The sequence below is a fragment of the Streptomyces sp. NPDC026538 genome, from assembly GCF_055567535.1.
The window spans coordinates 1-115,343 of record NZ_JBVHQG010000012.1; the positions used below are offsets into that span (position 1 = coordinate 1).

Annotated in this window: 97 protein-coding genes and 4 pseudogenes (1 of these 101 running past the window's edge); 47 read left to right on the forward strand and 54 right to left on the reverse strand. The window is 70.7% G+C overall.

The genetic code is table 11. The features are described from left to right. The 11 genes and pseudogenes from ACZ4N4_RS36765 to ACZ4N4_RS36815 form a co-directional block, all read right to left on the reverse strand. A pseudogene (locus ACZ4N4_RS36765) lies at positions 1-114 on the reverse strand (IS5/IS1182 family transposase); the annotation flags it as partial. A 64-nt stretch (positions 115-178) separates the two neighbouring features. Next, positions 179-481 (reverse strand): hypothetical protein, encoded by a 303-nt coding sequence (locus ACZ4N4_RS36770; protein ID WP_467597077.1) that lies wholly within the window; start codon positions 479-481, stop codon positions 179-181. Between the two features lie 1,560 nt (positions 482-2,041). After that, the gene (locus ACZ4N4_RS36775) at positions 2,042-2,254 is read right to left on the reverse strand and encodes a hypothetical protein (RefSeq protein WP_467597080.1); all 213 of its coding nucleotides are present in this window, start codon (positions 2,252-2,254) and stop codon (positions 2,042-2,044) included. Between the two features lie 172 nt (positions 2,255-2,426). Further along, positions 2,427-3,284, reverse strand: coding sequence for an AfsR/SARP family transcriptional regulator (locus ACZ4N4_RS36780; protein ID WP_467597083.1), 858 nt, complete (start codon positions 3,282-3,284; stop codon positions 2,427-2,429). Positions 3,285-3,398: 114 nt separating this feature from the next. Further along, positions 3,399-4,004 carry a helix-turn-helix transcriptional regulator gene (locus tag ACZ4N4_RS36785; RefSeq protein WP_467597086.1) on the reverse strand — a complete coding sequence of 202 codons (606 nt, stop codon included), beginning with the start codon at positions 4,002-4,004 and terminating at the stop codon, positions 3,399-3,401. 353 nt (positions 4,005-4,357) lie between these two features. After that, complete coding sequence (locus tag ACZ4N4_RS36790; protein WP_217547997.1) at positions 4,358-5,293, reverse strand: cupin domain-containing protein; 936 nt, start codon at positions 5,291-5,293, stop codon at positions 4,358-4,360. Next, the gene (locus ACZ4N4_RS36795) at positions 5,290-7,035 is read right to left on the reverse strand and encodes an AMP-binding protein (RefSeq protein WP_467597089.1); all 1,746 of its coding nucleotides are present in this window, start codon (positions 7,033-7,035) and stop codon (positions 5,290-5,292) included. Before ACZ4N4_RS36795 ends, ACZ4N4_RS36790 begins: the two co-directional genes overlap by 4 nt. Beyond that, positions 7,022-8,434 (reverse strand): class I adenylate-forming enzyme family protein, encoded by a 1,413-nt coding sequence (locus ACZ4N4_RS36800; RefSeq protein ID WP_388546888.1) that lies wholly within the window; start codon positions 8,432-8,434, stop codon positions 7,022-7,024. The genes ACZ4N4_RS36795 and ACZ4N4_RS36800 overlap by 14 nt, the downstream gene beginning before the upstream one ends. A gap of 6 nt (positions 8,435-8,440) precedes the next feature. Beyond that, entirely contained in the window at positions 8,441-8,689 is a 249-nt protein-coding gene (locus ACZ4N4_RS36805) for an acyl carrier protein (protein ID WP_075029626.1), read from the reverse strand. Between the two features lie 78 nt (positions 8,690-8,767). Next, positions 8,768-10,096, reverse strand: a complete 1,329-nt coding sequence (locus tag ACZ4N4_RS36810; RefSeq protein ID WP_467597093.1) for a condensation domain-containing protein — start codon at positions 10,094-10,096, stop codon at positions 8,768-8,770. Then, positions 10,084-12,279, reverse strand: coding sequence for a peptidase domain-containing ABC transporter (locus ACZ4N4_RS36815; protein WP_467597095.1), 2,196 nt, complete (start codon positions 12,277-12,279; stop codon positions 10,084-10,086). The genes ACZ4N4_RS36810 and ACZ4N4_RS36815 overlap by 13 nt, the downstream gene beginning before the upstream one ends. Before the next feature lie 984 nt (positions 12,280-13,263). Between ACZ4N4_RS36815 and ACZ4N4_RS36820 the strand changes: the two genes are divergently transcribed. The 11 genes from ACZ4N4_RS36820 (at position 13,264) to ACZ4N4_RS36870 (ending at position 28,473) form a co-directional block, all read left to right on the forward strand. Next, positions 13,264-16,296, forward strand: coding sequence for a glycine--tRNA ligase (locus ACZ4N4_RS36820; RefSeq protein WP_467597624.1), 3,033 nt, complete (start codon positions 13,264-13,266; stop codon positions 16,294-16,296). A 293-nt stretch (positions 16,297-16,589) separates the two neighbouring features. Continuing rightward, a complete protein-coding gene (locus tag ACZ4N4_RS36825; protein ID WP_467597098.1) occupies positions 16,590-19,577 on the forward strand; it encodes an AfsR/SARP family transcriptional regulator in 2,988 nt (995 codons plus the stop codon). Positions 19,578-19,824: 247 nt separating this feature from the next. Beyond that, positions 19,825-20,175, forward strand: a complete 351-nt coding sequence (locus tag ACZ4N4_RS36830; RefSeq protein ID WP_075029623.1) for a hypothetical protein — start codon at positions 19,825-19,827, stop codon at positions 20,173-20,175. 226 nt (positions 20,176-20,401) lie between these two features. Beyond that, positions 20,402-21,583 carry a radical SAM protein gene (locus ACZ4N4_RS36835; RefSeq protein ID WP_467597100.1) on the forward strand — a complete coding sequence of 394 codons (1,182 nt, stop codon included), beginning with the start codon at positions 20,402-20,404 and terminating at the stop codon, positions 21,581-21,583. Next, the gene (locus ACZ4N4_RS36840; RefSeq protein WP_168497240.1) at positions 21,580-22,440 is read left to right on the forward strand and encodes a radical SAM protein; all 861 of its coding nucleotides are present in this window, start codon (positions 21,580-21,582) and stop codon (positions 22,438-22,440) included. Before ACZ4N4_RS36835 ends, ACZ4N4_RS36840 begins: the two co-directional genes overlap by 4 nt. A 7-nt stretch (positions 22,441-22,447) precedes the next feature. Further along, entirely contained in the window at positions 22,448-23,257 is an 810-nt protein-coding gene (locus ACZ4N4_RS36845) for an aldo/keto reductase family protein (protein ID WP_467597103.1), read from the forward strand. Further along, positions 23,244-23,927 (forward strand): phytanoyl-CoA dioxygenase family protein, encoded by a 684-nt coding sequence (locus tag ACZ4N4_RS36850; protein ID WP_075029620.1) that lies wholly within the window; start codon positions 23,244-23,246, stop codon positions 23,925-23,927. The genes ACZ4N4_RS36845 and ACZ4N4_RS36850 overlap by 14 nt, the downstream gene beginning before the upstream one ends. Continuing rightward, complete coding sequence (locus tag ACZ4N4_RS36855; protein WP_467597105.1) at positions 23,924-24,610, forward strand: phytanoyl-CoA dioxygenase family protein; 687 nt, start codon at positions 23,924-23,926, stop codon at positions 24,608-24,610. Before ACZ4N4_RS36850 ends, ACZ4N4_RS36855 begins: the two co-directional genes overlap by 4 nt. A 60-nt stretch (positions 24,611-24,670) precedes the next feature. Beyond that, the gene (locus ACZ4N4_RS36860) at positions 24,671-25,864 is read left to right on the forward strand and encodes a cytochrome P450 (protein WP_467597107.1); all 1,194 of its coding nucleotides are present in this window, start codon (positions 24,671-24,673) and stop codon (positions 25,862-25,864) included. A gap of 179 nt (positions 25,865-26,043) precedes the next feature. Then, positions 26,044-27,294 carry a YcaO-like family protein gene (locus ACZ4N4_RS36865; RefSeq protein ID WP_467597110.1) on the forward strand — a complete coding sequence of 417 codons (1,251 nt, stop codon included), beginning with the start codon at positions 26,044-26,046 and terminating at the stop codon, positions 27,292-27,294. 3 nt (positions 27,295-27,297) lie between these two features. Then, on the forward strand, positions 27,298-28,473 hold the full coding sequence (locus tag ACZ4N4_RS36870) for a TfuA-like protein (protein WP_467597112.1): 1,176 nt from the start codon (positions 27,298-27,300) through the stop codon (positions 28,471-28,473). A gap of 136 nt (positions 28,474-28,609) precedes the next feature. Here ACZ4N4_RS36870 and ACZ4N4_RS36875 read toward each other — a convergent pair. Continuing rightward, positions 28,610-28,841 (reverse strand): annotated as a pseudogene (locus tag ACZ4N4_RS36875) (transposase); the annotation flags it as partial. A 913-nt stretch (positions 28,842-29,754) separates the two neighbouring features. On the opposite strand from ACZ4N4_RS36875, the gene ACZ4N4_RS36880 reads away from it, so the two are divergent. Next, complete coding sequence (locus ACZ4N4_RS36880) at positions 29,755-30,462, forward strand: phosphatase PAP2 family protein (protein WP_467597627.1); 708 nt, start codon at positions 29,755-29,757, stop codon at positions 30,460-30,462. Between the two features lie 7 nt (positions 30,463-30,469). Here the strand turns inward: ACZ4N4_RS36880 and ACZ4N4_RS36885 are convergent, their stop codons facing one another. From ACZ4N4_RS36885 to ACZ4N4_RS36995, 23 genes are all read right to left on the reverse strand, one after another. After that, entirely contained in the window at positions 30,470-31,795 is a 1,326-nt protein-coding gene (locus ACZ4N4_RS36885; protein WP_467597115.1) for a glutamate-1-semialdehyde 2,1-aminomutase, read from the reverse strand. Between the two features lie 6 nt (positions 31,796-31,801). Beyond that, on the reverse strand, positions 31,802-32,353 hold the full coding sequence (gene rfbC, locus ACZ4N4_RS36890) for a dTDP-4-dehydrorhamnose 3,5-epimerase (RefSeq protein ID WP_467597117.1): 552 nt from the start codon (positions 32,351-32,353) through the stop codon (positions 31,802-31,804). Beyond that, positions 32,350-33,600 carry a polysaccharide pyruvyl transferase family protein gene (locus ACZ4N4_RS36895; protein ID WP_467597120.1) on the reverse strand — a complete coding sequence of 417 codons (1,251 nt, stop codon included), beginning with the start codon at positions 33,598-33,600 and terminating at the stop codon, positions 32,350-32,352. Before ACZ4N4_RS36895 ends, rfbC begins: the two co-directional genes overlap by 4 nt. Beyond that, the gene (locus tag ACZ4N4_RS36900) at positions 33,597-34,544 is read right to left on the reverse strand and encodes a glycosyltransferase family 2 protein (protein ID WP_467597122.1); all 948 of its coding nucleotides are present in this window, start codon (positions 34,542-34,544) and stop codon (positions 33,597-33,599) included. Before ACZ4N4_RS36900 ends, ACZ4N4_RS36895 begins: the two co-directional genes overlap by 4 nt. Then, entirely contained in the window at positions 34,541-35,848 is a 1,308-nt protein-coding gene (locus ACZ4N4_RS36905) for an MATE family efflux transporter (protein ID WP_453563891.1), read from the reverse strand. Before ACZ4N4_RS36905 ends, ACZ4N4_RS36900 begins: the two co-directional genes overlap by 4 nt. Beyond that, complete coding sequence (locus ACZ4N4_RS36910) at positions 35,845-37,128, reverse strand: DUF4910 domain-containing protein (RefSeq protein ID WP_467597125.1); 1,284 nt, start codon at positions 37,126-37,128, stop codon at positions 35,845-35,847. Before ACZ4N4_RS36910 ends, ACZ4N4_RS36905 begins: the two co-directional genes overlap by 4 nt. Then, the gene (locus ACZ4N4_RS36915; RefSeq protein WP_467597128.1) at positions 37,116-38,141 is read right to left on the reverse strand and encodes an NAD-dependent epimerase/dehydratase family protein; all 1,026 of its coding nucleotides are present in this window, start codon (positions 38,139-38,141) and stop codon (positions 37,116-37,118) included. The genes ACZ4N4_RS36910 and ACZ4N4_RS36915 overlap by 13 nt, the downstream gene beginning before the upstream one ends. A 6-nt stretch (positions 38,142-38,147) precedes the next feature. After that, positions 38,148-38,795, reverse strand: a complete 648-nt coding sequence (locus tag ACZ4N4_RS36920) for a PIG-L deacetylase family protein (RefSeq protein ID WP_467597131.1) — start codon at positions 38,793-38,795, stop codon at positions 38,148-38,150. Then, a complete protein-coding gene (locus tag ACZ4N4_RS36925; RefSeq protein WP_453563881.1) occupies positions 38,792-39,586 on the reverse strand; it encodes a sugar phosphate nucleotidyltransferase in 795 nt (264 codons plus the stop codon). Before ACZ4N4_RS36925 ends, ACZ4N4_RS36920 begins: the two co-directional genes overlap by 4 nt. Next, positions 39,583-40,833, reverse strand: coding sequence for a methyltransferase domain-containing protein (locus ACZ4N4_RS36930; protein WP_467597133.1), 1,251 nt, complete (start codon positions 40,831-40,833; stop codon positions 39,583-39,585). The genes ACZ4N4_RS36925 and ACZ4N4_RS36930 overlap by 4 nt, the downstream gene beginning before the upstream one ends. Further along, positions 40,830-42,071 carry a glycosyltransferase gene (locus ACZ4N4_RS36935; protein WP_467597134.1) on the reverse strand — a complete coding sequence of 414 codons (1,242 nt, stop codon included), beginning with the start codon at positions 42,069-42,071 and terminating at the stop codon, positions 40,830-40,832. The genes ACZ4N4_RS36930 and ACZ4N4_RS36935 overlap by 4 nt, the downstream gene beginning before the upstream one ends. 2 nt (positions 42,072-42,073) lie before the next feature. Next, the gene (locus tag ACZ4N4_RS36940) at positions 42,074-43,318 is read right to left on the reverse strand and encodes an O-antigen ligase domain-containing protein (RefSeq protein WP_467597136.1); all 1,245 of its coding nucleotides are present in this window, start codon (positions 43,316-43,318) and stop codon (positions 42,074-42,076) included. A gap of 13 nt (positions 43,319-43,331) precedes the next feature. Beyond that, positions 43,332-44,873, reverse strand: coding sequence for a right-handed parallel beta-helix repeat-containing protein (locus tag ACZ4N4_RS36945; protein ID WP_467597138.1), 1,542 nt, complete (start codon positions 44,871-44,873; stop codon positions 43,332-43,334). An 8-nt stretch (positions 44,874-44,881) separates the two neighbouring features. Then, complete coding sequence (locus ACZ4N4_RS36950; RefSeq protein ID WP_467597140.1) at positions 44,882-46,846, reverse strand: heparinase II/III family protein; 1,965 nt, start codon at positions 46,844-46,846, stop codon at positions 44,882-44,884. Beyond that, positions 46,843-49,029, reverse strand: a complete 2,187-nt coding sequence (locus ACZ4N4_RS36955) for a bi-domain-containing oxidoreductase (protein WP_467597143.1) — start codon at positions 49,027-49,029, stop codon at positions 46,843-46,845. The genes ACZ4N4_RS36950 and ACZ4N4_RS36955 overlap by 4 nt, the downstream gene beginning before the upstream one ends. 15 nt (positions 49,030-49,044) lie before the next feature. Then, the gene (gene asnB, locus ACZ4N4_RS36960; RefSeq protein ID WP_453563862.1) at positions 49,045-50,979 is read right to left on the reverse strand and encodes an asparagine synthase (glutamine-hydrolyzing); all 1,935 of its coding nucleotides are present in this window, start codon (positions 50,977-50,979) and stop codon (positions 49,045-49,047) included. A 3-nt stretch (positions 50,980-50,982) separates the two neighbouring features. Next, positions 50,983-52,506: a Wzz/FepE/Etk N-terminal domain-containing protein gene (locus tag ACZ4N4_RS36965; RefSeq protein ID WP_467597147.1), complete on the reverse strand. Its 1,524-nt coding sequence runs from the start codon at positions 52,504-52,506 to the stop codon at positions 50,983-50,985. Further along, positions 52,503-53,873, reverse strand: coding sequence for a YveK family protein (locus ACZ4N4_RS36970; protein WP_467597149.1), 1,371 nt, complete (start codon positions 53,871-53,873; stop codon positions 52,503-52,505). The genes ACZ4N4_RS36965 and ACZ4N4_RS36970 overlap by 4 nt, the downstream gene beginning before the upstream one ends. Then, entirely contained in the window at positions 53,870-55,135 is a 1,266-nt protein-coding gene (locus ACZ4N4_RS36975) for a glycosyltransferase family 4 protein (protein WP_467597152.1), read from the reverse strand. The genes ACZ4N4_RS36970 and ACZ4N4_RS36975 overlap by 4 nt, the downstream gene beginning before the upstream one ends. Continuing rightward, the gene (locus ACZ4N4_RS36980; RefSeq protein ID WP_453563852.1) at positions 55,125-56,441 is read right to left on the reverse strand and encodes a nucleotide sugar dehydrogenase; all 1,317 of its coding nucleotides are present in this window, start codon (positions 56,439-56,441) and stop codon (positions 55,125-55,127) included. The genes ACZ4N4_RS36975 and ACZ4N4_RS36980 overlap by 11 nt, the downstream gene beginning before the upstream one ends. Positions 56,442-56,523: 82 nt before the next feature. After that, a complete protein-coding gene (locus ACZ4N4_RS36985) occupies positions 56,524-58,002 on the reverse strand; it encodes a sugar transferase (protein WP_467597155.1) in 1,479 nt (492 codons plus the stop codon). A 1,642-nt stretch (positions 58,003-59,644) separates the two neighbouring features. Next, positions 59,645-60,007: a signal peptidase I gene (locus ACZ4N4_RS36990; RefSeq protein ID WP_365793256.1), complete on the reverse strand. Its 363-nt coding sequence runs from the start codon at positions 60,005-60,007 to the stop codon at positions 59,645-59,647. A 439-nt stretch (positions 60,008-60,446) separates the two neighbouring features. Further along, positions 60,447-61,964 (reverse strand): hypothetical protein, encoded by a 1,518-nt coding sequence (locus ACZ4N4_RS36995; RefSeq protein WP_467597157.1) that lies wholly within the window; start codon positions 61,962-61,964, stop codon positions 60,447-60,449. A 228-nt stretch (positions 61,965-62,192) separates the two neighbouring features. On the opposite strand from ACZ4N4_RS36995, the gene ACZ4N4_RS37000 reads away from it, so the two are divergent. From ACZ4N4_RS37000 to dhaK, 4 genes are all read left to right on the forward strand, one after another. Next, positions 62,193-63,053 carry a class II fructose-bisphosphate aldolase gene (locus ACZ4N4_RS37000; RefSeq protein ID WP_467597159.1) on the forward strand — a complete coding sequence of 287 codons (861 nt, stop codon included), beginning with the start codon at positions 62,193-62,195 and terminating at the stop codon, positions 63,051-63,053. A 2-nt stretch (positions 63,054-63,055) separates the two neighbouring features. Beyond that, a complete protein-coding gene (locus ACZ4N4_RS37005; protein ID WP_467597161.1) occupies positions 63,056-63,919 on the forward strand; it encodes an HAD-IA family hydrolase in 864 nt (287 codons plus the stop codon). 22 nt (positions 63,920-63,941) lie between these two features. Further along, positions 63,942-64,598, forward strand: coding sequence for a dihydroxyacetone kinase subunit DhaL (gene dhaL, locus ACZ4N4_RS37010; RefSeq protein ID WP_453563834.1), 657 nt, complete (start codon positions 63,942-63,944; stop codon positions 64,596-64,598). 74 nt (positions 64,599-64,672) lie between these two features. Continuing rightward, positions 64,673-65,668 (forward strand): dihydroxyacetone kinase subunit DhaK, encoded by a 996-nt coding sequence (gene dhaK, locus ACZ4N4_RS37015; RefSeq protein WP_467597164.1) that lies wholly within the window; start codon positions 64,673-64,675, stop codon positions 65,666-65,668. A gap of 73 nt (positions 65,669-65,741) precedes the next feature. Here dhaK and ACZ4N4_RS37020 read toward each other — a convergent pair whose 3' ends face one another. Further along, entirely contained in the window at positions 65,742-66,710 is a 969-nt protein-coding gene (locus tag ACZ4N4_RS37020; RefSeq protein ID WP_467597630.1) for a D-2-hydroxyacid dehydrogenase family protein, read from the reverse strand. Positions 66,711-67,216: 506 nt separating this feature from the next. Between ACZ4N4_RS37020 and ACZ4N4_RS37025 the strand changes: the two genes are divergently transcribed. After that, complete coding sequence (locus tag ACZ4N4_RS37025) at positions 67,217-67,681, forward strand: hypothetical protein (RefSeq protein ID WP_467597166.1); 465 nt, start codon at positions 67,217-67,219, stop codon at positions 67,679-67,681. A gap of 63 nt (positions 67,682-67,744) precedes the next feature. Here ACZ4N4_RS37025 and ACZ4N4_RS37030 read toward each other — a convergent pair whose 3' ends face one another. Beyond that, positions 67,745-69,028, reverse strand: coding sequence for an MMPL family transporter (locus tag ACZ4N4_RS37030; protein ID WP_467597169.1), 1,284 nt, complete (start codon positions 69,026-69,028; stop codon positions 67,745-67,747). A gap of 283 nt (positions 69,029-69,311) precedes the next feature. Between ACZ4N4_RS37030 and ACZ4N4_RS37035 the strand changes: the two genes are divergently transcribed. The 7 genes from ACZ4N4_RS37035 (at position 69,312) to ACZ4N4_RS37065 (ending at position 77,057) form a co-directional block, all read left to right on the forward strand. Further along, a complete protein-coding gene (locus ACZ4N4_RS37035; RefSeq protein ID WP_467597170.1) occupies positions 69,312-69,653 on the forward strand; it encodes a hypothetical protein in 342 nt (113 codons plus the stop codon). A gap of 346 nt (positions 69,654-69,999) precedes the next feature. Then, a complete protein-coding gene (locus ACZ4N4_RS37040) occupies positions 70,000-71,484 on the forward strand; it encodes a glutamate decarboxylase (protein ID WP_467597633.1) in 1,485 nt (494 codons plus the stop codon). 153 nt (positions 71,485-71,637) lie between these two features. Beyond that, positions 71,638-72,744 (forward strand): NAD(P)/FAD-dependent oxidoreductase, encoded by a 1,107-nt coding sequence (locus ACZ4N4_RS37045; protein ID WP_467597173.1) that lies wholly within the window; start codon positions 71,638-71,640, stop codon positions 72,742-72,744. Between the two features lie 157 nt (positions 72,745-72,901). Next, positions 72,902-73,525, forward strand: a complete 624-nt coding sequence (locus ACZ4N4_RS37050; RefSeq protein WP_467597175.1) for a DedA family protein — start codon at positions 72,902-72,904, stop codon at positions 73,523-73,525. Positions 73,526-73,821: 296 nt separating this feature from the next. Continuing rightward, entirely contained in the window at positions 73,822-74,739 is a 918-nt protein-coding gene (locus ACZ4N4_RS37055; RefSeq protein WP_467597178.1) for an NADP-dependent oxidoreductase, read from the forward strand. Between the two features lie 178 nt (positions 74,740-74,917). Further along, positions 74,918-76,357 carry an MFS transporter gene (locus ACZ4N4_RS37060; RefSeq protein ID WP_467597181.1) on the forward strand — a complete coding sequence of 480 codons (1,440 nt, stop codon included), beginning with the start codon at positions 74,918-74,920 and terminating at the stop codon, positions 76,355-76,357. 103 nt (positions 76,358-76,460) lie between these two features. Next, on the forward strand, positions 76,461-77,057 hold the full coding sequence (locus ACZ4N4_RS37065; RefSeq protein WP_467597184.1) for a cysteine hydrolase family protein: 597 nt from the start codon (positions 76,461-76,463) through the stop codon (positions 77,055-77,057). A gap of 72 nt (positions 77,058-77,129) precedes the next feature. Here ACZ4N4_RS37065 and ACZ4N4_RS37070 read toward each other — a convergent pair whose 3' ends face one another. Beyond that, positions 77,130-77,579 carry a MarR family winged helix-turn-helix transcriptional regulator gene (locus tag ACZ4N4_RS37070; RefSeq protein WP_453563815.1) on the reverse strand — a complete coding sequence of 150 codons (450 nt, stop codon included), beginning with the start codon at positions 77,577-77,579 and terminating at the stop codon, positions 77,130-77,132. 83 nt (positions 77,580-77,662) lie between these two features. Here ACZ4N4_RS37070 and ACZ4N4_RS37075 point away from each other — a divergent pair, with 83 nt between their 5' ends. The 5 genes and pseudogenes from ACZ4N4_RS37075 to ACZ4N4_RS37095 all read left to right on the forward strand — a co-directional run bounded on the left by ACZ4N4_RS37075 (position 77,663) and on the right by ACZ4N4_RS37095 (position 83,795). Next, positions 77,663-80,536, forward strand: coding sequence for an AAA family ATPase (locus tag ACZ4N4_RS37075; RefSeq protein WP_467597187.1), 2,874 nt, complete (start codon positions 77,663-77,665; stop codon positions 80,534-80,536). Between the two features lie 140 nt (positions 80,537-80,676). Further along, entirely contained in the window at positions 80,677-81,216 is a 540-nt protein-coding gene (locus ACZ4N4_RS37080; RefSeq protein WP_467597190.1) for an HdeD family acid-resistance protein, read from the forward strand. A 94-nt stretch (positions 81,217-81,310) separates the two neighbouring features. Further along, entirely contained in the window at positions 81,311-82,189 is an 879-nt protein-coding gene (locus ACZ4N4_RS37085) for an LLM class F420-dependent oxidoreductase (RefSeq protein ID WP_467597193.1), read from the forward strand. Positions 82,190-82,264: 75 nt separating this feature from the next. Beyond that, positions 82,265-82,558 (forward strand): annotated as a pseudogene (locus tag ACZ4N4_RS37090) (FAD-dependent oxidoreductase); the annotation flags it as partial. A gap of 1 nt (position 82,559) precedes the next feature. Beyond that, positions 82,560-83,795, forward strand: a complete 1,236-nt coding sequence (locus ACZ4N4_RS37095; RefSeq protein WP_467597196.1) for a GMC family oxidoreductase — start codon at positions 82,560-82,562, stop codon at positions 83,793-83,795. 22 nt (positions 83,796-83,817) lie between these two features. Here ACZ4N4_RS37095 and ACZ4N4_RS37100 read toward each other — a convergent pair whose 3' ends face one another. From ACZ4N4_RS37100 to ACZ4N4_RS37120, 5 genes are all read right to left on the reverse strand, one after another. Continuing rightward, on the reverse strand, positions 83,818-85,038 hold the full coding sequence (locus tag ACZ4N4_RS37100; protein ID WP_467597199.1) for a low temperature requirement protein A: 1,221 nt from the start codon (positions 85,036-85,038) through the stop codon (positions 83,818-83,820). Positions 85,039-85,166: 128 nt separating this feature from the next. Next, positions 85,167-85,619, reverse strand: a complete 453-nt coding sequence (locus ACZ4N4_RS37105) for a MarR family winged helix-turn-helix transcriptional regulator (protein ID WP_453563799.1) — start codon at positions 85,617-85,619, stop codon at positions 85,167-85,169. A 162-nt stretch (positions 85,620-85,781) separates the two neighbouring features. Continuing rightward, positions 85,782-86,258: an MEKHLA domain-containing protein gene (locus ACZ4N4_RS37110; protein ID WP_467597202.1), complete on the reverse strand. Its 477-nt coding sequence runs from the start codon at positions 86,256-86,258 to the stop codon at positions 85,782-85,784. 131 nt (positions 86,259-86,389) lie between these two features. Beyond that, positions 86,390-86,578, reverse strand: coding sequence for a hypothetical protein (locus ACZ4N4_RS37115; RefSeq protein WP_467597205.1), 189 nt, complete (start codon positions 86,576-86,578; stop codon positions 86,390-86,392). A 31-nt stretch (positions 86,579-86,609) separates the two neighbouring features. Further along, positions 86,610-87,218 carry a MarR family winged helix-turn-helix transcriptional regulator gene (locus ACZ4N4_RS37120; protein WP_467597208.1) on the reverse strand — a complete coding sequence of 203 codons (609 nt, stop codon included), beginning with the start codon at positions 87,216-87,218 and terminating at the stop codon, positions 86,610-86,612. 157 nt (positions 87,219-87,375) lie between these two features. Here ACZ4N4_RS37120 and ACZ4N4_RS37125 point away from each other — a divergent pair. Next, positions 87,376-87,855, forward strand: a pseudogene (locus tag ACZ4N4_RS37125) (YceI family protein); the annotation flags it as partial. 180 nt (positions 87,856-88,035) lie between these two features. Then, complete coding sequence (gene wrbA / locus ACZ4N4_RS37130) at positions 88,036-88,638, forward strand: NAD(P)H:quinone oxidoreductase (RefSeq protein WP_467597634.1); 603 nt, start codon at positions 88,036-88,038, stop codon at positions 88,636-88,638. Positions 88,639-88,721: 83 nt separating this feature from the next. On the opposite strand, the gene ACZ4N4_RS37135 is transcribed toward wrbA, so the two are convergent. Beyond that, entirely contained in the window at positions 88,722-89,126 is a 405-nt protein-coding gene (locus ACZ4N4_RS37135; protein WP_467597211.1) for a tautomerase family protein, read from the reverse strand. A gap of 480 nt (positions 89,127-89,606) precedes the next feature. On the opposite strand from ACZ4N4_RS37135, the gene mdlC reads away from it, so the two are divergent. The 5 genes from mdlC to ACZ4N4_RS37160 all read left to right on the forward strand — a co-directional run bounded on the left by mdlC (position 89,607) and on the right by ACZ4N4_RS37160 (position 94,769). Next, complete coding sequence (mdlC, locus tag ACZ4N4_RS37140; protein WP_467597214.1) at positions 89,607-91,190, forward strand: benzoylformate decarboxylase; 1,584 nt, start codon at positions 89,607-89,609, stop codon at positions 91,188-91,190. 11 nt (positions 91,191-91,201) lie between these two features. Next, positions 91,202-91,951 (forward strand): SDR family NAD(P)-dependent oxidoreductase, encoded by a 750-nt coding sequence (locus tag ACZ4N4_RS37145; protein ID WP_467597216.1) that lies wholly within the window; start codon positions 91,202-91,204, stop codon positions 91,949-91,951. A gap of 115 nt (positions 91,952-92,066) precedes the next feature. Continuing rightward, positions 92,067-92,366, forward strand: coding sequence for a cytochrome P450 (locus ACZ4N4_RS37150; RefSeq protein ID WP_467597219.1), 300 nt, complete (start codon positions 92,067-92,069; stop codon positions 92,364-92,366). A 143-nt stretch (positions 92,367-92,509) separates the two neighbouring features. Then, complete coding sequence (locus tag ACZ4N4_RS37155) at positions 92,510-93,637, forward strand: SPFH domain-containing protein (RefSeq protein WP_467597222.1); 1,128 nt, start codon at positions 92,510-92,512, stop codon at positions 93,635-93,637. 49 nt (positions 93,638-93,686) lie between these two features. Further along, positions 93,687-94,769 (forward strand): TFIIB-type zinc ribbon-containing protein, encoded by a 1,083-nt coding sequence (locus ACZ4N4_RS37160; RefSeq protein ID WP_467597225.1) that lies wholly within the window; start codon positions 93,687-93,689, stop codon positions 94,767-94,769. A 309-nt stretch (positions 94,770-95,078) separates the two neighbouring features. Here ACZ4N4_RS37160 and ACZ4N4_RS37165 read toward each other — a convergent pair whose 3' ends face one another. After that, the gene (locus tag ACZ4N4_RS37165) at positions 95,079-96,410 is read right to left on the reverse strand and encodes an enolase C-terminal domain-like protein (RefSeq protein ID WP_467597228.1); all 1,332 of its coding nucleotides are present in this window, start codon (positions 96,408-96,410) and stop codon (positions 95,079-95,081) included. Positions 96,411-96,810: 400 nt separating this feature from the next. Here ACZ4N4_RS37165 and ACZ4N4_RS37170 point away from each other — a divergent pair, with 400 nt between their 5' ends. Next, a complete protein-coding gene (locus tag ACZ4N4_RS37170; protein ID WP_467597231.1) occupies positions 96,811-97,176 on the forward strand; it encodes a DUF779 domain-containing protein in 366 nt (121 codons plus the stop codon). Positions 97,177-97,319: 143 nt separating this feature from the next. Then, a complete protein-coding gene (locus ACZ4N4_RS37175; RefSeq protein ID WP_467597233.1) occupies positions 97,320-98,492 on the forward strand; it encodes a phosphodiester glycosidase family protein in 1,173 nt (390 codons plus the stop codon). A gap of 49 nt (positions 98,493-98,541) precedes the next feature. On the opposite strand, the gene ACZ4N4_RS37180 is transcribed toward ACZ4N4_RS37175, so the two are convergent. The 6 genes from ACZ4N4_RS37180 to ACZ4N4_RS37205 form a co-directional block, all read right to left on the reverse strand. Continuing rightward, entirely contained in the window at positions 98,542-98,736 is a 195-nt protein-coding gene (locus ACZ4N4_RS37180; RefSeq protein ID WP_453383611.1) for a hypothetical protein, read from the reverse strand. Between the two features lie 102 nt (positions 98,737-98,838). Continuing rightward, positions 98,839-99,702 carry a phosphatidylinositol-specific phospholipase C/glycerophosphodiester phosphodiesterase family protein gene (locus ACZ4N4_RS37185; RefSeq protein WP_467597236.1) on the reverse strand — a complete coding sequence of 288 codons (864 nt, stop codon included), beginning with the start codon at positions 99,700-99,702 and terminating at the stop codon, positions 98,839-98,841. A 182-nt stretch (positions 99,703-99,884) separates the two neighbouring features. Further along, a complete protein-coding gene (locus tag ACZ4N4_RS37190) occupies positions 99,885-100,967 on the reverse strand; it encodes an acyl-CoA dehydrogenase family protein (protein WP_467597239.1) in 1,083 nt (360 codons plus the stop codon). Further along, positions 100,964-102,145 carry an acyl-CoA dehydrogenase family protein gene (locus ACZ4N4_RS37195; protein ID WP_467597242.1) on the reverse strand — a complete coding sequence of 394 codons (1,182 nt, stop codon included), beginning with the start codon at positions 102,143-102,145 and terminating at the stop codon, positions 100,964-100,966. Before ACZ4N4_RS37195 ends, ACZ4N4_RS37190 begins: the two co-directional genes overlap by 4 nt. Further along, on the reverse strand, positions 102,142-103,110 hold the full coding sequence (locus ACZ4N4_RS37200; protein WP_467597245.1) for an NADPH:quinone oxidoreductase family protein: 969 nt from the start codon (positions 103,108-103,110) through the stop codon (positions 102,142-102,144). The genes ACZ4N4_RS37195 and ACZ4N4_RS37200 overlap by 4 nt, the downstream gene beginning before the upstream one ends. Positions 103,111-103,201: 91 nt before the next feature. Next, the gene (locus tag ACZ4N4_RS37205) at positions 103,202-103,777 is read right to left on the reverse strand and encodes a helix-turn-helix domain-containing protein (RefSeq protein WP_351698402.1); all 576 of its coding nucleotides are present in this window, start codon (positions 103,775-103,777) and stop codon (positions 103,202-103,204) included. 178 nt (positions 103,778-103,955) lie between these two features. Between ACZ4N4_RS37205 and ACZ4N4_RS37210 the strand changes: the two genes are divergently transcribed. From ACZ4N4_RS37210 to ACZ4N4_RS37225, 4 genes are all read left to right on the forward strand, one after another. After that, a complete protein-coding gene (locus ACZ4N4_RS37210) occupies positions 103,956-105,494 on the forward strand; it encodes an ATP-dependent DNA ligase (protein ID WP_467597248.1) in 1,539 nt (512 codons plus the stop codon). Further along, entirely contained in the window at positions 105,491-105,958 is a 468-nt protein-coding gene (locus tag ACZ4N4_RS37215) for an NUDIX hydrolase (RefSeq protein ID WP_453563758.1), read from the forward strand. The genes ACZ4N4_RS37210 and ACZ4N4_RS37215 overlap by 4 nt, the downstream gene beginning before the upstream one ends. A gap of 75 nt (positions 105,959-106,033) precedes the next feature. Beyond that, the gene (locus ACZ4N4_RS37220) at positions 106,034-107,419 is read left to right on the forward strand and encodes an NADP-dependent succinic semialdehyde dehydrogenase (RefSeq protein ID WP_453563756.1); all 1,386 of its coding nucleotides are present in this window, start codon (positions 106,034-106,036) and stop codon (positions 107,417-107,419) included. A gap of 24 nt (positions 107,420-107,443) precedes the next feature. Then, positions 107,444-107,680, forward strand: a complete 237-nt coding sequence (locus ACZ4N4_RS37225) for a DUF6213 family protein (RefSeq protein WP_450763592.1) — start codon at positions 107,444-107,446, stop codon at positions 107,678-107,680. 85 nt (positions 107,681-107,765) lie between these two features. Here the strand turns inward: ACZ4N4_RS37225 and ACZ4N4_RS37230 are convergent, their stop codons facing one another. Further along, a complete protein-coding gene (locus ACZ4N4_RS37230) occupies positions 107,766-108,347 on the reverse strand; it encodes a thiaminase II/PqqC family protein (protein ID WP_467597252.1) in 582 nt (193 codons plus the stop codon). A 257-nt stretch (positions 108,348-108,604) separates the two neighbouring features. Here ACZ4N4_RS37230 and ACZ4N4_RS37235 point away from each other — a divergent pair, with 257 nt between their 5' ends. The 3 genes from ACZ4N4_RS37235 to ACZ4N4_RS37245 are packed head-to-tail and all read left to right on the forward strand — an operon-like array spanning position 108,605 to position 111,454. Continuing rightward, positions 108,605-109,669 (forward strand): type III polyketide synthase, encoded by a 1,065-nt coding sequence (locus tag ACZ4N4_RS37235; protein WP_467597255.1) that lies wholly within the window; start codon positions 108,605-108,607, stop codon positions 109,667-109,669. After that, positions 109,666-110,925 carry a cytochrome P450 gene (locus ACZ4N4_RS37240; protein ID WP_467597637.1) on the forward strand — a complete coding sequence of 420 codons (1,260 nt, stop codon included), beginning with the start codon at positions 109,666-109,668 and terminating at the stop codon, positions 110,923-110,925. The genes ACZ4N4_RS37235 and ACZ4N4_RS37240 overlap by 4 nt, the downstream gene beginning before the upstream one ends. A 7-nt stretch (positions 110,926-110,932) precedes the next feature. Continuing rightward, positions 110,933-111,454 carry a cupin domain-containing protein gene (locus ACZ4N4_RS37245; protein WP_453563749.1) on the forward strand — a complete coding sequence of 174 codons (522 nt, stop codon included), beginning with the start codon at positions 110,933-110,935 and terminating at the stop codon, positions 111,452-111,454. A gap of 83 nt (positions 111,455-111,537) precedes the next feature. On the opposite strand, the gene ACZ4N4_RS37250 is transcribed toward ACZ4N4_RS37245, so the two are convergent. After that, positions 111,538-112,764 (reverse strand): acyl-CoA dehydrogenase family protein, encoded by a 1,227-nt coding sequence (locus tag ACZ4N4_RS37250; protein ID WP_450763584.1) that lies wholly within the window; start codon positions 112,762-112,764, stop codon positions 111,538-111,540. A gap of 172 nt (positions 112,765-112,936) precedes the next feature. Between ACZ4N4_RS37250 and ACZ4N4_RS37255 the strand changes: the two genes are divergently transcribed. After that, positions 112,937-113,581: a TetR/AcrR family transcriptional regulator gene (locus ACZ4N4_RS37255; protein WP_360496386.1), complete on the forward strand. Its 645-nt coding sequence runs from the start codon at positions 112,937-112,939 to the stop codon at positions 113,579-113,581. A gap of 42 nt (positions 113,582-113,623) precedes the next feature. Here ACZ4N4_RS37255 and def read toward each other — a convergent pair whose 3' ends face one another. Continuing rightward, positions 113,624-114,184, reverse strand: a complete 561-nt coding sequence (def, locus tag ACZ4N4_RS37260) for a peptide deformylase (protein ID WP_467597260.1) — start codon at positions 114,182-114,184, stop codon at positions 113,624-113,626. 151 nt (positions 114,185-114,335) lie between these two features. Here def and ACZ4N4_RS37265 point away from each other — a divergent pair, with 151 nt between their 5' ends. Then, positions 114,336-115,343, forward strand: the 5' portion of a protein-coding gene (locus ACZ4N4_RS37265) for a MurT ligase domain-containing protein (RefSeq protein WP_453563740.1). The gene runs 231 nt beyond the window's last position; the window shows 1,008 of its 1,239 coding nt (coding positions 1-1,008); the start codon lies at positions 114,336-114,338; its stop codon lies beyond the right edge, outside the window.

Sequence of the window (115,343 nt, forward strand, 5' to 3'; positions counted from 1 at the left end):
CACCCGGTCCGGCACGCGCAGGCGTCCGGGGTAGCGATGACGACGCTCGGGAACGGGCGGCAGCAACGGAGCCACCCGCTCCCAGAGAGCGTCAGAAACAAGATCAACACGCACCCGCACAGCCTGCCGACCAAGATCGATCGCTGCAAGAGCATGGACTCAACTCATATTGAAACGATCAGTTATAGCCACCTGTTCCCGTTTGCCGCTCAACCGCCACGCTGCAACCGGAACCGAGCAACATCTCGTGCAGGCACAACTCCCACAGCGCAGAGTAGACGTTCGTGTCGGAGTTTCGGTCCCGCAGCCGGCTGAGCAGGCCGGGTTGAGCCTGGTCAGGGAAGCGCGACCACCATTCGTTGATCACATCCCGAACCTGGTCCCAGAACGGACCGGCGACCCTCTCGAAGAACTCGGCCTGGTGCTCGGCCGCCCGCTTCGGCGCCGCATCCGTCCGATTCCGGCTCGCATACACACCCATGACAGACGATCGTAGGTCGCTCCGCGGGCCATTCTCATTCCATTTCCACTGCGTCCCGACGACCGCAGGGCTCAACCGAGTGAGCCGTTCTCCCCCCTTCCGGGCCCCTGTTGAAGTGGCCGACCCGAGGAAGTGCCCACAGGCGGGTTTGGCCTCCAACGGGTGCACAGGTGCGAGATGCGCGACTGCTCGGACCAAGTCCGGCGGGCGCCCTACCGCCAACCGCGTTGACCATCACCTCGCTGGCGACGCGGACGCGGTGCCCCAACCAGCAATGCTGGTTGGGCTTGCAACTCACCCTCACGCTCATCGGAGCAGGGTATCCGTCAATGGCCAGTTACCAAGACCGGTGATTCCTTGGACTATTGGCAGTCCACCGCGTCTCCCCGCTGCCCGGGAAGCAATCAAACCGGAAAGGCACTGTTGACAGGAATGCCTAGCCAGAGCAGCGAAACGCATCACGGCCCGTTCAGCCTCGAGCACATCCGCGCCACCTGGAATAGGACCGCGAGCGTCGAGGACGCCGCCCAAGCGTTCGGCTTGTCGAGATCGAAGAGCTACGACCTTGTTCGCCGCGGGGAATTCCCCTGTCGCGTGCTGCCGATAGGCCGCACCGCCCGCGTCGTCACCGCCTCACTCCTCCCCGTACTCGAGAGCGGCGAGCCGGAGTACAACGGCGCCCCCAGTACAAGCCCCAATCCCTCTCGACCAACTGCACGACGACGTCCCACTGGAGCAAGCCAGCGGGGCGTCGTCGTATCACGTCCCCATCTACGCAGCACTCCCGTCTGAGCAAGCCGACGGGGGTCCTCACGCATCACGAGCGATCACAGGCGTGTCACCAACCCCGTAGACGCTCTCACGTCACAAGGCCCTGACCTGGACTTCCGCACTCACCCTGGACCAACTGGACGCCCGTGGACGGCTTCTACGACATGTGCCAGGTGGTTCCCGGCGAGGGGCCCAGGATCAGGACAGGAGCGTGTTCTGGGCCGTCAAAGCGGTATTGCAGGGTGTTTGCTGGTGTCTCGCTCACCCGCCCGACTCTCTCATCTCTCACGAGATCACACATGACCGGTTCCGGCCCACGGCCTCTTCCCCCTCTCTCCACGGCCGGTGCGGTATCTCTGGAGCCCTCGGGAAACGGGTACACGGTCTCCGCATGGACACATGTTCGTGCCGACACTCCCGCCGCTCGGTGTGCCGCGTGCGGGGCGGTGTCCCACCCGGACCGCGGAGCCGCAGGACGGATGCGACGGGTCGCCGCAGGCCCAGGTGAGCAGGGGGTCCGCGGGTGAGTGCGGCGGATCGGCAGCGCGGAATCAGGTCACGCCCGGGGCGTCACGTGGCGTGCGGACGGGTCCGGTCCCGGCCGGCGGTCATCGGGGGTCCGGCCCGGTGGACGCGGCGGCTGTGAACGTGGTGCCACGGTTGTGAGGATGCGGTGGTCGCCGCACACCCCTCGGGTGAGTCCGCGCCCCGCCCCCGGCTGCGTCACGCCGCCCCCGGCCGACGGTCACCCCTAGCGATCGCCGGCGTCGACCTCCCGTCGCCGGCCGGTCACGAGGAGGGCCCGTGGTATCTCGACCCCGTGCCGTTCCACTGCTCCGGGTCCTCGGCCCGGTAGTGGTGGTTCACCGTGCCGGACGACGGGTGGTTCGCCACTCCGCCGACGGGGGAACCGACGATGACGGCGGCCAGGATGAACGGCAGCGCCAGGACGGCGGCACGCAGGGACTGACGCAGCGGAACGCCGGATTTGCATCGCTTCACTTTATGTATCCGTTCTGGTGAGTTCTGCGCCGCGTGCCACCGGGCCCGCAGCGATTGGCCATGCTGGCAGGCCGTGATCAACGGGTGATCAATGTGCAGGTCGGGCGGTGAATCGGTGGCTGCTGTGCCCAATGCCGCGACGGGAGCGCCTTCCCGCGGGCCGTGAACGATGTCATGGAGCGACGCTCCGGTCCGTCGTCAGGCCATCCATGATGTCCGCGTCGTCGGCCAGGATCGCCTGGTGCAGCGCATGCAACTGCCGTCCGGGGAAGATTCCCAGGTCGTCGGCGAGCAGCTGGTACGCCTCGCGATAGGTGGCCAGCGCGGCGTGGCGTTGGCCGGACCGCCACAGGGCCATCATGAGATCCGCGCGCAGTCGTTCCTGGTGCGGATGATCAGCGACCGTGGCGAGGAGTTCGGGAATTATCTCGAAGTGCTGACCGTCCGCGAGCTGCGCCTGGAAGTACTTCATCAGCAGTCCGAGCCGGAACTGTTCCAGCCTGGCCGCCTCGGCCTGCATGACCAGAGTGTGGGTGAGGCCGCTCAGAGGCTTGCCCCGCCACAGCCGGATCGCCTCGCGCAGCAGCCTGCCGGCCTCCTTGGGCGCACCGTTGTGGAGGCTTTCCTGGCCGAGCTGCCACAGCTGCTGGCACCGCTCCAGGTCGACCTGATCGGACTCGGCCGTGAGCTGGTACCCGTCACTGGTCGTGATCAGACGGACGCCGGTCGCGTAGGCGAACTGCCGGCGCAGGCGGCTCACGTACAGTTGGATGTTCTTCTTGGCGCTCGAGGGTGGTGCCTCTCCCCAGACGGCCTCGATGATGTTGTCGACCGAGACGTGCCGGTTGGCATGGAGACACAGGTAGGCGAAGAGGATCTGCGGCTTCGCTCCTCCCGGGGACACGGTGACACCGGACACGAGGATCTCGAGCGGCCCTAAGAGATTCAGCTGAGTGGGGCCGGTCTCGACCCCCGCGTCCGGGTCGGCGTCCGAACGGGACGCTCCGCCGCCATGCCACGCTCTGCGCATGAGCTCCACTCCTACCCCCTTACGAGAAACAAGGACCATCCGGGGAAACCGCGACGCGTCCTGATGACGGGCCGCGTGTCAGACGAGGGGCAGGGCATAGACTCATCCGGATTCCTATTTTATGAACTCATCGGCGACCCGGGGCGGCCACGAATTGATTTGCAGTATTCCCGTCGAGTAGGCGAGCGCGATCAGCGCCACCCGATTCGGCGTGCCGAACTGCCGGAGCATGCGCGAGATGTGGTAATCGACGGTCTTGGGGCTGATGAATAAACGTGAGGCCAGGAATTCGGATGTCAGTCCTGCCGCGGTTCCTTCGAGGATTTTCGCCGCCATCTCACCGATGACCAGACTCTCGCTGACGGTCTTCGGCCCGGCGGGGTCCGTGGGGTGGAAGAGCTGTATGACCACGGCCCTGTTCGGCGAACTACCCCACAGGGCTGTCGCCGTGAGCACGGCCCTGAGCGGTGTGGCAGACCGTCGCCGCAGTGCTATGCGGTGACTGAACTGGTCCCGGTCTCCGACGAGTAGCTGGTTCAGGTCGCGGTCGAGAGCCTCGCGGAGGTCCGATTCTATGAGGTAGCGAAACGGCTTTCCGTACAGTTCCTCGCCCGACCCGCCGAACTGTCGGAAGAATTCCGGGCTCCCGTACTGCATCTGGTGCTTGCGGTCGAGAAAAACCAAGACCTCTCTGTCCGTTGTCAGCGCAGAATGACCCATTCGTGCTCCTGTGGCTTTCGACTGCACCCTGCCGGCCCGATCGACGGCGACTCGCAGGGCAGACCTGTCGTAGGCGCCGCTGGGCATGGAGCGCTGCACGCGCCCGACCTGTTCGGTTACGGCCATACTGGCTCACGGCGATCAGCGCACGATCAGTGCGGAATCGATGAGTGGGGGCGCCGCCCGCACCCGGGTGCAGCGAGCGGAGCGGCACCGGGCGCCGGCGGACCGTCCGGTCCCCAGGCCGCTACGACGACGGGCCGGCCGGGGTCCTCGGACCGGTGCCCGGTGTCAGCACGGCTCCGGACGCCCGGTGGCGACCCGTGCGGCCTCCGGCGTCGGGACGCGCGGGATCACCGCGGATCGGCGTATCCGGCGGCCAGGTCACCGAGCGAGACCGGTGCACCGGGATCGGGCAGGGCGGCAAGCCTGGTCCGCCTCGCGTGGTCCACCAGGTCCTGAGGGGTCAGACCGGCCAGTGCCTTGCTCACGTGCTCGAGCATGGCGGTGGCGGCGGCGAGGACGGCTTCGTCGTCCAGGGGACGCGCTTCGACGTTCATCGCCCTGGCCGTGAGCTTCTGGAGGCTGCGGAACAGATCGCCCTTGTGGACCTCACGGATCGTCAGTGACAGGTGCACGGACAGGCCGCCGCTGCCGACTGCCTCGTGGGCGAAGGCGCGTGGGATGTACAGGACGTCCCCGGCGTGCACGGTGGCGCGCAGCACCTCCGCCGGCTTCTCCCCTTCCACACTCCCCTCGCGCCATTCACCGTTCGCCGGTCCCTCGTAGACACGCCAGTCCTTGCTGCCGGCCAGTTGGAGAACGAGCACATCGGCGTCGTCGCGATGCAGTGGAGCTCCCTGGGCGCCGGGCGGGGTGACGAAGCAGAACGCCTCCACCGGCCGCTGGAGTTCGGCCGAGAGGCGGGCCAGCAGATCGCGGGTGGGGCGGTGCCACTGGTCGACCCGGTGCATGAGCAGGGTCGCGCCCTGCTCGATCAGTCCCCGTATCTTCTTCTGGTCGGCGAACCCCGGGTGGGAGACGCCTCGGACCGAACGTGCCGAGAAGTAGGTGTCGGTGGGCAGGGGACCCTCGGCGCCGGTCATCTCCAGGTAGGGCTCGTGCAGGAAGCCGCTGGCGAGGGCGTCGTCCACGTCGGCCGGCGTGAAGGGACTGACGAGGGAGCCGTCGGGAGTGAAGACACCGGGACGGCGGCGCCAGTGGTCGGCGGCGAAGGCCGCCGGGTCGCCGACCCACCGGGACAGTGTCGTGGAGTGCGCAATGGTCATGTCGTGCGTTCCTCTCTGAGCTCGGACGATGTGCGCCGGGGCACGTGGGGCCGGAGAACGGGCAATTCGCCCCGCTCGAAGCGCTGTTTCGTCTCGGAGATCCGCACCTTGCCGCTGGTCGTCACGGGAAGGCCGCCGGCGGGCAGCAGGGCGACCTCGGAGACGTACAGGTCGAGGACCTGGGCGAGCCGGCGCCGTACCTGGGCGGCCACCTGCGCGGGGGACGGTGCGCCGGAGCCGCCGGTCACTTCCGACACCAGGCACAGGAGTTCGCCGGCCGCCTCGTCCTCGACGGTGAAGGCGGCGCACCGCCCCGGTCTGAGGCCCGGTACGGCGGCACAGGCCGCGGCGATGTCCGCCGGGTGGAAGTTGCGGCCGCGGTGCACGAGTACGTCGTCCGTCCGTCCGAGGACGAACAGCTGGCCGCCGTCGAGGAACCCGAGGTCCCTGGTGGGATGCCAACGGGATCGCCGGACCGGCTTGCGCCAGTAGCCGCTGAAGAGTTGCGGGCCCCGGACGTGGATCTCTCCCACGCGGTGCGGGTCCTGGCGGCCGTCGCCGATGCGTACCCGGGTTCCCGGCAGCGGGACGCCCGAGGAGAGCAGGGTGGTGGAGGGGGTTCCCCGCGCGGCGCGGACCGCGCGGCCCGCACGCAGTGCTTCGGTGCTGACGGCGAGGCGGAGCGGCGGGAGTTCGGGGGTGGTGGCGGTGACGGTGAGGGTCGCCTCCGCCATCCCGTACGAGGGACACAGGACCTCGGCCCGGAACCCCGCTGCCGCGAACCGGGCGGCGAACCGCTCGGCGGTGGCGGTGCGGACCACCTCACCCGCGCTGCGCGCGACCCGCCAGGCACGCAGGTCCAGGGTTTCCATCTCGTCGTCGGTGGTCTTGCGCGCGCACAGGTCGTACGCGAAGTCGGGAGCGCTGGACAGCGTGCCGCGGCAGACGGTGAGAGCGGAGAGCCATTCCGCCGGACGGCGGGCGAAGCGCTCGGTCGGCAGGAGCACGGACTCGTATCCGCTGAACAGCGGCCTGAGGATTCCGGTGATCAGACCCATGTCGTGGCTGAGCGGCACCCATGTCACGGCGACGTCGGCCGGGCTCTCGCGGTAGCAGACGGCCGCCTGGCGGCAACTCGACCGCAGGGCACGGTGATCGATGACGACGCCCTTGGGAGAGCCGGTCGATCCGGAGGTGTACTGGAGAAAGGCGGGTGTTCGCGGGCTCACCCGTACTTCGGGCGCGCCGCCGCGCTCCGGCACGGCGGCGGCGACCGCCGGCAGCTCCTCCCAGGTGCGGATCCTGACCCGCGTGGCGGAGTCCTCCAGCGCGGGGCGCACCGTGTCCCGCCACGCTTCCGTGGTGATCACGAGAGCCGGGCAGCAGTCCCGAACGATGGCACGCAGTCGCTGCTCGAACGCCTCCGCGCGCATCGTGCGCGGGCCCGGGGCGGGAACCGCGACGAGTCCGGTGCCGATCACGGCCAGCAGGACGGCGGCGAACGTCTCGTCGTTCGGCAGCACCAGGACCACCCGTTGCCCGGGTTCGGCGTCCAGGCCCCGCAGCGCGCGGGCGACGGTGTCCACCAGCCGGTCCAGTTCCCCGAAGGTCGTACGGCGCCGGATCTCCCCTTCGTCCCAGCTGGTCAGGGCGATGGCTTCCGGCCGCTGCCGGGCGTGGTGCCGGAGCCATCCGGTGGCTGTGACGGAGTCGTGGGCCGGTCCTCCGCTACCGGGGGCCACGCGGAGCGCTCCGGGCCAGGACGCCGAGATCGGCCCGCCTCAGCTTGCCGCTGGGCGTACGGGGCAGGGAGCCCGAAACCGCGAGCACGACGCGCGGGCAGGGCAGGTCCAGTTCTTCCGCCGTGGCCTCGATGGCGGGCACCGGGTCCTGGAAGTCGGCACCGTGACCGTGTTCCACGAAGCACACCGGTCGGTCGCCGGCGCCGTCGAGGGCGGCGGCGTCGGTGACTCCGGGCAGCAACCGGATGTCGTGCTCCAGTCGCGCCATCCGGATCTCCCGCGGGCTCTCGGCCCGGCCGAGGACGAACAGATATCCCTCGTCGTCGAGATGGCCCACGTCCCCGGTCTTCAGCACGCCGGTGTCGGTCGGATCCCGGTCGGCCGCCCGCAGCCGGATGTCTATGTCCCCGGTCTCGCCCGCGGGCACGGGCCGGCCCTCCCGCGAGATCTCGACGCGGATCCCCGGCAGGGGCCGTCCGACGGATCCGGGCCTGGCCAGCCACTCCGCCGTGGTGATCTCGGTGATGACACCGTGGGACGTGCCGTAGTACTCGTGGAGGACCGGCCCGAACAGGTCGATGGCCGCGCGCTTGACCCCGGGTGGGCAGGCGGCTCCGCCGTGGAAGACGACCTGGAAGGGGTGGCTCGGTGCCGCGCCGGCCTCGACGAGGTCGGTCAGGCGGTCGGGGCTGAGCATGGCGCTGTCCGCACGGCGACGGTCCGCCAGTTCCGTGAAGGCGTCGCAGGACCAGCTTCGCTGGACGACGACCGTGCTGCCCGCCTGCAGCGCGTACAGGGCGGGGCCGAGAGTGCCCAAGTGGTAGGTGGGGTTGGCCATCAGGTGCGGGCCCCGGCCGACTCCGGCGCCGTAGCGTTCGACGACCGCGACCCCGCGGTACGGCCTGCGTGGACGTGTCCGCGCCACGGCCTGCGGCAGTCCGGTGGTACCGGAGGTGGCGAACACGAGGCGGCCCGCGGCCGGCGGCGTCGCGGGCGTGGCGGGGCCGTCCGTCCGGGCCGTCAGCTGCGTGTCGGTCACGACCGGGCAGGGCAGGGCGGGTCCGTCGGCCCAGGGCCGCGCACTGATGTGCACGGCGGTGGACACCGAAGCGAGCAGGGACGGTCCCATGGGAATTCCGAGCAGCTCACGGTCGATGGGGAAGAGACCGAAGCCGTGTCGCAGCGCGGCCAGGGCCAGCGCGAAGAAGGCCGGTCCGGTGGGAATGTCGGTCGACACGACCGCGCCGTCCGGGATCCCGTGGGCGCGCAGCCCCCGGGCCAGGGCGTCCGCGCGGCCGGTGAGATCGCCGTAGGTGCTCTGCTCGCCGTCGGCGATCACGGCCACGCGGTCCGGGTGGGTCCGCGCGGTGGCCCAGGGGTCCCAGAGATAAGGCTTCATGATTCCTCAGTGCTTGGCTGTCGACGAGGCGGGAGAGGGCTGCGCGAGCGCGGCGGCGAGTGCCGCGAGGTCGGGGAGGCTGACGACCAGTTCGACATCAACCTCGACGCCCAGGCTCTCCTCCAGACGGAGGCTCAGTTCGACCGCGGTGATGGAGTCGCCGCCGAGGGCGAAGAAATCGTCCTCGGGCACGACCGGCCTGCCGAACACCTCGCTCACGGCGGTCAGTACCTCGTCGATCGGCGTGTCGGACATGGCGCCTTCTCTGCTGGGGGGCGTGGGTCGGAATCGGGTACGGCGGGGAGGCGGACGGCCCTCACGGCTCCTGCCCGGTCATCCGGCGGGGACGGTGGCCGCCAGGCCGGCGAGCATGTCGTCCAGGACCGACCGTGCCAGCCGGCGGTCGGCCCGGTGCCCGTCGTAGAGGAGGTCGACGCACAGGCGGTCGCGGAACTCGGTGCACCGGAGGTGAAGTGCGAAGGTGTCATGAAAGGTGATCCTGTGCAGCGGGTAGGCGTCAGCCGTGATGCGCAGACCGCCGATGTCGTCCGCGACCGCGGAGTTCCCGTCGAACCGGCGCAGGTTGACGTAGATGTCGCGGCTGACGGGTGCGCCTCCGGCCTCCTCCGCCTCCCGGGTCAGCGCGGTGAGGTCCTCGGCGTCGAGCCTCTGGTGCCGGAGCCCGTTGAGCAGTTGATCACGCACCTGTGTCCGCACGGAGAAGGCGTCGGCGCCGGCGTCGCGCAGGGTCAGCGGGCAGGAGCCGGCGAACATGCCCACCACGTCCATGTCCCGGGACGCACGCGAGTCCATCGAGGTCCACAGTCCCACTTCGGACATGCCGGTTCGAGTGGCCAGTGCGGTGACGAACAACCCGACCGCCGACTGCAGGACGGTGAAGCGGAACTCGGCGCACAGACCACGCAGCGCCGTGACCGTCGCGGCCGGCAGTTCCGCGCTCACCATGCCTCCTTCCGCGGTGTCGGCCTCGGCGGGACCGGTCCGGGGCCAGGGAACGCGGGTCATGAAGGCCAGGCGTTCCCGCCAGTTCGCCTGCGCCTGCTCGCGCAGCCGCTCGCTCGTCCGCTCCCGCTGCCGGACCGCCGCGTCGGCGAACGAGGGGGCGGTGTCCGGCGGGGACCCGCCGTCGCGCAGGGTCTGGTAGTCGCGCCAGACCTCATGCCCGAAGAGGTGATGGGCCCGGCCGTCGAAGACGAGGTTCTGGAAGGTGGCCAGCAGCGCGTGGTGGTTCTCGTCGTAGCGCAGCAGCCTGATGACGAACGGCCGTTGTGTGCCGTACGACCACGGGGTGACGCAGTCGCGGGACAGCAGGACCGAGGCGTAGTGGGAGAACTGTGCGGGCGAGGCGGCCTTCACCTTCACCCGTCGGACGACTTCCTCCTCGGCCTCGATGCTCCGGGTCCACTGCAACGGGTGCGGGCCCGGCACCGGATCCATCTGGAGGTGCAGGGCGTCGTGCCGGACCACGAAGGCGCGTACGGCCGCGGCGAGGGCGTCCGTGTCGAGGCCGCCCAGGATCTCGAACGCGAGTTGAGTGTTCTTGTGGGACCAGCCGCTGGAGAGGGTCTTGGTGTGGAACCACTCCTGCTCGTAGGTCAGCGGGAACGGGGTACGCACCCGTGAGGCCGTCAGGCGAGGCACAGGTACTCCGTTCCGCTCTCTTTGAGGACGGCGGGGGAACCCGCCTCGACGATGCGTCCGTCGCGCATGACGACGACCTGGTCCGCCTCGTCCATCACCGTCAGGCGGTGGGCTATGACGACGACGGTGATTCCCGCGTCCAGCAGCCCCCGCATGATGGATTCCTCGAGAGCCGGGTCGAGGGCGCTGGTCGCCTCGTCCAGGATGACCAGTTCGGGCTTCTTCGCCAGCGCCCGGGCCAGCACGATCCGCTGGCGTTGTCCGCCCGACAGCCCGTGGCCGCCTGGGGCGACGAGGGTGTTGTACCCCATGGGCATGGCTTCGATCTCCTCGTGGATGTGCGCCAGCCCGACCGCCGTGATCAGATCCGACTTGCTGATGTCGTCGCCGCCGAAGAGGATGTTGTCCCGGATGGTGCCGCCGAAGAGGTGCGCGTTCTGGTTGACGTAGCCGATGCGCCGCCGGTAGGTGGGCCGGTCGAGTTCGGCCAGGTCGGTGCCGTCGACGGTCAGGGTGCCGCCGGTGGGTGTGTACAGTCCGGCCAGCAGCATGCCGAGGGTGGACTTCCCGGAGCCCGAACGGCCGATGACGGCCATGAACTGCCCTGGTTCGAGTTCGAAACTGACGCCGTCGAGGGTGGGCCGCGGAGCTCCCGGATAGCGGAAGCCGACCGCTTCGGCCTTGATCCGGCCAGGTCTGGCCACGCCGGTCCCGGCGAAGGCGCCCCGCGGTTCGGGGGCCGCTCGCAGGACGTCGTCGAGTTTGGCGAGGGTGGGCCGGACCGCGGCCAGCTGGGAGCCGGCGTCGAAGAGGCCTTCCAGCGGGATGAACAGGGCGATCGTCAGCGTCATGAAGCCCATGGCCTCGCCGAGCGAGTAGCGGTGGCTCAGGACCAGCCAGATCCCGGCGACCAGCACGATCAGGGGCGCGGCGAACTGCAGCGTGCGGCTGAGGGACGCGAACAGGGCGAGGTTGCGGCGGGCGCTCAGACGCTTGTTGACCTCATGGACCAAGGTGTGCGACCAGCGCTCCACCGCCCGGCCGTCCATGCCGGCGGCCTTGAGGGTGGTGATGCTCTCCAGCATCTCCACCAGTTCCTCCTGGGCCTTGGTCTGGCGTTCGAGGACTTCTTGGCTCAGTCCGGTCTGCCGGCGCCAGGTCAGCACGAGGATGGCGGTCTGCATGACGACCAGCACGGTGACGAGAAGCGACAGGAGCGGGTTCGCGACGGCAATGGCGATCAGATAGACGACGATGAGCAGGCTGTCGAAGAGGGCCGAGACCGCGGTGAGGCTCAGGACCTGGACGAGCACGTTGCTGGTGCGGACCCGTAGCGCGAGATCACCGGAGTTGCGCACGGTGAAGAAGTCGTAGGGCAGGTCCGCCATATGCCCGACGATGCCCAGGGTGAGCCGTTTCTCGATGACGGCCTGGCGCCTGGTGACCAGAAACGATCGCGCCACTGACAGGGAGAAATAGAGGACGACCAGACCGGCCAGGATGGCGCAGGCCGTCCACGCTCCGCCGGTGGACCGGTTGCCGAGGACGCGTTCGACCAGGAATCCGGCGGTGAGCGGCAGGGCGAGTTCGAAGGCCATGAGTCCGGCGGAGGAGGCGAGGATCAGCGCCAGTTCCCGGCCGAGCGGCAGAAACTGCCGCAAGCGGTGCCAGGGGCCGGGGAGTTCACTGCCGCGTCGGCGCCGGCCGGAGCCGGCTTCGAGCGGCTGCTCGAACTCCAGGGCCACGCCCGTGAAGGACTCGGCGACCGTTGCCATGGTGAGCCTGCGGCGTCCATGGACAGGGTCGACGACATCCACATGGTCTTTGCCGGCTCCCTCCAGGACGACGAAGTGGTTGAAGTTCCAGAACAGGATCGAACCGGGGGACAGCCGCGCCAGGGCTTCCGTGCCAGCGCGTACGCCGCGGCCCTTGACGCCGTATTCGCGGGCGATCTCCAGGAGGGTGCGGGCCGATGCGCCATTGCGTCCGGAACCCGCACGCGCGCGGATCTCGTCGAGGGACACGTCCACGCCGTGGTGGCGCAACACGGTCACGAGAGCGGCGGGACCGCAGTCGCTGACCTGGGTTTGGAAGCAGACCTGCAGCCGCGCTCCGCGTGTGCGTCGTCTGAACCGCTCGCGGACCGCCGTGATCCGCTCGGCTGCTCCCTTGGGCCGGGTCACGGCAGGAGCGTGACCGAAGACCGGTCCAAGGCCATCGCTCCTGCGATGGTGTTCGAGCGCCTCGGCGTTGAAACGCGAATCGCCAGGCATGAGTCCCTTCCCGTTGTGAGTCACTGGCCTGTCTGCCCGCGACAGGACGTCCGGACGTGAGCCGTCGGCCCGTCCGCCGAAGAAGCGCAGGCCCCCTCGGCGGACGGACCGCGGACTTCAGATCGTCAGATGACGCAGGTGAGGGAAATCCCGAACTGGCCGCCGACGATGTCGTCCAGCTCCTCTTCCGACAGGTCGGAAATGTCGATGTCGTCGAAGTTTTCCATGACTTCTCTCTTTCGCAGGGGCTTCTTCGCATCCGTGGGATCGGATTCTGTAACCAGAGAACTGTGTCGAGCCACACCAAGAAATCACCGAAAAGCGATGCCCGGACGAAATCCACTACAGGCACCGAACCACCTGACGAGAGGAAGCACAGGGGATGTAATGCGTTCACTTCACGTCCGGATGACCGAACGACTGAACCGTAGAGAGCAACATTCGATCAGTCAAGCCTCGATTTCCCGTCCGCCGACACTATGAACTGAATAGGCTGGGCAGGAAGGGAAAGGTTCCGCATAAACGTCCACACTCATGGTCGCATGAAAATCGACTGGCAGAACGGCGGCCCGGAAAGACTAGTGGATTCCCTAGATCTTCGAGTTCCCCGCCCGTTCGGGCGCCGGGCACGCGCACCTCCGGCCGCGGGACGCGGCCGGAGGTGACGGGGCCGTGGCGACGGCCGTCGACAGGTCTCGGCCACTCGGGGGAACGCCGGCCGGCCCGCTCGGCCGGTCGCAATTGGCCCGGACGTGGCGCCCGTTGGCTCCCCAGCGATGCCGAGCGGAAACGCCCTGATTGGTAGACTCCCGCAGGCCATGGTCTCCTGAGCCTCAGCCGGGAGATGCTCTGAGCATGTGCCGTATTCGTGGAGGAATGATCTCGGTGTTGACGATGCAAGAAGCACTGCTGGTGCTGAACAAGTACTGGACCGAACACGGGTGTCTGGTCGTTCAGCCCATGAACACCGAGGTTGGTGCGGGCACGCTCAACCCCGCTACGTTCCTGCGGGTCCAGGGACCGGAGCCGTGGCGTGTCGCATACGTGGAACCGAGCGTCCGGCCCGACGACTCACGTTACGGCGAGAACCCGAATCGGCTGCAGACCCACACGCAGTACCAGGTCATCCTCAAGCCCGAGCCCGGAAACGCGCAGGAGCTTTTCCTGGGCAGTCTGCAGGCACTGGGCATCGACACGGCCGCACATGACATTCGCTTCGTCGAGGACAACTGGGCGTCCCCGGCGCTGGGCGCCTGGGGGCTCGGCTGGGAAGTATGGCTCGATGGTCTGGAGATCACCCAGTTTACATACTTTCAGCAGGCAGGCGGCATCACCCTCGACCCGGTGTCCGTCGAGATCACCTACGGCATGGAACGCATCCTGATGGCGCTTCAGGGTGTCAATCACTTCAAGGACCTCAAGTACGCGCCGGGTGTCACCTACGGCGAGGCGTTCGGCCAGGCCGAGTACGAGATGAGCCGCTACTACCTCGACGAGGCCGACCTGGAGACCCAGCGGAGCCTTTTCGAGGCCTACGCGGGCGAGGCGCGCCGCATGCTCGACGCGCGTCTTCCCGTTCCCGCGTACTCCTTCGTCCTCAAGTGCTCGCACGCGTTCAACGTGCTCGACGCGCGGGGCGCCATCTCCACCACGGAGCGGGCACGTTCCTTCGCCCGGATGCGCGGGTTGGCCCACGAGGTCGCCGAGTTGTGGGTCGCGCGGCGCGAGGAACTCGGTTTCCCCCTGGGCCGCGTGTCGAGCAGCGACTCCGCCCCGGCCGACACCGCGGTGAGCGAGGCTCCGGGCCGGGCGGCGGCCGCGGAACCCGTCGGGGCCGAGCAGGGCACGGTGACCCCGCCGGCCGAACCGGGGCCGGCCACCCTCGTGGTCGAGATCGGCGTGGAGGAGATGCCGCCGGCCGAGGTCACCCGGACCTCGCAGGCGGTGCGCACCGCATTGACGGAGAAACTGGGCGCAACCCGGCTGGGACACGGTGAGATCAGGGTCGACGCCAGCCCCCGACGCGTGGTGGCCACCGTCCTCGGCGTGGAACCCCGCGAGGCCGACTACGAACAGACCGTGCGCGGGCCCCGGGTCTCGGCGGCGTTCGACGCGGAGGGAAACCCCACCAAGGCGGCCATCGGCTTCGCCAGGAGCAACGGCGCCGAACCGGCGGACCTCGGTCGCGTCACCGTCGGGGCCAACGAGCATGTCGCGCTCACCCGGCAGGTCGTCGGGCGCTCGGCCGAGGACGTCCTCTCCGCTCTCCTCTCGGAGGTCGTGACCGGACTTCGCTCCGAGAAGAACATGCGGTGGAACGCTCCGCGGCTCTCCTTCACCCGTCCGATCCGCTGGATCATGGCTCTGCTGGGAGAGCGGGTCGTCCCTTTCACGGTGTCCAGCCTGACGTCGGGACGTACGACGCAGGTTCACCGTGACGCGGTGCCTCCCACGGCGGAGGTGCCGACGGCCGACGGGTACCTGCCCTTTCTGAAGGAGCACGGAATCCTCGCGGACGCCGCGGAGCGGCGGCGCCTCGTGGTGGACGGCGCGGCGCGACTCGCCGAGGCCGTGGGCGGACACATCCAGACGGAGCAGTACGGCGCGCTGATCGACGAGATCACCAACCTGGTCGAGTCCCCCACCCCGATCCTCGGGAACTTCGACCCGAAGTACCTCACGCTGCCCGCGGACATCCTCGTCACCGTCATGCGCAAGCACCAGCGCTACCTTCCCGTGGTGGACGCCGACGGCAGCATGCTGCCCCACTTCGTCGCGGTGGCCAACGGAACGTGCGACCACGACGTCGTCCGCCACGGCAACGAGGCGGTGCTGCGCGCCCGGTACGAGGACGCCTCCTTCTTCTGGAAGGCGGATCTGGAGACTCCGCTGAGCGAGATGAGAGAGAAGACGCACCTCCTCACGTTCGAGGAGCGTCTCGGCTCCATGGCGGACCGCGCCGACCGCATCTCGGCCATCGCCCACCGGCTGGCGAAGGTCATCGGCCTGTCCGGCACGGCCCACGACGTCCTGGAACGGGCCGCGGCCCTGACCAAGTTCGACCTCGGCTCCCAGATGGTCACCGAACTGTCCAGCCTCGCGGGCATCATGGCGCGCGAATACGCCGTGCGCGCGGGCGAGAGCCAGGCGGTGGCGCAGGCCCTCTACGAGAACGAACTGCCGCGTTTCGCCGGCGACGCGTTGCCCGAAACGCTGCCGGGGGCCCTGCTGGCCCTGGCGGACCGGCTCGATCTGCTGGTCGGACTCTTCGCGATCGGGGCCGAACCCACGGGCAGCTCGGACGCGTTCGGGCTGCGCCGCTCCGCGCTGGGCGTGGTCAACATCCTCCTCAGCAGGAGCGACCTGGCCGCGATCAGGCTCGGCCAGGCGCTGGCCGTCGCGGCGGAGCACCAGGCCGTCACGGTCGAGCAGAAGCATCTGGAGGACGCGGCCCAGTTCGTGCTGCGCCGCTTCGAGCAACAGCTGATCGAGCTGGGGCACTCCACCACCGACGTCCGCGCGGTGCTGGTGCGCGGCGACTCGCCGCGGCTGGCCACGCGGACCCTGGAGGAGCTGGAAGGCCTGCAGGGTGACGACCGGTTCGCCACCGTTCTCGCGGCGTTCCAGCGGGTACGGCGCATCGTGCCGGCCGGGCTGGAGGCGGTGTACGCCCCGGAGCAGCTCCATGAGCCCGCCGAGCAGGCTCTGCACGCCGCCCTGGTCAAGTGCCGGCAGGTCCTCGACGGGGAGACCTCGCTCGTCCGCTTCAACGCGGAGACGGGCGAGCTGGTCGACGCGGTGAACATCTTCTTCGACAACGTCCTGGTGATGTCCGAGGACCCCGCAGTCCGGGCCAACAGGCTGGGCCTGCTCGCCGGAGTGCGCGACCTCGCGGAGGGCATCGTCGACTGGGAGTCACTGGTCTGAGAGGTCCGGCCGACCACTGACGGTTCATGAGCGGGTGCCCGTACGGGCACCCGCTCATGTGTTCCCCGGAGCCGGTCTCCCCTGCCCCGCAATCCCGGCGGCCTCACGTCGTATACACATTTTCGAGGATGAATCGACGCGGCTGATAGGCTGGTTGCCAGCCGACGGCGCTCGGCTGGCCACTTCAGCGCACAGGTGATCGATCCAAGCGTGAGCCGATCCCCACGGTGAGTTCGTGACCATGATGTTGACGACGGCGTTCGGAGTGGTCGGGCAAGGAGGGCCTTGGCGAGGTGACGGAAGAACTGCTCTTCGCCGTTCTCGGGGCGGTTCGTGCATACCGGGGCGACGCGGAACTGCACCTCGGTCCACCCCAGCTCCGGGCCATGCTGGCAGTCCTGCTCCTGCGACCGGGGCACACCGCGTCGAAGACACAGTTGGTGGACGCGTTGTGGGGTCCCACGCCCCCCAGCAAGGCCACCACCACGATCCGCACCTACGCCTGGCAGTTGCGCAGACTCCTGGAACCGGACCGCTCCACGCCGAGCGTGCTCGTGTCGGTCGGCGACGGCTACCGCCTGGTCGTCCCCCCGTCCTCGCTCGACGTGAGGCAGGCCGAAACGCTCACTCGTGAAGCGGCGCAGGCACGTGCCTCGGGCCGGCTGGAGGAGGCGAGCGACAGGCTGGTCCGCGCACTCGACCTGTGGCAGGGAGAGACTCTGGCCGGAGTGCCCGGCCCCTTCGCCATGCGGCAGCGTGACCGGCTCGAGGAATTACGCATCGCTCTGCTGGAGGAACGTTTCGACGTCGACCTGGCCCTCGGCCGCCATCGCCAGGTCATTCCCGACCTGGCGGACCTCACGGCCACACACCCCCTGCGCGAGCGTCCGTACGGCCTGTTGATGCGCGCGCTCTACGGGGCGGGCAGACAGGCCGACTCGCTCGCGGTATTCAGCGGTGTCAGGAAGCTACTGCTGGAGGAGCAGGGCATCGATCCCGGGCCTGAGCTGACCGCCGTCTACCGGCAAATCCTGGAGAACGATCCGGCCCTCTCCATAGCGGCCGTCGAGGAACCCGCGGTGCCCGACGAACCGAAGCCGGCCGAGCCCCTCCCCGCGGCCGCCCGGGACCGGGAACCGCTGCCCGTTCCGGCACAGCTTCCGCCGCTGCTTCCCGACTTCGTCGGCCGCACCGACGCCGTCAGCGACATGCACACCCTGCTGACGACGCCCGGACGGCGAGCACCGACCGTCGTGGCGATAGCCGGGATGGGCGGCAGCGGGAAAACCTCACTGGCCCTGTTCACGGCCCACGGCGTACGGCACGCCTACCCGGACGGGCAGCTCTACGCCGATCTGCGCGGAGCGGACGACAACCCCGCCGAGCCCGCCGGCGTCCTGACGGGGTTCCTGCTGTCGCTGGGCGTCGCCGCCGAGGCCGTACCAGAGACCCTCGAAGACCGTTGCAAACTCTTCCGTTCGATGCTGGACGGCCACAGGGTGCTGATCGTCCTGGACAACGCACGTGACGCGTCGCAGGTCCTGGACTTGATGCCCGGATCGGTCGGCTGCGGAGTCATCGTCACCGGCAGGTCCCGTCTCTTCGGTCTGCCGGTCACCAAACAGCTCAGCATAGACACCTTCAGGCCCGAGGAGGCCCTCTCGCTGCTCGGCGCGGTCATCGGGCACGAACGGCTCGACGCGGAACGGGAACAGGCGCTCGAACTGCTCCGGCTGTGCGGATTCCTGCCGCTGGCCATCCGGATCGTGGCCACCAGGCTGGCGTCCCGGCCGCGGTGGGCCATCGCGACACTGACCGCCCGGCTCGCCAACGAGCAGCGACGCATCGAGGAACTACGCGTGGGTGACGTGTCGATCCACGCGGTCTTCGAACTCGGCTACCGGCAACTGCCGCCCGAGCAGGCCCGCGCCTTCCGGCTGCTCGCCGTCCCGGGGTCCCTGGACTTCGGTCTGCCGGTGGCCGCGGCCGCACTCGCGACGGACGAGGAGACGGCGGAGGAACTGCTGGAAGCCCTGGTGGACGCCGCCATGCTGGAGTCCCCCGAACCGGGCCGCTACCGCTACCACGACCTGCTCCGCGCCTTCGCCCAGTGCGCGGAGCCGGAACACCAGGACGACACCCGGCAGGCCTTCGGCAGACTGCTCGACTACCTGCTGGCCACCGCGTGCAACGCCTTCGCGCAGGCCGTGCCCGGAGACCCGGTGGCGAACTCCCTCGGCCCGCTGCGGTCCCAGGGGCTGCACTTCGGCGACGTCCACGCGGCACGTTCCTGGATCACCGGCGAGATCGGACTGGTGACGGCGGCCGCGCTGCACACCGTCGGACGGCGGACGGAGCCCTACGACGGCCAGTTGCGGACCGCCGTCGACCTGCTCATCGCGGTCAGCCCCTTCTGCGCCGACGTCCGGTTCGAGGGGCTGCGGTCCGCCGCACTGGAGCTCGCGCGGGAGGCCGAGCTAAGGGGCGACCAACGGGTTCTGGGCCGGGCACAGTTGCTGTGCTGCAGCATCGCCCTGCAGGCCGCCCGCCCGTCCGAAACCGAGGAGCACGCGCGCCTGGCCGTCACGGCGTCGAGGAACACGAAGGACACGGTCATCCTCCGGCAGGCGCTCAACAACCTCGGTGTGGCGGTCATGTTTCTGCATCGATACGACGAGGCGGTGGAGTGCTTCGACGCGGCGATCGCACTCGCCCGTGTCCTCGGCCACAGGTCCGGCGAGGCGGCGACCACCATCAACGCGGCGCTCGCCCGCGTGCGCAGCGGCCGGGCCGCCGAGGCGATCCCGGCCTGCGAGACGACGCTGGTGACCCTGCGTTCCATGGGCGACCTTCCGGGGATCGCCTACGCGTTGTACGTGCTGGCTCTGGCGCTGCACGAACACGAGCGGTTCGACGACGCCATCGCCCGCTACACCGAGTGCCTTGCGGTCTGCCGGTCCGCCGGCATCCGGGGGCGTGAGGCCCACGCCCTGTACCGGCTCGCCGAAACCCTCCGCAGGACAGGGCGGTACGACGAGGCGGTGCGGTACGCCACCGAGGCCGTGGCCCGGTGCGAACAGATCGGAGCCGTACGGGACCACGCCTACGCGTTGATGGTCCTGGGCCGGGCCGAGGCCGATCGCGGCGGCATCGACACCGCCCGTGTCCAGCTCGGCAAGGCGCACGAACTCTTCACCGGTCTCGGCCTGCCCGATGCCAACGATGTCAGCCGGATCCTCGATCATCTGCCGGGCGGCTCCGCACCGACGGACGAACCGTGACGGTACCGGTCGCCAGCCCATATCGGCACATCGCGTCACGTCACTAAAATCCCCCTCGCGATGGAGCGGGAATACCGAAAAGGCGAGGCGCACGTCGAATATACCAGGGATGGACCACGTATATTCCCCCGCGTGCGAGAGTGAGCGCCAGCGGTCGCAATATGCGCACAAAAAGCCGTGGAGCAATCAGTAATTCAGCTCCGGGGCAGCGCGGACCGGATTCGACCCTTTCTTAGGAGGCGTTTGAATGCCCAAACCTCGCGAACAGAAGGACAACCACCTCATCTACGCCGACGCCGTGGGGTCGCGCGGTAAGTCGGGCGTGTGGTTCGGCGAGCGCGAAGACTTCAAGGCCAAGCAGGTCAGCGTGATGGACGCCGTCAAGGAGCGGATCGAGTGGGTGCCGGTCGAGGACGCCGTCATGGCGATCAGCCTTGACCCGCCCGGCATCGTTCTCATGGCGCCCAACCCGTCGCTGCCCGGCATCATCGTCCTCGCCGACGGTGCGACGTCCGAGAACACCGAGCATCTCAAGAAGCACTACACCGAGATCGTTCAGGGTGTTCTGAAGGACGCGAACATCGCGCAAGAAGACTGATCGATCCATCCTGCTGCGGTGTCATCGGCAAGCGACGGTGGCACCGCAGCGGGCTTCTCGCTGTGCGGTTCGTTCCGACGCATGGCTGGTTCCGTTTCTTTAGGAGTTCACCGTGACGAACGATGCCGATCGACTCTGGAACAAGTATTTGCTTGTCGCTCAGGGGGCGGAGGGTATTGTTTTTGATCCCGTCTCCCTGGGGAGCGCGAGTCTCACCGCCGATGAGATGAAGCGGATCCGCGACGACGAGCCCCAGATCCTGGCGGAAATGAAACAGCTGGGCTTCACTTCCGAGCCACCGGCCGCACCTCAGCGTGATCTCATCTTCGACCGGCTCAACGGGCTGGCGATGACCGGAAAGCCGCCGCGGATCAGCGGATACCGCATCGTGGTGACCGACCGCTGCAACATGACCTGCACGTACTGCTTCGTGGACACCAACACGGGCGCCGACGACATCACCATCCCCGACCTCCGCGAAGGGCTCGAGTACCTCTTCGAGCAGAACGCCGGCCAGGAGGAGGTCACCATTCAGTGGTTCGGCGGTGAGCCGACCACCCGGTTCGACCTTATGCAGTACGGAGACGAGTACGCTCTCGAACTCGCCGAGAAGCACGGCGTGGGGCGTGTGCAGTTCACCGTCGTCACCAACGGTGTCCTGATCAAGGACCCCATGATCGAGCACTTCAAGAAGTTCAAGTACGGCGTGGGCGTCTCCTTCGACGGGGCTCCGGACGACAACAAGGTCGAGCGGTTCCTGCTGTCGGGCAAGCCTGCGGACCAGCGGATCCACCGGAACATCCAGCGGCTGATCGATGCCGGGGTGCACGTGGGCTGCAACCTCACCCCCACGCCGATCAATGTGAGCAACCTGCCGGACACCGTCGAGTACGTGCTGTCCCTCGGCATCAACTTCATCTACGTCAACACCCCCATTCCGATCTCCGGCCGCTGGCACGTCGACGGCGAGGCGCTGTGCCGCGCGGTGTTCCGTTCGCGGCTTCTGGCGCTGTCCCGCGGTGCCATGCTGTTCTCCTCGCTCGACCGCATCTATCAGGCCCTGGACACCCGCCTGCCGAAGATGTACGAGCACATCCAGCAGGACGGCGGCCTGAACGCGGCTCTGCTGTCCCGCGGGCGCATCTCCATCCTCGACCTGAACTGGCGCGACGACTCGTTCGTCTTCCCGATCAGTCAGCTTCGGGAGCAGCCTGAGCTGCTGGCGGGAGCCGCCAAGAACCTCCTGCCGGCGAAGCAGTGCGGAGAGTGCCCCGCCGCCGCCGTCTGCGGTGGTCCGTCCCGCAACGACGTCTCGCTCCGGAACAACCCCGAGCCCGATCCGCAGATGTGCGACTTCTTCCAGGTGGGTCTCGAACTCGCCCTGACCGACCATACGGGGTTGCAGTGACCGACAGCCTCGGAGCACTCCGCGGAGTGCTCGTCTCGACCGCCGACAACTGCGAAGTGAACTGCCGGTTCTGCTTCCGGGCCGATGTCGGACGCGACGTCCTGAGCCTCAACACCTACGCCCGGGCACTGTCGCGGCTCCACGAACTCGGCGTTGACGAGCTGTGCTTGTCCGGCGGCGAGCCGACCGACCACCCGGAGTTCCGTCAACTCGTGCGCGTCGCGCTCCAGTTCGGCTTCCGCACCTCGGTGGTCACCGCCGCCAGGACCGGCCCGCGACTCGATGCCCTCGCCGGTGTCGCCGGCATGCTCAGTCACGTCACCGTCTCCGCCGACAGCCGTAGAGCGGACGAAATCGGCCGCACCGGCCGCACGATCTCCTCGACGCCGAAGGTCTTCGAGGCGTTGGGACACCGTCGGGCGAGCCTGCATGTCACCGCATACGAGCTGGACGAAGACGACCTGAAGGCCATCGTCTCGGTGGTCGAGACGGCCGATGTCCCGGTGGAGGTCAGCCCGCTGCTGCCGTCGCCGACGTTCCGTTTCGAGAATCCCCACCTCAAGCGCGACCTGGCGTTGATCGACACCTTCTTCGGCATGTCGGAGCAGCTGAGGACAGTGGTGTCGGACTACCACGAGTGGCTGCGCGGCCCGGTCGTCCGGTCCTGCCAGTCCGCGCGGCTATACCTGTCCGCGGACGGCTTCCTGCGCCGCTGCCCCTACGACAGCTCTCAGCAGGTGTCGGTCTTCGCGACGCGGCAGGAGATCGGCGAGGCGCTCGAGCAGTCGTTCTGCGAACCACCGACCACCGGTCTGGCCTGCATGGCGATCTGCCGTTCGGAATCCCACGAAGGGTGAGTTGTCCATGAACACGATGCAGGATCAGCCGTCCGTGGTGATCGGCACCATGCGCTGCTCGGGGTCCTTCAACGGCCTGATGGTGCTGGGTCGCGACGCGGACGAGGGCCGGGAGTTCGTCGAGGGTGCGATCGCCCAGGGCTTCACCACGTTCGACACCTCGCCCGTGTATGCCCGCGGGAGAGCGGAGGAGGACCTCGGCGCGCACCTTCCCGGCGACGCGTCGGTCTGGACCAAGGTCGGGATCGACACCACCAGTCCCCTGCCCACCCTGGACTACAGCCTCGAAGGAATGGCCAAGTCGCTGCAGGGAAGCCTGAAGCGGCTCGGGCGGGACCACGTCGAGGTCGCCTTCGTGCACAATCCGGAGCCGAGGCGGGTGTCGGACATCGACTTCGCCGGGTTCGCCAGGCACTGCTCACGGACGGGGCACGCGGCTCTGGTGGGCGTCAGTGTGCTGCTGCCGGACGTGAGTCTGCCGCAGATCGCCGGCAGGCTGCCCGCCGGCAGCGTGGTCATGTGCGAGGCGGACCAGCTGGATCCGCAGGACACGAACGTGACGCGCCTCCTCGCCGACTACCGTCTCGTGGTCCGCAGTCTCTTCTCGGGCGGCTCTCGGCTGCGGGCGGTACCGCCCGAGCGCAGGGCGGAGGAGATCGCCGCCAGGATCTCCGAGATCCACGAGATCTACCGCCCCGAAGCCGTGGTCATCGGCCCTCGGACCAAGGAGCAGCTGGATGACTACGAGGCGGGGCCGGCCTGGCTCACGTCCGCTGCTCGGCACTCCGCACCGGGGCGGTCCCATGTCACTCGATGAGGCGGAGGTCGCGCAGCAGCTGCGGGTGTTCGGATTCGCCCGCCTCCGGGGGGCCGCCGCGGACACCGTGGAGGAACTGCAGCGTGCTTTCGGCCGGCTGATCGATCTGCCGGCGGACGGTACGCCGAACGAGAGAGTCACCAGGTTCGACGCCCTCAACGAGATGCCCGAGCTGGGGCTGATCTCCGGATCGGCGTGGGTGGGCGCGATCTGCGGGGCGTTCTTCGAACGCAACCACCAGGTCATCACCAGCGATGCCAACGCGCTCGTCGGCGACTCGTACTGGCACTCGGACGGTTTCTACACCACGCCGTTCCTGCGTTTCGTTCTGTACCTGGACGCCACCGCGCACGACACGGGTGCCCTGCGTTTCCTTCCCGGTTCACATCGAGCCGACAACGGCTGGCTCGGGGAACCGACCCAGCACGTCATCAGGCACGGGGAGGACCTCGGTCTCACCGGTGGCGACGTTCCGGCGGTGGTCGTCGAGTCCGAGCCCGGCGACGTCATCGTCTTCGACACGAACGTCCTGCACTCGGCATGGCACGGCGACATACGACGGCAGCTGGCGTTCAACTGTGTCGGTGACCCGGTGACCGAGACCGAGCAGCGCGACACGCGTCGCTACTTCCTCAACCGCTACGTCTCCGGATCGGTGTCAATCGGATGAGACTCACCTCTTTGTCGGTGACCGACGCCGAGGTCACCCGCTTCAGGACGTTCGGGTTCCTCCACCTGCGCGGTGTGCAGAACGACGTCGTGCCGGCCGTCGCCGACGCCTTCGAAGACGTCTTCGAGACCTTCCCGCAGGTCGGCAGGCAGGGGCGTGCGGGCGTCGCCCGGATCGCCGAGCGCAGCGAGGTGCTCCAGAGGGTGCTCCTGGCCGACGACCGGTGTCCTCAGGTGGCACGTCGGCTGCTGGGCACGGATGTCGTCTACGTCGGCGGCGACGGAGTCCGCTACGACGGTGCCACCTTCTGGCACCGGGACGGGAACCACCGCGCTCTGCGGCTCCTCAAGATCGTCCAGTATCTGGAGCCGCTCGACGGCGACACCGGAGCGCTGCGGTTCATTCCCGGCACCCACCGCAGAGGCGGGAGCTGGGACTCGTTCGCCGCGGAGATGGAGAACCCGATGCGTCGCCTCGGGATGCGGCCCGAGGAGGTGCCGGCCTTCACCGTCGACTCCTCCCCCGGTGACCTCATCGCCTTCGATCCGCACTCCTACCATGCGTCGTTCGGCGGTGCCGACAAGCGGCGGCAGATCACCACGACGTATGCGGCCGTGCCGGAGTCGGCCGAAGCGCGTCAGGAGCTGACGAGCTATCTGCTCGCCGACCGATCGCTCCTGTAGCCCCTCCCCCGGTACTCCGTCAGGCTTATGAAGCACCTGAATTGAACGGGTTGGTTTGTGATGGACAACGTAACGGCGGAGACCACGGTGCCGCAGATCCCGACGGACCGGGAAGCGGAACCGGTCAAGTGGTTCGACGAACTGCGTGAGTCGCACGGTGTGCACTGGGACGAGAGCACGAACACGTGGTACGTGACGCGATACGACGACGTGTACGACCTTCTGCCTGATCCCCGGCTCGGCGCCCAGGTGGAAACCTACTGCCCGCCCTCGCTGACGGAAGAGCAGGAGAACACCTACTGGCGGGTGACAGAGTTCATCGACCGCTGGCCCGTGTTCTCCGATCCGCCGCGGCACACCGGTATGCGGCGTCTACTCCTGCCGCTGTTCACGCCCGCCGCCGTTCGGCAGATGGTCGCCGCGATGACGGATTCCGTCGCGGCTACGAGTCCCACGGTGACGCCTGACAGGCTGTTCGCCGATGTCGTCAGGCCGGCTCTGGCAGCCGGCCTGAGCGATCTCCTGGACGAGGAGCCGGACGGCCTGGCACAGCTCGCGGACTGCGCCACCCGGATCCTGGCCGTAGGGCCGATCGAGACGTACGACCCCGGCATCGGGCGGCTCGCGGAAGAGGCTCTGGACGAGCTGACCGGGCTCGTCGCGCAGCGCTGCGAGGTTCCCCGGGGGGTCCTCGCCTCGGCGCTGAGCCGCGCTCTGTCCGACGGGACGTTGGATCTTCTGGACGCGACCGCGATATACGCCCAGCTGGTGAGTGGCGCGCTGGAACCCACCGCGGCGGCTGTCGCACGCCTGTTGGAGGCGTTGACCGGCCCGGAGAGCGCCGCCGTCGACCTGAAGGAAGACGTCGACGGGGCCGTGGACGAGGCGCTGCGGCTGGTCACGCCCTTCCACTTGGCCACCAGGCGCGCGCTGTCCGATCTGACCCTGCACGGTCACACCGTACGGGCCGAGTCGCGCGTGGTCCTCGTACTCGTGGCGGCCAACCGCGACCCGAGGCGGTTCGCCGACCCGGGCACCTTCCGTGCGGACAGGACCGGGGCTCGCCATGTCGCCTTCGGGCGGGGCCGGCACGCGTGTCTGGCCGCCGGACTCACGCGGCAGGTCATGAGGGAGATGATGCTGCAACTCGCATCGACCGGCCTGTTGGAGGAGCTGCCTCGGCTGACCGCGGTGTGGAAGGGGGACTTCGGGGCGCGTTTCGCCGACGACCTCGTGGTCACGTGGGACGCCTGAGGCAGGCCCCAGGGGCGCGGACCGGGCCGTCGCGGTCCTCTGTGCAGTGACGAGCGCCGGCAGGGCCGTGTGGACCGGCGACCGTCGCCCCTTCGTCGGCCTGCTCCGCCGGCTCCTGAACCGCAGCGACGCGGCGGTCCGCGTTCCCGTCGATCCCCGCTTCCAGATAAGGCATCACGATGATGGTCGAACCGAACAGCCTGACAGCCCTGCGCCCGGACAGCTTTCAGCCTGATGCGGAAAGTTCGGAGGCCGGACACGCCAGAAGTTTCGAGGAGACGTGGGACTTCCTGAAACCACTGCTGCCCCGCGTCCCCGTCACGCGCGTGTACGACACCACTCCCCTGGATTACATCAGCTCCCCCGTGTGGTCGGCCGTGACCCCTCTGGCCAAAGACCTGATGGTGAGCGCGGGAAAGGGGGCGACGCCGATCGCGGCGAAGCTCAGCGCCGTCATGGAGGCGATCGAGCGCGTCTCGGCCGAGGAGATTCCGGCCCGCCGGATCGTCAGGGGTTCCTACGCGGAACTCGCTCCCGCCGCTGCGGTCGACCCGGAGGACTTCAGCCTGCCGCAGGACACGACGTACCGGCCCGACGCCGTTTTCTCCTGGACGGGAGCGTACGACCTGGCGCAGGGGGGCCATCATCTGGTGCCGACCGACCTCGTCCTCAATCCCTCCACGGAAGGCATGACGGCTCGGATCGAGACCAACGGGCTCGCCTCCGGAAATACGTATTCAGAGGCGGTCCTCCACGCGGTCGGTGAGCTGGTCGAGCGCGACGCGGTGTCGGAGGAAGCGTTCTACTCCGCTCACCACGACCCGGTTTTCTCTCCTCGTCGACCTTTGAGGGTCATATCTCCGGAGTCGGTTCCAGCCGGAACCGCGAAGGAGCTCATCGACGCGCTGACCGGTCAGGGTCTGGTTGTCCGCATACAGGATCTGACCAACGTGATCGACATTCCGGTCATCCGGGTCGTCCTTTTCGACGACGGCTACTTCGGGCAGGAGGGCAAGGTGACCTACTTCCCCGGGTACGGGGCCGACCTCCAGCCCGAACGGGCGCTGCTTCGCGCTCTCACCGAGGCGTGCCAAGGTCATGCCAGCTTCGCCACGGGTGCGCGAGAGGTGTTCGAGACCGGGCGCGCGCGGCGCAGGCCGGCCGAGCTGAAGCGGCTCGACTCTCTTTACCGGAACCCCGGCTCCCTGGCGTTCCCGCAGGCCAAGGACGGCAGCGGCAGCATCCTGCAGAACATACACACGGTCGTCGGCCGGCTGCGGGACGCAGGACACGATAAGTGCCTGGTGACAGAACTTACGCGCGAGGATCTCGGCGTGCCGGTGGTTCGTGTCCTGGTTCCGGGCCTCGCATCTCCCTACGGTGAGAGTTCGCGCACCCCTACCCTCCGCCTGCTGGAATCGGTGATCTGAGCCATGAGAACCACCATATTCACCGGGCCGTCCCTGCCGCCGGGCGAGGCACGGGCCCTTCTGCCGCAGGCGCACGTCCTTCCCCCCGCGAAACGCGGCGACGTCTACCGGGCCAGAGAAAGCGGAAGCTCCCGGATCCTCATCATCGACGGATCGTTTTCGCAGGTGCTCCCGGTGTCACCGCGAGAGGTCGTCGAGGTGGCTCGCGACGGCGCTCAGATCGTCGGGGCGTCCAGTATGGGGGCCATACGGGCCGCGGAATGCTGGCCCGTCGGCGTCCACGGTGTCGGAGCCGTCTACAGGATGTACCGGTCCGGCCTCTTCCATTCGGACGACCCCGTGGTGGTCGCGACGGATCCCAACGACGACCACTCGGCGGTGAGCGTCGCCCTGGTCAATATCCGCGCGGCGATCAGAAAGCTGTACGGTCTCAAGCTGATCACCCGGTCCCAGGGTGTGGAGCTTCACCGGGTCGCCGCCGAATCGTACTATCCCGACCGGGTCTGGCGGCTTCTGTTCAAGAAGGCCGGGATCGACGACCCGAGTGGCGTGATAGGTGAAGTCGCAGCCTCCGTCGACATCAAGAGAGTGGACGCACTGAGGGCTGTTCGCTCTCTTTCGCTCCTGCCCGACGGGGCACCTGCCGATGGAACCGACCGCCGATTCAGCCAAGGGCCGCGATACTCCTCGCACGACCCGCTTCTCGGCCACAGCCGTGAAGAACTCGATCTGTCACTCCCTCCGTTCATATTCGGAACCGGCCGGTATCAGAAATACATCCGGTTCCTGCTGGCCGGACAGCTCGATTTCGCAGGACTGACCACCGGGAGCGAGTCGAAGCTGTCCCGGAATTCCTCGGTCGAGCCGGTTCTCGCGGGCCTCTTCCTGGACATTCCGTCACTGTCCGCAAACCTGATGGACAAGATTCATCATTTCAGGCAGTTCGAGACGGAAGTGATGCTGTGGCATGCGGTTCACCGGCTGAAGGATCACAAGACGAGCCGCACGGAGGTGGCACCCCCGCATGAGACCAAGGTCAGGGACTCGATAGCGAAGGCCCACGGCTATGACAACTGGGACGCGCTGACAACCGACTTGCGTGACGACGCTCTGCCCAGCGGGGTCCCCCTCGACTGGATCGAGGAAGCCTGTCACGACTTGACTCTCGCCAGGTCCTGACACCCCCAAAACCGCCGGGCGGCGACACCGACGGAGGCCGGCGACAGGAAGGCGCGGACCTCTGGAGGTCGCCCGCCGCCCCGAGTCCGGTCAGCGCGCCCACCGGATCCAGGTCGGAGGTGCCTCTGAGCCACCAGCGGACGTGAGATGGGTCGAGGACCGCACGGGACAGGTCGACCAGGTCCTCCTCGTCCAGGAGCTGGAGAACTTTCTGGTGCAGCCGGCCCCAGACCCCGGCGCGGGACCGGATGGCGAAGCGGCGGTGCACGGTCGACTTCGATGCTCCGAAGCACGGTGGCAAGGTCCGCCAGGCGCAACCGCTGACGAGCAGGCGGCCTCGCCAACTCCCACAGACCGTCCGGAACGATCCATCCCCAACGCCCCTCCCCATGCCCAGCCCGACAATCAACTGACCATGTAGGACACGGTCTTGGACACGTAGGCGAGTGCAATCGCAAAGCAGGCGCACCCCGAGAGCGTCACAGGGACACGGACCGCATGAGGCGCCGACGGCATCGTGCTCGACAGCGCAGCCGCTCTCACGACGAAGCCGCACCGGCCCCACCAGGATGGTCCTCGGCGGGGCCTCGCCGTATCACCCACCTGTCACACAGGCATCACCAACTGGGCATGCCTTCCGGGACCAGGAGGCCCTGACCTGTGGTTTCATGCCCGCACCGGACTGACGTATACACCCCTGGACGGTCTTTACAACCTGTGCCATGTGGGACCGTCAAAGCTCACGACGGATGGCCACCACCGCACGCGGCCACGGCGAGCGGATCATCGCTCTACGCCGGCAGCGTGCGGGATTCGGCGTACAGGGCGGTATCGGCCGATGGCAATGTCACACCAGAATGCGAGCGGACGCAGCACGCGGCACCCCCCTCATTCTCGTTCTCGGCTCCGACCGCTGAGTGGCACCGGGCGGCCACCAGTCAGAGGGATCGCATCGGCCAAGGTCCGGACCATTCCCGGGCCAACAATCCTGTCAAAGCCGAGACAGGCACTGTTTGCGCTGGTCAGCGACGCGCTGCCTCTGTACCACCAGCAGACGAAGAACATCCTCACTTCCTACAGCCCGAAGAAGCTCGGGTTCTTCTAGAGCCTCGGGTCGGTTGCCCGGGGGAGCTCTGCCCCTCCGGGCACCGCGGGGTTGTTTCGGCACTGCTCGTATGTGTTCGCGGATTGTTGGTTAGGGTGAAAAGCAGGGCCTGATGCGGGGCGGTTGTGGTCGCTGGAGGGCGGGTCGGACACAACGGGGGGCTCGCGTTGGATCGCCTGGCAGGAGCGGCGCGCGCGGTGCTGCCCCCGTCGCTGCGGACCTGGCTGGGGCTCATCGCGGCGCTCGCCACACCGGTGGTCGTCGCGCTCGGGGTCCTGTTCGCCGGCCACAGCGAGCCCAGCAGGGTGGACAGGTGGATCATCCGGCCGACCGCGGACAGCGTGCCGCCGCCGTGGCGGTACGGCGCTCTGGCCTTGGACTTCTTGGGGGAACCGGCGGGATCCGCGCTGCTGGTCGTGGCCGGTGTGGCGGGCTGCCTGCTGCTTCGGCGTCCCCGCGCGGCGGTGCTCGTCGTCGCCGGTACCGGCATGACCGTGGGGACGACCACGCTGCTCAAGCACCTGGTGGGACGCACCATCCACGGCGCCGGCAACCTGTCCTACCCGAGCGGGCACACTGCCTTCTTCACCGCGCTGGCCCTCATGGCGGCGCTGCTCGCGACCGGTCGGCTCGGCCTCGGCAGGACGGCCGGCACGTCACTCGTGCTCGCCGCGTCGCTGGTCGCCGGCGCCACCATGGGATGGGCGGAGGTCCGCCTGGGCGCGCACTACCCGACCGACGCCCTCGGCGGCTGGTGCACCGCGCTGGCGGTGATACCGGCGACCGCGTGGCTGGTCGACCGGGCGGCCGACGGGATGACCGACCGGACGGCCGACCAGGTGAGCGACCGGACGACCGACGTGGGCCGGTGGGAGCGCCGCTGACGTCACGTCACGCCAGGCGGCGGAACACGGGCTTCACCGCTCGCCCGGACACCCAGGGGGTGGGGTCGGCGGCGTCCAGTGCCTTCCGGTACTCCCCGCAGGCCTGGGCGACCACGTCGACGGTGCGGTCGATATCCGCGTCGTCGAGAGCGCTGCTCACCACGAACGACGGGGCGAGCACCCCGCCCGCGAGGAGCCGCCGCAGGAACAGGGTGCGGTACTGCTGTGAGGGCTGCAGGTTCTCGTCGAGGGTGGCGAAGACCAGGTTGCTGGGCCGGCCCCGGACGACGACGTGGTCGCCGACGCCCATGGCGGCCGCCGCGTCGCGGACACCGGCGGCCAACCGCTCGCCCAGGGCGTGCAGCCGCGCGGTGACGTCCTCCTCGACGTAGGTGGCCTGCACGGCCATCGCGGCCGCCAGGGAGTGCGTTTCCGCACCGTGCGTCGTGGACAGCAGGAACACCCGGTCGCCGGAGCCACGCAGTCCGCCCCGCTCCATCAGGTCGCGGCGTCCGGCCAGCGCGGAGACGGCGAATCCGTTGCCCAGCGCCTTGCCGAACGTGGAGAGGTCGGGGACGACGCCGTACAGGCCCTGGGCACCCGCCTCGGACCAGCGGAAGCCGGTGATCATCTCGTCGAAGATCAGTACGCAGCCGTGCCGGTCGGCCAGCTCGCGCAGGCCGGCGAGGTAACCGGGCGGCGGCTCGGTGTGGGTGGCGGGTTCCAGGATCAGGCAGGCGATGTCGTCCGGGTACCGGGTGAGCAACTCCTCCGTGGCGGCGAGGTCTCCGTAGGGGAAGGACACGGTGAGCTCGTTGGTCGCCGCCGGAATGCCGGCGGACATCGGCGTGGTGCCGATGAACCAGTCGTCGACGGAGAAGAACGGGTGGTCGCCGCAGACGGCCACCCGCGGGCGCCCGGTGACGGCCCGGGCGAGACGTACCGCGGCCGTGGTGGCGTCGGAGCCGTTCTTCGCGAACTTCACCATCTCGGCGGTCGGCACCGTGGCCAGGAAGCGTTCCGCGGCCTGGACCTCCACGATGGACGGCCGGACGAAGTTGCTGCCTCGGTCGAGTTCCCGCCGCACCGCCTCGAGCACGCGTGGGTGGGCGTGGCCGAGGCTGACCGACCGCAGGCCGGAGCCGTATTCGATGTAGCGGTTGCCGTCGACGTCCCACACGTGGGCACCGTTGCCGTGGCTGATGACCGGGGCCAGGTTCTCGGGGTACTGGTCGTCGCCCTTGGCGTAGGTGTGCGCGCCCCCGGGGACCATGGCGTGCAGCCGCTCGTTGGCTGTCCGCGACAGGGGCAGGTGCAGCTCTTCGGTGTCCACGGGACCTCAACTTTCTCTGTGCTTCAGGACCTCGGCGAGGCTCGGCGCCTCCCGGTCCCGTTGGGACGTCAGTGCGGCCGGCAGCGGCCACGGAATGGCGAGCTCCGGGTCGTCGAAGGCGATCGTCACGTCCTCGGCCGGATCGTGCGGGCGGTCGATCCGGTACGAGGTGTCGGCGGTCTCGGTCAGTGCCTGGAAGCCGTGCGCACAGCCCGCGGGGATGTACACGGTCACCTGTGTCTCGCCGGACAGCTCGAAGAAGGCGCGGCCCAGGTAGGTCGGCGAGTCCGGCCGCAGGTCCACGACGACGTCGAAGATCCTGCCGTACGAGCACCGCACCAGCTTGGCCTCGCCGGCGCCGGAGCGCAGGTGCAGGCCGCGCAGCACGCCCCGGACCGAGCGGGACACGCTGTCCTGGACGAAGGCGTGCGGGTCGAGGCCCACCGAGCGGACCACGTCGGCGTCGAAGGTGCGGCAGAAGAAGCCGCGTTCGTCGGTGTACGGCGTCGGCTCGAACAGGTACGCGCCGGCGATCTCCGGGACTGCGGTCGCTTTCATGGAGACTCCTGCCGAGCGTGGGCGCGGGTGTGGGCGTGGGTGTGGTCGGCCGCCGGGAACAGGGCCGCGGTCAAGGCGGTGAACTGGTGCTCCAGTTGGCGCGCGGCGTCCAGGTTCCGCTCGGCGAGGGTCCCCCGCAGTTCGGCCGAGCGCTTCTCCAGCGCCCGGAACTGCTCGAGCAGCCGGTCGGCGTCGACCTCGCGCGCCGGGTGGCAGTACGCGCCGAGGCCCATCCCGGCCATGAGCGCGTCGCTCTTCGCCGCATAGCTGAGCGCGAGTACCGGTGTGCCGGTCTTCAGCGCGCAGATCAGGTTGTGGTAGCGGACCGCCACCACGGTGTCGGCGGCCGCCATCTCTTTCATCAGGTCGGCGAGTGACGTCGGTTCGGCGGCGGTGACCAGCGGCGAGTCCACGGCGTCGAGGATCGCGTCGACCACCGCGGCGTCGCACCGGTCACCGGTGAGCAGCCGGATCGGCCTGCCCTCCCCGACCAGCACGCGGACGAACCGGATCGTGCCGTCGAGGTAGCGCCGGTAGATCTCGTCGGCCCGGGCCCGGTCGTCGTTGCCGCCGTGGAAGTCCATGACACCGAGGCAGACCGGGCCCGGCGAGCCCGAGGGCGCGTTCGCCGGCGGTGTCGGCAGGGAGAAGGCGAGGTCCGGGTAGACCTCGTCGCGCGCGGTGTCCACGCCCATCGCCCGCATGGCGTCCCTGGATTGGGCGTCCCGGTAGGACCGGTAGGCGGCCAGGCGCCCCGACCAGCGGACCAGGGCCCGGGTGGGCCGGTCGCGGATCTCGGCGGCGCCGACGCTGACCAGCGCGACCCGGGTGCGCAGCAGCCGGCCGCTCGCGCAGAGCAGGAACAGCGAATACGGGAAGCCCCACGGCCGCAACGGCAGGGTCGCCTCCAGGACGCCCATGCCCGGCACGATCACCACGTCGTGGCGGCGCACCCAGGCGGCGGTGCGGAAGACGTCGACGAGTTTGCCGAGTCCCTTCGCCGCGATCGCGCCCGTACGTGACGCGGTCCGGTATTCCGCGCGGTTCCAGTGCAGCCGCGTGGCGGGGATCCCGAACCGGGCCGTCACGGCCTCGGGCCCGCCGCACAGCGCGTCCACGACCGCCTCCGGGTGCTCGGCGCGCAGGTAGCCGAGGACGGCTTCGAGCGACCCGTCGTTGCCGAGGTTGCCGGAGCCGAGCAGGCCGAACACCCCGACCCGCACCGGGGTTTCGTCCGTCGACGTCATGACTGCCTTCCCTCACGACCGGCGACGAGGGCGTCGACGGAGACCGTGAGCAGGGCCGGGTCGATCGGGGCGCGGTCCTCGACCCGCTCACCGGCACCCGGCCGGACCCGGCTGGTCATCCACGATGCCAGGTGGCCGTAGCACGCGCGCCGGTCGGCCTGGGACAGCGGCGCCCGCCGGATCGCCGAGGCGAAGCCCCAGACGTACTCGGCGAGCAGCCGGGGCGTCGGGTGCAGCGGGCCTGCCCGGCGCGGGTCCAGGTTGACGCACCGGGCACGCTTGGACGGGTTCGCCCGCTCGGCGCGGGTGGGGTGGTCGCGGCGGAAGTACAGCAGCTCCGGCACCTGGTGGAAGCGCCCGTGCAGGGTGATCTCGGCGACATAGGTGCGGTCCGCGTGGTGGTAGCTGTCCATCGGTTTCACCCGGCGCAGCATGTCGGCCCGCATCACCCCGTAGAAGTCGTCGCCGCCCGGCTCGAACAGCAGACTGCGGAAGCGCTCCGGCGCGTGCGGCGAGTCGGTGGCGAGCGTGTACTCGTAGGGGACCTTCACCTGGCCGTCGCCGTCGATGACCGCCTGGCCGGTGTGCGCGAGGATCACGTCCGGCCGCTCGTCCAGCGCCTCCACGCAGCGCCGCAGCAGGTCGCGGCCGTACAGGTCGTCGTGCGAGGCCCACTTGAACAGCTCGCCGCGCGACTCGGCCAGCACATGGTTGTGGTTCGGCGTGGCGCCGATGTTCCGGGGCAGCCGGAGGTACCGGATGCGTGAGTCCTGTGCGGCGTACTTGCGGCAGATGTCCTCGGTCCCGTCGGTCGAGGCGTTGTCGGAGACGACCAGTTCGAAGTCCTCGTAGGTCTGGCCGAGGAGGGCGTCGAACGACTCGGCCAGGTACTCCTCGCCGTTGTACACGGGCAGGCCGATGCTCAGCCTGGGTCGGTCGGTCATGCGGTCCTCACTTCGGGGATGGGATTGCGGTGGCGCTCGCGCAGGGCGGACCGGAGTTGCAGCCACCACACGGCCGAGCCGCTGAGAGTCGCGGCGGCGACGCCCCAGGCCGAGCCGGCCGTGCCGGCGGCGGCCGCCCCGCCGAGCCCGCCGCCGACGTAGCAGGCGGAGGCGAACAGCTGGCAGCGCAGGCTGCGCCGGGCCGCGCCGAGCGCGCGCAGCCCGGCCGCCGCGCCGGTGCCGAGGCCCGCTCCCGCGACGCTGAGGGTGATCTGCACGATGAGCCGCGAGGAGGAGTGCCAGACGTCGCCGAGCACCAGCTCGCCGAGCCGGTCCGGCATGAGCAGCAGCGCCGAGCCCCAGAGCAGCGCTCCGGTGGCCTGCCCCCCGCCGAGGAGGAGGCAGAACCTGCCCAGTTGGTGCGGGGCCTGCCGCAGCACCCGTGCCGCCTCCGGGACGGTGACCAGCGAAAGTCCCATCAGTACCGCGAGGAACGGGCCCAGCAGGAGCTCGGCGCCGCGCACCGCGCCCACCGCGCTCACGCCGACGATCGCGCCGAGCCCGTACGCCCGCAGTTGGCTCGCGCCACTGAGGCTGACGTTCTCGACCAGATACCGGTAGCCGAGATCACGCTGCTCGCGAAGCCAGCCGCGTGCCTGGGCCGGCCGGGGCCGGATGCCGGACTGGAGGTAACCGTATCCCGCCGCCACCGTGGCGGACGCGCCCCAGGCGAGCACGAAGGCGGCCACGCTGCCCACATGGGCCGCCACCACCATGGCCGGGACGAGCGCGACGCCCCACACCACGTCGTTGACGAACGCCTTCCGCCCGGCGCCGGCGGCGAAGAACGAGAACCGCCAGGCGTCCTGGAGCAGCAGCCCCGGCAGCATGACGCCCAGGCAGGCGAACGCGGCCCCCAAAGCGCCGCCGAGACCGAGTCCGGCCACCAGACACACCGCGCCGATGGCGGAGCCGACGCCGATCGCGGTCCCGGTCGACCGGGCCACCGCCCCGCGCCAGGACACGTCCGGCACGCCGCTGAAGCGCACCACGAGCGGGTCGGTGGCAAGTCCGCGGGAGACGTTGAGCACTACGCCGTAGGTCACCCAGGCCAGGCTGAACACGCCGAACGCGGTCACCCCGAGCGAGCGGGCCACGTAGATGCCCACCGCGAAGTTGCTGATGCTGGAGGCCGCCTGGTCGGCCAGTCCCCAGGACAGCCGGCCGACGAGGGCGCGCTTGGCGGACACGGCCGGTGGCGCCGTCTTCCGCGGATTCTCCCCCTCGGTGGTCATCCGCGTCATTCCTTGATCAGCCCGGCGCCGAGCAGAGCGCCTGCCGCGCCGGCGACGGTGTCGAACGGGAGCCCGGACCGCTCGGCGACGTCCAGCAGACTGTGCTCTCCGTCGGAGAGGTTGAGCACCCAGAGCATGGCCATCTGGGCCTGCTTGGTGTCGCTACGGCCGCCGAGCGCGTCGTACAGCCCGCGCCGGCCCAGTTGCGGTTCGCCGTAGGGGCTGAGGTTGAGGTACCGCCGGTTGCGGTCGAGGACGGCGAACGCCTCGCGGCAGACCGCGAGGGTGTCCGCCATCGCCTCCGGGGAGACGAAGTCCAGGTTGTCCGCCGAGGTGTGGTACTCGGGGTAGCCGGCGTACGGGGTCCGGGTGAGCGAGCCCACGCCCAGGTTGAACCCGGGCGAGCAGAACTGCCGCTCGTCGTAGCCGTACGGAGTGAACTCGGTGATGCGGTGGGGGCGTTCGGACGCGCTCAGCACGTGCCGCAGCACCCGGTCGATCTCCGCGTCGCCGCGTCTGCTCTGTTTGTACGTCAGTTGGCCCGGGTCCCCGGCGCAGGCCAGCACCAGGCCGTGCTTGACCCGGTCCACCCGCTCCGCGTTGCGGGCCAGCCAGGTGATCGCCCCGATGGTGCCGGGTGCGAACAGGAACCGGTAGGTGTAGTACGCCGTCTGCTCCGCAAGGGCCCGGGCCAGATAGGTGGCCACGGCGATGCCGGCCAGGTTGTCGTTGGCCAGCGACGGGTGGCAGACGTGGCAGGAGACGATCACCTCGTCCGCGACCTGCCCGGGGACCACGTACTCGGCGTAGGTGAGGTGTCCGTCGGCGAGCGTGGAGTCGATGCGTACCTCGTACTCGCCGTCGGGCAGCGCGTCCAAGGTCTCCTGGGCCAGGCAGAACCCCCAGTCCGGCTTGTAGTAGCTGGTGCGGTACGGCACCCAGGACGGGTGCTCCGGCAGCGTGTGCAGGTGTCCGCGCAGCTCGGCGAGGGGCATGGTCGCGGACACCGGCACGCTGTAGCCGAGCACGTGCAGGCTGGACGCGGCGAAGTCGACTACCCGCCGGCCGGTGGGGTCGGCGATGTACGCGTCCCGGATGTTCCACTCCTGCGGGACCGTCCAGTCGAGCACCTGCGTCCCGGTCGGCACCTCGTACACCTGCAGCGGGATGTACTCCCCGACGATGTCCAGGGTGGCGCGCACACCGTCGCCGGTGATGCTGCGGCAGAGCGGGTACATCCGCTCCACCAGCGCGTACATCTCTTCACTCACGTCGGTCACCTGCGCCACCTGAGGGTGTCGTCGACGGTGCCGGCGTCGGATGCCGCGCGCAGTACGGCGAGCCGGGTGAAGCGCTGCTCGAAGTCCTCGCGGGTCAGCCCGAACTTCCGGTAGGCGTCCGCGAGTTCGAGCGCGCCCTGCTTCACCGTCCACTCGCAGTCGAAGCCGGGGATCGCGGCGCGGAACCGGGCGAAGTCCACCCGGTAGGACCGCGGATCGGCACCGTTCTCCCCCGTGATCACCACCTTCGCGCCGGACACCGCCTCGGCGACCTGCTCGGCGATCTCGGCGACCGTGACGTTGTTGATCTCGCTGCCGATGTTGAACGCCCGGTCGTGCACCGCCTCGCGCGGCGCGGTCAGCGCGGCCGTGAAGGCGCGCGCGATGTCGGCGGCGTGCACCAGCGGGCGCCAGGGGGTGCCGTCGGAGAGCACCAGGACCTCGCCGGAAAGGAGCGCGTGGCCCACCAGATTGTTCAGCACGATGTCGGCGCGCAGCCGGGGCGAGAAGCCGAAGGCGGTGGCGTTGCGCATGAACACCGGGGTGAAGTCGTCGTCGGCGAGCTCGTGCAGGTCGTCCTCCACCCGCACCTTGGACTCCGCGTACGGCGTCACCGGGCGCAGCGGGGCGTCCTCGGCCACCAGGTCGTCGCCGCCGGCGGCGCCGTAGACCGAGCAGGTCGACGCGTACAGGAAGCGCCGTACCCCGGCGTCGCGGGCCAGCCGGGCAAGGCGGACGGACGCGTGGTGGTTGATGTCGTAGGTGAGTTCCGGCGCCAGCGAGCCGAGCGGATCGTTGGAGAGCGCGGCCAGGTGGATCACGGCGTCCACCCCGGCCACGTGGTCGGCCGTGACGTCGCGCAGGTCCACCCGCTGCCCCGGCGGGTCCGCGGGCCGCGGGCCAAGGACGCAGTCGGCGAACAGGCCGGAGTCGAGGCCGACGACCTCGTGCCCGGCGGCCTTGAGGACCGGGGCCATCACGGTGCCCAGATAGCCCTGGTGTCCGGTCAGTAGTACGCGCAAGGTTGTTCAACCCCCCAGGTTGAGCGTGAGTTTGGTGACGGCGAACGCCTCGGCGTAGCGCGCGTGACATTCGATGCCGCGGATCCGGGCGAGGCCGAGGAAGGCCTCCCGGTCGTACCAGGGCCGGTGCCGCTGCGAGGGGTAGTGCTCCTGCAGCAGCCGCACCTTCTGTTCGGCGGTCTCCGGCGCCAGCGGCTGGTACGCCGCCGGCCGGCCGAGATCGCCGTCCCACTTGACGATCTCGTAGCCGAGCACGAGGTGGTCGCGGAACGCGGTGGTCATCAGCTTGGCCAGGCCGCGGTGGTCCTGGTGGGCGTCGTCGGTGCGCGGCGCGAGGACCAGGTCCGGATCGGTCTGCGCGCGCAGTTCCTCGACCGCGGACTTGGCCTCCTCCCAGTGGGCCGGGAACCGGCCGTCCGGCAACTTGTGCACGGTCAGCCGCAGGTCGGCGCCCGGGCAGAAGGCGGCGAGCGCGGCCTGCTCCTCCTGCTCCCGCTCGCTCCCGCCGCCGGTGAGCACCAGCGCGTCCACGCGGACACCCGGCCGCGCGAGGCACAGCGTCAGCAGCGTGCCGCCGGCGCCGATGGCGATGTCGTCGCAGTGCGCGCCCACCGCGACGATCCGGTCGAGACGACCGGCCCCGAGCCGGATCACGCACGCACCCCCGCGACGTCCCGTTCCCACACGGCCCACGGACGGTCGCCCCGCGAGTAGGCCTCGTCGAGCGCGGCCCGCTCCTTCACGGTGTCGGTCGGCTTCCAGAAACCGCGGTGCTGATGCGCCACCAGCCGCCCCCGCTTGGCCAGTTGGGCGCATCCGTCGGCGACCAGGTCCCCGTTCTCCGGTATGTGGTCGAAGACCTCCTGGCGGAGCACGAAGTAGCCGCCGTTCTCCCACAGCGGCAGTTCGCTCACCGCGGTGATGCCTCCCACCAGGCCGTCCTCGCCCAGCTCCACACAGTGGAACGACGACTGCGGCGGCACCACCATCATCGACGCCCCGGCGTCGCGCGCCGCGAACCGGTCGATCATCTCCGGGAGCGGGGCGTCGGTGAGCACGTCGGCGTAGTTGGCGAGGAACATCTCGTCGCCGTCCAGGTGGTGCCGCACCCGGCGCAGCCGCTCCCCGATGGGTGACTCGATGCCGGTCTGCGCGAACGTGATCGTCCAGTCGGCGATGTCGGTGGACAGCAGCTCGGTCCGCCCGCCCCGCAGCACGAAGTCGTTGGACGTCGTCTCCTCGTAGTTGAGGAAGAAGTCCTTGATGTGGTGGGCGCCGTATCCGAGGCACAGGATGAACTCCTTGTGCCCGAAGTACGCGTAGTAGCGCATGACATGCCAGATCAGCGGTCGCGGGCCGACCATCGCCATCGGTTTGGGCACGTCGTCGGAGGTGCCGTTGCGCATCCGCATCCCGTAACCGCCGCAGAACAGGACGACCTTCATGCTGTGACCTCTTTCGAGACGCCCTCGACAACGCTCAGTTCCGGGATGGGAAAGACGAGCCGGCCGCCCCACTCGTGCACGTAGGACAGCTGCTCGACGAGTTCGGCGCGCAGGTTCCACGGGAGGACGAGGACGTAGTCGGGTCTGTCTTCGGCTATCCGCTCGGGCGGCAGGATCGGGATGCGGGTGCCCGGGGTGAACCTGCCGTGCTTGTAGGGGTTGCGGTCGACGGTGTAGGCGAGCAGGTCGGGGCGGACGCCGCAGTGGTTGAGCAGGGTGTTGCCCTTGCCGGGGGCGCCGTAGCCGACGACGGTCTCGCCGCGCTCGGCCGCCTCGATGAGGAACCGCAGCAGGTCCCGGCGGACCTTGGCCACCCGGGCGGAGAACTCGGCGTACCCGGACAGCTCCTGGAGCCCGGCGGCCTTCTCCCGGTCCAGTACGTCGGCCACCCGCCGCGCCGGCTCGCCGGCCGCCTCGGCCGGGCGGGCCCACAGCCGGATGGAGCCGCCGTGCGTGGGCAGCAACTCGACGTCCACGAGCGCGAGTCCGCCGCTGGCCAGGGCCCGGATCGCGGAGGCGACCGTGTAGTACTGGAAGTGCTCGTGGTAGATCGTGTCGTACTGGTTCTCCTCGATCAGGGTCAGCAGGTGCTGCACCTCGATGGAGACCCAGCCGTCGTCGGCGACCAGGGCGCGCAGCCCCTGGGTGAACCCGACCACGTCGGGGATGTGCGCGTACACGTTGTTGGCCACGACCAGGTCCGCCGGACCGTGCTCCGCGCGGACCGCGGCGCCGGTGTCCGGGGAGAGGAACTCCGTGAGCGTGGGCACGCCCGCCTCCCGTGCCGTGGCGCCGACGTTCACCGACGGCTCGATGCCCAGGCAGCGGATCCCGCGGTCCACGACGTGCCTCAGCAGGTACCCGTCGTTGCTCGCCACCTCGACCACGAAGGCGTCGGGGCCGAGCGGAAGCCGCTCTGCGGCGTCGGCGACGAAGGTGCGCGCGTGCTCCACCCAGGAGGTCGAGAAGGAGGAGAAGTACGCGTACTCCTTGAACGTCTCCTCCGGCGTGATCAGCGGCGGGATCTGCGCGAGCCAGCAGTCGGTGCAGACCCGCAGGTGCAGCGGGTACGCGGGCTCCGGCTCGTCCAGTTGGTCCGCGGCGAGGAAGCTCTCGCACGGCGGCGTCGCCCCCAGGTCGACGACGCTCGCCATCGCTTCCGAGCCGCAGAGTCGGCATCGTGTCATCTGCTGTCCCCATCCCCCCTGCTCGCGCGGGTGTCCCCGCCACGAGCCTGTGCGGACCGTCCCGCGATCGCGGTGCGGTACTCCTCCAGCAGGCGCTCCAGGCCGACGGCCGGGCTGAATCCCTGCTCGTAGCGGCGGCGGGCCGCCTGGCCCATCTCCCGGTTGCGGTCCGGTTCGGCCGCGATCCGGCGTATGCGGGACGCGAGCGAGCCCGCCTCGCCGGGCTCGTGCAGCAGCCCGGTGACACCGTCCTCGACGAGTTCGACGAAGGCCCCGTGGCCGGCGGCGACGGTCGGGACCCCGGCCGCCATCGCCTCGACGACCACCAGGCCGAACGCCTCCAGCCACGTCGAGGGAGCCACCACGGCGACCGACCGCTCGATGGCCTTCCGGCACTCCGCCGCATCCAGCAGTCCGACGTAGCGCACGTCGTCCCGGTCCGCCGCCCAGGCGGCCACCTCCGGCTCCAGCGGCCCGGTGCCGGCGATCACGAGCGGCACGCCCACACCGCCGCTCGCCGTGATCTCGTCCCACGCGGCCATGAGCAGCCGTACGCCCTTGGCCTCCGCGAGCCGGCCGAGATAGAGCAGGTGCTCTCCCTGATCCTCCCGGCGACTGCCCGGGTCGGGCACGAAGTTGTGCTTCACGGCCAGCCGCTCGGCCGGCATGCCGGACCGCACCAGGACGTCGCGCTGGGCCGCGGAGATGCAGAGGAACCGCTCCACCCCGGACCACCACCGCCGCCGGTTGGCCGACAGGCTGACGGCCAGCGGCACCGTGGCGAGGCGGGAGTTGCGGTAGCAGCCGTGCCGGACGGCGGGCAGTGGTGCGGAGCCGACGCACTCGGTGCACGGCCGGCCGTCCCGCTGCAGCGTGCCGGGCGGGCAGACCTGGGTGTAGTTGTGCAGCGTGGCGACGGCGGGCACCCCGGCGTCGGCGCATGCGGCGAGGACCGCGGGCGACAGGAGCGGGAAGACGTTGTGGACGTGCACCACGTCCGGCCGCTCGGTACGCAGCCGGGCGGCGAGTTCCGTGCGGACCGCCGGGTTCCACGGGACGAGGAGCGGCACCGCGACCTTGCCGAGGAGGGACCGGGCGGCGATGTCGTCGCTGCGCCGCTCGAACACGTCGACCCGGTGGCCGGCCGCGCGCAGCAGCTCCACCTCCTGGTCGACGACCTTGTTCTCCCCGCTCGGCTGCGCCGAGGCATAGCGGTTGTGCACCACGAGGACGTGCATGGTCAGGTCACCTCCGATCGTCTGGCGAGTTCGGGCGTCGAGCGGGGTGCCGTCGCGGCGGGTACCGCCAGCAGCGAGGCGGCCACGGCCAGATGCAGCAGATACGGCGAGGCGTCGCCCAGACCGGCCTCGGTGTACGAGGCGACCGCGCAGTAGCTGATCAGGAAGATCGCGCAGGCCCTCTGCAGCGACGGTGGCCGCAGCAACGCGACGGCGCCCAGCACGACGATGATCACCGCGACGAGGGTGACGCCGATCAGCCCCTGCTCGTTGTAGACGGCCAGCCAGCTGTTGTCGATCGGCAGCCCGCCGAACGACTTGTCGCCCAGGCCGACGCCGAGGAGCTGCTCCGAGGTCGACCGGGGCGCGGCGAGGAGGGCGTCCCAGACCTTGGCCCGGCCGGTGAGGCTGGAGAAGTTCTCCTTGCTCTGTCCGCGCAGGAACCACGTCTGCAGGGCGGAGGCGAACCCCACCGCGGCCACCACGGCGCACAGCACCGCCCAGGTGAAGAACCGGCGGGCGGCCGCGCTGGTCAGGATGAGCGAGCCGATCGCCAGCGCCAGTCCGATGAACAGGCCGAGCGTGGCCGTGCGGGTATGGGTCAGCGCGAGCAGCACGAAGGACGGCACGATGATCACCACGGCGCTGGTCCGGTCGGTCCGGCGGCCCAGCACGAGCAGCGCGGTGAGCCCGATGATCACCGCCGCGTACTGCCCGATCTGCGGCGGGGTGAGCGGCCACAGCGCGCCGACCAGGCGTCCGCCGTAGAGGTCGGGAAGGGCCGCGCCCGGTGAGACGACCAGGCCGGCGGCCACCGATCCGAGCACCGCGAAGTACGCCCGTATGTGGTACCGGACGAACGTCAGGCTGCCGTCCCACCAGCGGCTGAGCAGCCACAGGGTGCCGACGAAGAGAGCCAGCCGGAAGCAGCGGAACAGCGCGCCGAACCCGGACTCCAGGTTGGCGCTGGAGATCACGCTGCTCACCAGCAGCAGGGTGAGCAGGAGCAGGTAGGCGCTGGCCCGGATGCGCAGCCGGAGGTTGACCGCGAGCGCCAGGGCGAACGCGGCGACCAGGGCGCCCATGGTGACCATCTGGATGAGGGAGCGGGGCAGCGGGACGATGGTCTTCGCCCCTGCGGAGCCGAGCGTGTTGAGGACCAGCAGCCCCCAGACGACCCCGATGATCCGCGGTGTGCCGGCGGCGCCCGGTCGGGCACCGGACTGCGTGTCCATCTGCGTGTCCATCCGTGTGTCCATCTCAACCACCGGCCCGTGGGTCCAGGGTGCTGCCCGCGTCCTGCCGGTAGTCCGTGCCCTGCCACTCCGCGAACTCGAGCACCCGGCTCGGGTCGTAGGCGACGAACTTCCACGGTCCGAGGTAGACGTTGTCGTGCCAGCGGTTGTCCTGCCTGTGGGTGATCGCCTCAGCCACCTTCTCGCCCTTGTACGGCGACCAGTCCGGGTAGGTGCCGTAGTTGGACAGCACCGCCATGCGGTCGCACATCTGCGTGCACCTGACCACGGACTCGTCGAGCACGAAGCGGTTGTCGTGGATGTCCACCCGCTGGGTCTTCCACCGGCAGTCGGCGTAGAGCGGTGCCTTGGCGATCGCCGGCTTCGCGCAGCGGTCGGCGTTCTTCACCAGCAGCGTGCAGTCACCGGACGAGGTGTTGGCCGGACTGTTGCAGAAGCGGTCGGCGTTCTCCCACAGGGTGATCCCGGACCAGTTGTTCTCCAGCACGTTCCGGTAGATCTTGATCTTGTCGGTGCGGGCCGGGATCCGTGGTTCGCCGCCGGACTCGGACAGGTAGACGGTCGCGTAGGGGAAGTTGTCGCCGCGGTCGGCGTACCTGCGGCCCTCGACCCAGTTGTTCCGCCGGATCGTGTTGTTCCGGATGACCGCGTTGTAGCTGGTCTCGTAGATCAGCGCGGCACCGTCGTTGGCCTCCAGCACGTTGTTCTCGATGAGGAAGTCGTTGTCGTCGGTGTCCGCCCACAACCCCGCTCCGCGGTTGTCGTGCACCCAGTTGCCGCGTACGTCAGCGCCGTCGACGGCCCAGAACTTGATGCCTCCGGTGCAGCCGCAGCCCTCCTGCCGCCGCTCCCAGTCGTCGGTGTTGTTGCCCACGATCTCGTTGTCCTCGACCACCAGGTCGCTGATACCGCCACCGCCCTTGTACGCGTTCATTCCGTACTGTCCGTTGTCGCGCAGGCAGCTGGCGCGGACCTTCTGGTGGGCGCCGGCCATCAGCCCCGCCCCGGAGTTGTCCTGGATCGTCGCGTGCTCGATCACCCACCCGTCGGCCGAGTCGTGGTTGACCACGCCCTCGTTCTGCGGTGCGACGAAATGCTGCACGGTCAGGTAGCGGATGGTGACGTCGCGGGCGGTGCCCGCGAACGCGTACTGGTTCTTCTTCCCGCCGTCGAGCACCGCGCCCGGCGCACCGAGGTAGCGGTCCCCCTTCTTGGGGATGACCTGGGCGTAGCGGTCCGGGTCGAGCCGGTGCTTGCCCGGTCGAAGCCAGAACGTGGTGTTCGCGGGGCTGCTCTTGGTCTTCGACGCCAGGTCACCGACCACCGCGGGGTCGACCGTCACCGCGCCCGCCGGTGCCTTCGCCGGCCCGGCCGCGGGGTTGGCGCACACCCGGGCCACGGCTCGGGCCGCGGACGTGGACGTGGACGGCGCGGCGGTCGGCCGCGCTGCCGGGGCGCCCGACGTGCTCTCGCAGCCGGTCGCCGTCAGCAGGGCCAGCGCCAGCGGTGCCGCCGCCCACGCCCAGTGCCGCCTCTTGATCCCCACGCGTCCCCCTAGCCGCGGAACCTGAGCACGGTGGTGAACCCGTCCGCGCCGTCGGCGGTGCCGGTGCCGGTGCCGACCAGCGTCGTGGTGGGTTCCTTGCGCCCGAATCCCGCGGAGTACCAGCCGAGCGGCGGGTCGGTCTCGCCGCGATGCGCCCGCCAGGACAGCTGACCGGGCAGGTCGAGCACCGCGGAACGCCCCTCGCCGTCCCGGATCCAGGTGAGCACCGCCCGGTTCCCCACCAGGTCCGCGGCGATCGCCGGGCCGAGGTGGAACGCCAACTGCACGGCCCGGTACGGACCGCGCACCTCGTCGACCACCTTCAGCTCCTGGCTCGCGGCCGTCAGCTCCACCCGACGGCGATGCACGGCGCCCTGGTACCCGTCGTGCTCGGCACACCAGCGAGCCACGTCCTCGCCGGAGGTGTCCGCGGCCAGGACGCGGGTGCGGGCGTGCCGGGTCCACAGGAACGGGCCGCCGGAGACGGACTGGTCAACGCCGTCCAACTGCAGCGTGTTGTGGCCGAGGGTCGACCGGAAGTACTGCCGCCACGCGGGCTGCCCGTGGTAGCAGAACGTTCCCGGGTCGGCGAGCACGTCGACCCCGTCGTGCCGGACCTCCACCGACAGCGCGTCCGCGTGGGCATGCGCGGCGATGGACAGGAAGCCGTGCGGACCGCCGTCGCAGCGGCACCAGATCTCTCCGGGTCCGCGCAGGATGGTGAGCCCCGCGTCGGCGAAGTGGGCCGGCCGGCGAGTGGGGCGGGACGCGGCCGGTGCGGTTCCGTCCTTCGGGTACGGCCGGATGAGCGCGGCCAGCAGCGGGGTGCGCACATCGGTGCCGGTCACCGCCGGCCACCAGGCGAGCCGGCCGAACACGGCGTCGCCGGTGGCAAGCAGCGACGCCCAGCGGTCGGTGCCCGAGCCGTCCACGACCAGACCGTGCCCGTCGTCCGCGTCCCCCTGGCGCGGCGGCCGGAGCCGGCTGTCCACGACGGCCGCGAGGGCGTCGGTCATCCGCAGCAGCACCAGCCGGACGGACGGGGGGACGGACACGCCTGCGGCATCCGCCTCGGCCACCGCGGCCAGGCCGAGTTCCAGCACGAGTCCGTGGTACTCGGTGGCCAGCTCGCGGTTGAGACCGGAGGCGAAGGTGTTGCCGCGCAGGTGCCGCTCCAGCGACCGCAGCGCGTCGGCTCGCCAGCGCCCCGAGGAGGGGAACCAGCCGAACGCGCAGGCCGCCGCGAGCTGCCCGGCGGCCTCGGCGATGACGTGGTTGTTCGCCGAGGACCCCCGGCTGGGGAAGGCGGCCAGCCAGCGCTGGTGGTGCCAGATCTGGTTCAGCGCCACCGGGTTGTCCTCGAACAGTCCGGCCGCACCCGGCCAGTCGTCGAGCAGCCGGCGGATCCACACCCAGGACAGCAGCCGGATGCCCAGCTCGATGCCGCTGATCCAGTGCACGCCCCGCAGCGGGGGGTTGGCCGTCCACCACGACCGCAGATGCTCGGCCACGCGCTCGGCGTACCGCTCGTTCCCGGTGACCGCGTAGGCGGCGGCGAGCACGGTGAGGTACTGGTGCCGGGACAGCTCCCAGATCTGCTTGATGTCCCCGACCGCGTCCTCGTTGCGGTACGGCACGTCGAAGGCGTAGCCCCACGGAGCCCGGCGCCCGGTCTTCGGGTCGCACCACCAGTCCGGGTCGGTGAGGTCGTCGCGGACCACCCCGAAATACTCGACGTGACCGTACATCAGCCGGTCCGCCTCGGCGACGAGACGTTTCGCGGCGTCCGGTGGCACCGCGGCGATCATCCCGGCGGGCAGTACCGCGGTGAACCGGGCGCCGGTCACGCTCGGGCAGTCCGGTGGGGCGGACCGCCACCGCCGTCTGCGCAGCGTGTCGCCCGCCCGGCCCGCGACCTCGCGCGGCCCCATCCGGGACAGCCGCCGCAGGTACCAGCCCGCGCTCATGGTCATCGTGCCCTCGCCAACGTCACCGGCGCACCGCCGGCCAGGCCGGTCCGCACGGCGAGGGTGGCCGCCGTGGTCGCGACCAGCGACTCGAGCGGCACCGGCATCGGGCCGCCGGTCCGCACGGCCTTGATGAACGCGGCCAGCTCGGCGTTCTGGCCCTTGTCCCGGGCCTTGGGCAGCCGTGAACTGACCCACCGTTTGGGGCCGTGGACCGAGGCACGGACGAAGTCGTCGAGCCGCAGCACCTTGCCGTCCGCGACCAGGTCCAGGGTCTCCTTGGGGAAGCCGGGCGCGCCGGTGGTGACGTAGCTGATGGTGGCCGTGGAGCCGTCGGGGTAGCGCAGCACGACCTGAAGGTCGTCGTTGCCGGACGTGGCCACCGCGTAGACCGAGACCGGGTCGGCCTCGAGCAGCCAGCTCGCCGTGTCGATGAAGTGGCCGCCCTCGCCGGCGAACCGCGAGCCCTCGGTGCCCTGTTGGAGGTACCAGCTGCCGTGCTGCAGCCGGCCGGCGTTGACCAGGTAGCGCAGACTCGCCGGCCCGGTCCGGACGCCGAACCGTTCTCTGGCCTCCTGCAGCAGCGGCGCGAACCGCCGGTTGAAGCCCACCTGGAGCCGGTCGTTGCCCGACTCCTCCACCGCCGCGAGCACCCCGGCCAGTTCGTCCTCGGTGAGGGCCAGGGGCTTCTCCACGAACACCGTCTTGCCGGCCAGCAGTGCCTTGCGGGTCAGTTCGGCGTGCGAGCTGTGCCGGGTGACCACGAACACCGCGTCAACGGACTTGTCGCCGAGCACGGCGTCGAGGTCGGTGGTCGCGTCGGCGAAGCCGAACTTCCGCTGCGCGTTGGCCGCGGAGAGCGCCGTCGTGGTGACGACGGTCGACAGCTCGACGCCGTCGCGCTGCGCCAGATGTGGCAGCAGCATCGACGTCGCGTAGTTTCCGGCGCCGAGGAATGCGAGGCGTACCGGTGACTTGGCGGCCCGGGCCGGGGCGGACGGTCCCCCGCTGCGGGTGACCGCGGGCACGGCCACCGACGGGGCCGCCGCCTCCCCTTCCGCCGCCGGTTCGGGGTACCGGAACAGCACGGCCACGGCCTTCAGTTCGCCGTCCTTCAGCCGCCGGTACGTGTCGACCGCGTCGTCGAAGTCGGCGACGTGGGAGACCAGGGGCTCCACGTCGACGCTGCCGCGGGCGACGAGGTCGAGGAAACACGCGAGGTTGCGGCGTTCGGTCCAGCGCACGTAGCCGATCGGGTAGTCGCGTCCTTCCAGCTCGTACTCCGGGTCGTAACGCCCGGGGCCGTAACTGCGGGAGAACCGGACGTCGAGTTCCTTCTCGTAGTACGCGTTCCACGGCAGGTCCAGGCGGCACTTGCCGATGTCGACGACCCGGCCGCGGTCCCGGCAGAGCCGGGCGGCCAGCTCGACGGGCTGGTTGCTGCCGCCGCCGGCGGCCAGGTACACCTGGTCCACGCCGTGCCCGTCGGTGAGTTCGGCGACGGCGGCTTCCACGGCCGCGGACGCGGGGTCGCCGCAGGCCGCGGCGCCCAGGCGCTCCGCGAGTTCGCAGCGCGTCGGGTCCGGGTCGACGCCGACGACGCGGACCCCGGAGGCGCCGAGGAGCTGGACCACCAGCTGCCCGATCAGGCCGAGGCCGATGACCAGGGCCACCTCGCCGAGCTGCGGCTCGCCCTGGCGGACGCCCTGCATCGCGATCGACCCGACGGTGCCGAAGGCGGCGTGGCGCGGCGCGAGACCGTCCGGCACCGGGGTGTAGAGGTTCTTCGGCACCCAGTTCAACTCGGCGTGCAGCGCGTGCTCGTTGCCGGCGCAGGCCACGAGGTCGCCGACCTTCACGTCGTCGATGCCGGCGCCGACCTGCTCGACGACCCCGCACAGCGAGTAGCCCAGCGGCGTGTAGGAGTCCAGCTTGCCCATCACCTTGCGGTAGGTGGCGGGCACCCCGTTGGTGGCCACGCTCTGCATGACCTTGGCCACCTGGTCCGGCCGGGAGCGGGCCTTGCCCAGCATCGACATGCCGGCCTCGGACACCTTCATGAGCTCGGTCCCGGTGGAGATCAGCGAGTAGGCGCTGCGGACCAGCACTCCGCCCGGCTTGCACCCCGGTACCGGAACGTCGAGCACCGCCAGCTCGCCGCTCTTGTAGTTCTGTACAACCTGCTTCACCGGAACTCCTGATTCCTAAGCCGTCGACCGAGTGCTCTGGGCGGAGCCAGAGGTCGCGTCGCGATACCAGTACTCGAGGGTCAGTACGTGCCACAGATGTTTGGAGAAGTCCCGCTGCCCGGCGGCGTCCTCGGCGACCATGCGCGCCAGCGCGTCCCGGCGCAGGAACCCGGAACTGACGAGCACACCGTCGTCGACCACCTCGCGCACCAGCGGTGCCAGATCCCGGCTCATCCAGGCCCGCAGCGGGGCGCTGAACAGGCCCTTGGGCCGGTACACGATCTCCCGGGGCAGGATCGAGGTGGCCGCCTCCTTGAGGACGGCCTTGCCCTGCCGTCCGACGATCTTGCGATCGCCGGGCACGGCGAACGCCGCCCTGACCACCTCGACGTCCACGTACGGCACGCGTACCTCGGTCGAGGCGGCCATGCTGGAGCGGTCCGTGTAAGTGAGGTTCAGGCCCGGCAGGAACATCCGGGCGTCGGTGAGGCACATGCGGTTGACGAAGTCGTCGAGGTCGTTGTCCTGGTAGACGTCCGCGTGCTCGGTCAGCACGTCCTGGACCGTCCCGGCCAGGTCCGGGTCGAGAAGGGCGAGCAACTCGTCCTGGTCGTACATGGTGTAACTGCGCCGGAAGGCGGTCTCCTCGGGCAGATCGGCGAAGGAGAGGAACCGCTTCGCGAACCGCACCGACCGGTACCCCCGGCGGGCCGTGGCGACCGGCAGCCGGTCCACGGCCGCGGACACCCCACGCCGCAGGGGCCGCGGGACGCGCTGGTAGCGCAGCGCGATCAGGTTGGCGAGGTGCTTGCGGTAACCGGCGAACAGTTCGTCCGCGCCCATCCCCGAGAGCATCACCTTCACCCCGGCCTCTCTCGCGGCCGAGCAGATCAGGTACGTGTTGATCGCGGCAGGGTCACCGATCGGCTCGTCCAGGTGGTACGTCATCCGCGGCAGCAGGTCGAGCACGTCCGGCGCGATCTCGATCTCGTGCAGGTCGACGCCGAACCGCTCGGCCACCTGCCGGGCGTAGCGCAGGTCGTCCGGCATCGCCTCGAACCTGGCGTCCTCGGCGCGGAACCCGATCGTGTAGGCGGAGATCCCCGGCTGGTGGCGGGCGGCCAGGGCGGTCAGGTAGCTGGAGTCGAGGCCGCCGGAGAGGAAGGTCGCCACGGGTACGTCGGAGAGCAGGTGACGCCGGGTCGACTCCTCGACGATGGCCGCCAGGTCCGGCTGCTCGCCGGCCAGGACCCGCTCCCGGCCCTCGGCGGCGACGTCCTTCAGGTTCCAGAACCGGCCGCGCTCCACCCGGCCGTCGGGCCGGCACCTCAGCCAGCTCCCCGGCGGCAGCTTCTCCGCTTCGCGGAACGCGCACCGTGAGTCCGGCACCCAGTAGTACAGCAGCGAGGCCACCAGCGCCGCGTGGTCCACCTCCAGCGACCGACCGGTCGCGACGGCGAGTGCCTTGAGCTCGGAGGCGAACACCAGGCCCCCGCCGCGCCGGAGCAGGAAGAGCGGCTTGATGCCGAGCTGGTCGCGGGCGAGCACCAGGTCACCGGTGCGCTCGTCGAAGACGCCGAACGCGAACATGCCGCGCAGCCGGGGCAGACAGTCCGTGCCCCAGCGCCGCCAGGCCTCCAGGAGTACCTCGGTGTCGGAGGTACCGCGGAAGCGCACCCCGGTGGCCGCCAGTTCGGCACGCAGCTCGGGGGCGTTGTACAGCTCGCCGTTGTACGTCAGGACGAGGCCGTCCGAGACCATCGGCTGGGCGCCGGTGTCGGACAGGTCGATGATGGCCAGCCGGCGGTGCCCGAGGTGCACTTCGCCGTCACGTACGGGGTGGCTGTACCTGCCCGCCCCGTCCGGACCGCGGTGGGCGAGGGTGTCGGTGAGCCGGTCGGTCACGACCTTTCCGTCCGGCCATCGGTAGGTGCCTGCGATGCCACACATGTCCTACCGCACCTCCTGGTCGTTGTCCGGGCCGCGGGCGGCCCACACCGGCTGCCGCTCCGTCCGCCGCTGGGCCGCCGCCCCCGCCTGCCGGGCCGGCGGCTCGCTCCGGCCGCGCAGCGCGGTCCCCAGCCCGTCCCACAGGGTGCCGTCGGTCCGGTCGCGCGGATCGGGGTCGATCAGAACCACACCGATCACCGGAATGCGCTGGTCCGCGAGCTGTCGCGCCACGGTGTGCAGCCAGGCGGCGCTGCCGTGTCCGGCACGCACCACGAGCACGGTCCGGGTGCCTAGGTACCGGAGGTCGGTCCAGGCCGTGCCGGGTGCCACCGAGCCGACGCCGATCCGGCGCTCCTGAGGTGACAGGGTCGCGGCACGCTCGCCGCCGACCACGGTCGGGTCTCCCGGCTTCTGGCGTCGGCCCGCGAGCTGCGGGCGGGGCAGGCCGTCGATGACGGTCACCGGTCCCTCCGCCGCCACGGTCCTTGCGAGGTCCAGGGCGAGCACGCTCGTGCTGCGCGCGCAGCCCAGTTCCAGCAGCGACACCGGTTCCGTGGAGCCGCGCGTGGTGCGGGCCAGGGTCGCGGTGAGCCGCTCGCGGGTCAACCGGGTGCGGCGGCGCTGCCACGGCCTTCCCTTCCGGCGGGGCAGCTCCGCGATGACCGAGGCGCCGAGGTTCGCCGCGATGTCCCGGCGCAGCACCGGGCGGTCCGCCACCACCGTGCCGACCGCGGCCAGCGCGAGCCCGAGGACGAGCCCGAGGACGAGCCCGATCGCGGCGTCGGTGGCCAGGGCCTTGGGCAGGGAGTGCCGCAGCGCGCGCGGGTTGTCCACGATCTGCGTGCCGGCGACGACCTGGGGTGTGCCGGTCCGCGCGTCCGCGGCGCGCTCGTCGAAGTCGGCGATGCGCGAGTTGAGTTCGGCGCGGCGGGCGAAGAGCGACTCGAGGCTCGCCGACGCTTTCGGGTCGCTGTCCGCCGATTGGCCTCCGATCTCCTTGTTGACCTGGGCGAGTTCGTCCCGCATACGGTCACGCTGGTCGAGCAGGGCCTGGGCTTCGGCCTGCGCGGTCTTCCGCATCCGCTGCACGTGGTCCGCGACGAACGCGTCGGCCAGCGCCTTGGCGCGGGCCACCGCCTGGGCGTCGCTGTCGCCTGTCACGGTGATCTGCAGCAGGTTGTTGGTCAGGCCGGTGCCTCGGTAGTCCCGCATGAAGTCCTCGGGTCTCTCCGGAGACTGGAGGGACTGCAGGGCCTTGCCGGCGATCTGCGTGGTCTGCAGCAGCTGGACGTCGGTGCGGATCAGGGTTCCGGTGTCGTTCGGCTGGTCCTCCGCGTGCGCGACCAGCACTTCGGTCACCGCGGTCGGCGACGGCGGCATCAGGACCGCCAGCGCGGCGCCGGCCAGCAGGCCGAGCAACGCCATGGCGTACCAGAGGCGGCGGCGCCTGCGCACCGCCACCACCAGCGCCTGCAGGTCGAGAAGCGGAGTGGCGGCCGACGACTCCGCAGTCGTGCTCGTCGTCACGCTGAACCTCCCGTTGCATGGCCGCGGACCGCGAGCGCGAGTGTGGCGTCGTCCGGAGGTGGGCCGGCAGACCGTGTCTCACGGGCGCGGACCGGGTCGGCGACGACGATGCCGAGGACCTCGTGCCTGCCGTCCGCACATGCCTCGGCGATCCCGGCGAGCTCCTCCGCGGTCCAGCTGCCCGGGCTGAGGACGACGAGGGCTCCGGACTCGGTGTCGCGGTCCGGGACGATCGGCCGGTCCGCCGAAACCTCCACCACCCGCAGCTGCGGATCGCCCTTGGCCTCGGCGACGAGCTGTCCGGCGGCCCGGCGGGCGATCTCGTCGCCGTCCGGTACGACCACCAGCAGCCGCCGGGGAGAGGGCAGTTGGTCCCGGAGGCGAGCGCACACCCGCCGGTAGCGGATCCGTCGGCCGGCCTCGTCGTCGGACCGCTGCGGGGTCGGCACGTCCCACGGGGTGCCGACGCCGAGGAGTCGGCGGATCCAGCCCGGTCGGCCACCGCCGTCCGGCCGGTGCGCGCCGCGCCGTTCACCGGGCACGTCGACGGTGCCCAGCAGTGTCGAGCCCAGCGCCGCGGCGATCTCCGTTTCGGTGCGCAGTCGGCGATTCATCCGTGCGGCGGCGAGGTGGCCGATGACCGCGAGCAGGAAGAACAGCAGCGCTCCTGCGACGATGAGCTGGATCCTGGTCGGCGGGGCCTCGCCGGTCGGCCGGGCCGCCGGCCCCATGACGACCATGCCGGCCTTGTTGGTCGCCGGGTCGGCCTCGTCCAGCTTCGTGATGGCCTCCTCCAGCGAGGTGCTCAGCTTCTCCAGCTCCGTCCGGGCCTGTACGCCCTCCACGGTCTGTCCCGGATCGGCCGCGTCGGCCAGGTCGGTGATGCGGCGGTTGGTCTCCTCGACCTGCTTGCGCAGCGCCTCGGACTCCGTGGCAGCCGCGGAGTCGGTGCCGCCGCCCACGATCCGCGCGGCGAACTTGACGAACTGCTGGGCCAGTTGGTCGGAGAGCTGCTGCGCGCGCTTCGGGGTCTCGGCGGTACCCGAGATCTTGATGATGTTCCCGTCGGCGGCCGTGGCGGTCACGCGGTCCCGCAGTTCGGCGCCGCTGACGCCGCTCCAGCCGAGCGAGGCGGCCGCACGGTCGACCACCGTCGAACTGGTCGCGACGTCGACCTGGGTCAGCAGCTCGCGCTCTTCCCACTGCCCGGGCAGCAGGACCGACGCCGACGTCGTGTACCGCGGCGGAAACACCACCGAGGCGCCGTAGCCGACGAGCGCGCCCACGACGGCGAAGACGGCCAGAAGCCGCCAGCGCCGACGGAATATCCGCCCGATGGTGACCAGACGTATCGATTCCTCGCTCAACTGCGCTGCCTCTTCCCTGTTCGAACCGGATCGGCCGCCGACACCGGGGTGTGGTCACGGCAGGCGGCGGCGTAGGCGGCGAGCAGCGACGCTTGCGAGTTCTGCCAGGAGAGCGGTCCGCTGACCCGCTCCTGGCCGATCTTGCCCATCCGGGCCCGCTTCTCCGGATCGTCCAGGAGCAGCGCGATGAGCGCGGCGAACTCGGCCTCGTCGTTGGCAGGCGCGTAGACGGCGGCCTCTCCGGCGGAGACGCGCGCCTCCTTCAGGTCGAACGAGACGATCGGCCGGCCCATCGCCATGTACTCGAGGACCTTGTTCATCGTCGACACGTCGTTCAGCGGATTGCGCGGGTCGGGGGAAAGGCAGACGTCCGCGGTGGACAGGTAGCGCACCAGTTCCTCGTCCGGGATGCGCCCGGTGAACTGGACCTGGTCACCGAGCCCGAGCCGCCGGGACAGCTCCACCATCGCGTCGAAGGCGTCGCCGGAGCCGACGAACACCGCGTGCCAGTCGGTCCGGCCGATCCCGTCGCGGAGCTCGGCAAGGGCCCGCAAGGCGTAGTCGACGCCGTCCTGAGGGCCCATGACGCCGAGATAGCACAGCAGATGAGGCTTGCCGTTCTTCAACTCCGGCTCCGGCGGCACCGGTTGGAAGCGTTCGATCGCGGGCGCGCTGCGCACCACGAAGACGTCCTCCGGCCGCCGGCCGCCACGGCGCACCGCGACGTCCCGGTAGCTCTCGTTCGTGGCGAGGACCACGTCGGCGGCCCGGTAGGTCCGCCGTTCCAGCGCGCACACGGCGCGGTAGAGCAGGTCCTTGCCGCGGTCGAACCGGGACAGGTACAGCTCGGGTACCAGGTCGTGCTGGTCGAAGACGAACCGTGCGCCGCGCCGCTTCAGCCACAGGGCCGGCAGGAACAACAGGTCGGGCGGGTTGCAGGCGTGGACCACGTCGACCGGGCCGACCTTGCGGGCCAGCCGGGCCGTGTGCCACAGCGCCGATCCGTACTCCTTCAGGTAGCCGGCCGGCCCTCCGGTGGCCGCGCGCAACGGGTAGCGGTGGATCCGCACCCCGTCGATCTCCACCTCCGGCTCCGTGTCCCGTTTGCTCCCCTGCGGACAGATGACGTGCACCGCCCAGCCCGCGTCGCGCAGCGTCGTGCACTCCTGCCACACCCGCCGGTCGAAGGGCACCGACAGGTTCTCCACCAGGATCAGCGCGCGCCGGCCGGAACCGTCGCCGCTGACTGCGTTACCAAGCAAGGCCCATGTACCCCGGTTCGGTCCGGCGCGTCTCGGCGTCGGGAAGGCGGATGAGGTCGACGATCACCGGTCCTTCGCCATGGGGCAGCGCCGACAGCACGGCCGGGTCCCTGGTCCCGACCAGGCACACCTCGGCGTGTTCGAGCACCTCGTCGACGGAGTCCGCGAGCAGCTGCGCGAGGTGCGGCAGCCGGCTCTCGATGTACTCGCGGTTCGCGCCGAGCAGCCGGGAGAGGCTCACGTTGGCGTCGTAGATCTTGATGTCGTAACCCTTGCCGAAGAGCCGCTCGGCCAGCTCGACGAGCGGGCTTTCGCGGAGGTCGTCGGTACCGGGTTTGAAGGACAGCCCGAACAGGCCCACCCGGCGCCTGCCGGTGCGCTCGACCAGGTCCACCGCGCGCTGCAGATGGTCGGAGTTGGAGGTCAGCACATGGGCGAGGATGGGGACCGAGACGTCGGCCCGCTGTGCCGCGTGGACCAGGCTGCGCAGGTCCTTGGGCAGGCAGGAGCCGCCGAAGGCGAAGCCGGGCCGCAGGTAGGCGGGGCTGATGTTCAGTTTGCGGTCGGCCAGGAACACGTCCATCACCTGGTGCGAGTCCACCCCGAGCGCCTGGCACACCGCGCCCAGCTCGTTCGCGAAGCCGATCTTGAGGCCGTGGAAGGCGTTGTCCGCGTACTTGATCGCCTCGGCCGTCGGGACCGGTACCCGGAACACCTCGCCGGGCAAGCCGTCGTACAGCGTCAGCACGGTGTCGCCGCTTGCCGGGTCGAGCTCGCCGATGACGGTCTTGGGCGGGTCGAAGAAGTCCCGCACGCTCGTGCCCTCGCGCAGGAACTCCGGGTTGACCGCGACCCCGAAGTCCACCCCGGCCGTGCCGCCGGTGTTCTTCTCCAGGATCGGTACCAGCAGGTTCAGGCAGGTGCCCGGGAGCATGGTGCTGCGGAACACGACGGTGTGCCGCCCGCCCCGCTCGGCCAGCGCCGCGCCGATCTGCTCGGCGACCCGTTCCAGGTACGTGGTGCACAGGCTGCCGTTGGGCTCCGAGGGCGTACCCACGCAGACCAGTGACACCTCGCTGTCCATGATCGCCTCGCGGACGTCGCAGGTGGCGCGCAACGTTCCGGTCCGCACGACCTCGGCGATGAGCTCGCCGATACGTTCCTCCACCACCGGGGCCTTGCCGTCGTTGACCAGGTCGACCTTCACCTGGTTCACATCCACCCCGATGACCTCGTGACCCATGCCGGCCAGGCACGCGGCTGACACGCAGCCCACGTAGCCGAGCCCGAAAACGCTGACTCTCATGACCCGTTTCTCCCCCCAGGCAGGCCCTTGTGGCCTGCGGTCCGCTCGTCGGCGGAACCCTTGAGCCGCAGCCCCCCGCGCATCAGTAGGCCCCCTGCCCATGGAGCACCGCACGCATCGTCTTCCACAAGATCACTGTGTCGAGGGCGAGCGACCAGTCCTCCACGTACCGCAGGTCGAGGCGGACCGCCTCCTCCCACGGCAGGTCGCTGCGTCCGCTGATCTGCCACAGGCCGGTGAGCCCGGGCTTGACCAGCAGCCGCCGCCGGATGTCCGGGCCGTACTCGGCGCACTCCTCCGGCAACGGAGGCCGCGGCCCGACGAGCGACATCGCTCCGGTGAGCACGTTGAAAAGCTGCGGGAGTTCGTCGACCGAGTACCGGCGCAGCACTGCTCCCACCCGGGTCACCCGCGGATCCCGGCGGAGCTTGAACAGCAGGCCCGCGCCCTCGTTGCGGTCGGCGAGCTCGGCACGTGCCCGGTGGGCCCCGACGGCCATGGTGCGGAACTTGAGAATCGTGAACTCCCGGCCGTTCTTGCCGACCCTGCGCTGGCGGTAGAAGGCCCCGCCGCGGCTGTCCAGCAGCACGAGCAGTGCGGCGACCACCATCAGCGGCGCGAACAGCATCAGCAGGACCGCCGCGCCCACCCGGTCGACGACCTCCTTGATCGCCCGGCGGCCCCCGGTGAAGGTCGGCAGGCTGACCCGCAGCAGCGGGATCCCGAGCACCGCGTCGACGTGCAGCCGCGGACCGGCCACCTCCATCAGCACCGGGGCCACGACCATCTCGGCATCGCTGCCTTCGAGGTTCCAGGCCAGCCGCTGCAAGCGTTCCGGTGTCCAGTGCGGGTCCGGTGTGACCGCGACGACACGGTAGCCGTCGTGGCGGACGTGCTTGGCGGCGTCCGACAGCCGGCCGACGACCGGCACTCCGTCCAGTTCGTCACCGTCCAGCCCGCGACCGTCCGTCGTGCACACCGCCTCCACCCGCCAGCCGATGTGCGGGTACTTGCGGGTTCGGCTGATCAGGTCGCACACGGTGGCCGGGCTTCCGGCCGCGAGCACCGGTCTCAGGCACCGCCCTTCCTTCCGCCGCTTGTGCAGACAGAGGCGGAGCAGATACCGCGCGGTCATGGTGACGAGCGCGATCGCGGGGATCGCGACGAAGATCCAGAGCTTGATGTTGCGCGAGGTGAGGGCTATCCCGCCGAGCGCCAGTACGACGGTCGCCGCGAACAGTGAGCGTCCGAGCCGGCGGAATTCCTCGGCTCCCTGGCCGAGCACGGCCGGAGCCCACGACCGGCCCACCGCAAGCGCCGACAGCACCAGCAGCTCGGTGCCGAATGCGAGGATCCCCCACTTCTCGTGCCAGTTGGCCGCGTCCCGGGCCCCGAAGAATTCGCCGATCCCCGCCACCACGAAGGCGGTGGCCACGGTATCGCTGATGATCACGGTACGGCGGTACCGCTGCTCCCACTCGATCGCCGGCCTGCTGATTGACCCGTCCGCCAGACGCCCGCGCGCCGACGGAAAAGGGCCGACTAGTCCCCCCTGTCGCACAGAAACCCCCCGGTCCCCAGTGGTTCGACATGGTGCCCTGACACGGTTCCCACCGTCGGGAGGCCCCCTCCCCCCGTATGCTTCCGCCCCCGGAAAGCCCCCCGGCTCCCCGCGCCGCGCCGTTCCTTCCACGGGTGGCCCCCGCCCCCCGCGTATGACATCCCGGCTACTTCAGCGCTACTCGAACAACCCGCCCTTGTCGCGGCGGACTTGCATGCCGTGCCAGGCTCCCGAGGTGCGCGGGAGCCGGTCGAGACCTCGGGTGCTCCCCGCACCCGAAGCCCCTTTCGGGCCCCAGGAGTTGATCACCCCCACGTCTGGCGCCGGACACGCTGCCACTGGCCGTCTGTATCGACCGACCCATAGATCATCATTTGTCGCCTCGTGTCCCAGCATGCGAAGCACGGTCAATCTAGACCATCAATGCCCGTCTGAAGAGGGGGCCGTGTGGAATTTGTGCTCACGATTTGAAGCCGGGTCAACAAACGGGCGGGCACCCGTGGAGGCCTCGGCGACCGAGGACATGCCGTGTGACCTCGGACGACACGAGTTCGCCGAGCTGCCGGCACCGGCGAAACCCCCGGGCGTGCCGGAACTGCCAACTCGGCCGCGATCAACGCCTGTTCGGCGGATTTCCGTCGGTAGGCACGGGGTGGCGGTTGCGGGGCGGGCGGGCGACGGCACATGTGAACCGATCTTCACAGCTCTGCTCGCGTGAGCAGAGACCGAGGGCGACCTCGACCGGGTCGGCGCCGTCGGCTCCGCGATCGCGCGCTCACCGGCACGCCGTCGGCCGGGCCCGTTCGGAACAGAGCGTGGTGCGGGCGGGGTGTAACCGGCCAGGGCCCGGGCGCCGTCGTGCAGGGCGGTGAGCGGGTCCAGCAGGGAGCGCACGGCCGGCGAGAGCATCTCGTACTCGCGCCGGGCCGCCAACCGGTGCAGCGCCTATATGAGCAGGTCCCGGTCCAGCGGCCCCCGGATGTCGAAGGGCATCGGCTCGTTGTAGGCGGCGCCGGCGTCTCCGTCCATGCGCGCCATGACCCACAGTTGCTCCCGCGCCGGCGACAGGGGGGCGGAAGATGTTCCTTTGTCCGGGTGACGGGTGACTGCGGTTCGTGGGGAAGACACGGATTACCCTTCACGGGAAGAGAACGCACGGAAATCGGATTCCGCACCCCCGAAGGATCAATGGTTCACGCACATCGCGTGCGGGTATGCCCGGCATGGCCGTTTTCGAGCGATTCGGCGCGGCCAATTCCCTTGCGGAGCCGATGTATGAAAAGTGCGGCGCCCCACGCCGGGCTTCGGGTCGTTATCCTCACGGGTTGCGGCGCTTCGCGCGTGCTTCTGGGCAGCGCCTTTCCTTTGCCAGAACTCCGCACAACTGCGTAGATGCGTGCGGAGGAGCGGTTGAGGAAGCGTCCGCCTTTTCCGGCCACCCCTGCGGTGACTCATTTCCGCCAATAATAAATGGATACCGATTAGGCAGTGAACGGTGACCCGCGCCACACTTTGTCGGCGGTGCGGGACCCCATGTCACTCTCCATGCCCGAACGGGCGCCGGCCACCGGTTTCACAGATGTTTGGGCAAAAGGGAGGCTTTTCGCTGTCCGTTCTGACGCACGTGAGGTTCGCGGGCCTCCTATGGTGCGGCGTATCCGGACACAGAAGGCCAGCGCAGGGTCAGCACCACGGAGTCGTCCTCGGCGGCCCAGGAGTGATCCACTCCCTGGCCCCAGACGACGTAGTCGCCCTGCTCTTCCAGCAGCACGCTACGACCGGGGAACTCCACGCGGAAGCGGCCGCTGATGAGAACCAGGAGAGCTGTCCGCACCTCGCCCTTCACCCACTGAACTCGTCGCTCACCACGTGGGTGGACACCCCATTTGACCTCGACGGCGTGGCTGTGGCGAGGATCGCCGTGCTCCTTGAAGTGCCCGAGCAGCCATCCCCGGTCCACCGTCGCGTCCTTGCCCGCATTGCCCACGTACACGCCGTCTTCCATGCGCCGGAACGCTAGCAGCCGTCCACTGTGTCGGCCGCGGCGCGATCAACGCTTCCGGAACGGGGCGATGTTCGGCACATGTCGAAGCCCCGGCCAGATCCGCCTCGCCCCGGCCGAGGCCTCTTCCCGCGGGCTTCAACGCGTTCTGGGGGATGGTGGCGGTTACCGAGGGCGAGGCGCACAGACTGCCCGACGTCGTGACGAAGGGCACGGCCAGCCCTCTGACCGGTGCGGTCGCCTCATGATGGACGGAATCGTCAACTACAACACCCCCTCGGGCTGACTCCCTGTCGGGGCGTTCGACGGCTCCCGGACACGGCTCGCGAAGACCTCCCGTGGCGATATGGACAAGGCGGCCTCCCGGAAACGCGACGCGGGAGGCCGCCTCTTCACCAGGGTGTCGGCCCGAGCGCGGTGGTGGATCGAGCCTCGGCCACCGCTACGGGGCCAGGGTGTCCCCGAAACGGGCGTCGGGCACCGGGGCGCTCAGGGCGCCGCCGTTGAAGGACCAGGATCCGCTGCCGGCGGGGCCGTTGTTCGTGCCGGGGAAGACCCAGGCGGCGCCGTCGTTGGTGTCCTCGCCGGGCGCGGAGGCGATCAGCTCGGCCTTGCCGTCCTTGTTGGCGTCGATGAGCCGGAGGGCGCCGCCGAACCAGTCGCCGTTCTCGTTGTCCCCGGGAACGGACGGCGTGCTCTGGCTGTAGCTGACGAGGCCGCGCGGGGTGAGTCCGTTGGAGGTACCGCGCACCACCCACGCCGTGCCCGGGTCGGTGAGGCTGTTGATGTCGTTGCCCGGTGCGCCGATCGCGGCGTCGGCGTAGCCGTCGCCGTTCACGTCCGCCACGGTGACGGCACCACCGAAGCGGTCACCGATCTTGTCGTCTCCGGAGGCGCCGATGGTCGTCTGGTCGAAGTGCTGGTCGGCGTCCGGACCACTCAGGCCGCCGGGCCCGCCGAGGAAGACGTCGACGGTGCCGCCGTCGACCAGGACCTCGTTGAGGTCGTCACTGTCGGTCGGGGAACCGAAGACCACGTCGGGGTAGCCGTCGTTGTTGATGTCGCCGGAGGCGCCCACCGGGCCGCCGCGCAGCCCGCGGCCGTACGTCAGCCCGTCGGGGCCGCCGCGAAGGTAGCTGGCCGCGCCGAACGTCGCCACGGGATTCACCGATTCGTAGTCGGTGAAGGTGCCGAGCAGGACCACGTCGTCGGAGCCGCTCTGGTCGTAGTCACCGGAGGTGAGGCCGGTGGGGGTGAAGTCCTCCGCCCACTTCCAGTCCATGGGAGTGGCCTGGAAGGTGTGTGTGCCGCCGGCGCCGGCCTCGAAGTCGTAGGTCTGCAGGGCCTTCCCGGTCAGGAGGGCGAGTTCGGTGCCGGAGCCGTGGAAGCGGCCGGTGGCCAGGCCCAGTCCGAAGTGTCCGCGCACCGACGGTGCGCTGTCCTGCAGCAGAAGGGCGCCGGTGGCCTGCAGCCCGTTCGCGGAGCCCCACAGCACGACCGCCGCCCCGGCGTCGGTGGTGGTCCCGATGTCCCTGCCGGGCATGCCGACGACGAGATCGGCGTAGCCGTCGCCGTCCAGGTCTCCGGAGGTGGTGGTCCGTCCGAAACCGTCGTCGGTCTGGGCGAGCCCCGGTATGCCGGGGGTGCTCAGGCTGAACGTCGCCCGGCGGGACGTGGACAGGCCGCTCGCGGACCCGTACAGCACGGCGACGTAGCCGGCACCCTTCTGGGCGCTGACGGTGCCGCCGGGGGCGGAGATCACGGCATCGGGGTAGCCGTCGCCGTTGAAGTCGTCATGGGCCGCCTCCACGGCCGCGGGAGCGGCGGGCGCCGGAGTGGCGGTCACGGTGATCGTGGCGCCGATGGTCAGTAGTACGGTCGCCGCGGCCGGCCCGGACAGCAGGCTCGCTCGGCCGCGGGGGGCTCTGGACGTTCTCGTGGTGGAACGCGTACTGCGCACTTCGTGGCTCCTGGGATCTCGGCATGGCCGGTCGGGATGGAGTCGCGGGGGTACGGCGAGGGCCCTTGCCCACCGCCGCGGTGTTGGACCGGGGACGGGCCCCGAGGGTTGTGCCCTGCCCCGCCCGAGAATCCGGAACCGGAGCTTCGAGGCCGGGACGGCCAAAAGTGGCGGCGGATGAGGGGCTGACGTGGAATGGGAGAGCGGGGGCGAAGACGTGGAGGCCTCGTGGGTGTGACACCGCTGACCGAGATCCTCGCCAAGCCTTTCGAGGAGCGCTACGCCGTACCGGCCATCAACGTGTTCAACGACCTCACGCTGGAGGCCGTGCTGGCGGCCGCGGTGGAGAACGCCTCACCGCTCATCGTGCAGACCTCGGTGAAGACGGTCAGGTCCATCGGCAGCGACGTGCTCCATGCCATGTGGACGTCGATGACCGCCGGCATCGAGGTGCCCGTGACCCTGCACCTGGACCACTGTCCGGAGCGCGAGGTCATCACCGAGTGCCTGCGGCAAGGATGGAACTCGGTGCTCTTCGACGCCTCCAGGCTGCCGGTCGAGGAGAACATGAGGCAGACCGTCGAGGTCGTCGCGGAGGCTCGTGCGTTCGGGGCCGCGGTCGAGGGCGAGATCGAGTCGATCACCGGCGTGGAGGACGGGGTCGGCAGCGACATCGCCGCCGAGCGGCAGGACCTGGCGGTCGCGCTGGAGTTCCTGAGGACCACGCGGGTCGATGTCTTCGCACCGGCGATCGGCAACGCGCACGGGTCGTACAAGCAGGCGCCGGTGCTCGACGCGCAGCGCGTGTCCGACATCGTGGCGGCCTACCCCGTGCCCATCGCACTGCACGGCGGCAGCGGGCTCTCCGACGAGCAGTTCCGCGACCTGATCTCCCGGGGGTGCGCGAAGGTCAACATCTCCACCGCCCTCAAGGAGACGTACATGAAGTCGAACCTTGCCTTCCTGCGGACGGCGGAGGAGCGGCAGAAGTGGGATCCGCCGTCGCTCTTCCGGGACGTCCGCCAGGACGTCATCGACCTGGCCGGTTCGCTGATGAGGCTCTTCGGCAGTGCCGGGCAGGCGAGGTAGCCGTGCCCGCGCTCGTCTTCGACTGCGACGGCGTTCTCGCCGACACCGAACGCGACGGTCATCTGCCCGCCTTCAACCGGACGTTCGAGGAGTTCGGCCTGCCGGTGCGGTGGAGCGAGGAGGAGTACGCGGAGAAGGTGAAGATCGGCGGCGGCAAGGAGCGCATGCGCACGCTGCTGACCCCGGACTTCGTCGCCGCCGCCGGTCTGCCCTCCGATCCGGCCGCACTCGACGAGCAGGTCGCGGCCTGGCACCGGCGCAAGACCGAGATCTATACGGCCATCATCGGCGGCGGGAGCATTCCGCCCCGGCCCGGCGTGCGGCGGGTCGCCGCGGCGGCACACGAGGCCGGGTGGACGCTCGCGGTCGCCTCCACCTCGGCGGAGGCGTCCGTCCGCAGCGTGCTCGAACTCGCCATGGGCCCGGAACTGGTCCCTCACTTCAGTGTTTTCGCCGGGGACGTGGTCCCGCGGAAGAAGCCCGCCCCGGACATCTACGCATGCGTCCTGCAGCGGCTCGACCTGGATCCCGCGACCGTCGTCGTGATCGAGGACAGCCGTAACGGGCTGCTGGCCGCGCTCGGCGCCGGGCTCGCCTGCGCGGTCACGACCAGCGCCTACACGGGCCAGGAGGACTTCACCGGGGCCTCCTTGGTGGTCACCTCGCTGGGCGATCCGCCGCCGGAGGAAGTCGTCAGCCGTGTGCTGAGTGATCCGCTCGGTGTCCGCCCGGGGCCCTGGGTGGGGCTCGCGGACCTCGCCGCCCTGCTCGGCACCGGTGGCGACGTGGGCAGCGCCCCGGCGGATCCGCCCGTGGACGCCCCACCCGCCTCCGGGCAGCCCGCTCCCCGTCCCCGACCGCACTGACGTCGCGGCAGTCAGGAGAGTCATGCCATCGTCATCGACGCCCGCAGACGACCTCGCGTTCGTCGTCCGGACCCTGGCCCGGACCGCGGTGGACAACGAGAGGGCTTTCAGCGACCTCGACGCCGTCGCGGGCGACGGGGACTTCGGGTACTCGCTCGCCCGCGGCTTCGAGATCGTGCTCGCCGACTGGGACTCCTTCGTCTCGGAGACGCCGGCCGAACTCCTGAAGAAGGTCGCTCTCGTGATCTCCAAGCGGGTGGGCGGCACCTCGGGGCCACTCTGGGGCACCGCCTTCCTGCGGGCCGCCGGGGCCGTGAAGGACCGGCCGGAGCTGAACGCCGCCGACGCGGTGGCCATGCTGCGGGCCGCCGCCGAGGGAATCAAGGCGCGAGGCAAGTCCGACGTCGGTGACAAGACGCTGCTCGACGCGCTGATACCGATGACGGACGCCCTGGAGCGGCGACTGGCCGACGGGGAACCGGCGGCCGGCGGTGCGGAGCTGGCCGCCCTGGCCGCCACGACCGCCCGTGCCGCGGCCGACGCGACGGCACCCATGCAGGCCCGACGCGGCCGCCAGAGCTACACCGGTGAGCGCAGCATCGGCTCGCCGGACCCGGGTGCGGTGGCGGTCGCGGTCATGGCGGAGCGCGTCGCCGCCGAGTGGGACGCACGCGACTGACCGCGGGCACCGGAACCGGGCGCCCGGACCGCCGCCCGGCACCCGGGACCGGCAGGACCAGGAGGAGTTACGGCATGAAGAAGTTTGTCAACGACCCGAAGGACTACGTCGCGGAGATGCTGGAGGGACTGGCCCTGGCCAACCCCGGCACGCTGAAGTACGTGCCCGAGTACAACCTGATCATGCGTGCCGATGCTCCGCAGGAGAACAAGGTCTCGATCGTGCAGGGCTCGGGATCCGGCCACGAGCCGGCACACGTGATGACCGTCGGCAAGGGGATGCTCGACGCCGCCTGTCCGGGCGACGTGTTCGCCGCGCCGCCCGCCGACTTCGTCTACGAGACGGTCAAGCTGGTCGCCTCCCCGAAGGGCGTTCTGCTGCTGGTCAACAACTACACCGGGGACCGCATGGCGTTCGAGATGGCCGAGGAGCTGTCCCAGGCCGACGGGGTGACCGTCCGTACCCTCTTCATCGACGACGACGTGGCCGTACAGGACTCGACGTACACCGTCGGCCGGCGCGGGGTGGCCGGCAACTTCTTCGTGATGAAGGCGGTCGGTGCGGCCGCCGAGCGGGGCGCGGACCTCGACGAGGTGTACCGGATGGGGGAGAAGGTCAACTCCGTCACCCGCACCATGGGCATGGCGCTCACCGCCTGCACACCGCCCGCGAAGGGCTCACCGCTGTTCGAACTGCCCGACGACTCGGTCGAGATGGGCGTGGGCATCCACGGCGAACCGGGCCGCAGGCGCGAGAAGCTGCGGTCGGCAAACGCGATGGTGCGGGAGCTGGTCAGCGCGGTCGTGGACGACCTGCCGTTCTCCTCCGGTGACCGCGTCGCGCTGATGGTCAACGGCCTCGGCGGCACCCCGATCGGCGAGCTGTACCTGGTGTACGGCCTGGCCCACAAACAGCTGGCCGAGCGTGGCATCGAGGTCGGGCGCAGTTACGTGGGCGAGTACTGCACCTCGCTCGACATGGCCGGCGCCTCCGTCACCCTTGTCCGGCTGGACGACGAGATCTTCGATCTGCTCACCGACCCCGCCGAGATCCCGATCCGGGTCTTCTGAACTCGTGCGGTCGACGACTGCGCCCGCGACCTGAGCCGGAGGACCCGCCGAGGGCCGTCCGGCGCCCTCACCGTCACCCCGACGGCGTCAGCTGCCGGACGGGGGTACCGGCGAGGAAGGCGGTGATGTCCTCCACCGCCTGCGAGTAGAAGGTGCGGTAGTTGCTCTCGCTGACGTAACCCAGGTGCGGGGTGGCGAGTACGTTCGGCAGGGAACGCAAGGGGTCGTCCGCGGGCAGCGGCTCGTTTTCGAACACGTCGAGCCCCGCCCCGGCGATCCAGTTCCCGCGCAGCGCGCGCAGCAGCGCCGGCCGGTCGACGATGGCCGCGCGCGAGGTGTTGACCAGGTAGGCGTGCGGCCGCATGGCGCGCAGCTCCGCCTCGCCGAGCAGGCCGCGAGTCCGCTCGGACAGCACGAGGTGGACGGAGACGAAGTCGCTGCGGCCGAGCAGGTCCTGCTTGCTCCGGGCGAGTCGCGCTCCCGCGTCGGCGGCGCGCTCGGCGGTGAGGTGCTCGCTCCAGGCGAGGACCTCCATGCCGAAGGCGGTGGCCACCCGTGCGACCCGCGTACCGATCTTGCCGAGTCCGAGCAGGCCCAGGGTCCGGCCGTGGAGATCCTGGCCCACGGTGGACTGCCAGGGGCCGCCTTCGCGCAGCGACCGGTTCTCGGCCGTGATGTTCCGGGCCAGCCCGAGGAGCAGGGCCCAGGTCAGTTCGACGGGCGGGGTGGGGCTGCTGGCCGTACCGCAGACCGTCACTCCACGGGCCGCCGCGGCCGGCAGGTCGATGGAGGCGTTGCGCATGCCGGTCGTCACCAGCAGACGCAGCCGGGGCAGCCGGTCCAGGAGGCCGGCGTCGAAAGGGGTGCGTTCGCGCATGATCACGGCGATCTCACAGTCCGCGAGTTCGGCGACGAGCCGGTCCCGGTCGGCGATGTGCTCGCGGACCGTCCGTACCTCGACACGGCCGTCGAGGGGGCTCCAGTCCGCCAGGGCGAGAGCGGCGCCCTGGTAGTCGTCCAGTACGGCACAGCGAAGGGTCATGCGGACGTTCTGCCTTTCCTGCAGGGACACCGCCGGGAACAGGGTGTCGCCCGCGAGCACGGCGGGGCCGAACTGGCGGGCGGGGTTGGCGACTCCACCGGAGAGCGTGCCGAAGGCGATGATCCGCGCGGTGATCAGGGTACCCACCGCCCACGGGGTGAACGGATCGAGCCGCCGGCCGATCGGCCCCCGTCATGGCGGCCCGGGAGAAGTCCCGGCAACACCTGGCGAAGTCCCGGGAACGCCTGGGAACGAACGGGGAGGCTCTTGGAAGTTGTTGGTCACCACTGTCATGCTGCAGCCGTGGGAGCTTAGCGCCGTGCGGCGACGTAGCGACGAACACAGGCGATCCACACCGGTATGCGGGTGTTCACGGACCGTGGGCTGACCACGGCGGCGCGAGCGCCGTTGGCGGCCTCCTCGCCGAAGCGGTCCGAAACGCCCCTTACGGCCGGAGAGCCGCTCGGCTCACCCCGTGCCCGGACAGAGCTGGAGAGACGCAACCCATGGCCGACGAACCGCCGTTCATCGACGAGCACACCGTGTTCGTGAAGGCCTCCTCCGCCGTCGTGTGGCAGGCACTCGTGACGGTGTACGGCGGCCGTGGGTCCGCGGGTCCGTCCGGTATGGAGGGGTACGGGCACCTGGTGGGCGCCGAACCGCGGCGGCGCTCCGGGGAGCCGCTCGCCGAGGGTTCGACGCTGCCCGGCTTCGAGGTGGCGGAGTCGGCACCCGGGCGTCTGGTCCGGTTCACCGGCCGGCACCGGTTCTCGCGGTACGCGCTGGTCCTGGCCCTGGCGGAACGGGACGGCGGGACGGTGCTCGGTGCGCGCACGTACGCGGAGTTCCCCGGGCCGGCGGGCTGGGTCTACCGGCAGCTCGTCATCGCGTCCGGTGCGCACGCCGCCCTGATGACCCGTCAGCTCCGTGCCGTACGGCGCCGGGCCGAGGCGTCCGGGCCGGCTCGGTGAACTCCCCTGTCGGGCAGGCGGGTTGCCATGCCTGCGCAGTGGTGCGGACCCTCGGAGTTCGGGTCAGCTCGCGGCCACCTGGTGCTCCTTGCGCTCGGGTTCCACCGGTGTGTGGCGCGGCAGCTTCGCGCCCTCGACGTCCACGTCGGGCATGATGCGGTCGACCCAACCGGGCAGGCCCCAGGCGCGGCGGCCGAGCAGGGCCATCACCGCCGGTACGAGCGTCATGCGGACCACGAACGCGTCGACCAGGACGCCGAACGCCAGGGCGAAGCCGATGGACTTGATGATCGGGTCGTGGTTGAAGACGAACCCGCCGAAGACCGCGACCATGATGAGGGCGGCGGCACTCACCACCCGGCCGCTGCGGGCCACGCCCTGGGTGACCGCCTCGGCGGCGTCCCCCGTGTGCTCGTGGTGCTCCCGCATGCGGCTGACCAGGAACACCTCGTAGTCCATGGCCAGTCCGAAGAGCACGCCTATGAGCAGGACCGGCAGGAAACTGGTCACCGGGCCGGCCGAGGGGATGTCGAGGACGCCGTTGAGGTGGCCCTCCTGGAAGACCCACACGGTGGCGCCCAGGGAGGCGGCGACCGACAGCAGGAAACCGAGGGCGGCCTTGACGGGGACGAGCAGGGACCGGAAGGCGATGGTCAGCAGGAGCAACGCCAGGATCACGATGATGGCGACGAACAGCGGGAGTGCGGCGGACAGTTTGCCCGCCACATCTATCGCGGCGGCCGTCGTACCCGCGATGTAGAGGGTGCCGCCCGCCTTGCCGACGGTGGACGCGTTCTCGCGCAGCCGGTGCACCAGATCGGTGGTCGCCCGGGCGTCCGGACCGGTCTTGGGGACCACGGCGACGACGGCGAGGGTCGAGTCGGCGTTGGTGACCGCCGGGGCGACGACGGCCACCCCGCGGTCACCGGCGAGGGTCTTGCTGAGCGACTTCACGGTGGACGTGCGGTCGGCGGCCGGGATTCCGTTCATGTCGACCACGGCGGTCAGCGTGGCGTTGAAGCCGGGCCCGAAGCCCTCCGTCAGCAGGTCGTAGCTCTTGTGCTGGGTGCTGTCGACGGGCTGCGAGGCGTTGCTGGGCAGGCCGAGGCGCAGATCGCGGGCGGGCACGGCGAGTGCGAGCAGCCCGACGGTACCGGCCAGGAGGACGAGCAGGGGCTTGCGGGTGACCGCGCGGCCCCAGGCCAGACCCCAGGAACCGGGGATGCGCTGCCGCCCCGGGCGGCCGTCGGCGGGCTCGGTCCGCCGCGCGCGGGGACGCAGCCGTTCGCCGAACAGGCTCAGGACGGCGGGTACCAGGCTGACGGCGACGAGTACGGCGAGCAGCACCCGTTCCTGACCGTCATGGGCCTGGCCGCGGCGGCCACGGGGCCTGCGAGAGCGTTCCAAGGCACGCCGCCGGGAGGCGATCCTCAGGTCGGCCTACCGGCTGTTCGCCGACCGCGGCTTCGAGGCGACGACGATCGCCGACATCGCCGAGGCGGCGGAGGTCTCACCGCGCACGGTCACGCTGTACTTCCCCTCCAAGCTGGAGCTGGCGACCTCGCGGTTCGACGCGTTCACCGACCGGCTGGGCACGGCGCTGCGGGAGCGCGCGGAGGGGCACACGATCGTGGACTCGCTGGAACGCTGGCTGCGGGCCGAGACCGCCGACTACAGCGAACTGGACGATCTCTACGACCGCATGCTCGATCTCAACCCGCAGGTCAAGGCCGTCGCCAACACCCGCCTGACGGAGGTCATCCAGGAGGGCACCCGCATCCTCGCCGAGGAGCGGGGGGACGCGCCGGACGACTTCGGACCGCGCATGGCTGCCGCCGCGGCGGCAGCCGTCGTCTGCGAGGTGATGTGCCACGCCCCGCAGGAGAGCGACATCGAGACGGCGATGTCCTTCCTGCGCGCCGGCCTCACCGCGCTCCCCGCACCCCGACGGGTCACCGACCCGAGCGCCTGAACGCCGGCACGGCGCGAACGACCCGCCCGGTCATCCCGGGCCAGGGACCGGCTACGTCGTATGACGGAGCGGTCCGAAGCGGGCGGTCGGCCGTGCCGTGGCCGCGTCCCGGTGCCGGGACCGCCGTTCGGCCTGTCGGGGACCGCCGTTCGGCCTGTCGGGGCACGCTGCCGGCCCGGCCAGTATGTGGATGGGAAAATCCAGTTCATCAGTCCGCAAATCGATCACTGGATCGGTGTAATCGGCACAGATGCCGGACCGAAAAGCGATCTAGCTTCGGAGTGCACGGGGCCGTACGGACCAGAAAGGCATCGAGGCACTCATGCCCATCCCGCATACCGACGTCATGACCGCACCCGAGTTCGACACCCTGACCGCTTCACCCGAACCCGAACCCGAGCCTGAACCCGAAACCACCCGCCCGCCCGCCGGCCACCGGCTCCCGCCCGTCAACCGCCCCCTCGGGCTCGGGGACCAGCAACTCCCGCCCGCCGACGAGCAACTCCCGCCCGTCGACCACCTGCTCCTGCCGGTCGACGAACTGCCCGCGAACGCGTCCTCGCCGGACCTGGTCGGGCGCCGAGTGCGCGACGAGCTCATGCTCGACGGCAACGCACGGCTCAACCTCGCCACCTTCGTGACCACCTGGATGGAGCCGCAGGCACGGCAGTTGATGGCGGAGACCGCGGAGAAGAACCTCGCGGACCGCGCGGAGTACCCGCAGATCACCGCCATGGAGGAGCGCTGCGTACGGATGCTCGCCCGGCTCTGGCACGCGCCGTACCCGGAGCAGGTCCGCGGCTGCTCCACCACCGGTTCGAGCGAGGCGGCCATGCTCGGCGGCCTCGCGCTCAAGCGCCGCTGGCAGGACCGCCGGCGGGCGCAGGGCAAGGACACCGCGCGCCCGAACATCGTGATGGGCGCGAACGTCCAGGTGTGCTGGAAGAAGTTCGCCAACTACTTCGAGGTGGAGCCCCGTTACGTCCCGATGGAGCCGGGCCGCTACCACCTCACGCCGGACACGCTCACCGCCTACTGCGACGACAACACGATCGGGGTCGTCACCGTCCTCGGGTCCACCTTCGACGGCTCCTACGAGCCCGTCTCGGACATCTGCCTGGCCCTGGACGGATACCAGGCCGCCACCGGCACCGACATCCCCGTCCACGTCGACGGCGCGTCCGGGGCCATGGTGGCCCCCTTCCTCGACCCCGGGCTGCTCTGGGACTTCCAGCTCGAACGCGTCGCCTCCATCAACACCTCGGGGCACAAGTACGGGCACGTCTTCCCCGGACTGGGCTGGGCCCTGTGGCGCAACGCCGAGGCCCTCCCCGACGACCTGGTCTTCGAGGTCGACTACCTCGGCGGCCGCTCCCCCAGCTTCACCCTCAACTTCTCCCGCCCGGGCGCACACGTCGTCGCGCAGTACTACAGCTTCCTGCGGTACGGCTTCGAGGGGCTGCGGAACCTGGCGGCCCAGAACCGCACGACGGCCCGTGCCCTGGCCAGACGCATCCAGGGCATCCCGCCCTACGAGCTGGTCACCGACGGCTCCGAACTGCCCGCCTTCGCCTTCCGCCTGGCGCCCGGCACCGAGGGCCTGACCGTCTTCGACGTCTCCCAGGCGATGCGCGCCCGCGGCTGGCACCTGCCCGCGTACACCTTCCCCGCGCCCTGCCAGGACGTCTCCGTGCTGCGTCTCGTCGTACGCACCGGGTTCACGGCCGAACTCGCGGGCATGTTCATCGCCGACCTGACCGAGGTCACCCGCCGGCTGCACGGCGGGCGCCCGGCACCCACGCCGCCGCTGACCGTGCCGGCCGCCCCCTGACGGCGGTTCGAGACGACGGGCGGACGCCGCCGGACAGCGGGACCGCACCGCCCGCGGGCGTCTTTACAGCACTCTCACAGAACCCACCCTGCACTTGATGTTTCAAGTGTTAGGCTCGCCGCCGTTCCCCCCACCTGCCTCAGGAGAATCACTGTGCGGGACGGCAACGTAGTGGTGATCGGCGGCGGTTACGCGGGCATACGACTGGCGAAAAAGCTGGACACGGCAGCACATGTCACGCTCGTGGACCGCAAGGAGGTCTTCTTCCACCGCGTCGCCTCCCTGCGCGCGGGCGTGCGCCCGGAGTGGACGGGCGCCCCGTTCATCCCGTACGACAGGCTGCTGGCCAACGGCCGTGTGGTGGTGGGCAAGGCGGTCCGCGTCGACACCGTCGAGCGCCGGGTCACCCTCGCCACGGGCGACCGGCTGCCGTACGACGTGCTGGTCGTCGCCACCGGCGCCGACTATCCCGAGCCGGCCCGCTTCGTCGGCTCCACCCCCGACGAGGCGGCGAAGTCCTTCGCCGAGCACCAGCACAACATCGCCGCCGCCGACCACGTCCTGGTCGTCGGCGGCGGCCCGTCCGGCGTCGAGCTCAGCGCCGAGATCCGGCTGGCCCGGCCGGACGCCCGGGTCACCCTCGCGCACTCCGGGCAGGAGCTGCTGCACTCCACGGGCAGCGCCCGCGCCGGCCGCAAGGCCCGGACCTGGCTGGCGGCCCACGACGTGACGGTCCGGCTGAACGCCTTCATGTCCCCGGGCACCGAATTCGGCACCTACCGCGACGCCCACGGCGAGGTCCTCTCCGCGGACCTCTCCTTCTGGGCGACCGGCACCACCCCCAACACGCTCTGGCTGCGCCTGGCCGGGCACGGCGACTGGCTGACCGGGACGGGACACGTCAAGGTCGACCGGACGCTCCGGGTCGAGGGCAGGCCGGACGTGTTCGCGGTCGGCGACGTGAACGACGTCAGCGAGCTCAAGGTCACCCCGGCCGCGCTCGCCCAGGCCGAGGTCGCGGCCCACAACATCCTCTCCTACCTGCGCAGTTCGGGACGGCACAGCAAGAAGCCGCGTGCCTACCGGGCCGTCCGCCGCACCCCGCTGATCGTGCCCTTCGGCCCGGCCGACGGGGTGACCGTGCTGCCCGTGCCGCTCGGCGAGAGCGCGGTCCTCGGCACCCGGGCCACCGCCATGGCCAAGGCCAAGACACTGATGACCCCCTATATGAGACGCCAGCTCGGCTACCCCTCGACCTGACCGCACCCGGACGCCCGGACGACGCCCGGCGATCCGGGCCATGTCGTCGTACAGGCGTGCGCCGGGAGGACTCCCCGCCCGCTTGCGGGCGCACCGACGGCCGTCACGTGACACTTGAGGGAAAGCGACCGGCGAACGGGACGGGGAGGCGAGGACGGTGATCGCCGTCAATCCGACGGACAGTGCCTCGCTGCTCGCCGCCTTCGGTGCGCTGGCCGTGCTGGTGGTGATCTTCGCCGAGTCGGGGCTGCTGGTCGTCGGGTTCTTCCTGCCGGGAGACACCCTGCTCTTCCCGGCCGGCGTGCTGTGCGCGGCGACCGCGGACCAGCCGCCCCGGCTGGAGCTGTGGCAGGTGCTGGTCTGCGCGGCCGTCGGGGCGGTGGCGGGCGGCCAGGTGGGCTATCTGATCGGGCGGCACGGCGGGCGGCCGCTGCTGGCCCGGACCTCCAGCCGGCGGGTGAAGTCCGGGGCGGCCCGCGCGGAGCGGCTGCTGGCCCGCTACGGGTACGGCAAGGCGCTGGTGATCGGCCGCTTCGTGCCGCTGCTGCGGTCGGTGCTGCATCCGGCGGCCGGGGCGCTCGGGGTGCCGGTGCGGCCGTTCACCCTCTGGCAGGCCGTCGGCGGTGTGCTCTGGTCGCAGACCTTCGTACTCGCCGGGTTCGCCCTGGGCTCGTCGGTCACGCACATCGACCGCTATCTGCTGCCGCTGGTCGGCGTGATCGTCCTGCTGTCCCTGCTGCCCGCGCTGGCCGAGGCGCGCCGGTCACGACGTCCCCGGTGATCCGGCCCAGGGTCCCCGGCGGGCCAGGCCGTCCAGGGGGGTGGTGGTGTCGGTGAGGCGGTCGGGCCGAGCAGGGCGCGCGGCCCGGCGTTGAAGCGGTCACCCAGCGCACCACCTCGTTCGCGACCGCGCCCGGCGGCACGGGGGCCCGACCGCGCCACCGCCGTCATCGGATCACCTTTCCGGGAAGACAGCCCCGCCCCCGGGCCGTTGAATGCGCCGACACGGTCGCTGTGCGGCATGCGGCACAGGGCCGTCGAGGCCTGTCCGAACCGGAGGAGAGCGGTGATCACGCGATGAAGGCGGTGCGGTTCCACACGTACGGCGGGATCGATGTGCTGCGGGTGGAGGAGGTGGAGCGGCCGGAGCCCGGCCCCGGACAGCTGCTGGTCGAGGTCCGCGCGGCCGGGATCCAGCCCGGTGAGGTGATGATCCGCGAGGGCGCACGGCACGGACGCTGGCCGGCGGCGTTCCCCTCCGGGCAGGGCAGCGATCTGGCCGGCGTGGTGACCGGGGTCGGCCCCGAGGTTCGCGGTTTCGCGGTGGGCGACGAGGTCCTGGGCTTCACCCACGGCCGGGCGAGCCATGCGGAGTTCGTCGTGGTCGACGACGTGAACGTGGTCTCCCGTCCGCAGGGGCTGTCCTGGGATGTGGCCGGGTCGCTGTACGTGGCCGGCACGACCGCGTACGCCAGTGTGTTCGCGGTGGATCCAGGGCCGGCGGACACGGTCGTGGTCTCCGGCGCGGCGGGCGGCGTGGGGTCGCTGGCCGTGCAGCTGGCGCGGCGGCGGGGCGCGACGGTGATCGGGCTGGCGGGCGAGCGGAACCACGCCTGGCTGACGGAGCGTGGCGCCGTCCCCGTCACGTACGGGGAAGGCGTCGCCGAGCGGATCCGGCGGGCCGCGGGCGGGAAGATCGACGCCTTCATCGACACCTTCGGCGACGGCTACGTGGAGCTGGCGGTGGAGCTGGGTGTGCGGCCCGAGCGGATCAACACGATCCGGGACTGGCAGGCCGCGGCCAAGGTGGGTGCGCGGACCTACGGGGAGGGTTCGGCGGCGTCCGCGGTCGTCGTCGGCGAACTCGCCCGGCTCGCGGCGCGCGGGGAGCTGGAGGTGCCGATCGCCCGCGTCTACCCGCTGGAGCGGGTGCGGGACGCGTTCCGCGACCTGGAACAACGGCACACCCACGGCAAGATCGTGCTCCGTCCCTAGGGACGCGACCTGGTCCGCCGGACGGGCCCTGACCCCGCCGGGACCCGGCCCGTGCTCGCGGGCCCGGCGGACGGCCGGGGGGTTCCCCTCACCGAGATAGGCAGGCAGCCTGCTATAGTTTGACAGGTAGCCTGCCTAACTTTGTGGGCCGCGCATGCGGGACGGGAGGAGCAGCACCTTGGGAACCACCGCCGACGCCGCCTCCGTACAGCAGGAGAAGGCACAGCAGGAGAAGGCTCCGCCGGGCAAGCCCTTCGGGGCCTCCTTCGTGACCCCGTTGTACATGGGCGCCGTACTCAACCCGATCAACAGCTCGGTGATCGCACCTGCCCTGGTGGCGATCGCGGCCGCGATGCACACCTCCGTGGGCGGCACCGCGATCCTGATATCGAGCCTGTATCTGACCAGCGCGATAGCCCAGCCGGCGGCCGGGCGGCTGGCCGAGGAGTTCGGGCCCCGCCGGGTGTTCTTCGCCGGCATCTTCCTCGTCCTGGCCGGCGGTGTCCTCGGCGCGGCCGCGCAGAACATGCCGTCCCTGGTCGCGGCCCGGGTGCTCATCGGGGCCGGCACCTCCGCCGGCTACCCCTCCGCGATGCTGCTGATCCGCCGCCGGGCCCGGGACACCGGCATGCAGGAACCGCCTGGCAGCGTCCTGGGCGGGCTGGCGATCGCGGGCGCGGCCACCGTCGCCGTCGGACCCGCCATCGGCGGCCTGCTGATCGGCCGGCTCGGCTGGCAGACGGCCTTCTGGATCAACGTCCCCGTGGCCGTGGCCGCCTTCGTCATGGCCGCGGTCTGGATCCCCGAGGACACCGACCGGGTGCGCGGGCGGTCGGCGCGCACCCTCGTCTCCCGTCTCGACCTGGCCGGCATCGCCGGCTTCGGCGGGGCGCTCACCGCGCTGCTGGTGTTCCTGTCCTCGCTGCCCACCCCGGAGTGGCCGGCCCTCGGCGTGTCCGCCGTGATCGCCGCCGTCCTCGTGGCCTGGGAGCTGCGCGCCGCCAACCCGTTCCTGAACGTCCGGCTGCTCGCCTCGAACCTCGCGCTCACCCGTACCTACCTGCGCAACGGCCTGACCCTGCTGGGCACTTACGTGATCCTGTACGGGCTCACCCAGTGGCTGGAGGCCTCCCGGGGACTCACCGCCTACCAGTCGGGCCTGGTCCTCGTCCCGATGGGTGTCCTGTCGGCGGTCTCCGCCAGGGTGGTGTCCCGGCGCGGCCGGGTCCGCACGCCGCTGGTCGTCTCCGCGGTGCTGCTGCTCGTGGGGGCCGTCGCCACCGTGTTCGTGGACGGCGGCACGCCCGTGGCCGTGGTGGTCGCGATCACCGCGGTGTTCGGCCTCACCTCCGGGGCCGGCACGGTGGCGAACCAGACGGTCCTGTACCAGGAGGCGCCGCACGACAGCGTCGGTACAGCGTCCGGACTGCTGCGCACCTTCGGTTACATCGGCTCCATCGCCTCGGCGGCCATCACCGGCACCGCGTTCCACACGCACGTCGACGACACGGGTCTGCGACACATCTCCTGGGCGCTGGTCGGCATCGCCGCCGTCGTCCTCGTCATGACGGTTCTCGACCGGCAGCTGGCGCACACCGACCGGCACCCCACCCCCTGACCCCTCTCCCCGACCGGCACCCCACCCCCTGACCACTCTCCCCGTCCGTCCGAACCATCCGGAACCATCCGGAACCATCCGGCAGGACAAGAAAGTTCAGGTAATGACCACCACCGCCCCGCACCTCGACCCCGCCCGCACGGCCCTGTTCCTCATGGACTTCCAGCCGGCCGTCCTCGCCGCCGTCCCCGACCCGGACCAGGCGCTCTCCCGCGCCCACGCGGCCCTGTCCTGGGCCCGGTCCAACGACGTCCAGGTCGTCCACGTCCGGGTCGCCTTCGCCCCGGCGGACTTCGCCGCCGTACCCGAGCTCAACAAGTCCTTCGCCCCCGTCGCGCGGAGCGGGTTCCTCGCCGACGGCAGCCCCGAGGCCGCCCTGCACGAGTCGTTCGAGGTGCGGGAGCGGGACATCACCGTGCGCAAGACCCGTATCAGCGCCTTCGCCAGCACCACCGACGTCCGTGAACTGCTGCGCGAGCAGGGCATAGACACCCTGGTACTCGCCGGACTGTCCACCGGCGGGGTGGTGCTGACGACCCTTCGGCAGGCGGCCGACGACGACTTCGGGCTCTACGTCCTCAAGGACGCGACCGGTGACCCGGATCCCGAGGTCCACCGGGTCCTGACGGAGAAGGTCTTCCCGAACCAGGCACACGTCATCGAGACCGGCGAGCTGCAGGCACTGACCAAGTCCGCATGAGGCCGGACGGCGGAGGTGCCACTCCCCTCCGGAGAGGCACCTCCGCCGTGTCCCGGATTCCCTGCTCGGCCGTCACCGCCCGCTGTCCGCGATCCTGTTCATGATCGCCGCGGCCTTGAGCAGGGTCTCCCGCTCGTCCGGCCGCAGATGCGCGTCGATCGCCGCGCCGAGCCAGGTCGCCCGCGCGACCGGGATCATCCCGAAGAGGGTCCGTCCCTCGGGCGTGGCGTGGATGAGGGTCTTACGGCCGTCGCCCGGGTCCTTGCTGCTGGCGATCAGGCCCCCGGCGCGCAGCGACGCGAGCGTCTCGGCCATCGACTGGCGGCGCACGTGCTCGGCCTGCGCCAGTTCGCTGGCGGTGACCGGACCCTCCTCGACGATGCGGCCCAGCGTGGTCAACTGCGACCAGCTCCACCGCATGTCGCTGGGGGCCGACTCGGTGCGCAGCCGGGCGCGCAGCCGGGTCATCGCCTTCATCAACTCGGCGGCGACCTCGGCCTCGGGCCTTGGGTCACTGGTCATCGGTCCACCCTACCTAGCGCCCACCCGGCATATTGATCAAATATTTGCGCCGTCAAGCATTTTGCGGGGGCTATATTCAAACAGTGAGCACCGCCGAAAGGCGTCGTCAGACCGAGGAGCCGTCCCGATCGCCGTCGAGCGGGGTCCAGCTGCTCGGGCGTGAGGCCGAACTGGCACTGATCGACTCGCTGCTCGCCGGTCCCGGCCGCGGCAGCTCCGGTCTGCTGCTGCACGGCGAGCCGGGGGTGGGAAAGACGGCGCTGCTGGACGCCGCCGCGGCACGGGCCACGGCGTACGGGATGCGGGTGCTGCGCGCCGCCGGATCACAGGCCGAGGTCAAGATCGCGTTCTCGGCGCTGCACCAGCTGCTCTACCCGGTCCGCCACGACGTCGACCGGCTGGCCGAGCACCATCGGGACGCCCTCCACCAGGTCTTCGATCTGGCCCGGAGTCCGGCTCCGGAGCCCCTGGTGTCGACGGCGCTGCTCGCCCTCCTGGAGCTGACCACCGCGGAGCGCGCGCTGCTGCTGATCGCCGACGACGTGGCCTGGTTCGACGAGGCCAGCGCGGCCGTCCTGGGATTCGCCGTACGACGGATCGCGGATGCCCCGATCGTCTTCCTGGCCGCCTCCCGGACCGGGACCGAGGACCTCTTCCGCCGGTCGGGGCTGCCCGAGCACACGGTCGAGTCGCTCGACAGCCGATCGGCGGGCGCCGTCCTGGACGCCTGCTCCCCCGGGCTGGCCCCCGTGGTGCGCCGGAGGCTGCTGGCCGAGGCCGACGGCAACCCGCTGGCGCTCCAGGAGCTGCCCGTACCACTCACCGAGCGGCAGCGCGCCGGCCAGGATCCGCTGCCCGACCGCCTCCCACTGTCCCGACGCCTGGCGGCGACCTGCGCCGGGCTGCTCGCCGAGCTGCCCGCGCCGACCCGCAGGCTCATGCTGCTGACCGCCCTGGACGCGGACGCCGGGCTCACCGTGCTGCGCTCCGCGGCGCAGGGCTCGGCCGACCTCGACGACCTGGTCCCGGCCGAACGGGCCGGTCTGGTCCGCGCCCCCGCGGCCGGCTGCGGTCTCACGTTCTGCCACCCGCTGATCGGCACGGCCCTGATGGAGCTGGCCCCGCCGCGCGAACGCCGGGCCGCGCACGAGGCGCTGGCCACCGCCCTGGCCGACGATCCCGAACGGCGGGCCTGGCATCTCGCGGAGGCCGCCGCCGCGCCCGACGAGTCGGTGGCGCGGGCGCTGGACGAGGCCGCGCTGACCGCCTGGCGGCGCGGCACCGGATCCCCCGCCGACCTGCCGGCGCCGGTCGGGGCACTGCTCTCCGACCGGCGGCGGATCGCCGCGTCCGCCGCGGTCACGGCGCTGGTGCGGGCCGGCGAGCTCAGTCCGCATCCGGTCGACCGGTCCCGCCGTCTGGTCGAGGCCGCTTTCCTCGCCACCATGACCGGCCAACTCGACCAGGTGAACCGGCTGTTGGCGGACGCGGGGCAGACCCCGGACACCCCGACCGGGCTGGTCTTCGCCGCCACCGCCCATCTGCTCACCCATGACGGGGGCGATGTCGACACCGCCTACCGGCTGCTGGCGCAGGCCCTCGACCATGTCGCCTGCGAGACGGACAAGGGCGACTGGGACCGGCTGGGGATCCTGTACGCCCTGTTGCTGGTCAGTCTCTTCACCCTCAGACCCGAGCCGTGGAAGCTGCTCGACACCGCGATGGCCCGGTTCCCGCCGGCGGCGGTCGGCACGTTCCGGCTGTGCTACGACGCGTATGTCGATCCCACCCGCAGGTCCGACGCGATCCGGGAGGGGCTCGCGGACGCGTTCGCCGAGCTGCCCGTCGACGCGGCCCCCTGGCAGATCGTCCCGCTGGGCTTCGCCGCCGTCGCCCTGGACGCTCTGTCCGACTACCGCTGCCTGCTGCTGCGCATGATCGAACGGGAGCGGGACGGCGGCGCGATCGGCATGGTGATCCCGGCGCTGCTGCTGCTCTGCCAGGACTCCTACGTCCACGGGCAGTGGGACGAGGCGGAACGGCTCGCCCAGGAGGGGCTGGACCTGGCTTCGGCGTACGGGTACCAGTTCTGGGAGCGGCAGCTCCGGGCCGTGCTGGCCTCGGGCGCGGCGCTGCGCGGCAACGCGGATCTCGCCCGTGTCCGCAGCGAGGAGACGACGACCTGGGCGGCGCCGCGCGGCATGGACGTGACGGAGGGCTACGCGCGGTCGGCGCGCAATCTCGCGGCCATGGGGCAGGGCGACTACGAGGAGGCCCTCGTCCAGGCGGCGCGGATCGGGCCGCCCGGTGCCCCCACCCCCGGGGTGCCGGGCCGGTGGATGGTCCTGGACTTCGTGGAGGCGGCGGTCCGTACCGGCCGTGTCGAGGACGCCCGGGCGCATGTGCGGGCCGCCCAGGAGGCCGGGATTCCGCGGATCGGGCCGCGTACCGAGCTGATCACGGCGGGGGCGGCCGCCGTGGCCGCCGACGACGCGGAGGCCGCCGCCCTGTTCGAGGCCGCCCTGGCCCTTCCCGACACCGCGCGCTGGCCCTGGGACTACGCGCGCATCCAGTTCGCGTACGGCCAGTGGCTGCGCCGCACCCATGACATGGCCGGGGCGCGGGCCCAACTGGGCGCGGCCCTGGAGACGTTCGAGCGGATCGGTGCCGAGATGATGGCCCAGCGGGCCGCCGCCGAACTGCGCGCCACCGGTGTCTCCGTCGTCCGGCCCGACGCGGCGCCGGAGCAGCTCACCGCCCAGGAACTGCAGATCGCCGAGCTCGCGGCGACCGGCCTGAGCAACAAGCAGATCGGCGAGCGGCTGTTCCTCTCGCATCGCACGGTCGGCTCCCATCTGTACCGGGTGTATCCCAAGCTGGGCATCACCTCACGCGCCGCTCTCCGCGGCGCGCTGGAGGCGATGTCCGCCGCGGAACAGGACGACGAGACGCCGTAGCGCACGCGTCGCGGTCGCAGTAGCGGAACCAGTCGAATGACGGGTGGTACCGGACCGCGACGCCGATAGCCTCCGCCCGTCACACGCTCCCAGGCCGAGGCGAAGTCGGCGCCACGGCACCCTCGTTCACGGAGGACTCCATGCTCAGTTCGCCCAACGCGCTGCTCTGGCGCGGCCTGCTGGCCGTCGTCATAGGCATCGTCTCCGTCTCCTGGCCGGGCATCACCGTCGGCGCGTTCGTCGTCCTGTTCGCCGTCTACGCGTTCATGTACGCGGTGATGGACGGGGTCCGCGCCTTCAGCAGCGACCGGGTGGGTTCCGTCCTCGGCCGGCTGCTGCTGGCCGTGCTGTCGGTGGTGGCCGGGGTCAGCGCCCTGGCCTGGCCGGGCATCACGGCACTGGTGCTCACCCTCTGGGTCGCCGCGTGGGCGATGGCCACCGGTGCCACGGAGGTCGCCCTCGCGTTCCCGCGCGGTGAGACGGCGGGTGAGCGGGCCCTGTTCCTGCTGACCGGCCTGGTGTCGGTGGCCCTCGGGTTCGTCCTGTTCGTGCGGCCGGACATCGGCGCGGTCTCGCTGGCCACCGTCTTCGGCCTGTTCAGCATCGTCCACGGCATCTCGGCGGTCTTCACCTCGTCGGAGATGCGGCGCAGGCACCGCACGCAGCCGCTCGGCGGCTGACCGGTCATCCGATTTCCTTGCTTGACAAAGCACATAGTGGTCCCGGCATACTCGACGGCGACAGCCCTGGCGGCCCACGGCACGGAAGGCCCGCATGAACCTCGGCATCGCCATCGCGGATTTCACCCAGCCCGGCGGCCCGGCGGGCATCGCCCGTCACGTGGCGCAACTCGCCCGTAGCGCCGAGGAGTTCGGCTTCACCCGGATCGCCGTCATGGACCACCTCTTCCAGATCGGGATCGTGGGCGCCTCCGAGCAGGAGATGCTGGAGGCGTACACGACGCTGGGTTATCTGGCCGCGGCCACCGAGCGGGCGGAACTGCTCGCCCTGGTGACCTCGGCCGGTTACCGCGCACCCGGCCTGCTGGCCAAGATGATCACCACGCTCGACGTCCTCTCCGAAGGCCGCGCCGCCCTGGGGATCGGGGTAGGCGCGGGCTTCAACCTCGCCGAGGCGCGCGGACTCGGGCTGCCGTTCCCGCCCGTCGCGGAGCGGTTCGAGCGGCTGGAGGAGACCCTCCGGATCTGCCTGCAGATGTGGAGCGACGACGAGAAGCCCTTCGTCGGCCGCCACTACCGCCTCGAACGCACCCTCAACTCCCCGGCCACGTTGCGCCGCCCCCATCCGCCGATCCTCATCGGCGGCTCCGGCGAGCGGAAGACGCTGCGGCTCGTCGCGGAGTACGGGAACGCCTGCAACCTCTTCCACGGCCCGGACCTCGCACGCAAACTCGACGTGCTCCGCCGGCACTGCGACGAGGTCGGGCGCGACTACGCCGAGATCGAGAAGACGGTCCTGCTCCCCCTCGACCCCGGAGCGCGCGGCGAGCATGTCCCGGCGCTGCTGGCGGAGTTGAGGTGGCTGGACCACATCGGCATCGGCCATGTCATCGGCCCGGTCCGCGGCGCCGACCAGCATGCCGCCCTCCGGCTGCTGGGCGAGCGGGTGGTACCGGAAGCGACGCGGATCTGACCACCGGTCACACCGCGAGAGCACCGCCTATTTATTTGCTTGGTGAAGCAATATAAAAGGGACAAGGAGATTCGGATGACCACGAACGACCACCCCGGCCACCCCGAGACCGATGTCGTCATCGTCGGCGGCGGCTCCGCGGGCGCCGTGCTCGCCGCCCGGCTCAGCGAGAACCCGCGGCGCACCGTCCTGCTGATCGAGGCGGGGCCGGACTACCCCGCCGGCCGGGTCCCCGAGGGGTTGCTGACCCCGCACCTGCTGGCGGACCCCGACCACGACTGGGGCTACAGCGCGCGGGCCACCGACCGCGCCCCGGGCATCGCGGCGCCGCGCGGCCGGGTCATGGGCGGCAGTTCCGCGGTGAACGCCGGTGTGGCGATCCGGGCGCGGGCCGCGGACTTCGCCGCCTGGGGCGAGCGGTACGGCATCAAGGGCCTGGTCGTACGAGGAGGTCCTGCCGGCCTTCCGGGACCTGGAGAACACACCGTCCGGCGACGACGCCCGCCATGGACGCACCGGCCCGTTCCCGATCCGCCAGTGGACCTACGAGGAACTCACCTCCCCCATGCGGGCGTTCGTGGACAGCGCCGCCGGCCTGGGCTTCCGGCGCAACGACGACTTCAACGGCGACCGGCAGGACGGCACCGGCGGCTACCCGGTCAACATCGTCGACGGGGTGCGCCAGAGCACCGCGCTGGTGTATCTGACGCCGCAGGTGCGCGGCCGCCGCAATCTGACGGTGCTGAGCGACATCACGATCGACAGGGTGCTCGTGGAGGACGGCAGGGCGCGGGGTGTCGTCGACGCGTCGGGCACCGCCCACCGGGCCGGCGAGGTGGTGCTCAGCGCCGGCGCGTACGGCAGCCCGGCCATCCTGCTGCGCTCCGGAGTCGGCCCGGCCGAGGATCTGCGGGACCTCGGCATCGACGTGGTCGCCGACCTTCCTGTCGGGCGCCGGCTCCAGGACCACCCGTTCTTCCACTCGCTGTTCGCGCTCGCACCCGAGCACCAGGGCATGACATCCGCGTTCGCCGCCCATCTGTGGCTCGCCTCCAGGGAGGCGCTCCCCGGTGAGCTGGACCTCGCCGTCGTGGGCACCCATCTGCTGGACGGCTCGTTCAGCCCGACCGGCGGGGCGATGGTGCTGGCGGCGGCCGTCACCCGGCCGGAGTCGCGCGGCTCGGTGCGGCTGGCGGGCCGTGATCCGCACGCCGCCCCGGTCATCGACGACAACTACCTGGCGACGGACCGGGACCGGCGTCGCATGCTGGAGGCGGTGCGGCTGGTGCGCCGCCTCGCGGGCAGCGCGCCCCTCGCGGGCGCGGTGGCGGCGGAACTGGTACCGGGCGATGCCGTGGGCAGCGACGCGGAGCTGGCGGCGGCGATCGAGACCGGTATCGCCACCTACGGCCATCCGACGTCCACCGTTCCGATGGGCGGGCCCGAGGACCGGTGGGCCGTCGTCGACGAGACCGGCGCCGTCAAGGGGCTGTCCGGGCTGCGGGTGGTGGACGCCTCGATCATGCCGGAGGTGCCGTCGACCGTGACCAACGCGACCACGATCATGATCGCGGAGCACATCGCCCGGCGGGTGTACGGCGGTTGAGGACGCCGCCGGCCGCCGCGGGTCAGCGGGCCGGCGTCTCGTCGCGGCCCAGCCGGCGGGCCACGGCGAGGCCCCAGGGAATCCCCAGGAGGACGACGAGGGCCAACCCGAGCAGGAGCGGTGCGGGACGGGCGGCGCCGAGGGCCAGGGCCGCGAGGGCCACGGCGGCACAGGTGCCGGCGAGCGGACGGTAGAGCTCCCGCTCGTCCCGCCAGGCCTCCAGGCCGGACGCGAGCAGCATCGTCGCGGCCAGTACGACGGCCACGCCTCCGCACAGCACCCAGGCCGTCGCGACGGGCGTCCGGTCGGCGTGGGCGTGCTCGACCAGGCCGACCATCGCGGCCCCCATGGCGGTCACCGCCGCCGTCAGCGGCAGGTGGGTGAGCATCCAGCCGAGGGTCACCGTGCGGGTGCGCCGGGGCGGACGGTGACCGGCGAAGTCGAAGTACGTCCACCAGGCACCGAATCCGACCACCACCGCCACGAGCCCGACGGCGAGGTTCATGACGGTGGTCGGCTCGCTCGCCAGCCCGCCCACGACACCGGTCACGGTCTCGCCGAGCACGATGATGATGAGCAGCCCGAACCGCTCGACGAGCGCGTCGGTGAGGGCGAGCGCCGTTTCCTGGACCGGAGCGGCCGCGAGGAGCATCCAGGCGAACCCGGCGACAAAGGCGAGGGCCAGCAGTCCCCAGGTCAGCAGGCGGGTGTCGGCCGGCAGGCCGGCGCTGGCGAAGAGGACGACCGCGCAGGCCGCCGTGCCGATCACGTACAGCCGGGTGGGTCTGCGGAACTCGGCGGAGCTGCCGCGTCCGGCCAGGAACCAGAGCCCGGCCAGGACGGCGAACAGGATGCCCGCGTTGATCGCGAAGTGGGCGCCCTCCACCCCGCCGGCCTTGGGGATGAAGGCCCCGAGTGGGACGAGGACGAGGATCTGCAGGAGGAAGAGGCTCCGGCCCCTGGCGTCGTCGTGGCCGTGCAGATCGTGGTGGAGCGTGCCGTTGAGCCAGGCGATCCAGACCAGCGCGAACACCGCGGCGAACTCGCCGAGACCGTGCCAGGAGAGATGCGCCGCCAGGTGGTGGGCGGCCTGGGCGACCAGGACGACGACGACGAGGTCGTAGAAGAGTTCCAGCGGGCCGACCACCCGGTGCCGGGGCTGGTCGCCGTGGACCCTCGGCGGCCGCCACAACTGGCGTCGCAGCCGGGCCCACCGCTCCTGGCTCTCCGGGTTCGGGGTCATGCCCGGGGTCTCGGCCGAGGTCGCTGCTGCATGACTTCTCTCCGGGTCACGGGCTGGAGGTGCGCTTCCGGCACTGTTTGACACCCGTATATTAGCAGCCGGGGGTCGGCCGTCCCGGCCCGCGAAGCTCAGTCGAGCTTCTCCACCACCGCTTCGAACTGCCGCACCATGGCCGGCACCGACCTGCCGTCGAGGAGGTCGACGACCCGCTTGCGCGCGCTCGCCAGATGCACCGGGTAGGCGTCCTGGAGGCGCTTGAGCCCTTCCGGGGTGAGGGTCGCGACATTGCCGCGGGCGTCACCCTCGTAGCGCCGCTTGACGACCTGGCCGCGGTTCTGCAGCGCCTCCACGACCCGGGTGATGCGGCTCGCCGACAGGGCGGTGGCCGAGGCGAGGTCCGTCATCCGGAGCTCCTGGTTCTCGGCCTCGGAGAGGTTCATCAGGACGACGTACTCGGTGAGCGTGAGTCCGGTGGAGCGCAGCAGATCGTCGTCCAGCGAGCGCGGCAGCGCGACGATGACGCGCATCAGGGCACGCCAGAGGCGTTCTTCTTGGGCGGTCAGCGGATCCTCGTCGCTCATCACATCACAGTAGCGTGCTCAAGCAAGAAGTCTCAACCTTACGGACCACGTCAGGGCCTGTTCAGGGGCCGGCCGGACAGCCTCCGACCGAGGCGCTCAGGCCTGCTCGACGATCTCGGCGACGGAGCCGAAGGGGGTACCGGGCGCCCTGAGGGCCGCCCCTCAGATGTCCGTCCACGAACGGAAGACCGCCGCCTGGCCGTGGCAGGTGCCGTCCAGGTCGAGGAGGTTCCACATCGTGACGTCCTCTATCCAGAATCTGCGGCCGGACCCGGCGATCCTCACCCCTCGGTAACCGGAGGCGAATCCGCGCTCCGTCACCGATCGCACGAGGGCGTTCCTGTCGCCCTGCCGGTCCGGGTCGGCGGACAGCCGGGACGGGAGCCGTACGAACTCCTCCCAGCCGTACTCGAAGCACTTCTGCGCGGTCCTGTTCGCATAGACGAAGACCGGATCCGCACCCGCGTCGTGTGCGAGCAGCCCGAAGGGCGCGGACTCGTAGAGCCAGCGGGCCGCTTCCTCCGCGTCGGGGAACACCGAGGGACACAAAGGGCTGCCGGTCAACCGCTGATGACTGGAGAGGAGAAGGTGTGCGAAGCCCGGCCCCTGCCTGTGCCCTTCATGCCAATTCAGGACCATCGGTGCCCACCTTTCGTCGTTTCCCGACGGGATGGTTCCACAGCCAAGACGACCGACCAGTGGGGGGACGGCCGAATCGCCGACCGCGCCGACCCCGAGAGACACGCGGAACGAAATCGACCGGGATCTGTTCACGGCTCCGCCGGCGCCGCCTGGGACGACAGGTGCCGCACCACGTTCGTGCGGGCCGGTTCCAGGAGTTCGTCGCCGCGCGCCCCGAGCACGGTACGGGCGATCTCCACCGGGTGCCGCTGCTGCTTCAGGGGGATCAGGTCGCCGACTGATGCCAGAGGACGAAGGTCGAGCCGGAACAGGCCCATGCCACACTCGGCCCGCCGGTCCCGGCTTGGGTCAGATGACTGCTTCGCGGTAGCTGGAGGCCGCCGCCGGGTAACCCGGGGGTTCCTCGACGTCGGCTGCCGCGGACGCCTCGGTCGTGATCCCCTCCCGGTACGCGGGGCTCTCCTTGCGGCCCGCGCCCCGTTCGTACGGGGAGAGGAGGGGCTCGGCCAACGACCCCACCTGGTCGGCCAGCCGCCGCACCAGAGCGGGATCGACCTGGTCCATGACGCGCCTGCGGGCGCTGGCGAGGTGCACCGGATAGGCGCCGCGCAGCCGTTGCCGGCCGGCCTCGGTGAGCTCGGTGACGTATCCGCGGGCGTCCGTGCAGTGCCGCCGCTTGGTCACCAGGCCCTGGTCGCGCAGGTTCTCCACCACCCGGGTGACGCGGCTCGCGGACAGGGCGGCCGCCGAGGCCAGCTCGGTCATCCGCATGCTGTCGTCCTCGGCCTCGGAGAGATGCATCAGGACGATGTACTGCGTGAGCGACAGGCCCGTGGCGCAGAGCAGGTCCTCGTCGAGCGCCCGCGGAAGAGCGACCAGCATCCTCTGCAGCGCACGCCAGAGTCGCTCCTCGTCGGTGTTGAGCGGACAGCTGGGCTCGGGTGACTGTGCGGACATGTACCGGCCTCCCTTCCGTAGCGTCCCGGTCCTACCACTGAAGCACATCATTACTTGCTTGACAAAGCATTTCGAGGCGCGCCAAGATGCTTGCCAAGGCAAGCAACAGCGCCGTAGCGGAGCAGCCGCGCGACGCCAACCGAGAGGCCAGCAGGGCATGAACGTCCAATTGCCCCCCGTGGGGACCTACGCGGTCGATCCGGAGCGGTCGTCCATCGGCTTCAGCACGCGGCACATGTTCGGCCTGGGCAGGGTGGACGGCACCTTCCGGGTGGAGTCGGCGAGCATCACGATCGCCGAGCCGGTCACCGAGTCGGCCGTGACCGCCGTCGTCGACGCGGGCAGTTTCCACACCGGGACCCCGCGCCGGGACGACCACGTGCGCTCCCCCGCCTTTCTGCACGCGGAGCGCCACCCCGGGATCCGGTTCGAGTCGACCGGGGTCAGCCGGGACACGGCCGGCGTCTGGGTGGTCCGGGGCCATCTCACCGTCCGCGGTCACCGCGCGCCGGTCGAGCTGACGGTGGACGCGCTGTCCGTCGAGAGCGGTTCGCTGAAGATCTCGGCCTCCGCGACCGTCGACCGGTACCGCCACGGGCTGACCGCGGCGAAGGGGCTCGCGGCACGTCATCTGCGGCTCTCCCTGTCCGCCACCGCCCGTCCCACCCCCGGCCCGACGGCTGCGGCCGCCGGCGCCACGACGGCACCCGCCGTCGGGACCACGACGGTTTCCGCCGTCGGCACCGAGGCGGCTCACGCCGCCGGAAGCAAGGCGGCGTCCGCCGCCGAGACCACAGCACAGCGAGAGGAATTCCCCATGGCTCCCAAGGTCGCCGTCATCTACTACTCGTCCACCGGTACCGTCCACGAGCTGGCGGAGGCGGTCGCCGACGGCGCCCGCAAGGAGGGCGCGGAGGTACGGCTGCTGCGCGTGTCCGAGCTGGCGCCCGAGGAGGCCATCGCGAGCAACGACGCCTGGTCGGCGCATGCCGCGGCCACCAAGGACATCCCGGTCGCCACCGCGGCCGACATCGAGTGGGCGGACGCCGTGGTCTTCGGCACCCCCACCCGGTTCGGCAACATCGCCAGCCAGCTGAAGCAGTTCATCGACACGCTCGGTGGCCTGTGGGCGCAGGGCAAGCTGGCCGACAAGGTCTACAGCGGCTTCACCGCCACGGCCACCGCGCACGGCGGCCAGGAGTCCACGCTGCTCGCGCTCTACAACTCCGTCCACCACTTCGGCGGCATCCTGGTGACCCCCGGCTACACCGACCCGGTGAAGTTCGTCGACGGCAACCCCTACGGCACCAGCCACGTCAACGGCCAGGGCGCGATCCCGGTCGACGACACCGCCCGTAGCGCCGCCGAGTACCAGGGCAAGCGGGTCGCCTCCGTCACCGCGCGCTTCACGGCCGCGTAACCGGCGGTGACGCGGACGGCCGGGTGCCGGCGGCTGGGCTGCCGCCGGCACCCGGCCGGGTCACGGGGTACGGCTGTCCGCTGTCAGGCCTCGCCCCGGCGCGCCAGCCACTCCTGCTCCGCGCCCGGTTCGGGCAGCACCCGGCCGCCTTCGACGGCGGACCGGGCGGGGCCGTCCTCCAGCACCACCATGACGTGGCTCTCCGGCACCCCGGTGACGCGGGCGGCCGCCGAGGACAGCTCCAGCGCCAGCCGGGTCCCCTCCTCCTGCGGATGTCCGCGCCGGACCCAGCCGTTGACGATCAGCGGGGCCCCCGGCACCCCGCCGATGAAGACACTGTCCGGCGGCGGCTCGGAGAAGATCACGTTGACGTAGGCCGGTGGCACGTGGTTGACCGCCACGTGGATCCGGGTGATCTCGGCCGCCAGCGCGGCCTTCGACTCACTCGTCAGCGTTCCCTGTGCTGAGGTGCAGGTGTAGACGGGCATTTCGGCTCCTCCTCGAACGGGGGCGGAATCGCTCACGGCAACGGCGGAAGGGCCGTGATCGGCCATCCGCGGATCGTTCGGGTTCCGCGCGGAGTTCGACGAGCCGTCGGCCTGCTCGCCCCGCGGCGAAGTCCGCGCCGACGACCTCACCACGGAGATCGTCCCGGTCGGTGAGGCGCTGCGGGCCGTCGACACCCTCCGATCGGCCGAGGTCATGAAGGTGTTCGTGGCACCCAACGGCTCACACCACACTCCGACGGCCCAAGGTGTCCCGGCTTCGGTCATCCGACTGACGCCCGAACTGCGGTGAGCGCCCGCGTGCGGCCGGGCCGACTTGGAGCCGTCGTCTCAGCAGACGCTTCAGTCATCGGACGGAAGGCGTGGCTACCACACCCCGGTCAGTATGGGGGTGATCATCCCGATATCGGGCCGCCACGAAACTGGCAGGTTGCCATGACCTACCAAGCCACTGTCCGAACCGTGACCTACGATCTGCTGCGTTCTCTCGAACTGACCACGATCTTCGGTAATCCGGGCTCGACCGAGCAGACGTTCCTGCAGGAGTTCCCCGAGGACTTCACCTACGTACTGGCCCTGCAGGAGGCCTCCGTCATCGCCATGGCCGACACCTTCGCCCAGGTGACCGGCCGGCCCGCGCTGGTCAACGTGCACTCCTCGGCCGGACTGGGCAACGCCGTGGGCAATCTGGTGGCCGCCTACCACGGCAACACCCCGCTGATCGTCACCTCGGGACAGCAGCACCGGGAACTGCTGATCGGCGAGCCCTACCTGGGCAACCGCGAGGCCACCACGCTGCCCAAGCCATGGGTGAAGTGGGCGTACGAGGTCGCCCGTGCCGAAGACGTCCCGGAGGCGTTCCTGCGGGCCTACGCCACGGCGCTGCAGCCGCCCGCCGGGCCGGTCTATCTGTCCATCCCGATGGACGACTGGAAGCAGCCACTGTCCGGCTTCACCCGTATGCGGACCTTCAGTGACCGCATGCTGCCCGACCCGGACCGGCTCCGTGCCTTCGCGGACCGCATCTCCGCCAGCAGGCGTCCCGCACTGGTCTTCGGACCGGAGGTGGACCGCGCCGGCGGCTGGGACGTCGCGGTCGCCCTGGCGGAGCGGCTGCGCGCGGCCGTCTACGGCTCCCCGCTGCCCGACCGTGCCTCCTTCCCCGAGGACCACCCGCTCTTCCGCGGCCCCCTCGGCATGTCGGTGAAGACCATCAGCGACCGACTCGCGGGACACGACCTGGTCGTCGTGATCGGCGCCGAGGTGTTCCGGTACTACCCCTACGTCCCGGGCACCTACCTGCCGGAGGGCACCGAGCTCCTCCAGATCACCGGCAACCCGGACGTCGCCGCGTCCGCGCGCGTGGGCGACAGCCTGCTGGGCGACCCCAAGGCGGCGATCGAGCAGCTCCTGGACGCGGTCGAGGAGGGCACAGCCCGGACCGCTCCGCAGCCGATGGAGCGTCCCCGGGTGCTCCCGGAGGCACCGAACAACCCGCTGACCCCGCCGGAGGTCTATGCCGCCCTGAGCAGCGTCAAGCCGGCCGACGCGGTCATCGTCAACGAGTCGACGTCCACCATGGCCCAGCAGATCGAGTGGCTGCCCACCACCCGGACCGGTTCGTTCTTCGCCACCGCCAGCGGCGGCATCGGGTGGGGCGCGCCGGCGGCCGTCGGCGTGGCCCTGGCCGACCGGCAGCGGGGCGTGACCCGGACGGTCGTCGGACTGATCGGCGACGGCTCCTTCCAGTACTCCGTGCAGTCCGTCTGGACGGCGGCGCAGCATGGGCTGCCCATCGTCTACGTCGTGATGCGCAACCAGGAGTACTCGATCCTCAAGTCGTTCGCGGTATTGGAGGAGACGCCGGGTGTCCCGGGCCTCGACCTGCCCGGCCTGGACATCGCAGGCGTGGCGCGCGGCTTCGGCTGCCACGCGGTCGACGTCGAGACGACGGAGGACCTGCAGCGCGAGTTCAAGGCGGCTCTGACCGCGGACACCACCACCGTGATCGTGGTGGCCACCCAGCCCCAGAAGGCGATGCTGTAACGGGAGCAGTGATGGATCTCGGACTCAAGGACCGCGTCTACATCGTCACGGGCGGCACCCGCGGCCTCGGCATGGCCGCCGCCCGCGAACTGACCGTCGGCGGGGCGAAGGTGGTGGTCAGCGGGCGCAGCACGCACTCGCTGGCCGCGGCGGAGGCGGAGCTCGGCGGCCCCGGGCAGGCCGTCGGCGTCGTCGCCGACAACGCCGACCCCGGGACCCCCGACCGGCTGATCACCTCGGCACACGAGGCGTTCAAGGGGCTGGACGGCGTGCTCATCAGCGTCGGCGGCCCGCCGACGGGCACCCCGGACGCCATCGACGACGAACAGTGGCGTACGGCCTTCGAGTCGGGCTTCCTGGGCGCGGTGCGGCTGTCGCGGGCGGTCGCCGCGCAGCTCGGCGCGGGCGGGGTGATCGGCTTCGTCCTGTCCACCTCGGTGTACGAGCCGATCCCCGGCCTCGTCGTATCCAACGCCCTGCGCCCGGCGCTGGCCGGCTACGCGAAGACCCTCGCGGGGGAACTCGGCCCTCGGGGCGTCCGCGTGGTCGGCCTGGTGCCGGCCCACATCGGGACCGACCGCACCCTCGAACTCCAGTCGATCACCGGTGACGCCGACAGCACCGCCGCGGGCATTCCGCTGCGACGCCTCGGCACCCCGGAGGAGTTCGGCCGCACCGCCGCCTTCCTGCTGTCGCCCGCCGCGTCGTACGTCACGGGCGCCATGGTGACGGTCGACGGCGGAACGCGGGCCAGTTTCTAGCCGCCCTTCACAGTCAACTCTCCTTGACACACTCCCACTTGAATACGATGCTTGCCGAAGAAAGCAACTTGTTCGGCGGGAGAAGGGCACACGGGCGGCGAAGCCGCCGATCAACATGCTGCTGGTCTCCCTGGCGGCGGCGAACCGGGACCCGGCCCGGTTCGAGGAGTCGGACTCCTTCCGCCTCGGGCGTCCCGCCGGCGGTCATCTCGCCTTCGGACACGGCGTCCACCACTGCCTGGGCGCTCCGCTGGCGCGGATGGAGGCGGAGGTCGCGATCACCGTCTTCGTCCAGCGCGTGCAGAGTCTCGCCCTGGCCGTGGCCGAGGCCGACCTGGAGTGGGCACCGGGCCTGCTGATGCACGGGGTCCGGCGGCTTCCCGTGTCGGTCGCGCTCTCCGGGGACTCCGCCTGACCGGAGCCGGTCCGTACCCGCCCGTAGTCGCGTCGACCCCGTTGGGCATACTGTCGGCTGATCGCCGCGCCGCCGCCGTCCCGGGGCCGGCCGGGGAGTGGCGGTCTCCGGAGCGCGGGGAGTGGGGGATTGCTGTGGGGCTGATGGACCGCATCCGCGGTGAGTTCATCGACATCATCGAGTGGACCGACGACGGCCGGGACACCATCGTGTGGCGCTTTCCGCGCTACGGCAACGAGATCAAGATGGGCGCACGGCTCGTGGTGCGCGAGTCGCAGGTGGCCGTCTTCGTCAACGAGGGACGGCTGGCCGACGTCTACCAGCCCGGCACGTACACCCTCTCGACCCAGAACATGCCGGTTCTGTCCACGCTGAAGGGCTGGAAGCACGGGTTCGAATCGCCGTTCAAGGCCGAGGTCTACTTCGTCACCACCCGGCAGTTCACCGACTTCAAGTGGGGCACCCAGAACCCGGTGATCCTGCGGGACGCCGAGTTCGGCATGGTCCGGGTGCGCGCCTTCGGCACCTTCGCCGCCCAGGTGGTGGACGCCGCCGCACTGCTGCGTGAACTGGTCGGCACAGACCCGCAGTTCCGCACCGAGGAGGTCGGCGAGCACCTGCGGCAGCTGATCGTCTCCAAGCTGGGCTCCGCGCTGGGCTCGTCCGGCGTGCCCCTGCTGGACCTCGCCGCCCGGCAGGACGGCATCGGACAGCAGCTGGCCAAGGCGCTGACCCTGGAGCTGGCCTCCACCGGCATCGCCATCCCCCGGTTCTACATCGAGAACATCAGCGTCCCGCCGGAGGTCGAGGCGGCGATCGACACCCGCTCCCGGATGACGATCACCGGCAATCTGGACGACTACGCCAAGCTCCAGGCCGCCGACGCGATACCGATCGCCGCCGCCAACCCCGGTACCGGCGGCGACGCCCTCGGGCTGGGCGTGGGCATGGCACTGGGCCAGCGGATCGTGCAGAGCACGTCCGGTGCGGCGGCTCCCCCGGCCCCGGTGACGCAGGCCCCGGCGCAGCCCGCCCCCGCCGACGTCCCGCCCCCGCTGCCCAACGCGCCGCGCTGGTTCATCGCCGTCGGCGGACAGCAGCAGGGCCCGTACGACGAGAGCGCGCTGGCCGGGCAGGTGGCGACCGGCAATCTGAACCGTACGACGCTGGTCTGGCGCAGCGGGCAGGCCGCCTGGCAGCCCGCGGACCAGGTCCCGGAGCTGGCGTCGCTGCTCGCCGACGTCCCGCCGCCGCTGCCCCCGCAGGGCTGAGATCCGCCCTCCGGAAACCTCCCGGCACCAGGGCACAAGGAGAAGTGAGTTGACGGATCAGGATGTCGCGCCGGCACCCGACCGGGCGTTCCAGTGCGAGGCGTGCGGCGGGGTCAGCGAGTACGCGCCCGGGACGTACGCGCTGCGCTGCCCGTACTGCAAGCACGAGCAGGACATCACGCCGGTACCGCGGCAGGTGACCGAGCACCCGATCGAGGAACTGGCCGCGCTGCCCCGCCGGGCAGCCACGCCGGGCCGGGTGAAGGTGTACACCTGCCCCGGCTGCCATGCGGTGACCGAGAGCGACACGCTCAGCGACAAGTGCCCGTTCTGCGCCACCCCGCTGGTCGCGGACGCCTCCGCCACCGAGCGCGTGGTACCCGAGGCGGTGCTGCCCTTCGGGGTGGGCCGCGAGCAGGCCCGTGACGCGCTGGCGCAGTGGACCAGATCCCGCTGGTTCGCGCCCGACGAGCTGAAGAAGGTCACCGAGGCGGAGACCTTCCGGGGCAGCTATCTGCCGCACTGGACGTACGACGCCGAGACCACCACCCGGTACTCCGGCGAACGCGGCGAGTACTACTGGGTGGAGGAGAAGGACTCCGAGGGCAACACCAGGCGGGTGCGGCACACCCGCTGGCACCACAGGTCCGGAACGGTCGGCCGGTTCTTCGACGACGTGCTGGTGCCCGGCAGCGGCCAGGTGCCGGAGAAGGAACTGGACAAGCTGGCCCCCTGGCCGCTGGAGGAGACGGTTCCCTACCAGGAGGAGTACCTGGCCGGTTTCCGTACCGTCCGGTACGACGTCGAGCCGGAGGCCGGCCTGGAGTCGGCGAAGGCGCGGATGGCGCCGGTGATCCGCGCCGACTGCAGGCGGGACATCGGCGGCGACGAGCAGCGGGTGCACTCGATGTCCACCTCCTACAGCGGCCTCACCTACAAACTGGTGCTGCTGCCCGTCTGGTTCCTGACCTACCTCCACGCCGGCAGGGCATGGCCGGTGATGGTCAACGCCCGTACCGGCGAGGTCATCGGCGAACGGCCGTACAGCGCGGTGAAGATCACCCTGGCGTCGGTGGGCGGCGCGCTGCTGATCGCCCTGGTGGTGCTGCTCGTGGTGATGCTGCGCAACTGAGCACGCCACCGCCGGCCGGGACTTCAAACGGACCCCGGCCGCCGGACACGCCCTACGGACGCAGGCCCGGAGCACCACGTCGGGACAGGTGCCCCGCGGAGGCGTCCTGCTCCGGGCTCCTGGGAAGTGCGGAGATCAGGGCGAGAACCTCGTCCGCCGCGATGTCGCCCCGTGCCGCGCCCGCTGTCCGCGCACGGGCCCACAGGCGGGCGAAGGGCTTTCCTCGGGGCGCCCACCGCGGCTTTCGGGGACGAGGGGCGGCCCGCCCGAGCCGCACCCGGGCCTGCTGGGCCGACATCCCGTGTACGCCTAGCGCACCAGACAGGGCCGCCTGGCGTCGAAGGTCCAGCCGTCCACGAGGTAGCGCATCCCGGCCGCGTCGTCCCGTCCCGCGCCGAGGTTCCGCTCCTCGTGAAGGGCGTGGGCCGCGAGCAGCCGGTCCTGGTCGAGGCGGATGCCGAGCCCCGGGGCGTCGGTGACGGCGACCTCGCCGTCGACGATCCTCGGGGGCGCGACGGTGAGGCGCTCCCGGCCCTCCTGCCAGATCCAGTGGGTGTCCAGGGCGTTGTAGTCGCCGGGGGCCGCGGCGCCGCAGTGGGCCATCATGGCCAGGGAGATGTCGAAGTGGTTGTTGGAGTGGCACCCCCAGGTCAGCCCCGTCTCATGGCAGAGCTGCGCCACCCGCACCGAACCGCTCAGGGTCCAGAAGTGCGGATCCGCGAGCGGGATGGAGACCGACTGCAGGGCCAGGGCGTGGGTGAGCTGCCGCCAGTCGGTGGCGATCATGTTGGTCGCGGTGGGCAGACCGGTGGCCCGGCGGAACTCGGCGAGGATCTCACGCCCGGAGTACCCGCCCTCGGCCCCGCAGGGGTCCTCGGCATACGCGAGGGTGCCGAGCAGCGGCCGGCACAGCTCGACGGCCTCCCGCAGGGACCAGGCGCCGTTGGGGTCGAGGGTGATCCGGGCCTCGGGGAAGCGTTCCTTCAGCGCCTGTACGGCCTTGACCTCCTCGGCGCCCGCCAGCACCCCGCCCTTGAGCTTGAAGTCCCGGAAGCCGTAGTGGTCGTAGGCCGCCACCGCCTGCCGGACGATCGACTCCGGGGTGAGCGCCTCCTCCCGGCGGATGCGGTACCAGTCCACGTCGGCGTCGGGTTCGCGGAGGTAGTCCAGGTCGGTGCGGTCGGGGTCGCCGACGTAGAAGAGGTAGCCGAGGACGCGTACCGAGTCGCGCTGCTTGCCGTCGCCGAGCAGGGCGGCGACGGGTACCTCCAGGTGCTGGCCGAGCAGGTCGAGGAGGGCGGACTCGACGGCGGTGACGGCGTGCACGGTCGTCCGCAGGTCGAAGGTCTGCTCGCCGCGGCCCCCGGCGTCCCGGCTACCGAACGCCTCCCCCATGGCCCGCAACACCCGTTTGTGGTCACCCAGTCGCGCGCCGACGACCAGGGACTCGGCGTCCCGCAGCGTCCGGGTGATCGCCTCCCCGCCGGGCACCTCACCGAGCCCCGTCCGGCCCTCGGAGTCCTCGACGACCAGGACGTTGCGGGTGAAGTACGGGGCATGGGCACCGGAGAGGTTGAGCAGCATGGAGTCCCGGCCCGCCACCGGGTACACGGAGAAGCGGGTGACGACGGGCTGGCTCATGGGGAACGTCCTTACCGGAGAGGGGCTTGCACACCACGGCCACGCCGACGGCCATGAGTGGAGGCGAGCCGGTTCCGCTGTGACCCGGGCGCCGCATCCATGTCCATGAATGATGCCTGCGTACAGAGACTACGTCTACATAGGGAGACGGAGCCTTGGCACTCCGGCAGGCGGAGTCCACGTCGCTGTGGGGCAGGGCGCCTACCGGCCGCCCGGCGTGACCAGTCCCGTCTCGTAGGCGTGATCGCGGTCTTCGGCGCGCTGCTCCCGGCGGGCTGGGCGGCCCGTGTCCGTACGGCGACGGCGCTGGGCACCGAGTGGTCAACGACCGCTTCTGGACCGGTCGGTGACGAGAGGTGAGACTGGGGGAATCCGACACCCCGGCCCCAGGAGGGTGACCATGGACGACCGGACAGCGCCTCCGCGTGTCGAGCTGACCCCGCGCGCCGCCGAGCTGGTGCGCCGGCTCCGCGCCGCGCACGGCCCGCTGATGTTCCACCAGTCCGGCGGCTGCTGCGACGGCAGTGCGCCGATGTGCTACCCCGACGGCGAGTTCCGCACCGGCGGCTCCGACGTGCTGCTGGCCGAACTGGCGGTGGACGGCGTCGAGGAGCCGGTCACCTTCTGGATGTCCCGGAGCCAGTACGAGGTGTGGAGCCACACCCGGCTGATCGTGGACGTGGTCCCCGGACGGGGGAGCGGATTCTCGCTGGAGGCACCCGAGGGGGTGCGTTTTCTCACCCGTTCTCGCGTAGTCGACGTCTAGCAGCCCCGCCGGTCACTCCCGTCTGCTGCACTTCCCTGAGTCCTGAGGTACTTGACGAGACATCAGGGGGTGCGGTGACGCATCGTCAGAGACGATACGCAGCAACGACCCGAACTCTGTTCACCCTTCTCACGACGTCCGGCGTGCTGGCCGGTGCGGCCCTCGCGGGGGCGGCACCGGCCGGCGCCGTGTCGGACACCGGACGGATCGCGTCCGGCGTCACCTACCGGCAGTTCGACGTGCCGGCGGCCAAGGGGACGGTCCACGCCCATCTGCTGACCGTCGACCTGACCGATCCGCACGTCCGGGTGGACCTCCTCGACCCGGGCGCGGTGGCCGCCCGGTCGCCGGTGTCCACGATGGCGGACACGGCGGGCGCGGTCGCGGGCGTGAACGGCGACTTCTTCAACATCACCGAGACCCAGCACCCGGGCGTCGAGGCGACCGGCGCGAGCGTCGGCCCGGCGATCGCCCACGGCCGGCTGCTCAAGGCGGCGGTACCGACGGCCCAGCGGTTCGGCCCGTCGCTTCCCCCCGGCACCGACACCACCGACGTGCTCGGCGTCGGAGTGGACCGCCGGGCCCGGCTGGACCGGCTGACGCTCGCCGGCACCGTCCGCACCCCCGACGGGAACCTCGCGCTGCGCGGGCTCAACCAGTACGCGCTGGCGCAGGACTCCGTCGGCGCCTACACCGCCGCCTGGGGCTCGGCCTCCCGCAAGCGCGCCACCTGCGGCTCGGACACCAACCGGGCGGCCGGCTGCAGCACGGACACCTACGAGGTGCGGATCCGCGGCGGCAGGGTCGTCGCCACCGCCGACAGCCCGGGCAGCGGTGCCATCGCGGCGGGTACGACGGTCCTGCTGGGCCGGGAGGCCGGCGCGGACAAGCTGCGCGAGCTCACCAAGGGCGAACGGGTCACGGTGCGCAGGCAGATGGTGGCATCCGCCTCCAAGGTCCCCTACCGCTTCGCGGTCGGCGGCTACCCGGTGCTGCGCAACGGTGAACCGCTGGCCGGACTCGACGACACCACCACGGCGGTACGCACCGCCGCCGGCTACACGAGCGGCGGACGCAAGCTCCTGCTGCTCGCGCTGGACGGCGCGGTGGCCTACCGCAGCGGCATGACCATCGCCGAAGTGGCCGAAGAGATGCGGGGGTTGGGTGCGGCCGACGCGTTCAGCCTGGACGGCGGCGGCTCCACGACGCTGGTGGCCCGCTCCCCGGGCGACCGCACGGTGAGCGTGCTCAACCACCCGACCGAGAGCCCGGCACGCCCCGTGGCGAACGGGATCGGGGTCTTCTCGACACCCTGACCGCGAGCCACCGACCGAGCTGCTCCGTCTGCGGCCCTGAGCGTCCGGCTCAGGGCCGCAGACTGCTCACCAGGTCGGCGGTCGCGGTGAGCCCGCTGCTGATGGTGGGCGCCATGCTGGTGCTGGCCAGAAAGAACCCGAACAGCATGCAGACCAGGGCGTGCGAGATCTTCAGGGAGCCCTGGCGCATGAAGATCACGGCCAGCAGCAGAAGCAGCAGCACCACAGAGATGGAAACGGCCATCGCGAACCTCCTCCGCCACGCCCGTTCCGGGGCGTTCGGCCGCAAGTGTGGCGTAGCGGAGGGTAGGCCCGTGCCGTCGACACGTCCCCCGATCGGGTGGTGTTACGACGTCCGGTGGGTGTCCAGGAAGGCCTCCAGGCCGACCAGGTCGTCGGTGTTGAAGTAGTCGACGTCGGCGGCGAGCAGTTCGCTCCACAGCGCGTCGCGGGCGGACCCGGCCACGTCGGGGGTGTTCCAGAAGCGCACCGTCTGGCCGCGGTCGTGCGCCTGGCCGATGATGGCGCGCAGCTTCTGCCGCTCGGCCTCCGGGAACGCGCCCTCCCCGAGCCAGCCGAAGTTGAGCTGCCAGTTGTCGCTGATCAGCGGGACGAAGGAGGCGGCCGCCGAGGTGCCGAGGTCGGTGAGCCGGCCGTCGTAGAAGGCCCGGCGCACGGCCTGTGCCTCCATCGGCGTACGCGCGGCGCGGTCACCGGAGATGAGGTTGGTGACGGCGCCGGGGGTGACACGGCCGTGGGCGTACGTCGTGAACAGGTGTCGGTAGCGCCGCAGATGCCGGTCGAGTTCGAGGTACGTGGACGATCCCTCGGTCTTGATGTCGATGAGCAGCTGCAGCGGCTGCCGCCAACCCCGGTACACGAAACCGTGGTTGGCCTTCACGATCCGGGCCAGCGGTTCGAGGTAGAGGGACTCCAGGGTGCGGCTCGGGTCGAGGTCGTCCTCGGTGTGGCCGATGAGGAGCTGGTCACCGACGAGGAAGATGTCGGCCTCGACACTGCCGAAGCGGTGGTCGAGGGCGTCGAAGAGGGGGTGGGTGTGCTCGTAGTCGTTGTGGGCGTGGGCACGCCACAGCGGACGCGGGCCGCGGTGACCGCCGCCCGCCCAGGCCTGCGCGCCGGGCAGCGCGGCGGCGCCCGCGAGGGCGGCGCCGAGGGTGGTGAGGGCTCTGCGACGGGTGGTGAGGGCCATGCTCTGCCTCCCTTGTAGGGCCATGAGGGGCCGAAGGGAGTATGCGTTCAAACAGAGCCCAATTGTCCTGTCCGTGCGGGGAGTTGGCTGGACTGCCGTCCCTGGTTCACTTCAGGCGCCCCGCAAGGGGCGCGGGGAACTGCGCGACCAGCCCCCGCACGCCCGCGGTCGACGACCGAAATTCACGGCGCCTGAAGATCGACCAGTTCAGCCAAGGCTTCTCGATGCACCCCCGCCGTACCGAAGGCGATCGAATCCGCCTTGGCCCGCTTCAGACACAGGTGAATCGGATGTTCCCAGGTCATCCCGATCCCCGCATGCAACTGCAGCGCCTCCTCGGCCGCACGCACCGCCACCGGCCCCGCATAGGCCTGCGCAACGGCCACCAGCACGTCGGCATCCTCACCGGAGGCCAGCGCATCGGCGGCCCCTCGCGCGGCAGCCCGAAGGTTCACGACCTCCAGCCACAGCTGCGCGAGCCGGTGCTTGATCGCCTGGAACCCGCCCACCGGCCGGTTGAACTGCTTGCGCTCCTTGAGGTACCGCACGGTCTCGGTCAGCGCCCACTCGGCGAGACCGAACTGCTCGGAGGCCAGCAGCCCGGCCCCGGCCCGCAGGGCCCGCCGGACGGCGGGCTCGGCGTCGCCCACCCGGCGTCCGACGGCCCCGTCGAGGGTGACCGTGGCGAGCGGCCGGGTCAGGTCGAAGGACACCTGCGGGGTGACGGTGACAGCCGCCGCCTCGACGGCGTACAGCCCCCCGTCCTCCCCCGGCACCAGCAGCACATCCGCGGCGGCCGCGTCCGCGACCCCGGTCAGCTCACCGTGCAGCCGGCCCTGTTCCACGCGTACGGCCTTGAAGTCGGCCCCCGGAGCGACATGCAGCCCCACGGCCAGCGCACCGATCGTCCGCCCGGACGCCAGCTTCCCGAGCAGTTCCTCGTCGCCGCAGGCGAGCAGCGCTTCCGTGGCCACCACCGCACTGCTCAGATACGGCAGGGGCGCCACGGCCCGCCCCAACTCCTCCAGAACGACGGCGACTTCGCGGTGCGAGGCGCCTTGACCGCCCTGCTTCTCCGGCACCAGCAGCCCGGCGAGGCCCATGCCCTCGGTGAGGGCCTTCCAGGCCGCCAGGTCGTGCGGGGCGTCCGACTCGGTGCGCGCGATGACGCCGGGCGCGTCGCAGTGGTCGGCCAGCAGGTCCCGCACCGCGGCCCGCAGCGCCTCTTCCTCCTCCGAGTACAGCAGGTCGGGCTGTGTGCTCATCGGGCGAGGTCCTTCCACGCGACGTCCTTGTCGGTGCGCGGCTCGGCCGGCAGGCCCAGCACGCGCTCGGCGACGATGTTCAGCAGGACCTCGCTGGTCCCGCCCTCGATGCTGTTGCCCTTGGCGCGGAGGTAGCGGTAGCCGGCGTCCCGGCCGACGAAGTCCACCAGTTCGGGCCGGCGCAGGGTCCAGTCGTCGTACAACAGGCCTTCCTCGCCGCGCAGTTCCACCTCCAGGCCGCTGATCTCCTGGTTGAGGCGGGCGAAGGCGAGTTTCATGCCGGCGCCCTCGGGGCCGGGCTGTCCGGCGACGAGCTGCTGGCGCAGCCGCTCGGCGGTGAGCCGGGCGACCTCGGTCTCGACCCACAGCTTCAGCAGCCGCTGGTGCAGGTCGTGGGTGCGCAGCTCGGGGCGTTCGCGCCAGGTCTTCGCGACCGGGCCGATCATGCCGCCCTCGCGGGGCAGCCGCATACCGCCGATGGCGACGCGCTCGTTGTTCAGCGTGGTCTGCGCGACCCGCCAGCCGTCACCGGTCTCGCCGAGGCGGCGGGAGTCCGGGATGCGGACGTCGGTGAGGAAGACCTCGTTGAACTCGGCCTCACCGGTGATCTGCCGCAGCGGCCGGACGTCCACGCCCGGGTCGGTCATGTCGCAGATGAAGTAGGTGATGCCGGCGTGCTTGGGCACGTTCGGGTCGGTGCGGGCGATCAGGATGGCCCAGCGGGCGTTGTGCGCGCCGGACGTCCACACCTTCTGCCCGTTGACGATCCACTGGTCGCCCTCACGGACGGCGCGGGTGCCGAGCGCGGCCAGGTCGGAGCCGGCGCCGGGCTCGCTGAACAGCTGGCACCAGACCTCCTCGCCGATCCACAGCGGTCGAAGGTAGCGCTGCTTCTGCTCCTCGGTGCCGTACTTGAGGATGGTCGGCGCGGCCATGCCGAGTCCGATGCCGTTGCGGCGCGAGTCGTTGTCGGGGGCGCCGGCGGCCTCCAGTTCGGCGTCCACGACGACCTGGAGGGAGCGCGGGGCGCCGAGGCCGCCGAGACCCTCCGGGAAGTGCACCCAGGCGAGTCCCGCGTCGAAGCGGGCCTTGAGGAAGTCGAGCCGGTCCGTCGTGGCGGGCGGGTGCGCGGCCAGCAACTCGGCTGTACGGCGCTGGAGTTCGGCGGTGTCGGTCATTCCCCGGCTCCCGTCGGTACGACGGTGACCCGGCCGGTGGTGACGCCGTCACCGACGCGCTGCACGGCCGCCGCGGCCTCGGACAGCGGGACCCGCTCGCTGACCAGCGGCTTGATGGCACCCTTGGCGGCCAACTCGGTGAGCTGCTGGTGGCAGTGCAGGATCAGCCTGGGGTTCTTGGTGGCGTACAGGCCCCAGTGCAGGCCCAGGATGGAGTAGTTCTTCACCAGGGCGTGGTTGAGCGCCGGGCTCGGGATGGTGCCGCTGGCGAAGCCCACGACCACGATCCGGCCCTCGAAGGCGACGACCTTGGTCGACTGGGTGTACGCCTCACCGCCGACCGGGTCGTAGACCACGTCGGCGCCCCGGCCGCCGGTGGCCTCCTTCACGGCGGCGACCACGTCATCGGCGCGCCTGTCGACGACGACGTCACAGCCGAGTTCGCGGGCCACGGCCGCCTTGTCGGCACCGCCCACCACACCGATCACCGTGGCCCCGGCCGCCTTGCCGAGCTGTACGGCCGCGCTGCCCACCCCGCCGGCGGCGGCGTGCACCAGCAGTGTCTCGCCGGCCTGGAGCCCGGCCCGGCGGTGCAGTCCGAACCAGCCCGTCTGGTAGCCGATGTGCAGGGCGGCGGTCTCGGCGTCGTCCAGCGCGTCCGGCGCGGGCAGCAGGGCGGCGGCGTCCGCGACCGCGTACTCGGCGAAGCCGCCGTACGGCAGCACGGGGTTGGCGATCACCCGGCGCCCGTCCTCGGTCTCACCGCAGATCTCCACGCCGGGCGTGAACGGCAGCGGCGGGCGCACCTGGTAGTGGCCCCGGCACATCAGCACGTCGGGGAAGTTGATGTTGGCGGCACGCACCTTGAGCAGGACCTGACCGTCGCCGGGCGTGGGCCGCTCCACCTCCTCGAGCCGCATCACCTCGCTCGGCTCGCCGTTCTCGTGCACTTGCCATGCCTGCATGCGGGGCCTCCACAGACTGCTTCGTCGGGGTCCATCGCATACTAAGCGGTCGCTTGCCGATGAGGGAACAGCCGGCGGTTCGCCGGACGCGTCACGCCGTACTTCTCGGCCGTGCTCGCACATGCATCCGCTCCCCCTGCGGCCCGAACAGGCTGAGGAACTCCACCGGCCCCTCCCCCGTCGACCCGAACCAGTGCGGCACCCGGGTGTCGAACTCGGCCGCCTCCCCCGCCGCCAGGACGACGTCGTGCTCGCCGAGCACCAGCCGCAGCTTCCCGGACAGCACGTACAACCACTCGTAGCCCTCATGGGTACGCGGCTCGGGATCGAGTTTCCGCTTCGGTTCGACCACCTTGAAGGCCTGCAGGCCGCCGGGCTGCCGGGTCAGCGGCCAGAAGGTGCGGCCGTACCGCTCCATCGGCTTGGCCCGCACCCGGGGATCCCCGACCGGCGGGGCGCCGACCAGTTCGTCCAGGGGCACCTGGTGGGCCTGTGCGATCGGCAGCAGCAGCTCCAGGCTGGGCTTGCGCAGCCCCGCCTCCAGCCGGGAGAGGGTGCTGACCGAGATGCCGGTGGTCTCGGAGAGGGCGGCGAGAGTGACCTCCCGCTCCTTGCGGAGCTTGCGCAGCCGGGGGCCCACTCCCGCGAGAACGTCGTCCGTAGTCATGGACGTATTGCAGTTTCGGCAAAGAGGTTTGTCAATCCGGACGCGGGTGCGCGACCGTCGCCGACGGAGGTGGCCACCATTACCGCGCCGGCGCGGCGATCAACGGCGAGTTGCTCTTCGCGGACCTGGATGCCGCCGTGCGGGTGTAGTCCGGAGCCGGCCGTTGCACCATGGCTGCATGCTGCTGACCCGGCTCGCCGAAGTGTCCCGGGAGGTCGCCGCCACCGCGGCCCGGTCCCGCAAGACCGCACTGCTCGCCGACCTCTTCCGGGAGACGGCCCCCGACGACGTACCGGTCGTCATCCCCTATCTGGCGGGCCGTCTCCCGCAGGGCCGCCTCGGCGTCGGCTGGAAGGTGCTGAGCCGGCCGGTCCCGCCCGCCGCCGAGCCGTCCCTCACCGTCCGTGAGGTCGATACCCGGCTGACCGAGCTGGGCAAGGTCGCCGGGCCCGGTTCGCAGGCCGAACGCGCCCGGATCGTGGGCGAGTTGATGGGGGCGGCGACCGCCGACGAGCAGCGCTTCCTGCTGGGGCTGATCACCGGCGAGGTACGGCAGGGCGCCCTGGACGCGGTGGCCGTGGAGGGACTCGCGCAGGCGACCGGCGCCGACGCGGCCGACGTGCGCCGGGCGGTGATGCTCGCCGGGTCCCTCCAGACGGTGGCCGAGGCCCTGCTCGCGGACGGCCCGCCGGCCCTCGCCCGCTTCCGGCTCACCGTCGGCCGCCCGGTGCTGCCCATGCTGGCGCACACCGCCTCCTCGGTCGCCGAGGCGGTCGGCAAGCTGGGCGCCTGTGTGGTCGAGGAGAAACTCGACGGCATCCGGGTCCAGGTCCACCGGGACGGCGACGCCGTGCGGGTCTTCACCCGTACCCTCGACGACATCACCGACCGGCTGCCCGAGGTGACGTCCGCGGCAGCAGAGCTGAGCGGCGATCGGTTCGTCCTGGACGGCGAGGTGATCTCCTTCGACGCCGACGGCCACCCCCGCTCCTTCCAGGAGACGGCGGGCCGGGTCGGCTCCCGGACGGACGTGGCGAAGGCCGCTCGCGAGGTGCCGGTCTCCCCCGTCTTCTTCGACGCGCTCTCGGTCGGCGACCGCGACCTCCTCGACCTCCCCTTCGCCGAACGGCACACGGAGCTGGCCCGGCTGGTCCCCGAGCCGATGCGGGTGCGCCGGACGCTGGTGTCCGGGCCCGGGGAGACCGCGGCCGCCGAGGAGTTCCTGGCCGCGACCCTGGAACGCGGCCACGAGGGCGTGGTCGTCAAGGCCCTGGACGCCCCCTACAGCGCGGGCCGGCGCGGCGCCTCCTGGCTGAAGGTCAAGCCGGTGCACACCCTCGACCTGGTCGTCCTGGCCGCCGAGTGGGGGCACGGCCGGCGCACCGGCAGACTCTCCAACCTCCACCTCGGGGCCCGCACCCCGGACGGCGGCTTCGCCATGCTCGGCAAGACCTTCAAGGGCATGACCGACGCGATGCTGGAGTGGCAGACCGCCCGGCTGAAGGAACTGGAGGTCTCGGACAACGGCTGGGTGGTGACCGTACGCCCCGAACTCGTCGTCGAGATCGCCTACGACGGCCTGCAGAGGTCCTCCCGCTACCCCGCCGGGGTCACCCTGCGGTTCGCCCGGGTCATCCGCTACCGCGAGGACAAGCGGCCGCAGGAGGCCGATACGGTGGAGACCCTGCTGGCCGCCCACCCGGAGGTACGGCGTTGACGGAGCCGAAGCGAAGTGCCGGACTGCTGTTGTTCCGGCACACCGACCAGGGCCTTGAGGTATTACTCGGCCATATGGGCGGCCCCTACTTCGCGAAGAAGGACGCGGGCGCGTGGAGCGTCCCCAAGGGCGAGTACGAGCCCGGCGAGACCGCCTGGGAGGCGGCCCGTCGTGAGTTCCGGGAGGAGCTGGGCCTCGCTCCGCCGGACGGCGAGGCGATCGCCCTCGGGGAGGTCCGGCAGAGCAACGGCAAGATCGTTACGGTGTGGGCGATCGAGGCGGACCTGGACCCGGCCACCCTGGACCCCGGGACCTTCACGATGGAGTGGCCGCCACGCTCGGGCCGGGTCCAGGAGTTCCCCGAGCTGGACCGGGTGGCCTGGCTCGGACCGGACCGGGCCCGCGAGGTGATCGTCAAGGCGCAGGCGGCTTTTCTCGACCGGCTGGCGGAGCACACGGACTGAACAGCTGCGCACGCGTTGCGGTCCACCGGGCCGCGCGCGAAGGTCGAAGCAAACCCGCTCCCAGGGAGGTCAGCCATGCCCATCGCGACGGTGAACCCGGCGACCGGCGAGACGCTCGAATCGTTCGAGGCCATGGACGAGGACGAACTCGAACGCCGGCTCGAACTGGCGGAGGCGACGTTCCGCACCTACCGCGCGAGTGCCTTCGCCGAGCGGGCCCGGCTGCTGCACCGGGCCGCCGACCTGCTGGACGCGGACCAGGACGACATCGCGCGCACCATGACCACCGAGATGGGCAAGCCGCTGGCGCAGGCCCGCGCGGAGGCCGCGAAGTGCGCGAAGGCGATGCGCTGGTACGCCGACCACGCGGAGGAGCTGCTGGCCGACGAGGAGCCGGCGGAGACGGACGTGAAGGACTCGGGCGCGTCCCGGGTACGGGTGCGCTACCGCCCCATCGGGCCGGTGCTGGCCGTGATGCCGTGGAACTTCCCGCTCTGGCAGGTGACCCGGTTCGCCGCGCCGGCGCTGATGGCGGGCAATGTGGGCCTGCTCAAGCACGCGTCGAACGTGCCGCAGACCGCCCTGTATCTGGAGGACCTCTTCCACCGGGCCGGCTTCCCGGCGGGCTGTTTCCAGACCCTGCTGATCGGCTCCGGCGCGGTCGACGACATCCTGCGCGACGAGCGGGTGCGGGCCGCGACGCTCACCGGCAGCGAGCCCGCGGGCCGCGCGGTCGCCGCCACCGCCGGCGAGATGATCAAGAAGACGGTACTGGAACTGGGCGGCAGCGACCCCTACGTGGTGATGCCTTCGGCGGACATCGACCGCGCCGCACGGATCGCGGTGACCGCGCGGGTGCAGAACAACGGGCAGTCGTGCATCGCCGCGAAGCGGTTCATCGTGCACGCCGATGTGTACGACGCCTTCGCCGAGCGGTTCGTGGCGGGCATGCAGGCGCTGCGGACGGGCGACCCGATGGACGAGGGCACGGACGTCGGGCCGCTGTCGAGCGAACAGGGGCGGGCCGACCTGGAGGAACTCGTCGACGACGCGAAGCGGTCGGGTGCGCGGGTGCTGTGCGGCGGGCAGCGGCCGGAGGGGCCCGGCTGGTTCTACCCGCCCACCGTGCTCGCCGGGATCCACCGCGACATGCGCATCCACCGCGAGGAGGCGTTCGGTCCGGTGGCCACGCTCTACCGGGCCGCGGACCTGGACGAGGCGATCCTCATCGCGAACGACTCGCCCTTCGGACTGAGTTCGAACGTGTGGACGCGGGACGAGGCCGAGGTGGACCGGTTCGTACGGGATCTGGAGGCCGGTGGCGTGTTCGTCAACGGCATGACCGCCTCCCACCCGGCGTTTCCGTTCGGGGGAGTGAAGCGGTCCGGGTACGGGCGTGAGCTGTCCGGGCACGGAATCCGGGAGTTCTGCAACATCACCACCGTTTGGCAGGGTGCGTGAGGGTTGCGCGGCTACGATCCGGGTGTGAACCGGGAAGTGACTCTGCCTCTGATCGTCGACGACCGCGGGACCCTGCAGGTGACCGCCGCCGACGTGAGTAAGTTGTTGCGGACCATGGGCGGGCGGTGGGTCCGGCTGGTGGAGGCCGGGGAGAGCGGGCTGGACGAGGACACGGTGGCCGCGCTGACCATTGAGCTGGCCAAGCTTGCCGACCGGATCGACGTGGCTTGCATCGCCCACAGCAGTGGGCAGAACAGCTGAGTTGGCGAGTGGGGGTCGAGTGTGGCTTGTCGCGCCCACGCGGCGGTAGCCGCACATCGATACGGCCCCGCGCCCGTAAAAGCATTCAGCTGAGCGACGTCCAGAACATCTGCTCATACGCCTGGAGTAGTCGCCCGTACACATACACCCGCTTCTCATCCAGTCGGCCGGTGTTCACTCCCGCCTCCACCGCCGCCTCCGCCTGTTGGTCCAGGGCCGGAGCCGGTGTCGCGAAGAAGTCGAAGAACGCGCAGGCCTGGTCCGTGAAGCCGTAGTGGGCGCGGAGCCCCTCGGCGATGCGGGCGCAGTACGTGCCCCAGGTGGCGAAGTTGGCCGTGATGGCCAGGACGGCGTCCGTCGGGGTCGCGTTGAGGGCGAGCCAGGAGATGTACGCCGGGTACGCCTGGCAGCCCGGTAGGGGCTCGTAGGCTTGCCTGCGCCGCTCATCCACTTCGCACGCCGCGGTGAACGCGCCCAGCCGCTCTGCCGCCAGTTCCTCGCCCTCGGCCAGCATGGTGAAGAACCCGGCGGCCACCGGCTCCTCGGCGGCGCGCTGCGCCAGATGCACGAACGCGCGCTGGTCGGCGGGAATCACGTGGTGTTGTTCCAGGGCAAGTGCGGCGAGTGTCTCCAGGCTCGCCCGGCCGCTGGCGACGAGGGGGACCAATGGATTGACCCTCGGGTCCGGGGCAAGCTCTGACCTGGTCGTTTTCAGCATTTCCGCGGCCGTGCCGGGCATCGCGTCCTCCTCGTCCGGATACCTCTGCGCTGATCCGACCCTGACACGGGGTCACCGGTTCGGAGTAGTCCGGCGAGAGATCATCGCCCTCACGGGTGATCGTGAGGGGACCACCTCCTGAGGTGAACCACCTCTCTGACCGGTCGGGCCCAAACCCGCCGGAAGGCTGAAAGCAGGCACGGTTCATGGCGACTTTGTGCAAACCCTCAGTGTCGGTCCCGGAGTACGTGATCACGATGGAGGAGACGCTGGAACTGGCGCGCTCCCACCACGAGAACCACCCGCAGCTGCCGTTGGCGCTGAGACTGATCGAGAACACGGGCGTTCGCACCCGGCACATCGTGCAGCCGATCGAGGAAACCCTGAAGCACCCCGGCTTCGAGGAGCGCAACAAGCTCTACGAACTCGAGGCCAAGGCCCGGGTCCCCGCAGTCATCCAGCGAGCGCTCGACGACGCCGAGCTGCTCACCAGCGACATCGACGTGATCATCTACGTCTCGTGCACGGGCTTCATGATGCCCTCGCTCACGGCGTGGCTGATCAACGAGATGGACTTCGACTCCACCACCCGCCAGATCCCCATCGCGCAGCTCGGCTGCGCGGCCGGCGGAGCGGCGATCAACCGGGCGCACGACTTCTGCTCGGCGTACCCGGACGCCAACGCGCTCATCGTGGCCTGCGAGTTCTGCTCGCTGTGCTACCAGCCGACCGACCTCGGCGTCGGCTCGCTGCTCTCCAACGGCCTCTTCGGTGACGGCATAGCCGCCGCCGTGGTCCGCGGCAAGGGCGGCACCGGCGTCGAGCTCGAACGCAACGGTTCGTACCTGATCCCCAAGACCGAAGAGTGGATCATGTACGACGTCCGGGCCACCGGGTTCCACTTCCTGCTGGACAAACGGGTCCCGGCGACCATGGAGCCGCTCGCACCGGCCCTCCAGGACCTCGCGGGACTGCACGGCTGGAACGCGTCCGACCTGGACTTCTACATAGTCCACGCGGGCGGGCCGCGAATCCTGGACGACCTGAGCAAGTTCCTCCAGGTCGAGCCGCACGCGTTCCGGTTCAGCCGGGCCACGCTCACCGAGTACGGCAACATCGCCAGCGCCGTCGTCCTGGACGCACTGCGCCGGATGTTCGACGAGGGCGGTGCCGAGCACCAGGCGCGCGGCCTGCTGGCCGGCTTCGGTCCCGGCATCACCGCGGAAATGTCGCTGGGTCGCTGGCGGCGTTCGGACGAAGAGGCGGCCTGACCGAGATGACGCTCACCGAACCACTCGACTCCGCCGACGAGGCCGCCGGTGCGGCCCCGGGCGTGGCCGCCTGCCCGGTCCGGCACTGGGAGGTGCCGGACCTGGCGGGGGTGGACTTCGACCCCACCCTGGCGGAGCTGATGCGGGAGGGTCCGGTCACCCGGATCCAGCTGCCCAACGGCGAGGGCTGGGCCTGGCTGGTCACCCGGTACGACGACGTACGGATGGTGGCCAACGACCCCCGGTTCAGCCGCGAGGCGGTGATGGACCAGCCGGTCACCCGGCTCGCCCCGCACTTCATCCCGGACCGTGGCGCGGTCGGCTTCCTGGACCCGCCCGACCACACGCGGCTGCGCCGCTCGGTGGCCGCCGCGCTCACCTCCAAGGGCGTGGAGCGGGTCCGGGTGAAGGCCCGCCGCATGCTGGATCAGCTCGTCGACGAGCTGATCCAGGACGGCCCGCCCGCCGATCTCACGGCGACGGTCCTGAGCCCCTTCCCCATCGCGGTGATCTGTGAGGTGATGGGCGTCCCGGCCGCCGACCGGCACACCATGCACATCTGGACCCAGCTGATCCTGTCCTCCAGCCACGGCAAGGAGGTCAGCGAGAAGGCCAAGCGCGAGATGGGCGCCTACTTCGGCGACCTCATCGCCCTGCGCGACGGCAGTGCGGGCGAGGACGTGGCCTCCCTGCTGGGCGCGGCCGTGGGCCGCGGCGAGGTCACGCTGGAGGAGGCCGTCGGTCTCGCCGTCCTCCTCCAGATCGGCGGCGAGGCGGTCACCAACAACAGCGGGCAGATGTTCTATCTGCTTCTCACCCGGCCCGACCTCCTTGACCGGCTGCGCACCGAGCCGGAGATCCGCCCCCGGGCGCTCGACGAGCTGCTGCGCTACATCCCGCACCGCAGCGCGGTCGGGCTGTCCCGGATCGCCCTGGAGGACGTGGAGATCAAGGGCGTGCGGATCCAGGCGGGAGACGCGATCTACGTCTCCTACCTGGCCGCCAACCGCGACCCGGACGTCTTCCCGCACCCCGAGACGATCGACTTCACCCGCAGTCCCAACCCGCATGTGTCCTTCGGGTTCGGCCCGCACTACTGCCCCGGCGGCCAGCTCGGCAGGCTGGAGGAGGAACTCCTGGTCGACGCCCTGGTCGACCGGCTCCCCGGACTGCGGCTCGCCGTACCTCCGGACCAGGTTCCCTTCAGAAAGGGCGCGTTGATCCGGGGACCCGAGGCACTTCCGGTGACCTGGTGAGTGGCCCATGACCACGACCGAGGGACTCCTCGTACCACCGGGACACGGGCGCGTGGTCCAGTCGCCGGCCCAGCGCGTCACCTTCAAGGTGACGGGCACGCACTCGCGGATGGCTTCCACCTTCGAGGTGGAGGTCCCGCCGGGCTTCGACGTGGGCGCCCATGTGCACACCCGGAGCGAGGAGTTGTTCTACGTCCTCGAAGGCGAGCTGGACGTTCTCGCCTTCGAGCCCCGCATCCGCACTCCCGACAACTGGCAGAAGTGGGAGTCGACTTCGGGCACGAAGGTGGTGCGGGCGACCCCGGGCACGCTGATCGCCGTACCCCCCGGCTGCCCGCACGCCTTCGCCAACCCGACGGACGCCCCGGCGCGGATGTTCTTCCAGGCGTCCCCGCCACCCGACCACGAGCGCTACTTCGAGGAACTGCTGGAGATCCTGGGCAGCGACGGTCCTCCGGACCTCGAGGCGATCGGGCAACTCCGCAAGCGCTACGACATCGAGCAACTCACGCCTCTGAAACACCGGTGAGGAGATCCACCTAGGGGCGCGGGGAACTGCGCGAGCAACCACGACGCGGCGTGGGCCCGCAACGCACCCGCACCCCCACGGCGCTACCGGATCGGCATCCCCGACAAGGTCCGGGCGATCACCAACCGCTGCACCTCACTCGTACCCTCGAAGATCGTGTAGATCGCCGCATCGCGGTGCATCCGCTCCACCGGATACTCCCGCGTGTACCCGTTGCCTCCCAGGATCTGGATCGCCTGGGCGGTGACCTTCTTCGCGGTCTCGCTGGCGAACAACTTCGACATCGAGCCCTCGGCGGCGGTGAACGGCTTCCCGTTCACCGCCATCCATGACGCACGCCACACCAGCAGCCGGGCCGCGTCGATCGACGTACGCATGTCCGCGAGCTGGAAGGCCACGCCCTGGTTGTCGATGATCGGCCGCCCGAACTGCTCACGGGTCTTGGCGTAGTCGAGGGCGACCTCGTAGGCGGCCCGCGCGGTACCCACCGCCATGGCCCCCACCGCGGGGCGGCTCGCCTCGAACGTCGCCATCGCCGCGTTCTTGACCCGCTCGCCGCCCGTCCTGGCTCGCTCCCGGGCACGGGCGAGGCGCTCGTCCAGCTTCTCCTTGCCGCCGAGCAGGCAGGAGCCCGGCACCCGGACGCCGTCCAGGACGACCTCGGCGGTGTGCGAGGCACGGATCCCGTGCTTCTTGAACTTCTGGCCCTGGGCCAGCCCGGGCGTCCCCGGCGGGATGATGAAGGACGCGTGGCCCTTGGAACCGAGCTCCGGGTCGACGACCGCGACGACGACATGGACGTTGGCGATGCCGCCGTTGGTCGCCCAGGTCTTCGTGCCGTTGATCACCCACTCGTCCTTGGCCTCGTCGTACACGGCCCGGGTGCGCATGGAGGCCACGTCGGAGCCGGCGTCGGGCTCGGAGGAGCAGAAGGCGGCCACCTTGACGTCGTTGGGGTCGCCGTACATCTGGGGTATCCAGGTGCCGATCTGCTCCTCGGTGCCGTTGGCGAGGACGCCGACGGCGGCCAGACCCGTGCCCACGATGGAGAGGGCGATGCCCGCGTCGCCCCAGAACAGCTCCTCCATGGCCATCGGTATGCCGAGACCGGTGGCGTCGAAGTACTGCTGGGCGTAGAAATCGAGGGAGTAGATACCGACCTTCGCGGCCTCCTGGATGACCGGCCAGGGAGTCTCCTCACGCTCGTCCCATTCGGCGGCCGCGGGGCGGATGACGTCGGCGGCGAAGCCGTGCAGCCAGTCCCGGACCTCCTTCTGTTCGTCGTTGAGTTCCATGGTGAACTCGGCCATGACCCCTCCAGCGGCAGCGCATAATGTGTTACTAGCGGTAACCCGAGTCTGTTACTCGTCGGTAGGAAAAGTCAACTCCCAAGGTCACATCGGCAGCCAGTTCGAGATGGGTCGGCTGTCAGGTGTTAGTTTGCGCAGGCGTCACCGAAACAGCACGGGGTGGGGAGAGCACATGGACACCACGCAGCGGACCGAACAGCAGCGGTCCGCCGACCGCCGACGGCGAGAGCTGTTGGAGGCCGCCGACCGGGTGGTGCTGCGCGACGGCCCGCAGGCCTCGATGAACGCGATCGCGGCGGAGGCCGGCATCACCAAACCGATCCTCTACCGCCACTTCGGCGACAAGGGCGGCCTCTACGCGGCCCTGGCCAAGCGGCACACGGACGCGTTGCTGAACTCCCTGCGGGAGGCGCTGGACGCGCCGGCGGACCGACGCGAGCGGGTCGAGGCCACGCTGGACACGTATCTCGCGGCGATCGAGGCGCGGCCTCAGGTGTACCGGTTCCTGATGCATCCCGCGGAGGGCAGCACAGGGTCCGACCAGGGGTTCGACGTGGGGAAACACTCGGCTCCGCTATTGCGCCGGATGGGTGAGGAGCTGGCGCAGGTCATCGAGGACCGACTGGATCTCGGACCCGGGAGTCAGCAGCTGGCGCGGGTGTGGGGACACGGGATCGTCGGGATGATGCACGCGGCCGGGGACTGGTGGCTGGGGGAACGTCCCTGTTCTCGTGCAGAGTTGGTGAAGAGTTTGGCTGATTTGCTGTGGGGGCGGCTGGCCGCGGCAGGGGACAAGATCGGCGGTCCTGGGTTCTGAGGGCTGGGTTTCGGGTGCGGGTGCGGGGGGCTTGGCGCGCCCCTAGAAGACAGGCAGGTCTCCTTCCCGGCGCCATGAGGCCTTGGCCACTTGCCGCATGAGCCTGCGACGGCGCCACCCGGTGACGTGGTCGGCGTACACGCGGCCCTCCAGGTGGTCCGTCTCATGCTGCAGGCACCTCGCGAAGAAGCCCGTTCCGTGGATCGTGATCGGCTCCCCCGTCGCCGTGAACCCCTCCACCACCGCGTGGTCGTAGCGCTCCGTCCCCGCCTCCAGGCCCGGCAGGGACAGGCAGCCCTCCGGCCCGCGGATCGTCACCCCGTCCGCCGCCACCAGGCGGGGGTTCACCACATGGCCCAGATGCCGTACGTCCTCGTCGTCGGGGCAGTCGAAGACGAACACCCGCAGCGGCTCCCCCACCTGGTTCGCCGCCAGGCCCACGCCCTCCGACGCGTACATCGTCGCGAACAAGTCCTCCACCAGACGGGAGAGTTCGAGACCGAAGTCGGTGACCTCCGTGCAGCGGGTGTGCAGCACGGGGTCGCCGAGCAGGGTGAGGGGCCGGACCCGCCCATGGGCGCCCGGAATGGAACCTTGTCGCATGGCCGCAAGGGTACGGTTCGAATCGGCCCCTGCCCGCCGCGCAGGCGAGGGCCGGAATTCGGGTGTGCGAATGGATCTCGATAGGCTGAGGTGCACACCACGTTGCCGGATGGCTGATGCGCGGCGCGTAGTCAAGGAGGATCGAGAACTGATGGCAGGCAACTCGGACCCGCTCACGCCGCGGGCCAAGATCGCCGTGACCGCGGGCAAGGCGGTCGCGGCGGCGTCCCGTGCCGCGGGACGCGGCAGCGGATCCGTGATCGGCGGCCGGGTCGCACTGAAACTCGACCCCGACCTTCTCGCCCGGCTCGCCCAGAACCTGGACGTCACGCTCGTCTCGGCGACCAACGGCAAGACGACGACCACCCGGCTGATCGCCGAGGCGCTCAAGGCCGCGGGCCCGGTCGTCTCCAACGCGCTCGGCGCCAACATGCCCGCCGGTATCACCTCGGCGCTGGCCGGCGGCTCCGAGGCCAAGTTCGGTGTGATCGAGGTCGACGAGAAGTACCTCGCCGGGGTGGCCCGGGACACCGACCCTAAGTGCATCGCGCTGCTCAACCTCTCCCGCGACCAGCTCGACCGGGCCGCCGAGACCCGGATGCTCGCCGAGAACTGGCGGGAGGGCCTGGCCGGCTCCAAGGCCGTCATCGTGGCGAACTGCGACGACCCGCTGGTGGTGTGGGCCGCGTCCTCCTCCCCCAACGTGATCTGGGTCGCCGCCGGGCAGATGTGGAAGGACGACGCCTGGTCCTGCCCGTCCTGCGGCGGTGTGATGCAGCGCCCGGGCGACGACTGGTTCTGCGGTGAGTGCGGGTTCCGGCGGCCGACCCCCAGCTGGGTGCTGTCCGGGGACCACGTCCTGGACCCGCACGGGTCCGCCTGGCCGATCCACCTCCAGCTGCCGGGACGCGCCAACAAGGCCAACGCGGCCTCCTCGGCCGCCGTCGCCGCCGTCTTCGGGGTGCCGCCGCAGGTCGCCCTGGAGCGCATGTACCAGGTGCAGGCCGTCGCGGGACGGTACGACGTCGTGCAGTTCCAGGGACGCGACCTGCGGCTGCTCCTGGCGAAGAACCCGGCCGGCTGGCTGGAGACCTTCTCGCTGATCGACCCGCCGCCGACCCCGGTGATCCTCTCCGTGAACGCGCGCGGCGCGGACGGC

Excerpts from the sequence above, each read along its gene's own strand:
- ACZ4N4_RS36770 (WP_467597077.1), bottom strand. The coding sequence starts at position 481 with ATGGGTGTGTATGCGAGCCGGAATCGGACGGATGCGGCGCCGAAGCGG.
- ACZ4N4_RS36780 (WP_467597083.1), bottom strand. The coding sequence starts at position 3,284 with ATGCGCAGAGCGTGGCATGGCGGCGGAGCGTCCCGTTCGGACGCCGAC.
- ACZ4N4_RS36785 (WP_467597086.1), bottom strand. The coding sequence starts at position 4,004 with ATGGGTCATTCTGCGCTGACAACGGACAGAGAGGTCTTGGTTTTTCTC.
- ACZ4N4_RS36790 (WP_217547997.1), bottom strand. The coding sequence starts at position 5,293 with ATGACCATTGCGCACTCCACGACACTGTCCCGGTGGGTCGGCGACCCG.
- ACZ4N4_RS36800 (WP_388546888.1), bottom strand. The coding sequence starts at position 8,434 with ATGAAGCCTTATCTCTGGGACCCCTGGGCCACCGCGCGGACCCACCCG.
- ACZ4N4_RS36805 (WP_075029626.1), bottom strand. The coding sequence starts at position 8,689 with ATGTCCGACACGCCGATCGACGAGGTACTGACCGCCGTGAGCGAGGTG.
- ACZ4N4_RS36820 (WP_467597624.1), top strand. The coding sequence starts at position 13,264 with ATGCAAGAAGCACTGCTGGTGCTGAACAAGTACTGGACCGAACACGGG.
- ACZ4N4_RS36830 (WP_075029623.1), top strand. The coding sequence starts at position 19,825 with ATGCCCAAACCTCGCGAACAGAAGGACAACCACCTCATCTACGCCGAC.
- ACZ4N4_RS36835 (WP_467597100.1), top strand. The coding sequence starts at position 20,402 with ATGAAGCGGATCCGCGACGACGAGCCCCAGATCCTGGCGGAAATGAAA.
- ACZ4N4_RS36845 (WP_467597103.1), top strand. The coding sequence starts at position 22,448 with ATGAACACGATGCAGGATCAGCCGTCCGTGGTGATCGGCACCATGCGC.
- ACZ4N4_RS36850 (WP_075029620.1), top strand. The coding sequence starts at position 23,244 with ATGTCACTCGATGAGGCGGAGGTCGCGCAGCAGCTGCGGGTGTTCGGA.
- ACZ4N4_RS36855 (WP_467597105.1), top strand. The coding sequence starts at position 23,924 with ATGAGACTCACCTCTTTGTCGGTGACCGACGCCGAGGTCACCCGCTTC.
- ACZ4N4_RS36860 (WP_467597107.1), top strand. The coding sequence starts at position 24,671 with ATGGACAACGTAACGGCGGAGACCACGGTGCCGCAGATCCCGACGGAC.
- ACZ4N4_RS36865 (WP_467597110.1), top strand. The coding sequence starts at position 26,044 with ATGATGGTCGAACCGAACAGCCTGACAGCCCTGCGCCCGGACAGCTTT.
- ACZ4N4_RS36870 (WP_467597112.1), top strand. The coding sequence starts at position 27,298 with ATGAGAACCACCATATTCACCGGGCCGTCCCTGCCGCCGGGCGAGGCA.
- rfbC (WP_467597117.1), bottom strand. The coding sequence starts at position 32,353 with ATGAAAGCGACCGCAGTCCCGGAGATCGCCGGCGCGTACCTGTTCGAG.
- ACZ4N4_RS36895 (WP_467597120.1), bottom strand. The coding sequence starts at position 33,600 with ATGACGTCGACGGACGAAACCCCGGTGCGGGTCGGGGTGTTCGGCCTG.
- ACZ4N4_RS36900 (WP_467597122.1), bottom strand. The coding sequence starts at position 34,544 with ATGACCGACCGACCCAGGCTGAGCATCGGCCTGCCCGTGTACAACGGC.
- ACZ4N4_RS36905 (WP_453563891.1), bottom strand. The coding sequence starts at position 35,848 with ATGACGCGGATGACCACCGAGGGGGAGAATCCGCGGAAGACGGCGCCA.
- ACZ4N4_RS36925 (WP_453563881.1), bottom strand. The coding sequence starts at position 39,586 with ATGAAGGTCGTCCTGTTCTGCGGCGGTTACGGGATGCGGATGCGCAAC.
- ACZ4N4_RS36930 (WP_467597133.1), bottom strand. The coding sequence starts at position 40,833 with ATGACACGATGCCGACTCTGCGGCTCGGAAGCGATGGCGAGCGTCGTC.
- ACZ4N4_RS36935 (WP_467597134.1), bottom strand. The coding sequence starts at position 42,071 with ATGCACGTCCTCGTGGTGCACAACCGCTATGCCTCGGCGCAGCCGAGC.
- ACZ4N4_RS36940 (WP_467597136.1), bottom strand. The coding sequence starts at position 43,318 with ATGGACACGCAGATGGACACGCAGTCCGGTGCCCGACCGGGCGCCGCC.
- ACZ4N4_RS36950 (WP_467597140.1), bottom strand. The coding sequence starts at position 46,846 with ATGACCATGAGCGCGGGCTGGTACCTGCGGCGGCTGTCCCGGATGGGG.
- asnB (WP_453563862.1), bottom strand. The coding sequence starts at position 50,979 with ATGTGTGGCATCGCAGGCACCTACCGATGGCCGGACGGAAAGGTCGTG.
- ACZ4N4_RS36980 (WP_453563852.1), bottom strand. The coding sequence starts at position 56,441 with ATGAGAGTCAGCGTTTTCGGGCTCGGCTACGTGGGCTGCGTGTCAGCC.
- ACZ4N4_RS36990 (WP_365793256.1), bottom strand. The coding sequence starts at position 60,007 with ATGGAAGACGGCGTGTACGTGGGCAATGCGGGCAAGGACGCGACGGTG.
- dhaL (WP_453563834.1), top strand. The coding sequence starts at position 63,942 with ATGCCATCGTCATCGACGCCCGCAGACGACCTCGCGTTCGTCGTCCGG.
- dhaK (WP_467597164.1), top strand. The coding sequence starts at position 64,673 with ATGAAGAAGTTTGTCAACGACCCGAAGGACTACGTCGCGGAGATGCTG.
- ACZ4N4_RS37020 (WP_467597630.1), bottom strand. The coding sequence starts at position 66,710 with ATGACCCTTCGCTGTGCCGTACTGGACGACTACCAGGGCGCCGCTCTC.
- ACZ4N4_RS37025 (WP_467597166.1), top strand. The coding sequence starts at position 67,217 with ATGGCCGACGAACCGCCGTTCATCGACGAGCACACCGTGTTCGTGAAG.
- ACZ4N4_RS37040 (WP_467597633.1), top strand. The coding sequence starts at position 70,000 with ATGACCGCACCCGAGTTCGACACCCTGACCGCTTCACCCGAACCCGAA.
- ACZ4N4_RS37055 (WP_467597178.1), top strand. The coding sequence starts at position 73,822 with ATGAAGGCGGTGCGGTTCCACACGTACGGCGGGATCGATGTGCTGCGG.
- ACZ4N4_RS37065 (WP_467597184.1), top strand. The coding sequence starts at position 76,461 with ATGACCACCACCGCCCCGCACCTCGACCCCGCCCGCACGGCCCTGTTC.
- ACZ4N4_RS37070 (WP_453563815.1), bottom strand. The coding sequence starts at position 77,579 with ATGACCAGTGACCCAAGGCCCGAGGCCGAGGTCGCCGCCGAGTTGATG.
- ACZ4N4_RS37080 (WP_467597190.1), top strand. The coding sequence starts at position 80,677 with ATGCTCAGTTCGCCCAACGCGCTGCTCTGGCGCGGCCTGCTGGCCGTC.
- ACZ4N4_RS37085 (WP_467597193.1), top strand. The coding sequence starts at position 81,311 with ATGAACCTCGGCATCGCCATCGCGGATTTCACCCAGCCCGGCGGCCCG.
- ACZ4N4_RS37100 (WP_467597199.1), bottom strand. The coding sequence starts at position 85,038 with ATGACCCCGAACCCGGAGAGCCAGGAGCGGTGGGCCCGGCTGCGACGC.
- ACZ4N4_RS37105 (WP_453563799.1), bottom strand. The coding sequence starts at position 85,619 with ATGAGCGACGAGGATCCGCTGACCGCCCAAGAAGAACGCCTCTGGCGT.
- ACZ4N4_RS37110 (WP_467597202.1), bottom strand. The coding sequence starts at position 86,258 with ATGGTCCTGAATTGGCATGAAGGGCACAGGCAGGGGCCGGGCTTCGCA.
- ACZ4N4_RS37115 (WP_467597205.1), bottom strand. The coding sequence starts at position 86,578 with ATGGGCCTGTTCCGGCTCGACCTTCGTCCTCTGGCATCAGTCGGCGAC.
- ACZ4N4_RS37120 (WP_467597208.1), bottom strand. The coding sequence starts at position 87,218 with ATGTCCGCACAGTCACCCGAGCCCAGCTGTCCGCTCAACACCGACGAG.
- wrbA (WP_467597634.1), top strand. The coding sequence starts at position 88,036 with ATGGCTCCCAAGGTCGCCGTCATCTACTACTCGTCCACCGGTACCGTC.
- ACZ4N4_RS37135 (WP_467597211.1), bottom strand. The coding sequence starts at position 89,126 with ATGCCCGTCTACACCTGCACCTCAGCACAGGGAACGCTGACGAGTGAG.
- ACZ4N4_RS37145 (WP_467597216.1), top strand. The coding sequence starts at position 91,202 with ATGGATCTCGGACTCAAGGACCGCGTCTACATCGTCACGGGCGGCACC.
- ACZ4N4_RS37150 (WP_467597219.1), top strand. The coding sequence starts at position 92,067 with ATGCTGCTGGTCTCCCTGGCGGCGGCGAACCGGGACCCGGCCCGGTTC.
- ACZ4N4_RS37155 (WP_467597222.1), top strand. The coding sequence starts at position 92,510 with ATGGACCGCATCCGCGGTGAGTTCATCGACATCATCGAGTGGACCGAC.
- ACZ4N4_RS37165 (WP_467597228.1), bottom strand. The coding sequence starts at position 96,410 with ATGAGCCAGCCCGTCGTCACCCGCTTCTCCGTGTACCCGGTGGCGGGC.
- ACZ4N4_RS37170 (WP_467597231.1), top strand. The coding sequence starts at position 96,811 with ATGGACGACCGGACAGCGCCTCCGCGTGTCGAGCTGACCCCGCGCGCC.
- ACZ4N4_RS37180 (WP_453383611.1), bottom strand. The coding sequence starts at position 98,736 with ATGGCCGTTTCCATCTCTGTGGTGCTGCTGCTTCTGCTGCTGGCCGTG.
- ACZ4N4_RS37185 (WP_467597236.1), bottom strand. The coding sequence starts at position 99,702 with ATGGCCCTCACCACCCGTCGCAGAGCCCTCACCACCCTCGGCGCCGCC.
- ACZ4N4_RS37190 (WP_467597239.1), bottom strand. The coding sequence starts at position 100,967 with ATGAGCACACAGCCCGACCTGCTGTACTCGGAGGAGGAAGAGGCGCTG.
- ACZ4N4_RS37195 (WP_467597242.1), bottom strand. The coding sequence starts at position 102,145 with ATGACCGACACCGCCGAACTCCAGCGCCGTACAGCCGAGTTGCTGGCC.
- ACZ4N4_RS37200 (WP_467597245.1), bottom strand. The coding sequence starts at position 103,110 with ATGCAGGCATGGCAAGTGCACGAGAACGGCGAGCCGAGCGAGGTGATG.
- ACZ4N4_RS37205 (WP_351698402.1), bottom strand. The coding sequence starts at position 103,777 with ATGACTACGGACGACGTTCTCGCGGGAGTGGGCCCCCGGCTGCGCAAG.
- ACZ4N4_RS37210 (WP_467597248.1), top strand. The coding sequence starts at position 103,956 with ATGCTGCTGACCCGGCTCGCCGAAGTGTCCCGGGAGGTCGCCGCCACC.
- ACZ4N4_RS37220 (WP_453563756.1), top strand. The coding sequence starts at position 106,034 with ATGCCCATCGCGACGGTGAACCCGGCGACCGGCGAGACGCTCGAATCG.
- ACZ4N4_RS37235 (WP_467597255.1), top strand. The coding sequence starts at position 108,605 with ATGGCGACTTTGTGCAAACCCTCAGTGTCGGTCCCGGAGTACGTGATC.
- ACZ4N4_RS37245 (WP_453563749.1), top strand. The coding sequence starts at position 110,933 with ATGACCACGACCGAGGGACTCCTCGTACCACCGGGACACGGGCGCGTG.
- ACZ4N4_RS37250 (WP_450763584.1), bottom strand. The coding sequence starts at position 112,764 with ATGGCCGAGTTCACCATGGAACTCAACGACGAACAGAAGGAGGTCCGG.
- ACZ4N4_RS37255 (WP_360496386.1), top strand. The coding sequence starts at position 112,937 with ATGGACACCACGCAGCGGACCGAACAGCAGCGGTCCGCCGACCGCCGA.
- def (WP_467597260.1), bottom strand. The coding sequence starts at position 114,184 with ATGCGACAAGGTTCCATTCCGGGCGCCCATGGGCGGGTCCGGCCCCTC.